The following is a 115343-nucleotide window of genomic DNA, read 5'->3' on the forward strand; positions in this document are numbered from 1 at the left end:
TGTATTTGTTTCCAAAAGGAGGTCAGTTTAAATATGATTTTAGTAACGGGCAATTATGGAGGTATGATAATTTGTATGCTCCTTTTGATTTTGCAATTCAGAAGTCTGAAGAGGAAATTAAAATAGAAAAAAGCAAATAGACGCAAATGCTAAATTGTATTTTATTGTTGATAAAACAATAGAGAATCAAGTAAAATCTTCCTTTAAAAATAAAGTAAATAGTTTAAGTACTATTGATACTTTATCAGCAGAAAAAACAAAATTTTTAAAGAATTTAGGGTTAAAGGTTATAGATGAAATCTATAAAACAGGCTTTTTAGAAGTAGTTAGCCAAGATAGAGTTTCTAATAAAGATGAATTAGTTGCTCTTAGAAATAAGAATGAAGTAAAAGATGTTCCTTTTAAAAATTTGTACAATTCAAATAAAGTCTTAAAATCGATAACAAATGGTTTAGATACTGATTTAAATGAATCTGTAAGAAGTCAATTTTTTACAATTTTATCAGAAATTATAAAACCAAATGTAACTTATGACGCCATTTATACAGATAAAGTTATTGATAACGAAACTAAAAATATTTCTTACACAAAAGGAAAAGTTTCTGCAGGTGAGTTAATTATTTTAAAAGGTGATTTGGTAGAAGGGAAGAAATTAGCAATTTTAAATTCTCTTAAAAGTGAATCTGAATCTAATGTTTGGACAGAGTCTAATTATAATTGGATTATTTTTGGATACACCATCTTAGTTGCTTTAGCGTTGTTAATGCTATTGCTTTTTTTACAAAGAAATAGAATTGAAATATTTAACAACAACAATAAAGTAACATTTATTTTCTTCAATGTTTTTTCAATGATATTTATACAAACATTGGTAATAAATTATAATTCAGATTATTTATATGTTGTTCCTTTAAGTGTTTTACCTATTATTTTAAAAGCTTTTTTTGATGCAAGATTGGGTTTATTTACACATGTACTAACCGTACTTTTATTGGGGTATGTTGTACCCAATAGTTTCGAATTTATTTATTTACATATAATTGCTGGTATTGTTACTATTTTAAGTGTATCAGAACTTTATAAAAGGGCAAATTTATTTATTTCGGTTGCACAAATAACAGGAATTTATATGATTACTTACTTTGCTTTTTCAATTATAAAAGAAGGAAATGCATCGCAGATTAATCTAGATTATTTCATGCTTTTTGCCGTAAACGGATTGTTATCTTTTTTAGCAATTATTTTAATTTATATTTATGAAAAAGTTTTTGGTTTGGTTTCTGATGTAACTCTTTTAGAGCTTTCTAATACAAACTCTAAATTATTAAGAGAGTTAAATGAAAAAGCTCCAGGAACTTTTCAGCACTCAATGCAAGTTGCTAATTTAGCAGAAGCTGCAGCAAATGAAATTGGTGCAAACTCGATGTTGGTTAGAACCGGTGCGTTGTATCATGATGTAGGTAAAATGGCAAACCCAATGTATTTCATAGAAAATCAAACTACAGGTGTAAATCCTCATCATGAATTATCACCAAGAGATAGTGCAAAAATAATAACAGATCATGTTATTAAAGGAGTTGAAATAGCAAAGAAATACAATTTACCAGATCGAATTATCGATTTTATAAGAACACACCATGGTACAAGCACTACTTATTATTTCTTAATGAAAGAAAGAGAATTGAATCCGGATAGTGAAGTTGATGTTAAAAAATTTCAATATCAGGGGCCAAATCCGTTCTCAAAAGAAACAGCAATATTAATGATGTGTGATGCGGCAGAAGCAGCTTCTAAAAGCTTAAAAACGCCTACAGCGCAATCTATCAGTGATTTAATTGACAAAATCATCGAAAAGCAAATGTCAGACAATCAATTTTTAAATTCAGACATTACTTTTAAAGAAATTGAAATTATAAAAAAAGTGATAAAGAAAAAATTGCTAAACATCTATCACTTAAGGGTTGAGTATCCTGATTAAAAAAAAGACAAAAAAAAGTAGCAAACAACTTGTAAAATTGTAAATCTAGTATTACATTTGCACTCGCAATTTTAAACAACTGCGGATAAGTTCTAAAACAGGAGAGGTGCCGGAGTGGTAATGGAGCAGATTGCTAATCTGTCGACGGGTAACTGTCGCCAGGGTTCGAGTCCCTGTCTCTCCGCAATTTTTTGCTTAATTCTCGGGGTGTAGCGTAGCCCGGTCATCGCGCCTCGTTTGGGACGAGGAGGTCGCAGGTTCGAATCCTGCCACCCCGACACTGTTTTCGTAGAAACATAAAAACTACGGGCTCTTAGCTCAGCTGGATAGAGCACCTCCCTTCTAAGGAGGCGGTCGAAGGTTCGAATCCTTCAGGGCTCACTTAAACCATCACAGAAATGTGATGGTTTTTTGTTTATATAAAGTTTTTATAATCTCAGTTTTTCTAATTATTTAGAAATCAATAAATAATATTTTAAGGTAATTTTATTTATTAACAATCTACTTTTATAATTGATAATTGCTTCTTAAAAAGTATATATTCGCCCTCTAATTTCTTCAAAGAGCTAATCTGTATTAAGTAAATGAATAACGTTAAAAACTGGTTGCATTATTATAAAAATAGTTTAATAGATAGCGAGAATTTAGCCGTTGATATTTCTAGAATAAAAAATATTTTTCATCAAAATTATTGTGACTTAGGCGCAGGAACAATCAACCCTAATAACGCAGCTGATATGTTAGATTTTGAAGAAAAAAGAATCAATCGGTTAAAAGGAATTACCAATAAAGAGCATGTAAATTGGTACACAATTTTCGATACAGAAATAATTATAGCACCTTTTCAGTTAGATGTAATTTCAGCAGACCAAAATTTTAAGCAAAAATCTATTTATCCTTTTTGGATAACTGCAAGAGTAAATAGAGCAGGTCAATTATCATCACCAAAAGAAATTTTTCCGCTATTTGTTCGTGATTATTTAGATCCTAAAGCAGATATTGGAAACGATTTTATTTTTTCATCCACAGAAACAATTGCAGAAGCTAGAGAAATAGAAAAGCCGAAGTTGAAGATGAGGTTTTGCCTTGGGATGTTTATTGGGAATATGTAAATATGATTTTTTCTGAAGTGACTTACAATGCAATTACGAGTTATCATGCAGAAGGATTTACAACAAACCATAAAGCGACTTATTTTGCAAGAAGTTCTAAGATTTCTGCTGCAAAAAGTATCTTATTTTTATATGAAAACTTATTAAGTGAAACAGAAGAACTGCCCTTAATTTCTAAATTAATAGATCCTAATTTAAAGCAGAAAAGAGAACCGATAACAGATGCTGGTTTTTTAAATTATAATCATTTACATTTAGGTCAAATGTCTAATGAGTTTCCGCTTTCTATAAGTCAGAGAAAAACTTTATTATCATATTTTACAGCAGAAGAAAATGCAATTACTGCTGTAAATGGTCCGCCTGGTACCGGAAAAACAACACTTTTACAAAGTTTGGTTGCTACAGAAGTTGTTAGAGCAGCTATTGAAGGAGATGATGCACCAGTTATTTTGGCATGTTCAACAAATAACCAAGCGGTTACAAATATTATAGATAGTTTTATTAATTCTAAGAGTACTTTAGGTGATTTGGCAGAAAGATGGATTCCTGGTTTTAACGGGTATGCCACATATTTACCTTCGAATTCTAAAAGTGAAAAAAAACTTAAAGATATAAATTATCTTAAAGGTAATATGTTTGGCAATGAGGGTACTCTATGTGATCTAGAAAATGAAAAGTATATAGAAGATGCTAAACATTTTTATTTTAGTAAATATATCGAGTACTTTAATGTAGAATTAGATTCGTTAGAAGATGCTTGCCTTCATCTTCAAGAAGAAATAACTATTTTACAAGATAATTTAATTGACGGAGTTCGTATTTCTCAAGATTATTTAAAATCCATAAAAAGTGTAAATAATCTTTTACTTAATAAGAAAGATCATATTCAGAAAAATGCCATTCAAATTTCTAATTTACAGAAATGGAGAACGATTCTAAATACACTTAAATCTTCTTCGGATGAGCGTAATTTTTTAGAGGAAGTGCAGCAATACTTTGAAGAAGATTCTAAAAATGAAAACTCAGATAAAATTTTTAAAATTGATAAAGAAGTTTTAAATAATTCTGATGCTACATTGATATTTATCAAAAAATGTATTGCAGATATAAATCTAGCTTTATCATCCAACTTAAAATTAAAAAACTGGAAATTTAAAAATAGTATTACCGGTTACCCATTTGTCTCTGAAGAACAAATGTGGGAGTTTGAATATGAAAAAATGGAATCTGAGGATAAAAGTCATCGTTTTTTTTATGATGAAATTGATTTAAATATTCGTCATAAAGCTTTTTTATTAGCAACACATTATTGGGAAGCAAGATGGATTTTAGAAACCGAAGATGTTCTACTTAACGAAACAGAAAAAGGAACAGGAGAAAGAGTAGTAGCTGCAAAATGGAAAAGAAGAGCAATGTTAACTCCTTGTTTTGTTGCAACTTTATATATGGCGCCTTCACACTTTTTATTTAGTCAGTTTCAAGGTGAAAACGAAAACGGAAAAGCTGTTTTTGAATATTTACCATTGTTTAATTTTCTAGATTTATTAATTATTGATGAAGCCGGACAAGTAACTCCGAGAGGTAAGTATTCCTATTTTTTCGTTGGCAAAAAAAGCAATTGTTGTAGGAGATTTAAAACAAATAGAACCGATTTGGTCTATACCTCCAAAAATTGATTCCGGTAATTTGTTAAATCAGCATATTGTCTCTAGTCAAGATGATTATAATTATTTAAAAGAAATTGGTTTTCCGGCATCTAATGGTAGTATCATGAAAATGGCTCAAAATGCATGTGAATATGAAACACCGCTAATTACAAAGAAAGAAAACGGATTGTTATTATTAGAACATAGAAGATGTAATGATGAAATTATTGGTTTTTGTAATGAATTAGCTTATGATGGTATCCTTAAACCAATGAAGGGAAAAGCAAGTAAAGATCAAATTTTTCCTTCTATGATGGCATATCATATAGAAGGTTTAAGTGAAAGAAAATTTAGTAGTCGTCATAATAAAAATGAAGTAAAATCTATTATTATGTGGCTAAACAGACATAAAGCTGATATTCAAAAAGCATATAATGTAGAATCCATAGAAAAAGTATTAGGAATTATTACACCTTTTGCTAGTCAAAAAACCGAATTATCTAAAGCTTTGATAGATTCTGGTTTTAAAGTAAACGATATAAAATTAGGTACAGTGCATGCATTGCAAGGTGCAGAGCGAAGTATCGTTTTATTTAGTTCTGTTTACAGTATAGAAGATGAAGGTGTGTTATTTTTTGATAGAGACAATAAACCCAACATGCTTAATGTTGCAGTTTCTCGAGCTAAAGATAGCTTTATATTATTTGGTGATACAAGAATATTTGATGAATCAAAAGATGTGCCTTCCGAGTCTTAAAAAAACACCTAAATATAGAGGTGTTGCCAAGTTAAAAATTATGCATAAAAATGAGTAACCATTTTTTTATGGTTACTCAAATTACGTTAACAAACGTACTTAAACTTAATTTTGGGGGAGTAATTATCTTCTTGTTACTGTAGCAAATACTTTTAAAGTATCTTTCTTTACAATAACAGCATTATCTAAAGTTAACTTAATTACATGTTCTGGGTTAGATACCTGAAAAATGTAACTATACTGTCTAAATGATGTTATGTGGTAATTTGGAAATTCTTTGGCAACTACAGCTTTATTAGACTCATAATGTTCTATTTCTGTCTTTGCTGGTTGACAACTGGCAAGCATTAAACTTGCAAATAATGTTGTTAAAAAAACTTTTTTCATCTTAAAATAATTTTTATAAAATTGAATAAAAACTATTATTTACAATCAGAAACTAATTTTTAGAGGTTGATACTTTAGTTATTCGGAACTATAAAATAATAGAACAAAAATACTTGTAAAGTTAGGGTGCTTTATTTTGTATTATAATTTTGATTGATGTAAATAAATACATAAATCTATAAAATAATTATAAGCTTAATTCAGGGAGTTCAATTGCTTAGAATTGATATTGCAAATGTACAAAAAATTATTTCATATTTAGAAAAGAAAAATCAAAATTTAATCCAAAATTTAAAAACGGATTGCTCAATTCGCCTCCTTTAGCTTTTACATAACCAAAAGCACTTCTTAAGCTTACTTTATTAGTTAGTTGATAATTAAATCCTAAACTTGGTTTTATAATCAATCCTTCGCCTGTGCTAATGTTTCCGCCACCAGCTGCACCTGCTAAAATTTGTGTGAAAATCGTAGTACTTTTATTAAAAAATTTACCGGATTTAAGACCTAATCCAACAATTCCTTCTGCATAAGCACCTGCATTACCAAAGTTAGCAAATGAAGTTTGACCTGCTACATATAAATTTTTAGAAAGATCAAAGTTAACTTGTAAAGATATTTGGTGCATATCTTCTGTATCTAATTCCATACGTTCTGCATCTAAATACCAATCTTGCTTTACAATAAGTTGTATTCCTTTAAATTTACCTTCTTTAAAGTTTTTATAACTTGATTGTATCCCATTTCTATCTACATAATATTTTAGACCAAATCCGTAAGTAGAAGTTGTAAAAAATTCTGTGTTTGGTGTAAATAAATATCCTTTATTTAATGCTAAGTAAGTATTACCAAATAATTTCTGTTCGATAGAAATATCTGGTGAAATCATAAATCCACCATCAGAATTAACTCCACCGCCACCACCGGCGCCAATTGCAAGTTTGGTTAATATGTTTGTTCTATTTTTATTAAAAGAGAAATTGTAACCAGCTCCTAATAAAACATCCATATAGCCGGCTCTAATTCCGCTGTAAGCACCATCTAGCTTTAAAAAAGCAAACCAATTTTCTGTAATGTAATTTGCAAATTCAAAACCTGCTAATCTAATTGTTTTGCCTTCAATAACTCCTCCTGCATAATTTTTGGCTTTAAAAGCTTTTAAATTATTAAAATGTATTGTTAGAGATGATTTTTTAGTAGGATTATTCCAAGATGAATTTTCTAAATCTTGAATTGAAAATTTTTCATCAATAACATTATAATCAGAATAATTAAAGTTTACCGGGATTTCTACTGCAAAATTTAATTGACTTCCGTTAATTTTTCCATCATCAAAAAAGTTCACATAACTGTAACCAGCATTTAAGTTGAAATGATCAAATTTATAGCCTAGATTAAAGTGGGGTAAAATAAAGGCACCACCACCATCTGCCGCAGCTGCTCCACCGCCGCCACCAAAATGAAAACCGGTATCTATAAATAATTTTTCGGTTAAAAATTTCTTGTATCCAGCATTAACGCCAAGTGTAAAAAAACCACCTCTTCTACCAGTTACAGCACCATAAATACCTAAACCTGCATACAAATCATCATTTAAAAATAAGTTATAATGTATTCCTGAAAATCCCATGTTTGGTTCATTAGGAATTTCTAGTTGTGGCATTTCAATAGATAAAAAATCTACTTTTAAAAATCCGTTTTGCACTTTTTTTCGGAACTAAATTCGTTTGAGAAGTAAGAATTTGAGTGCAAAAAATGGTAGTTAAAATTAATAAATAGTTTTTCACAAGTGTAATTTTAAAATTTTTATCTTTTTTCAACTGTAATAATAACTGTTTTTGATGTTGGTGTGTTACTTTTTCTAGCCACACTTTTTATTGGTACTAGCACATTTGCTTCGGAAAGTAAGTTGCTGTACATTGCTTGGGTATATCGTATTTTACAACTAAGAACCCTTTTGCAATTCTTTTTTGATTGTTAAAATGACTCACCAAATCTACTAAATCTAATTGATTTAAATTGTTTTCTTTCATGTCTTCTTCATTCATAAAAACAATTCTTCTTTCGTTTAAAACTCCTCTATATCGATCATTTAAGCCATAGATAGTTGTGTTATATTGATCGTGAGTTCTAATTGTCATCATTATAAATTCATTTTTATTTAAATTTAAATCAGATGGTTGGTTTAGTGTAAAATTTGCTTTTCCTGTGGCAGTAGGAGAGAAGTTGTTATCTCTAGCGTTGTTGGGTAAATAAAAGCCGCCTTTAATTCTTGCTTTTTCATTATAGTTATCAAAACCAGGAATTGTTGCTTCAATTTTATTTCTGATTAAATCATAATCAGAAGCAAGTTTGGTCCAATTCACATTCGAATTAACTAAAGTAGCAGTTGCCATACCTGCAACAATTGCAGTTTCACTTAATAAAAAAGGAGAGTGAGGTTTTAAATGACCTTTAGATTGATGCACAACTCCCATAGAATTTTCTACGGTTATAAATTGTTCTCCATTGGCAGTAATATCTTTTTCTGAGCGTCCTAAACACGGCAAAATTAATGCTTGTTTACCGTGAATTAAATGACTTCTATTTAGTTTTGTAGAAATATGAACTGTAAGATTACAGTTTCTTAATGCATCTGCTGTGTATTCTGTATCCGGAGTTGCAGAAACAAAATTACCACCCATTCCAATAAAAACCTTAGCTTTACTGTTATGCATAGCTTCTATAGAGTTTACAACATCATAACCATGTTTTTCAGGTGCTTTAAATGAAAACTCTTTTTCTAAATTATCGATAAACGAATCCGGCATTTTTTCCCAAATACCCATAGTTCTATCTCCTTGAACATTAGAATGACCACGAACGGGGCAAGTTCCGGCACCTTTTTTACCAATACTTCCTTTTAACAGAAGAATATTAACTAATTCTCTAATATTATCAACCGCGTTTTTATGCTGAGTTAAACCCATTGCCCAACAAATAATGATGTTTTCATTATTAATTATTAGTTCGGTAGCTTTTTTAATTTCTTCTAGATTTAAACCTGTTTGAGGTAATAATTCTTCAATAGAAAAAGTATCAAGATCATTTAAAAGAGCATCTAAACCTTCGGTTTTGCTATTTATAAATTCATGATTAAAAACAGAATTAGGCGATGCTACTTCTTTTTCTTTCATTAATTTTAAAATAATTTTAAGTAAGGCAACGTCACCGTTTATTTTTACTTGTAAAAATAAATCGGTTAAATCTTGACCGAGAACCAACCCATTTTAATGGATTCTGTGGATCTTTATAATTTAGTAAGCCTACTTCGGTAACGGATTTACAGTAATTATTTTTCCGCCATTATTTTTAGTTTCTCCTAATGCGGTTAACATTCTTGGGTGATTAGTTCCTGGGTTTTGCCCCATAACTATAACTAAATCAGCATGATTAAAATCGTCTAAAGTAACAGATCCTTTACCAATTCCTAACGTTTCTGAAAGTGCGCTACCACTAGATTCATGACACATATTAGAACAATCTGGTAAATTATTAGTACCGTAATGTCTAACAAACAATTGATATAAATATGCTGCCTCGTTACTTGTTCTTCCGGAGGTGTAAAAAATTGCCTCGTCTCGGAGATTGTAAAGCATTTAATTCTTGTCCAATTATAGAAAAAGCGTTTTCCCAAGAAATTTCTTCGTAGTTATCTTTTCCTTCGGCAAATACATGGGTTGTGTAATTCGTCCGCTTTTTCCAATTTCATAATCAGATAATTTAGAAAGTTCATTAACAGAATGTGTTGCAAAAAATAGCGGCGAAACTTTATCTTTGGTAGCTTCTTCGGCAACAGCCTTTGCACCGTTTTCACAATATTCTGCTAAAAAAGCTCTTTTAGCATCCGGATCTCGCCATGCGCAACCAGGGCAATCAAAACCATCTTTTTGATTTAAATTTTTTAATAAACTAATACCTTTTACAAAACCAGCTTCTTCTGTAACATGTTTTAATGCAGAGGTAATTGCTTTAAAACCAACCGCAGAATCTGGAATGTCTTTTAACTTAATTCCGGTAAGTTTTTCTGGTGGTTGTGCGTTTGTATTTTTAGACATAAGTTTCGTTATTTTGAATGTATGATGGATTTGCGTAAACTGTCATTTTGTTGTCTCTCGTAAAACCTATTAAGCAGATACCGAATTCTTTAGCAAAATCTACGGCCAAAGAAGAACAAGCAGAAACGGCAATAATTACAGGTATTTTAGCGATAAATGCTTTCGAAACGATTTCATAAGAAACTCTACCACTTACCAATAAATAATTTGCAGCTTTTAAATTATTATTGATTAATAAATCGCCAACAATTTTATCTACTGCATTGTGCCTACCAATATCTTCTTTAATAGACAATAAATTATTTTTTTTATCAAAAATTGCAGCTGCATGACTACCTCCAGAATCTTTGAAAGTGTTTTGTAAAGCACTCATTTTAACAAACATTTTATGAATTTTGTTTGCTGAAAGAAGATTTTTATTTGATAATTTTTTTCCAGAAATTTCTAAGTCTTTTAATTCTTGTTTTCCGCAAATTCCGCAAGAAGAAACAGACAATAAAGTGCGTTTGTTTAAATAGCCTTTTCCTAAGTTTTCTTTGCTGATGTTTACATTTATAATTGCAGGAATATTCTGTGTAGTTTTTATGATTTCGAACTCAAGAGCACTACTTTTTTTATAAATATCTTCGGCGTAAAGTAAACCTCTAATAAGTTCAAAATCGTTATCAGGAGTTCGCATTACAACAGTATACGCATCATTATTAATATTTATCTGTAAAGGTGCTTCTACAACTAAATTATCTTCAATAGAAGATTGATTTGAGTCTGTAATTTTTAATCCTTGGTAAATAAATGTTTGCATAAGCCGTAAAGTTAACCTTTAAACGTAAAAAAATAAAGAAAATAGTGTAGTTAATTTAAGAGGTAACTAGGTGATTATGCTTTGGAGCAAACAATACAAATTAAGTTATTTTTAAAATCTGTTGTTAAAAAAAGATATGTATTTCCACCATCTTTAATTTTAGTTTCTTTTCTTATTTGAGCTACTGTTTTAGGGAAGTTTCGAGTCGTAATATTCGCTTTATTATCTAACACGGTTTTTTTAATCTTCTTCTTATCGTAATTTAAAATATGTTCAATTTTAAAGGTTCTACCCGGAAAATCTATTTTATTTTCTGATGTATATAAATGCGAGTGTTGCTGAAGTTTAAAAACGTTTAACTGATTTGTAATTTGATGGAATCCGCCGGATTTTAGAATCGCAGCATTTGGCTCGTACAAATAGGTAAGTGGTTCAGAATAATTAGAAACAGACTCTTGTTTATAAATAAAACTAAAATTTTCTGTTTTTTGTTTACCAATATTTACGGTAATGATTTTGATAGAATTATTATACTCTTTTTCTAAAATGAATAGTAACTCTTTAACTTCGTTATGAACCGCTATTACATGAATTTCTTTGACAAATTTAAGCTCGTTAATAGCACTAGTAATGTCTAAAATTGGTGAATTTTTAATTAAGATTATACTCGATTTAGAAAACAAAAAATCTATGTTTTCCGGCACATTTGGTAAACAATCTTTTAATAAAAAAACTTTTCCTTTTGCATCGTTTCTTCTAGAAGGATCTATATAAATACAATCGAAATTGAGATCAGTATTTTTTAAGAAATCCAATCCGTTTCAGAAAAAGTTACAATATTGTTTTTTTCTAATTGCTGATAATTATGATTTACAATTGCAGATAAATCAGTATTAATTTCACAATGTGTAACTGCTTTAAAGTTTTCAGAAAAATAGTAACAATCTACACCAAAACCACCGGTAATATCGATAATAGTATTTCCTTTTACAAGATTTGCCTTGTATTTTGCTGTAATTTCAGAAGAAGTTTGTTCGATACTTAATTTTGCAGGATAGTAAATCTTATCCGCAGTAAACCAAGTAGGTAGTTTTTGTTCAGATTTTTGTTTTGCTACAATTTGATTTGCCAGTTCTTGTACAGTAATATCTTTAAAAGGGCTTCCTTTTAAAATCAATTTGGTAATATCAGCTTTTAAATGATCTAAAATAAATTGCTGAACTTCTGTACGTAAAATGGCTAAATTCAAAAGAAATTACAAGTCTTTGGTTAATGATTTTACAATTTTATTATCAGATAAAAACTCTTTTAAAATAACCTTTAAAGCAGTATAGCAAGGTACCGCAGTTATCATACCTGAACTCCAAAAAGTAAGCCTCCAATAATAATTACTAAAAATATTTCTAAAGGATGAGATTTAGTTGTTTTCGAAAAAATTAATGGTTGACTTGCAAAATTGTCTATTAATTGTGCAATTAAATACCCAATCATTACATAAATTGTAGTTGGTAAAATTTCTTCTTGAAAGTTTAAACCAATATTACTTGTCATCGATAAAATAAACATTAAAACAGCACCAATCATTGGGCCAACATAAGGTATTAAGTTTAACAATGCACATAGAAAGGCAATAACAACAGCATTGGTAATACCAAAAATTAATAAAATTAAAGTGTATAAAATAAATAGAATTGTAATTTGAAGTAGCAAACCAATAAAATATCTAGAAAGTAAATTATTAATGGTTTCTAAAGATTTAGAAAATCTTGTTTCTGTACCGTTTGGTATAATTGCAAGCACTCCTTTTTTTAATATTTGACTGTCTTTCATAAAAAAGAAAGAAATAAATAATACAGAAAATAAGCCAACACTTAAAGAACCAACAGCACCTAAAACAGAGTTTAAAAGGTTTGGTATTTCTTTAAATTGAGATAAAAAATCTACATTTTTTAATTCGCTTAAAACATCAATACCTTTAGATGAAAAGTACGATGTTATTTGATTAAAAATCTCTTGAATATTGTTCTGCAATTCATCTACTTCTAATAACGATAGGCTTTTACCTTGTTCTGCAACTAAAGGTATAAACATAACTATTAAGCCTGTTAAGAAACCAAGCATTAATATCATTGTAAAAACAACGGCAAGCGTATTGGGAATTTTAATTTTCTTCGTAATGTAATTATAAGTGGTCTCGCAATTAAAGAAAGTACACTTGCAATAATAATATATACAATTACAGACTGAATAGCATACAAGAAATAACCAAGTAAAACTATACCAATTATTATAGCTAAAGCTCTTAAAATACCGTTTGCAATTGTTTTAGAAGTCATTAATTATAAGCTTTTACAGTTCCCATACTTAAATTATTACCATTTGCAAAAGTATGATTAGTTGGCAGCATTGTACCACTTTCTGTTGTAATCCAATCTTGCCAAGTTGCTGGTACTTCTACCATTTTCATGCTAGCAACATTCATTTTGTAGCTAATTGGTACATAGTTCTCATCCAATATCCAAAGATAAGAATCTCCGGGTGTTGTTCCGCCGTAGTATATTTTACTAAAAGTGCATCTTTATCATTTACTTTTTTAATCGTTCTAATTGTACCATCATCAAAAAGTTTGTGAGGTGCAACCAACCAAAAAGAATCGTTGTTAAAAATATCCCATGCACGTTTTACAATTTTCTCATCAGCAATATCTTGCTTAACATCATTATAAAAAACTGTACTTTTTTCTTTTGCTTGCGGATGTAGGTTTACACGGATTGTATCCCAAGAAACATCTGCAATATGATTTTCTTTGTCCCATTTAAAATGCCTTCTTCTGCCAAAACTCCATTCTATAAAACGTGTGTTTTTATAGTTTTCATGCTTAATAGCTTTTAATATTTTGTGAGCCAAGTCATCTGCTTTTTTATTGTAAGCTTTTACGTTGTTCATTGATATTTCTAGGCCAAAAAGCGAAAGTTTATGTTTAGTAGGTAACTTTATGCCGATTTGGTATTTTTCCAATCGGACCAAGTAGCCGATACTCCGCCAAGAGGAATAATAGATGTCCACATTTTATAAGAAATAGGCATATTATTCTCATCTAAAATCCATAAATAAGAATCTCCTGGGGTAGAACCGCCGGTTTTGTATGTAATTAAAAGCGCATCTTTATCGTTATAATTTACAAGGCGTCTTTCTGTACCGCTGTCAAAAACTTTGTAAGGTGCAATTAACCAAAAAGAATCGTTGTTAAAGTAGCTTTCTGCCTTCTTAATTAAGTCGTCATTTTTAGTAAGTTTATCATTTATATAAACTTCAGAATCTGATGGTTTTTTAGTTTTTAAAAGAACTTTATTTTCATCCCAAGAAACTTCAACTAAATTTTCTTGTTTGTGCCAAACATAAAAATGTTCGTTTATAAAATTCCATTCTATAATTTCTGTAGTGTCAAAAGCATCTTTATTTAAGGCTGTTAACATTTTAGTTGCCAAAGCATCTGCTTTTTCACCCTTTTCTCCGGTTGGTAATTTTTCGTTATTAGCAAAGTAATAAATACCTAAAAATAGGATTAAAATTAAAAATAGAAAACCTAGGATTTTGAAAAATTTCTTCATGAATATTAGATAAATTAGACTGTAAATTTATCAATTTTAAATAAGTTATGATTTGTTTTCTTTAGAATAATCTAAAATAGATTTTTAATGACAGAAAATTTTTCTAAACTTTTTGGGTAATTCTTTCGAAATAGTAATTTTTTCTTTCGTAAACGGATGTGTAAAATCTAAAGTTGCTGCGTGTAGAAACAAACCTTTTCCATTTAGTATTTTATCTTGTAGAAAATACTCTTTATCTCCTAAAATAGGATTTTTTAAAGAAAATAAATGCTTACGTAATTGGTGTTTTCTACCTGTTTCTGGTTGAAGTTTTACTAAATTTAAAAAATTGAAACGTTTAGAAATTACGGATTCTAAAACTTCGTAATTTGTAAAAGCTTCTTTGTTGTCTATTGGTTTGTCTATATAACCTTTAGCGTTCATTTTACCAATTGTTACTGCAAAATATGTTTTTCTGATGTTCTTTTCTTTAAACAATTTACTTAGTTCAATAATAGATAAACTGGTTTTACCAACCAAAAGTAAACCACTAGTTGGGTAATCTAATCTATGAACTGGTTGCGGTTTAACTGCATCTGCAAGCGTACTCTTAATAAGGTTTTGCGATAAAGCATTTGCAATAGTTACAAATTTGTTACCGCTAACTAAAATACCTGCAGGTTTGTAAATAATAGCTAAATAGTCATCTTCAAACAAAACTTCTAAATCTAATTTTAATCTTTCAAAAGTTGAAGTGTTTTCAGATTCATAAAGATCTATTTTTTCTCCTCCCGAAATATATATTGCAGTTGTAGCTATTTTATCATCAATAAAAATATGTCCTTTTTTAATAGCTTTTTTAATTCCTGATTTTGTTGGTATAGCATTAAATATTCCGACGCTGTATTCTTGAAAACGAATCGGTTTCTCTAATTTTTTTACAAAATGGGTTTCTAGTAAATTCAATACATAAAAGTTTTTATAAAATAATAATTCCCACAAAAGTGGGAATTATTTTAATCATTTTAATTGTCTTTTTGATATCCTTTTGGTCTTTTAGAGCGAATAGGTGCTTTTGGCTCTGGTTTTAAAATAAACTCATTGTCTTTTAATAAACGTAAAGCTTCTGTTACTGCTCTTTCTAATTGAGGATCTTTACCGAGATAAAACTTCTTTGGGAGTTTGATGAACTTCGATATCTGGGGCTACACCTTCTGCTTCTACAGCCCAATTACCATCAACATCGTAAAATCCACCTCTTGGTGCAACCATTCTTCCGCCGTCAATAAATTGCGGAGTATCCCAAGTACCAACCAAACCACCCCAAGTTCTTGTACCAACTAATGGTCCTAGGTTTTTCTCTTTAAACATATATGGTAATAGATCTCCACCAGAACCCGCTCTTTCATTAATAATCATCACTTTTGGTCCCCAAATTCCTGCCATCGGAGTTGTCCATGGTTTTCTACTTTCTGTTTTACTATTAAAATAACCTACAACTTCTCTAGACATAATATCTATCATGTAATCTGCAGCGGAACCACCACCATTATTTCTTTCGTCAATTACAACTCCTTTTTTCTTGCTGAGAAAAATAATATCTATTAAAAGATGTAAAACCAGGATTACTTGTGTTTGGTACATAAACGTAAGCTAATTTGCCGTTAGATAATTCATCAACTTTTCTACGATTACTTTCTACCCAATCTATATTTCTTAAACCTCTTTCGCTTGCTGTTGGTGTAATTAAAATTGATTTAGCATCTTTTAGAGAAGGTTTGTTATTTACTTTGATATAAATTTCTCTGCCCGCAGTTTGTTCTAATAATTTATAAGGATTCATATCCGACGTTAATTCTACACCATTTATAGCAACTAAATAATCACCTTTATTTACATTGATACCAGGTAAACCTAAAGGAGCATAAATATTCGGGTTCCAACGTTCGCCTTTATAAATTTTCTTAAATTGATAAAAACCTCGATTCTTTTCTAAATCTGCACCCAATAAACCAACGCCAACTCTGTTAATATTCGGGAAATCTCCGCCAGAAACATAAGAATGTCCAATAGCAACTTCACCGCTCATAATATCTACAACATAATTTAAATCAGATCTATGTTTTACATCATTTATCCACGGAGAATACCATTTGTATATATCATCCCAAGGAGCTCCATGAACATTATCTACGTAAAGAAAATCTCTCATGTAACGCCATCCTTCTTTAAAAATTTGATGTGCTTCTGCTTTTGGATCTACCTTTATTTTTAAATTGGTATTTAAGTTTTCTTTACCAGCTTTTGCTGCACTAGCTTTGTTGATGCTCCAGTTACTTCCTTTGGATAATAAAATAGAATTTGCGTTACTTGATGCTTTCATAGAAGAAACACCAGTAGCAAAAGTTGTTGCTTTTTCTTTGGTAACATCATAACTATGTAATGTTAAACCTCTAGAATTAGGGATAGATTCAGCAACAAAAACTTTATTTTTTGGACCTTTTAATAAACCAACATAATTTCTAGCGGGTAAATTTAAAGCGACAGCTCGATCGAAAATTCCATTTTCATCAATTATAGTTTTCTGAACATTATCTTTTTTGTTTTCTTTCTTAGAATCATCAGGCTTTGATTTTGGCGCTTCTTCTTCATCTGTTTTTGGAAGATTAGGAGCTTTATCCGAAGAATTTAAAACAATTGTGTATAACGTTCTTGTAACGCTAGGGTCGAAAGAAGACATGTCTAACCAACCCGTTTGTAAACCGTAATTTGTGCTTGCTAAAGTGTAAATATATTTACCGAAGCATCCCAAACAGGTGTAATTGCGTCTGCAATTTTATCTGTAATTTGAATCGTTTTTTTTGTACTTAATTGATAAGCATAGATCGATTTAAAGCTGTTGTCATTTTGTTTTGCATACACAATCCAATCGCTATCAGGAGAAAACTTAGGATTCATGGTTCTATTAGGATGCGCAAAACCATCTGCATCTGCTTTTACAATTTTCTTAGTGTCTAAATTGATAATCCAAATTACAAAATTGGTATCTGTATACGCTATAAATTTTCCATTTGGAGACCAATCTAGTTGAAAGTAAAAAGTAGGATTTGGTAATTTTATAAACTCTTGATTGTTTCCGTTTTGATCTGCTAATACCAATTCATATTCACCATTTTTATCAGAAAACCAAGCAACTTTATCTCCTTTTGGCGACCAAATAGGAGAACGGTCTGCAACACCGTAAGAGTTGGTTAAATTTCTCCAAGTACCATTTTCTTTTGGCACTGTAAAAATTTCTCCTCGATATTCAAAAATGGCTCTTTTACCTTTTGGCGAAACATTAGGATTGGTTAAGTTTCTACCGAAACATTCATCCACCTTGTTCTAGAATAGTTTAAATCTCCTTTAACATTTATTACAATTTGATTGGTTTCTTTAGTTTTTGGATTTAACAAATGTAAAAAACCAGCCTGCTCATAAACAATACCATTTTGGTTGGCATCAATGTTTTTAACGTCAAATTTTTTATGAAATGTAACTTGTGTTTCTTGTTTAGTTTTAATATTGTAAGACCAAATGTTTGCTGTATAATCTCGTTCTGAAATGTAATAAACATCACCATTATACCAAACAGGGTTTACGTGCCTTTCGCTATCTAATTGTGGTGTTTTTATTAATTCTTTAGTTTTTAAATTTACAATCCAAATTGGCATTGCTTGTCCACCTCTATAATTTCTCCATTCTGCATCCCAACTTGTAATTGGTGTGTAGGCAATGTATTTGTTGTCTTCTGATATTTCACCATAAGCAGCTCTCGGAATATCGAAGGCTTCTGGCAAACCACCATCTATAGAAATTGTATAAAACTTACTAGTTTGCGTTGGCCTACTTTCTCTGTTAGATCTAAATAAGATTTTTCCATCAGGCGTCCATCCTTGCACATTATCTGATGCAGAATGATATGTTAATCTTTTGGGTTCGCCACCGTTAATAGAAACAACATAAACATCAGTATTACCATCATATTGTGCAGTAAAAGCAACCCATTGTCCGTCTTTAGAAAATTTCGGACTAGATTCATAACCATCATCACTGGTAAGACGAATAGCATTGCCGCCATTTATAGAAACTTTCCATAAATCTGCAGCATGTACAAAAACAACTTGATTGTTACTTAAAGTAGGTTGCCTTAATAATCGTGTGCCTTGTGAAAAACTTGTGTAACTGAGAATTACAAAAAAAGAAGTGTAATTTTTTTCATGAGAATAAAGTTTGATTGAATCATTAAAGATACAGAAAATCAAACTTAAATAAATCATAAAAAAACGGACTTACTTCGCAAATAACTGGCTCATGTCTTTAAAAGCTTTAAATTCTAAAGCATTTTTTCTGGATCTTGAAAAAACATTGTTGCTTGTTCACCTACTTCGCCTTTAAAACGGATACAAGGCTCAATAATAAATTTAGTGTTGTGTTTTTTTAATCTTTCTGATAAATTTTGCCAATCTTCCCAAGATAATACGACTCCGAAATGCGGAACAGGAACATCGTGACCATCTACAGGATTAGAAATTCTTTCCGGGTTAAAGCCATCTTTTTGATGAATGACTAACTGGTGTCCGAAGAAATTAAAATCTACCCAATTTTCTGTACTTCGACCTTCTTCACAATTTAAAATTTCTCTATAAAAAGTTCTGCATTTTTCTAAGTTTTGAACAGGAATTGCTAAATGGAATGGTTGAATCATTTTTTTAATTTTGATTAGTTAATGTGTTAAGACCGTATTCGTTTAAATATGTTTCTATGTCTGATATATGGAGTGCATACGAATAATTACCTAAGTCATCTAACGCTCTCATTGCATGATTAGAGCATCTGCCGGATTCTAAAATTATCGAATCTTTTTTAATTTTAAAGTCGATATAATCTAGGGTTTTATAAGGTAGTCGGGTTAAACAATCTTTATAAAGCCTTATTGATTCATTAATTATTTTTTTGTCTTCGATGGTTGCTTCTTCATTTTCTAAATGAAAAATATAATCTTCTATTTTCTTTCTTTTTTAACGGATAAAATTTTAATTAAATCGTCTTTTCCTTTTGATGTTAAAATTGTATCCAAAGTTAATTCGTTACCGTTTTGTAGGTTGTAGTTATAAGAGATATTAAACTCTTCGCAATAGGCACCACAACCTTCGGAATAAAAAGTTACAGAATAGAGGTTTTGGTTTAAAGTGTTTATTTTATAGTTTAAGAAAGAAAGTCTAGACATTGGTTTATTTTCCGTAGCCCAAATATTTTCAAAAATACTTTTATACTTATCGTTTAAATTAATATCTAAAAGTTCGTTTGCAATTTCTCTATTAATTTTGTTTGCAATTTCTTCTGATCCGTTTAGAAGTGGAAATTCATAAATAAGAGTTGGATATTTAGGGCTAGACTCTTTAATATTTGTTATGGAAAATTCATTTTTTTTACAATTTGTAAAAAAAAGAGCAATTATAAAAAGTAATAAAAATTTCTGCATACTTAATTATTTAAAATCCTGCTGCGGCATCATCACCTCGTTTATCTGCACCTGCCTCTAGTTTTCCGTTTGGTAAAACTAAAATAGCGTCAACTCTACCAATTATTAACGAATTTCTTTCTAGAATTTTATAGCCTAAAGTTTCTAATTTAGCCTTTGTTTCTTCATTAAATCCGTTTGGTTCCATTCGAACTACATCCGGCAGCCATTGATGATGAAATCTTGGTTGATCTACAGATTCTTGCATACCCATTTTATACTCTGTTACATTTAAAATATTTTGCAAAACAGAAGTAATTATTGTTGAACCACCAGGAGTACCAACAACCATTTTTAATTTACCATTTTTTTCTACAATAGTTGGTGTCATAGAACTTAGCATTCTTTTTCTCGGTGCAATAGAGTTGGCTTCAGAACCTAATAAACCATATACATTTGGTACACCAGGTTTGCTACTAAAATCATCCATTTCATTATTTAAAATAAAACCTGCACCCTTTACCACAACTTTAGAACCGTAACCAGTATTTAGCGTTGTAGTTACAGAAACAGCATTTCCGAATTGATCTACAATAGAATAATGAGTGGTTTCATCACTTTCATAACCTATAATTTTACCATGAGAAACTTCTGAAGAAGGTGTTGCCTTATCCCAAGAAAAACTTTTCATTCTATTATTGATATATTTTACATTTGTTAAACTATCTACAGGTACATTTACAAAATCGATATCACCTAAAAAATTAGCTCTGTCTGCATAAGAACGTCTTTCTGCTTCGGTTAAAAGCTGAATGTATTTTGTAGAATTGTGTTCTATTTTTGATAAGTCATAAGGCTCTACAGCTTTTAAAATTTGCGCTAAACAAATACCGCCACTTGCAGGCAAAGTCATAGAAGTAATTTTGAAATCTTTGTAATTAAAAGTTATTGGTTTACGCCAAATTGCTTTGTACTTTTCTAAATCTTCAAGAGATATAATTCCGCCTAATTCTTTCACATAATTCACAAATAAAGATGCAGTTTTACCTTTGTAAAAACCATCTTTACCTAAATCTCGAATACGTTCTAAAGTTTGTGCTAATTCTTCCTGTTTTAAAATGTCGCCTTTTTTCCATTCCTTTTCAAAAACGGTAATATAATTATTAACCTTTTTAAACCTTTCTGTTGCGCTATTTAAGGATTTTGCTTGCTTTTCTGTTACCGTTATTCCGTTTTTTGCTAAATCGATTGCTGGTTGAATCAAGTCTTTAAAAGGAAGGTTTCCGAATTTATTATAAACCTCAAAAACTCCGGCAATCGATCCCGGAACTCCAACAGCAAATGCGCCCAAAGTACTTTTGTTTTTAATAACATTGCCAACAGAATCTAAATACATATCTCGATGCGCTGTAATTGGTGCTTTTTCTCTAAAATCTAACGCACCAGTTGTGCCATCATTATTTCTATAAACCATAAAGCCGCCACCGCCTATATTACCTGCAACAGGATAAACAACTGCTAATGCCAAATGTGTAGCAATCATAGCGTCGTATGCGTTACCACCTTTCTGTAAAATTGCAGCACCAATTTTAGAAGCTTCTTCTCTTGCAGAAACAACCATTGCTTTTTCTGCAATAAAACCTACAGTTTTATCTTTTTTACAAGCATAAAAAAGTAAGATAAAAACAGCTATAATTAATAAGGATTTTTTTCATTAGATTGCTTTAATTTCTTTTAATTTGATATTTGTAAATGCTATTAAATCTTTAAAAAATGCAGTAAAGTCTTCTTGTAATTCAATTTCTAGTACTTCTAAATCTTCAATGGCCAAATTCATTTGAGATATTCCTTTGGTTCTAGTATTCATTCCGTTTAAAACCTTTGCAATACCTGCTTTATTGTTGTAATTGAATAAAATGTCATATTCAATCATATATTTTATGAAGTTTTGAGATTTTACAGGAAGTTCTTCTTTAATTTCATTAAATAATTGATAAATAGACTTTGTGTAGATTTCTAACGGAATTTCGGAATAATCATTCCAGTTTTTTGCTAAGAAATAATCATAAAAAATATCGATTATTACACCGCTATAATGTCTGTATCTTGGGTGTAATCTTCGCTTACTTTTTCTAACAACTTCATGCGCATCTGTAAAAGTGTCTATTTCGCGATGTAAAAATATACCTTGTTGAATTTCTTTAGAAAACTCTTTGTAATTATTACCACGAATATGATCTGCAATAAAATTACCGATCATAATATTTTTATTGTTTTGAGATAAGTAGAGGTGTGCTAGAAAATTCATTTTTTAAAAGTAAACAAAAAACCACAACTATTTAGTTGTGGTTTTAATATATTATAAAGTAATTTTTACTAACTATTTAGCATTACTGGCATTACCAACATTGTAACTTGTTCACCTTCATCTGTACCATCAATAGGTGTTAAAATACCAGCTCTGTTAGGTAAAGACATTTCAATTAAAACTTCGTTAGAGCTTAAGTTGTTTAACATTTCACTTAAAAAACGAGAGTTAAAACCAATTTGCATATCATCACCTTGATAATCACAACTTAAACGTTCATCGGCTTTGTTTGCAAAGTCTAAATCTTCTGCAGAAATATTTAATTCTGTTCCTGCCATTTTTAAACGAATTTGGTGTGTAGTTTTACTAGAGAAAATAGAAACACGTCTTACAGAGTTTAAAAAAGAAGCTCTGTCTACAGTTAATTTATTCGGATTTTCTTTAGGAATTACCGCTTCGTAATTAGGATATTTACCATCAATTAATCTACAAACTAAAACCACGTTATCGAACGTAAATTTAGCGTTTGCATCATTATATTCAATAGTTACATCACTTTCCGATCCTCCTAAAATTCCTTTTAATAAATTTAAAGGTTTTTTTGGCATGATAAACTCTGCTGTTTGATCTGCAGTAACATCTGTTCTAGAATATTTTACCAATTTATGAGCATCTGTAGCAACAAAAGTTAAACTCTGAGAGCTAAACTGAAAGAAAACTCCGCTCATTACAGGTCTTAAATCGTCGTTACCTGCCGCAAAAATTGTTTTAGAAATAGCCGTTCCTAGAATACTTGCAGGAACAACCGTTTTACTTGGCGACGGTAAAGAAACCGCTTTCGGAAACTCATCTCCACCAAAATAAGCCATATCATATTTACCTTGATCAGAACTTATTTCAATTGTATTATCGCCTTCTGTTTTAAACGTTAACGGTTGGTTAGGAAAAGTTTTTAAAGTATCTAATAACAAACGAGCAGATACAGCAATAGAACCAGAGCTTTCACTTTCTACTTCTACCACAGAACTCATTGTTGTTTCTAAATCTGATGCAGAAACTTTTAGTTCATTTTCAGATAATTCAAATAAAAAGTTATCTAAAATTGGTAAAGTATTGTTACTATTTATAACGCCTCCTAAAACTTGCAATTGTTTTAATAATTGCGAACTAGATACAATAAATTTCATGTAATATGTTTTCTTAATTTGATTTACAAATATATTCTAAATATGTGACTTTAAAAATTATTTTATTAACAGGTTATTAGCATTTTTATTGATGATTTTTGAAACGTTATAATTATGTTAACAAGATTTAATTTGATTTTTAAAAAACTACTTTTGTTATACTGACTAATTTATAAATATGAATAAATTTTTACTTACAACCGTTGCTTTTTTACTGATTTCAATTTCTGTATTTTCTCAAAAACCACAAAAATTAACATCAAATCAAATTTTTGAAAAGATTGAAAAACTAAATTTCTTAGGAACTGCTTTATATATTGCTGCGCATCCGGATGATGAAAACACACGCTTAATTGCCTATTTAGCTAACAATGTAAAAGCAAGAACAGGTTATTTATCGTTAACTAGAGGAGATGGCGGACAAAATTTAATTGGCCCGGAAATAAGAGAATTGTTAGGTGTAATTAGAACACAAGAATTATTAGCAGCAAGAAATGTAGATGGTGGCGAGCAAATGTTTTCTAGAGCAAACGATTTTGGTTACTCCAAACATCCAGATGAAACATTAGAAATCTGGAATAAAGAATTGGTTTTAAGTGATGTTGTTTGGGCAATTAGAAATTTTAAACCGAGATGTAATAATCAATAGATTTAATCACAGAACGCCAGGTACAACACACGGGCATCACACAACTTCTGCAATGTTAAGTGTAGAGGCTTTTGATTTGGCAGGAGATAATTCTGTTTATAAAAATCAACTAAAATATACAGAAACTTGGCAACCAAAGCGTTTGTTTTTTAATACATCTTCTTGGTTTTATAAAAATGAAGCAGATTTTAAAAATGCAACAGAAGGAAAGTTAACATCTTTTGATGTGGGTACTTATTATCCTTTAAAAGGAATGTCTAACAACGAATTAGCATCTTTGGCAAGTAGTCAACATTTGTGTCAGGGTTTTGGTAGATTAACTACTAGAGGTTCTCAAAAAGAATATGTAGAATTTTTAAAAGGTGATAAATTAAAGGATGAGAATGATATTTTTCCGGAATTAACACAACATGGAACCGTTTAAATAAAGGAGGTGAAATTGGTGAAATTTTATATGAAATTGAAGAGAATTTTGATTTCGTGTATCCAGAAAAACATTTGCCAAAATTAATGAAAGCTTATGGTTTAATAGATAAACTAACAGATAATCATTGGAGAGAAATTAAGAAAAAACAGATAAAAGAAATTATAGAGGCTTGTGCAGGTTTGTATCTAGAAGCTTCTGCAGAAAGTTCTTCTGCAACACCAAATAGTATTATCAATTTAAATTTCGAAGTATTAAATAGAAGTAATTTTTCAATAGAATTAGTATCAATTGTTTCTAGTATTGATAATAAAAAAGTTAAAAAAGAGATAGATTTAGTAACTAATAAAAAACTTAATTTTAAAGAGACAATTACTTTAAAAACAAATACATATTCAGATCCTTATTGGTTAAGAAAAGACGCAACTTTAGGTATGTATTATGTAGAGAATCAAAATTTAATTGGTAAGCCGAAACACCAAGAGAAACAAAAGTATTGTTTAATTTAATGATTGACGGTAATCCAATAACATTTACTAAAAATGTTGTGAGAAGATATGCAGAAAGAGATAAAGGAGAAATTTACGAGCCTTTTGAGATTCTACCTAAAATTACAACAAAACTAAAAGATAAGGTGCTTATTTTTTCTGATGATATTGCTAAAGATGTTGTTGTAGAGGTTAGAGCTGGCGCTAATAATGTTAAAGGAAAACTTAGTTTAGAAGTGCCTTTAAATTGGGCAGTTTCACCAAAATATATTGATTTTGCAATCAAACAAAAAAATGATAAGAATGCATTTACTTTTAAGGTAACACCACCAAAAAACCAAGCAGAAGGTAAATTAAAAGTGATGGCAACTTCTAACGGAAAAGTTTTTGACAAAGAATTGGTAGAAATTAATTACAATCATATACCAAAACAAAGTGTTTTATTAAATTCTGAAGCAAAAATTGTAAGATTAAATATTAAAAAAGTTGGTAATTATATAGGATATATTAAAGGTGCTGGTGATGTTGTGCCAGAAAGTTTAAACCAAATTGGTTACAATGTTGTAATGATAAATCCTTTAGAAATTAATGATAAAAACTTACATAAATATGATGCAATTGTTCTAGGGATTAGAGCTTACAACGTTGTAAAAGAATTAAAATTTAAGCAAAAATTTTTATTAGATTATGTAAAAAAAGGTGGTAACATGATTGTACAGTATAACACGAATAGAAATGTTGATGTTGCTGCACCTTTTAAGTTAAATTTATCTAGAGATAGAGTTACAGATGAATTTGCTAAAGTTACTGTTTTAGAAAAAGAGCATCCGGTTTTAAATTTTCCAAATAAAATTACTCAAAACGATTTTAAGGGTTGGGTACAAGAAAGAGGTTTGTATTTTCCGAACTCTTGGAGCAAAGAATTTACACCAATATTATCTATGCAAGACAAGGGTGAAACAGCAAAAAAAGGAAGTTTGTTAATAGCAAAGTATGGTAAAGGAAATTACATTTACACAGGTTTAAGTTTCTTTAGAGAATTGCCTGCAGGTGTTTCGGCGCTTATAAATTATTTGCAAATTTATTGTCTGTTGGTAAAAGTAATATAGAAGTAAAAAATAAAATTAAGCAATAAATAAGTTAGCAAAGAAATCTAGCCCTGATTGAGCGGTTTGTTTGAGCTCGTTGAGGTACGAAACAGCGAGTAGCGAAAGCAGGAAATTGCTTCAAAAAAATAAGAATGAAACAACAAAAACATACCTGGAAAAAAGAATATTCGTTGGTGTTAATTGCCAATGTTATTTACATAATTGCATTTTATTTTATCACTAATTATTTTACAGTTTAGTCTATGGATATTGATAGCAAATTACACGCCATAGATTGGATTGTTTTATCTGTAACTTTAATTTCTATTGTTGCTTACGGTACATATGTTACAAGAAAAAATGCAAATGTAACCGACTATATTAAAGGCGGAAATGACACTAAATGGTGGACAATAGGTTTGTCTGTAATGGCAACGCAAGCAAGCGCAATAACTTTTTTATCTACACCCGGGCAAGCTTTTAATAGCGGAATGGGTTTTGTGCAATTTTATTTTGGATTGCCAATTGCCATGATAATTATTTGTTTGGTTTTTATACCAATTTATCATAAACTAAAAGTTTATACAGCATACGAGTTTTTAGAAGGTAGATTCGATTTAAAAACAAGAAGTTTGGCTTCTGTTCTATTTTTAATTCAGCGTGGTTTGGTTGCAGGAATTACCATTTTTGCACCGGCAATTATTTTAAGTGCGGTTTTAGGTTGGAATTTACTAACCTTAAACATTATTATAGGATTTTTAGTGATAGTTTATACCGTTTCGGTGGTACAAAAGCTGTAAATGTTACGCAAAAGCAACAAATGATAATTATTTTTATAGGAATGCTAATTGCATTTTTTATGATAATGAGTCAGTTGCCGGCTAATATTACGTTTACAAATGCCTTAGAAATTGCGGGTGCAAGTAATAAAATGCAAGTGCTAGATTTTTCTTCGGATTTAAGCAATCGTTATACAATTTGGACAGGAATTTTAGGTGGAACATTTTTAATGCTTTCTTATTTTGGTACAGATCAAAGTCAGGTACAACGTTATTTGTCGGGTAAATCGGTTAGAGAAAGTCAGTTAGGTTTAATTTTTAACGGATTATTAAAAGTGCCAATGCAGTTTTTTATCTTATTAATTGGTGTAATGGTTTTTGTTTTTTACCAATTTAATCCATCGCCATTAAATTTTAATCCCAATGTTAATGACGCTGTAACAAATTCTAAGTATCAACAAGAATACAAAGCTTTAGAAAACGAACATATAGCAATAGAAAATACAAAAAAAATAATTTTTGCTGATGGTTTTCAGACAGATGAAAAAGAGGAAATTCAATCTTTAAATGCAAAAGATTTGGCATTAAAAGCAGCATCAAAAGATGTTATTAAAAAGATTAATGATCAAATTGAAACCAACGATAAAGATTATGTATTTATCCATTTTATATTAAATAATTTACCAAGAGGCTTAATTGGGCTTTTATTGGCTGTAATTTTATCTGCTGCAATGTCTTCTACAGCATCAGAATTAAATGCACTTGCAAGTACAACTACCATAGATTTATACAAAAGAAATGTAAGTAAAAATAAGAGCGAAGAACATTATGTAAAAGCATCGAAATGGTTTACACTAGCTTGGGGTTTAATTGCAATATCCGTTGCATGTGTTGCTAATTTATTCGATAATTTAATACAGTTAGTAAATATTATTGGTTCTATTTTTTACGGAAATGTTTTGGGTATTTTCTTATTAGCTTTTTTCTTTAAAAAAGTAAACGGAAATGCAGTTTTTAAGGCCGCTGTAATTACTCAGATTTTAATTTGTTCTATTTATTATTTCGGAATTTACAAATTAGAAGCTGCAGGTTTAGAACCTATTATTAGCTATTTATGGTTAAATTTTATAGGTTGTATTTTGGTGTTGTTCTTTTCTTTATTTTTTGTTTTTAATGCAATAAACAAAGAAAGTAAAGTAATTTTATTGATTACTTCTTTAGCAATTTTTAAAATTTCTTATGATATTTTAAACGATGTGTCGTTAAGTATTACGCATGTAGTTACGCTAATTGTACTCTTCTTTTTCTTAGGATTTTTTAATATTGATAAAGCTGCATTAGATGAAAAATAAAATTATTAAATGGGGAATTATTGGCCCTGGAAAAATAGCAAACAAATTTGCAACAGATTTAGCAAAAGTTGAAGACGCAGCATTAGTAGCCGTGGCATCTAGAAGTCAAGAAAAAGCGAATGAGTTTTCTAAGAAGTTTAATGCTAAAAAAGCATACAATTCTTATTTAGAATTAGCCCAAGACGATGCCATAGATGCTGTTTATATTGCAACGCCGCATAGTTTTCATAAAGAACATGCAATACTTTGTTTACAAAATAAAAAGGCGGTTTTGTGTGAAAAACCTTTTGCAATGAACTTGCAAGAGGTAGAAACTATGATTTCTGTGGCTAAAGAGCATAATGTTTTGCTAATGGAAGGCTTATGGACTAGCTTTTTACCGCACTATAAATATGTTTTAGATATTGTTAAAACTGAAAAATTCGGAAAATTGGATCACTTAGAAGCAGATTTTGGTTTTCATCCGAAGTACAACTTAGAAAGTAGGGTTTTTAAAAAAGAAGTTGGCGGAGGAAGTTTGTTGGATATAGGAATTTATCCTGTTTTTGCTGCATTATCTAGTTTGGGTACGCCGGATAATTTTATTGCGGATGCTACTTTTTTTGAGAATGGAGCAGATGCGGAATGCCATATGACTTTTAATTATAAAAATGCAAAGGCATCTTTAAAAAGTACTTTCTTAGAAGAAACACCAACAGAAGCAATTTTTACATTCGAGAAAGCTATTGTTAAAATAAACACGCGTTTTCACGAGCCTACAACTGTAAGTGTTTTTGTAGATGATAAAGAAGAAGTTATCGATTTTAATTACAATACCATTGGTTTTAGTTTCGAAATAGAACACTTTAATCAACTTTTAAGAGAAGGGAAAAAGCAAAGTAATATTATGACTTTTGATTTTTCTAAAACTTTAATTAAAACCTTAGATGATGTTCGAAATACAATTGGTTTAACTTATAAATCGTAGTAGTTTTTAAAGTGCAAATATCCTTTGGCACAACAATTGACTTTTATAAGTTGAAAAAGCAATGTTTTTATTTTTAAAATATTGATTTTCAGTGAATTATTAACAAGAAATTTGATATTTATTTTTAGTGAAATAAAAATAAATGTCAGTATGACAGATATATAGAAGATGAGCAAACCAAAAGTAGTTAGAATAGACAATTTGTCGCTTAATAGCATGTTAAATGAAGACTCAGAATTGATTCCTTTAATGACGCCGGAAGATGAAGAAATTATAAATAATGAGAGTGTTCCGGAAATTTTACCAATATTACCTTTAAGAAACACTGTTTTATTTCCAGGAGTTGTAATTCCTATTACAGCAGGTAGAGATAAATCGATTCAGTTAATTAAAGATGCAAATAAAGGTGATAAAGTTATTGGTGTTGTTGCACAACGTAATGAAGATGTAGAAGAACCAGGTTTAAAAGATATTCATACAACAGGTGTTGTTGCACAAATTTTACGCGTTTTAAAAATGCCAGATGGTAATACAACCGTTATTATTCAAGGTAAAAAACGTTTTGAAATTGACACAATAATAGAAGAAAAACCATATTTAAAAGCAACTGTAAAAGAAGCGATTGAAGATAAGGAAGTAGATGATGTAAAGGAATTTAACGCAATAATAGACGGTATTAAAGAGCAAGCATTAGAGGTTATTAAAGAAAACCCAATGTTGCCATCAGAAGCATCTTTTGCAATAAAAAATATCAAATCTAATTCGTTTTTGGTAAACTTTATTTCCTCTAACATGGATTTAACGGTTGCACAAAAACAAGTTATTTTAGAAAAGGATAATCTTAAAGAACGTGCTTTATTAGCGTTAAAAAACCTTAATAAAGAACTTCAGAAATTAAAATTACGTAATGATATTCAATCTAAAACAAGAGAAGATTTAGATCAACAACAAAGAGAATATTATTTACATCAGCAATTAAAAACTATTCAAGAAGAATTAGGCGGCGCTTCTAATGATCAAGAATTAGAAGAAATGCGTAAGCAAGCTAAAACTAAAAAATGGTCTAAAGAAGTTGCAGATACGTTTGAGAAAGAAATCAATCGTTTAAAACGAATGAATCCGCAGGCGGCAGAATATGGCGTTCAGAGAAGTTATTTAGAATTGTTGTTAGAATTGCCTTGGGGAATTTATTCTGAAGATAAATTCGATTTAAAACATGCAACTAAAGTTTTAGATAGAGATCATTTTGGTTTAGAAAAAGTTAAAGAAAGAATTATAGAGCATTTGGCTGTTTTAAAGTTAAGAGGAGATATGAAGTCTCCAATTATCTGTCTATACGGACCTCCGGGAGTTGGTAAAACTTCTTTAGGAAAATCTATTGCAGAAGCTTTAGGTAGAAAGTATGTTAGAATGTCTTTAGGTGGTTTAAGAGATGAAGCCGAAATTAGAGGTCATAGAAAAACATATATCGGTGCAATGCCAGGTCGTTTGATTCAGAATTTAAAGAAATCAGGAACTTCGAATCCGGTATTTGTTTTAGATGAAATTGATAAGCTAGGGCAAAGTCATCAAGGAGACCCTTCTTCTGCAATGTTAGAAGTATTAGATCCAGAGCAAAATGAATCTTTTTATGATAATTACTTAGAAGTAGGTTATGATTTGTCTAAAATTCTATTTATTGCTACAGCAAATAATATTGGTCAAATTCCGTGGGCTCTAAGAGATAGAATGGAATTGATTAATGTTACTGGTTATACAATAGAAGAAAAAGTAGAAATTGCAAAAAGACATTTACTACCAAAGCAATTAAAAGAGCACGGTTTAACTACTAAAGATTTAAAACTTGGTAAAAAGCAATTAGAACAAATTGTAGAAGGTTATACAAGAGAATCGGGGTAAGAGGACTAGAGAAAAAAGTTGCTAAAGTGGTGCGTTTTGCTGCAAAATCAATTGCTCTAGAAGAAACATATGATATTGCTTTATCATCAGAAAAAATTGAAGAAATTTTAGGGACACCAAGAAATCGCGATAAATTTGAAAACAATGATGTTGCTGGTGTTGTTACAGGTTTGGCTTGGACACAAGTTGGTGGAGATATCTTATTTATAGAATCTATTTTATCTAAAGGAAAAGGAAACCTTTCTATTACCGGTAATTTAGGAAATGTAATGAAAGAGTCTGCTACAATTGCTTTGCAGTATATAAAGTCTAATGCAGAAGAATTTGGAATTAAACCAGAAATTTTAGAAAAATACAATGTACATGTGCACGTACCGAAGGAGCAACGCCAAAAGACGGGCCAAGTGCAGGTATTACAATGTTAACATCGTTAATTTCTTCTTATACACAACGCAAAGTAAAAAACAAGTTAGCCATGACTGGTGAAATTACTTTAAGAGGAAAAGTGTTGCCTGTTGGCGGAATTAAAGAAAAAATATTAGCAGCAAAAAGAGCAAATATTAAAGAGATAATTTTATGTGAAGACAACAGAAAAGATATCTTAGAAATAAAAGAAAGCTATCTAAAAGGCTTAACATTTCATTATGTTTCTGATATGAAACAAGTAATAGAAATAGCGCTTACAAAACAGAAAGTAAGTAATGCTAAAAAGTTAGTTTAGTAAAAAAAGCCTTTCTATTTTAGAGAGGCTTTTTTTATAATTATCTTCTTGTTATCTATTTGTTTAGGGTTAATAACATGTTAAAAATCTATGATATTTTAGGGTGTTTTTTTATATTTGAGTAATCAGTTTATAAAAAATACAAGCTATGGCATTCTATAATAAAGTAAAATGGGTTTTGGGTATTCTAATGGTTTTTGTGCTAATTGTTGCAACTAATCTAATAGATAGAAATAATTTTTTACGTGTTAAAGATTCTGTCGTTACGATTTATGAAGACAGACTTGTTGTAAATGATTTGATTTTTGAAATGTCTATAGCTACGCAAGAAAAAGAATTGGCAGCAATAAAAGCAGACACTGTTTTTTTCTTATCAGAAAACAATAAGATAAACGAAGATTTACAGAATTTTATTTTAAAGTACGAACAAACAAAACTAACTGCCAAAGAGGTAAAAGTATTTAATGAATTTAAGCAAAATTTTGAAAAAGTTAAAGTAGCTGAAAGAGATTTTATCGCCTCTAAATTTGATAATGTTAAAGGTCTTGAAAACGAACTTTTAAAAGTTAAAAAGAATTTATACCAATTATCTAAAATTCAATTAAACGAAGGAGGCAGGCAAATGTCTATAAGTAAAAAGGCAATTGATACTGTAGAGTTGTTTACTCAATTAGAAATCTATATTCTTATTTTTTTAGCAATTGTTATTCAAATAATTGTTATTTACCAACCTAAAAAAGAGTGATTTTATTTTTTAGAAAATGTTGATTAAAAAACAAGTTTTAAATACCTAATCTTTCAATTCTATTTTAGAGTTACTTTGTGCTAATAATTCTAAATAATCTTCCGTTTTAAAAGAATTAGTACTAAATCTAGAAGTTCTATTTCTACCTTCTTTCTGACGAATTATAGATCTTGCATACCGTCTAATTTCGTCTTTACAAGTTAAAATAATACCAGGAACTGGTGTGCTTTTGCCGTTTTCGTCTTTTGCTACCATTGTAAAATAAGAAGAATTACAATGTTTTTTTCTCCGGTTCTAATGTTTTCAGATTCTACACGTAAACCAACAACCATAGAAGTTCTACCAGTATAATTTACAGATGCTTTAAGTGTAAGTAGCTCACCAACCTCTATAGGATTTAAAAAATCTACTTTATTTACAGATGCAGTTACACAATAATTACTAGAATGTTTAGAAGCACAAGCAAATGCAATTTGATCCATAAGGTTTAGAATATGACCACCATGAATTTTTCCACTAAAATTAGAGTGCGAAGGCAACATTAACTCGGTTATTGTTAATTGCGATTCTTCTATACTTTTAAATTTTTTCATCTTATTATTAATTTTTTCCTCTAAAATGTGGTGAATCTTCTCTTGTGACTTCGGTAATAAAATATTTGGTATCGCCCAACCAAAAGAAAGATGTATAACGTTCTTTGTAAGATAGTTTTACATATTTTCCTTGATGTTTTTGTAAATCTTCAATAACTTTTTTGTTTTTATCTTCAACAGAAAAAGCAAAAATTTGCGCACCAGAAATTCCTTGACTAATTTCTCCTTCCCAAGTTTTTACAAGAACACCTTTTCTACTAATTTTTATCAGCTCGCCAGATCTTACACCTGTACTATAAGTTACAAAGTAGATAAAAACATAATATAATACAGTAAGTATTATTGCACTAGTTATTAAAACGCCTAAAATTTTTTTCATAAATCAAAAATACAAATCTAAATTTTAGTAATTATTAATTTTTAAAGGATTTTATGATAAACAAGCTTTATATAGTCGTGATTTATAAGAATCAGTTTTTTTGTAATCTATTTACAGTAAATTTGTGTACTTCAAAAAAAGCAAAATGAACTATATTTTATTTGATAGTGATGCAAGACAATCATTATTGCCATTTACATATACAAGACCTGTTGCAGACATAAGAATAGGAATTTTAACCATTAGAGAAAAATGGGAAAAACACTTAGGTTTAACTACAACAACAATTACAGAAGAATATTTAGAAGAAAAATTTCCGATGGTAGAAATGGAAAAAAACATTTTAATTAATGCTTCTTTTTGTCCTACGGATTCGTTAGTAGAAAAAATTAAAAATCTTTCTGAAAACGAAGCAATTTTTAAGGATGATAATGTAATTGCATTTTACACTACAGATTCGCAAGAAGAGGTAGATTTTGAACAATACACTCAAATAGATTTTGATGAAGATGTAATTCAGGTTAAAAACACTTGGGATATTTTTACCTTTAATGGTGAAGCTATTAAGCAAGATTTTAAATTGATTACTGAAGGGAAAACTTCTGCGCCAATACCAGAAGGCGTGCAAGTTTTAAATAAAGAAAATGTTTTTATTGAAGAAGGAGCTAAAGTTGTTTTCGCTACTTTAAATGCGTCTGAAGGGCCAATTTATATTGGTAAAGATGCTTTGGTTATGGAAACTTCTAATATTAGAGGTCCTTTTGCAATGTGTAATAATGCGGTTGTAAAAATGGGCGCAAAAATTTATAAAGACACTACAATTGGTCCTTTTTCTAAAATAGGAGGTGAGGTTAGTAACTCTGTTATATTTGGGTATTCTAGTAAAGGGCATGATGGATATTTAGGAAATTCTGTTTTAGGTGAATGGTGTAATTTAGGTGCAGATACCAACAACTCTAACCTTAAAAATAATTATGCAGAAGTTAAACTTTGGAGCTATGAAACAAATCGTTTTGCGAAAACAGGTTTACAATTCTGCGGATTAATGATGGGAGATCATTCTAAATGCGGAATTAACACAATGTTTAATACAGGTACTGTTATTGGTGTAAGCGCAAATATATTTGGTAGTGGTTTCCCTAGAAATTTTGTACCTTCTTTTAGTTGGGGTGGTGCTGCTGGTTTTACAACATTTCAAATGAAAAAAGTGTATGAAGTAGTAACTGCAGTTATGAAAAGAAGAAGCTTAGTTTTTGATGAAAAAGATCAGAAAATATTAGATCATATTTTTGAAGAAACAAAACAATACAGAAATTATTAAGTATAAAAATAGATTGATAAAAACGCCAAAATGAATTTTCATTTTGGCGTTTTTTATATGTAAAAATAGTGATTAATTTCTGTCGACAATGCTACCAGAACCAACAGATTTACTATCAATATGTTTTGGGTTTCCTCGATAGTAAATACTACCAGAACCAACTAATTTTGCTTTAATTTTGCTTTTAACAGTAATTTTTATGCTACCAGAACCTGCAATTGTTGCAGAAACTTCATCTGTGCTTAAATCATAAGCTCTAATACTACCAGTAACCTGCAATTGCACACTTTAATTCTTCAGTATTTCCTTTTAAATCAATATTACCAGAACCACCAATATTTGTGTTTACATCATCAGAATTTATTTTTAAATTGATGTTACCGGAACCACCTAAACTAACATTTAAATTATTAGACTTTATAACGTCGTTACTTGTTACATTACCAGAACCACCTAAGGCAACACTTTCGATATCTGTAAAAGGTATAGTAACAGTTAATCTTTTTGTGGTCCTTATATTGGTGTTTTTTTTGTATTTAATTTTTAAAATTCCGTTGTTAATTTCTGTTTCTATATATGGTATTATATTTTCCTCACCTTCTATGGTGATGTTACCTTCTGTGCCTTTTACTAAAATTACATCAAAAGAGCCACCGGCAGCAATACCTCTATAATTATCAGTACTTCTTTTAACAGTTACAATATTTCCGTTTCCTTTAATTTTTTTATTTGTTCCCCACCAGTTTTGTGCTTTTGCAGAAAATGTTAGTGATAAGAATAAAAGAGCAAAAGCTATTTTTTTAGTCATGATTTTTGGTTTTATAGGTTGATTTGTTTTTTATCTTTCTTCAATTCTAACACTTCCGTATTGAGAATTGATATGTATGCTTGCGTTGGTGTTTGCTTTTCCGTATTTACCCTCGTAATATTTACTTGTAGTTTTAGAGATGCTTTTGTAAAACTCTATTTTATCATCATCTCTTTTAAAACCGCTATATTGTAAGTCTATATTAAATAAAAAAGAAATATTTGGTTCTACAGCAATTTTTATCCCGGTATATTGTCCTGTAATATCAATCTTTTCAAAACCTTTTTTAAGGTTCTTAATTGTTAAAGACCCATAATCTGTATTTACAGAAAGTTGTTTTCTTACGGTTCCGAAACGCAAAGCAACATAATCAGAATTACCATCAATATTTTCTACATCATTAACAGTAATCGAACCATAATCTAAATTGAAATCTACATTTTTAGATTTATCTAATTTAATTGTAGAATAATCTGCATTTATTTTTAAGTTTTCTGATTTATCTATAGATAATTTAGAATAATCTGCATTTACTTTACCATTTTGCATGTAAGCAATTGTAGATGATGAACAATAATCTAAATTGATGTCGTTATTTTTTGCTGATAATTCTCCGACAGAAATTTTTCCGTAATCACAATTAATAACTGCGTTACCGAGATAAGTTTCCTAAATAAATACTACCATAATCGTTATCTAAATCTACAGCATTTGTTTTTGGCATTTTTACAATATAATTTATTTTGTAATTGGTGTTTTTACTTTTACCCCACCAAGACCAGTTGCTTTTCTTTTCTCCGAATACAGTTTCTGCTTCTACCATAGATTTTGAAGCGTTAAAATCTATTTTTATTGAATTTAATTTAGATTCTACTTCATCTAAATCATCGCCTTTTACAGTAATTTTAACTTCAATTTCAACTGAATTTTTATCCCAAGTTGATATGTTTAAATCGCCATATTTATTGTTTATAAGAACTTTGGCGTTTTTGTTTACGGTGTAACTTTTAGATATTTTTTTGTTCTTTCGTGTTTTTTATCATCAGTATTAGCGAAGGCAACTAATGGTATAAACATTAAAAAAAGTGCTATTTTATATATAAATTTCATTCTGAATATTATTTAAGTTTTTTAATTTATCTATTTGATCTAAAGTTCTTTCTAAAATATCTAGACGTCTTTGGTAGTTTTTAATCATTGCACTTATAACACGCCTTTGTTTACCATTTTTATTAAGATCTTTTATAAAAACCTTGTAATTGTCTTCTAGTTCTTCTAATTCTTCTAACGCATTTTCTATAATAGTTTCTGTGTCTAAATTTCTATTACTTTCTAAAGTTTTAATTTCTTGATTAATAGTAGAGACAAAATAATTTTGAACTTCTTCCATTTTAGGAGAAACATCTGCTAAATCCAATTGTCTTTTTTGATGATTGCTACCCAACCAAAAACCTAATACTAAAACAACAGAAGCAGCAACACTTAACCATTTCCAAGAGTTTTTCTTTTGTTTTGGATAGTTTAATTTTCTTTCAAATCGTTCTAAATGACCAGCGTTTGGTTCATTTGAATCAAAATTATTTTCAGAAAAAAATTGATGTAATTTATCTTCCATATACTTGTGTTTGTAAATTTTCTGCAAGTAAAACCTGCTTTAATTTTTTCTTGGCTCTAGAAACAGTTGTTCTTACATTTTCATTCGTGTATTCTAATATTTGCGAAATTTCTTCATAATCGTAACCTTCTATTAAATGTAAATTTAAAACTACTCTGTAATTCTCTTTTAAATTTTGAAGACAATTAAGCACAGTGCTAGCTTTAAATCCTCTGTAATCTATTGTTTCTTCTTCGACTTCATCATCAGTAACAACTTCCATTTTTACTTCTTGATATCTGTTGTTTTTCTTTAATTGTGTTAAACTTTTATTGATTACTATTCGTTTTAACCAAGCGCCAAAAGTAACTTCACCTTTATACATTTTCATTTTTGTAAAAGCAGTTAAAAATGCCTCTTGCATTAGATCTTCTGCTTCGAATTCATTTTTTAAAATACGATACGCTACATTATACATTGCTTTATAATAGCATTTGTACAATTCTAGCTGCGCATTTTTATCTTGCTTTTGGCAGCGCTCTAATAATTTGGTTATATGTGGTTGATTAGTTTCCAATAAAATGGTTCTATTCTATAGACAAAAAGCTTTTTAAAATGTGACACTTTCTAAGAAATAAAAGTAAACTTTTTTAAAAGAATACAATATTTAATGTTTTAGTTGTTGATTTTTAGATGTTTATAATTTGAAAATTAACCAAAAAAATCTCGAAACAAACGTTCGAGATTTTTTTATAAAGTATGTAAAGTAGTATTACATAGCTCCCCATTCTTTTAAAGAAGCCTTATTCATTTTTATGTAACCTGCATTTTTTGCTATTTCTGCATATTTTAAAGATTGTTTAGCAGCAGCAATTGCACTTTTCTTGTTTCCTGCTTTTGCATGAATTAAAGATTGTTTGCGTAAATACCGGAATTTAGGAGCATTTGCAGACATTGAAACTGCTTTGTCAATCCAAGTTTTTGCTTTATTAATATCTTTACCTGCTTCTAAGTAATAAGATGCGGCTGCATACATATCGTTTGCAGATGGCCCGCTCATCAATTTTTTTATATTTTTAGAAACCATTGCATCAGTTGGAGTTTCAAACTTTAAACCAACATAGGTGTTTTCCCACATAATACCGATTACTGCAGAATCATTTGTCAAATCATCAAAGCTAATTGTAAATGTTTCAATTACCATTGGTATATTTTGTGCGGCAACTGTTACTTTAGCAGCTACTTTAGTTTCATCCCATTTTGCAGGATTTCCCCAATTTGTTGCATCAGAATATAAAATGATATCCCAATTTTTTTGACCAGGAATTGTGTACAAAGCGTAGGTACCTTTATTTAATTTTTTTCCATCAATCATAAAATCAGTAGAAAACGTAACTTTCGTGTTTTCATTAGCTCCGGTTCTCCATACTTTTCCGTAGTCTTCTAAACCACCAAAAATCTTTCTACCTTTCATACTTGGTCTAGAATACTCAACAGTAACATCTGTTAAGCCAACAGCTTGCTCAATTTTTTGAAAAGGACTTGGTGCTGGAGTTTTTATTTGTGCATTTGAAGAAAAAGCCAAAGCAGCTACAAATAATGATAATATAATTTTTTTCATTTTATAAGTATTATTTAGTTTTTATAGTTTCAAAATTACAATTTCAAAAAAAGCGAAATGTTAATAAAAACTTAAAATAAGATGCTATTAAAAAGTACATTTCAATCGCTTTTTAGCATTTTTTTATGCTTTGCTTTTAGTAAAATATTTTTTTCTTAACCAAAAAGAAACACGCACTAATAGAATTAGAGCAGGAACTTCAACTAAAGGACCAATAACGCCTGTAAAAGCTTGACCAGAATTTAAGCCAAAAACTGCGATAGCAACCGCTATTGCTAATTCGAAATTATTACCTGCAGCGGTAAAAGCAACAGCTGTAGTTTTGTCATAATCTGCACCTGTAGCTTTTGTAAAAAAGAAGCCAATAATAAACATTAAACTAAAATAAATAAGTAACGGAATAGCAATTATTAAAACATCCATTGGTATTTGAACGATTAATTCTCCTTTTAAAGAAAACATAACAATAATTGTAAATAATAGCGCAATTAAGGTGATTGGAGAAATTGTTGGAATAAATTTATTGGTATACCATTCTTCTCCTTTTAACTTTACTAAAATTAATCTACTTAAAATTCCTAATAAAAAAGGAACTCCCAAATAAATGGCAACACTTTCTGCAATTGTTCCAATAGAAATGTCAACGATTGCACCTTCAAAACCAAAATAAGGAGGCAATACTGTTATAAATAACCAAGCATAAAAACTATAAGCAAAAACTTGAAAAATACTATTTAAGGCAACCAATCCTGCTCCATATTCGCTACTCCCTTCGGCAAGATCATTCCAAACTAACACCATTGCAATACATCTTGCCAATCCTATTAGAATTATACCGACCATATATTCGGATAATCGCTTAAGAATACAATAGCCAAAATAAACATTAACACCGGACCAATTATCCAATTTAAAATTAAAGAAATAGATAGTATTTTAATGTTTCTAAATACTTTAGGTAAAAGTGCATAATTTACCTTTGCTAATGGTGGATACATCATTAAAATTAAACCAATAGCAATTGGAATATTAGTAGTGCCACTACTAAAAGAGTCTATAAAATCTGGAAAGGTAGGTATAAAGTATCCTAAACCAACACCTATAGCCATTGCTATAAAAATCCATAAGGTTAAGTTTCTATCTAAAAAACTAAGCTTTTTTTAGTCATTTTTTAATCGAATTTAAAGTTTGTTATCGTGTAAAAAGTTACTGATATTATATTGTTTTGTTATATTGCAATATTACGATTAATATTGTAGATTTTAAACTTATTTTATTTATTTACTAATTAAATAACATTAAGTAAACATTAAAAAGGATTTGTATTTTTGCTGAATAATAAATCTAGAGATAATGAAAAATGTTAGCATTCTTGGTTGTGGTTGGTTAGGGAAACCTTTAGCGGTTTCTTTTTTAGAGGAAGGATATTTTGTAAAAGGATCTACAACATCCGAAGAAAAATTAACAGATTTAGAGGCTTTAGATATAGAGTCTTATATTGTAAATATTTCTGAATTTGAAGAGTTTGATACTTTTTTAAATACAGATATTTTAATTATTGCAATTACCTCAAAAGATATTGATGGTTTCGAAAATTTGATATCTCAAATTCAAAACTCTAGTGTTCAAAAAGTGATTTTTATAAGTTCTACTTCTGTTTATGATAGCTTAAATAAAGTGGTTACAGAAGAAGATGCAGTGTTAAATACACCGCTAACAGCTATCGAAAATTTATTTAGAGAAAATACTTTTTTCGAAACAACTATAATTCGTTTTGCTGGTTTATTTGGTGGCGAAAGACATCCTGCTAATTGGTTTAAAAATGGTAAAAAAATTCCGCAGCCAAAAGGTTTTGTAAATATGATTCATAGAGAAGATTGTATAGAAATTATACATGAAATTGTAGCTCAAAATTGTTGGAATACTACTTTTAATGCGTGCTCTAATCATCATCCTACAAGAAGAGAATTTTATACAATTACTAAATTAAGCAGAGATTTTGAAACGCCAGAATTTGAAAATAATGATGTTTATAAATGGAAAATTATTTCGTCAGAAAAACTACAAAAAACTTTAGATTATACTTTTATTCACGACGATTTATTATCCATATAAATCTACTAACTGTATTTTCTTTTTCTTAGAAAATTAAAGGTAAGGCCAAAGGCAAACAATAAAATTAAAGGTAATATTAGGTTTAAAAATTGCCAAAAAGTTCTTTCTTTATAAGCTTTTTGTTTGTCTAACATTTTAATTTTTAAGCTTTTGTTTCTTAATTTTAACAAACCTGCGTCATCTAATAAGTAATCTACAGCATTTAGTAAGAAATCTTTGTTGCCAAATTGCTGATTCGTCCATTTATCTCTAGCCAAGTCGTAAGGTTGTCCTTTCAAAATTTGATTTTTACCAATATCTCCATCAGAAATTACAATCATTTTATTTGGTTTAGATTGCTCTTTTAAGAGTGATGTTTTAAAAGGTTTTACTCTGTTTTTGTATGCCGAATTAAAAGAACCTTCTAGTAAAACAGCAAATAACTGATGACCGCCTTTATAATCTGTTTCTATAACTTCATCAGCAATAGATTGCAATTCTATAATTTTAGGAGTTCCTACTTTTTGTGTTAATAAAGAACTAACCAATAAAGGTGTTTTTTTTATGTTGTTTTTAAGAGTGTCTATTTGGTTAGCAAATTGTAATCTAACCGGAGAAACGTTTTTGGTAATTGTGTGATTCGGATTTCCGTTAACTAATGGATGGTAAAACCAATCTAAATTTTTAAACTGTGGTTGATTTGCAATTTGCCCTGTAGCAACCGGTATTTTTGCCGAGTATAAATCTTTTATCAAACTTGTGTTTATTCGAATTCCGTAAGAAAACAATAAGTTTGTAAGACCTAAATCTCTTGGATACGCTAGCATTTTACCCGAATTAACCAAACTATCTTGATCTGCTTGCACATTATCAATCATCCATAAAGTTTTACCTCCGTTGGTAATAAACTGATCTAAAACAAACTTTTCTTTATCTGTAAATTTTACTGTAGGTTTTGCAATAATTGCCAAATCTAAATTAGTTAAATCTTCTAAAGTTTTGTTAGCATTACTTTCTACAGAATCTAAAGTGAATTTTGCTAATCGGTATTTTTTTGCAACCTCACTTAAAAAACTATACTGATAAATATCTTTTAATTCTCCGTTACCAGTAATTATACCTACTTTTTTCTGCGTTTTTAATTGAATAGTATGTATGGCATTTGTAAAACTATATTCTAAATTTTCAATAGCTTTTTGCAATTGTTCTTCTTGTGATGCTACAATGGCATTTGGTAATAATGATACAATGGTAGACTTAGAACCCAAACTAACTTCTGCCCACGGAAAAATAATAGCTTCCGACATTTTACCATCTTCTTCTACCGTTAGTTGACTAGGCATCATGCCTTTCTTTATTAAGGCTTCTCTTTGATTGTCCGGATTTTCGAAATTGATTTTTATTCTCGAATTTTCCGAAGACAATTCTTCTAAATATTGTTGAGTTTCTACTTGTAATCGTTTAAATTCTGATGGAAAATCTCCTTCTAAATAAACCGTTATAAATAAGTTTTTATCAACCTTAGCAATACTGCTTTTAGTGGTTTCAGATAAAGTGTATCTTTTGTCTTTTGTAATATCAAATCTTTTATAAAAAGACTGATTTAGTAGGTTGATGCTTATCAATAAAACAATTACAATCGATATGTTTTTTATAGATTTATTCATTTTCTAAACGGATTTTTGTAATGAATAAAAAGAAAAATGTAATGCTTAAAAAGTAAATAATATCTCTAGTATCTATAACGCCTCTAGATATACTTTTATAGTGTTCGTTAATACCTAATTTCTTAATAACATAATTGTTGTCTAAAGAAACTGAAATGGCATCAAAACCATAAAAAAGTAAAAAAGTGATTAAAACACCTAATATAAATGCAACTATTTGGTTTTTTGATATGGTAGATGTAAACAGGCCAATTGCAGTATAGGTTGCTGCTAAAAACAACAAGCCGATGTAAGAACCAATGGTTGCACCAACATCTAAATTGCCAACAGAACTGCCTAATTGGTACACTGTGTATACATAAGTTAATGTTGGTAAAATAGCTATAATTACTAAAATTAAAGAAGCAGAAAATTTACCTAATACTATTTGCCAATTAGAAATTGGTTTCGTTTTTAGTAGTTCTATGGTACCATTGCTAAATTCATCAGCAAAACTTTTCATGGTAATTGCAGGAATTAGAAATAAAAATACCCAAGGAGCTAAATAAAAAAACGGATTTAAATCTGCAAAACCAGCATTTAAAATATTAAAATCGTCTTTAAAAACCCATAAAAATAAGCCGTTAATTAATAAAAAGACGCCGATAACCAAATATGCTATCGGACTCGAAAAAAACGAATTGAATTCTTTTTTTAGTATTGCAATCATTCTATAATTTACTTTCTAATTTAAAGATTCTATTGTAATTAAATGTGCTACATTTTCTTTTTGGTAAAAAAACAAAACCATTTTTTTCTAATAACGCTATCGAAGCAATATTATTTTTATGCGTAAAAGCTTCTATGGTTGTTAATGCTAATTTATCAAATCCAAAGGTAATTACTTTTTGCAAAGCTTCAGTCATAATTCCTTTTTGCTGAAAGTTTGGCTTTAGTTTATAGCCGATTTCGGCGTATGCACCAACTTTAGAAATATTATGTAACACAATACTGCCTATTACTTGATTTTGAAACTCAATTAACCAAAAGATTCTTTTATGCTGATCATATAAAGAATTACAAGATTTTATAAATGCAGATGCTTCTTCTAAATTCTGAATTCTTTTTGTACCTACAAACTTATTAATTTCTTCACTAGACCTTAATTCTAAAATAACGGCAATATCTAAATCGGTAGCTTTTCTTAAAATTAATCTTTCGGTTTTTAAAACCGGATATTCTGTGAAGTTAAAACTCATTTATTGTAAGCTAACTTTTTTGTCGACACTCCAAGCTGCAGGTTTATCGTTAAAAAAACTTTTGTTTTTGCCCAAACATTCTTAAAAAGTGCCGAGTTTCTGTAGTTTTCTAAATCTTGTTCTTCGTTCCAATAAGAATATGTAAAAAAGATATCTGGGTTGTTTTTATCTTGATATAATTCTAATAATTGGCAACCTTTAGAACCTCTTATAAATTCTTTTTTCTTCAAAAATTGATAAAAAAGTAGGTATGTGTTTCTGATGAAAACTCATCTTTACAATTCTTACAAACATAGTTTAGTTTAAAGTGGTAAATTCTTGTTTTGGCTCGTTAATAAAATTTATAGTAACAGTATCTCGATATGCCAAACCTAATAAAGAGCAAGCGCCACCAACAGTATCCAAATTGCTTCTGTAAATTGCAATTTCTATATAATTTGCAGAGTTAAAAATGGCTAATTTATGACCTTCGTATTGTTGATTACTGTAGGCGCTGTTAGACGCAACTTCGTTATATTTAGAAAACACTTTTGTAAATTTATGTTTTTTAGCATTGATTTCGAAATTTCTTCCTTTACCAATTTCTTGAAACATTTTTTTACTGATGTTTGTAATTACATTTCCGTAGTTATCTATATAAACAATGCCACCAATAATTTGATCTTGTAATTGATTTACTTTTGGCTGTATTTCTATAATTGTTTTGTATTCTGATATTTCTCTTCCTATTACTGTTAAATTTCCGCCACGAGCAATAAAGCAAGCAACTTGTACAAAAACTTCTAAAACTGGAAAACTACTTTCTATTCTATCATGAATAGTGATTTCTACAATTTTTGTTGGCTTAAATTCTGCAACAATCATAGAAATAATTCCGTTGTCCGGGCACACAAAATAATGACCATCCAATTCTAACGCAATGTGCTTGTTTTCTTCACTCAATTCAGAATCTACACCAATTACATGCACAGTTCCTTTAGGAAAACTTTTGTAAGAATTCTTTAGAATATACGCAGTTTCTGTAATGTTAAATGGCGAAATTTCATGTGTGATATCAACAATTTTTGCGTCTGGAAGTTCAGAGTAAATAGCCCCTTTTACAGCACCTACAAAGTGATCTTTCGTTCCGAAATCTGTGGTTAAAGTAATTAGAGACATTAATTTTTTAGCTGTTAATTAATTGTGTAAAAGTTGTTAACTATTTAACGCAAATCTAATCATTTTAGGAATTTTATTCGCTATTTTTAGTTGAAATAAAATTGATATCAATCTATAAAAAATAAACATTTGAACGAACGCATTATAGAGCTAGAAGAAATAAACCCAAAAGACTTTTTTGGGGCACATAATAGTACCATAGAACAATTAAAAAGGTATTTTCCGAAGATAAAAATCGTCGCAAGAGGATCTAAAATGAAAATTTACGGCGAGTCTGAACTTTTAGACGAGTTTGAAATTCGATTAGACCGATTGATAAAATACTATAACCGCTATAATAAATTAGATGAAAATAGTATCGAGCGTATTTTAACATCAAACGGAAACGAAGAAAAAACAAGTGCTTCTAAAAAAGCAAAAGATGTTTTGGTGCATGGTGTTAGCGGTAGATTAATTAAAGCACAAACAGAAAACCAGCGTAAAATGGTTTCTTTAATGGCTAAAAATGATATGTTATTTGCTGTTGGTCCTGCAGGAACAGGTAAAACATATACCGCAGTTGCTTTGGCTGTAAAAGCTTTAAAAGAAAAAGAAGTACGTAGAATTATTTTAACAAGACCTGCTGTAGAATCTGGTGAGAATTTAGGTTTTTTACCAGGAGATTTAAAAGAAAAATTAGATCCTTATATGCAACCCTTGTATGATGCATTAAGAGATATGATTCCGCATGAAAGGTTAGAATCTCATTTAGAAAAAGGAGTTATTCAAATTGCGCCTTTAGCATTTATGAGAGGTAGAACCTTAGACAATGCTTTTGTAATTTTAGATGAGGCACAAAATACTACTCACAATCAAATGAAAATGTTTTTAACCGTAATGGGTAAAAACGCAAAGTTTATAATTACCGGCGATCCTGGGCAAATAGATTTGCCAAGAAAACAAGTTTCCGGTTTAAAAGAATCTTTATTAGCTTTAAAAGATATTGAAGGTATTGCACAAGTTTATTTAGACGATAAAGATGTTGTAAGACACAGATTGGTTAAGAGAATTATTTCTGCTTATAAAAGCATAGAAACAGAATAGATAATGATAAAAATAGAAAAAGATAAACTAGGTTTACAAGACTATTTTTACATTGGATATTTATATTTAATAATCTTAGGAATTGTTAGTGATGCTATTTTTTACGGAATTTTTAGTGTTACTTATCTTAATTATACAACCATTTTAGATGCTTTAATATCTCCTATAAGTTTGCTTGCAAATAATTGGGTTTTATCTCTTGTACTAATATTTATGTTTGGTTTGTTGTATTTATATTTAACTAGATGGATGCCCAAATTGTATAAATACTTTAGAGTAAAAAAATGGTATCAAAAGATATATAATATAGAAAAATGGGATAAGAGATATGCTAAAATGGGAGACAAAAATAACCTGTTGCCAGCGTTAATGTTTTTGTTTTTTTTACTTTTTGTTTCTATGAGAACCGGTATGGGCATCGGTATGAAACATAAATATCAATCTAAAGAAATTATTCCAAATTATACGCTTGTTTTTAAAGACAACCAACAATTAGATGTTAGAAAAATAGGGCAGAATTCGGCCTATTTTTTCTATTTTATTCCAGGTGAGACAGAAATTACAGCAACACCAATTAGTGATAATTTAAAGCAAATAAAACGTTTAAAAAAGAAGAAAAAATAACTTTTTAAATTACTATTTTTGCACACTTAACAACACAACAACTAAAATGAATACAATTAACGAAACTAATTTTCAGTTTCCGAATCAGAAATCTGTTTACAAAGGAAAAGTAAGAGAAGTTTATAATATAGATAATGAACTTTTGGTAATGATAGCCACAGATAGATTATCTGCATTTGATGTTATTTTACCAAGACAAATTCCGTTTAAAGGTCAGATTTTAAATCAAATTGCAACCAAAATGATGAATGATACCGCAGATATTGTTCCGAATTGGTTACTTGCAAATCCAGATGAAAATGTAGCCGTTGGTCATTTATGTGATCCTTTTAAAGTAGAAATGGTTATAAGAGGTTATGTTTCGGGCACGCAGCAAGAGAATATAAATTAGGTAAAAGAATGCTTTGTGGTGTAAAAATGCCGGAAGGTTTAAAAGAAAACGATAAATTTCGAGAACCTTTAATTACACCTTCTACAAAGGCAGATAACGGCGAGCATGACGAAGATATTTCTAGAGAAGACATTTTAGCGAAAGGAATTGTTTCTGAAGAAGATTACATCGTCTTAGAAAATTACACAAGAGCTTTATTTAAAAGAGGAACTGAAATTGCAGCAAAAAGAGGCTTAATTTTAGTAGATACTAAATATGAATTTGGTAAAACGAAAGATGGTAAAATTGTTTTAATTGATGAAATTCATACACGAGACTCTTCTCGTTATTTTTATGCTGAAGGATACCAAGAAAGACAAGATAATAACGAACCACAAAAACAATTGTCTAAAGAATTTGTAAGACAATGGTTAATAGAAAACGGTTTTCAAGGTAAAGAAGGACAAGCAATACCAGAAATGAATGATGAAAAAATCATCGAAATTTCTAATAGATATATAGAATTATATGAACAAATTACCGGAGAAGCTTTTACAAAAGCTACTACAGATAATGTTCTAAATAGAATAGAAAATAATGTGTTGAAGTTTTTAGCTTCAAAATAAATCATCTCAAATTAAGTTAGATGTAAAAGCAAACAAAATCACTTGTTTAGGCAGTAATTATGTCAATTCGAGTGATTTCTTTTAGTTAACTTTACATAGAGAACAAACAAACAACAAATGATTATAGAACCAAGAACAAGAGGATTTATATGTTTAACATCTCACCCAACAGGTTGTGAGCAAAACGTAATCAATCAAATAGAATATATAAAGTTGAAAGGAAAAATAGACGGAGCAAAAAAAGTATTGGTAATTGGTGCCTCTACAGGTTTTGGTTTGGCATCTAGAATAACCAGTGCATTTGGTTCTGATGCAGCAACAATTGGCGTTTTCTTTGATAAACCAGCTACAGAAGGTAGACCAGGTTCACCAGGATATTACAACACAGCAGCATTTGAAAAACATGCACACCAAGCAGGTTTGTATGCAAAAAGTATTAATGGCGATGCATTTTCTAACGAAATAAAAGAAGAAGTTGTAAATCTAATTAAAGAAGATTTAGGGCAAGTAGATTTAGTAATTTACAGTTTAGCATCACCAGTTAGAAAACACCCAAATACTGGTAAAAGATTTAAATCAGTATTAAAACCAATCGGAGAAGTTTTTACAAACAAAACTGTAGATTTTCATACAGGTAAAGTATCAGAAATTTCTATAAATCCGGCAGAAGGTGAAGACGTAGAAAATACCGTAACCGTAATGGGAGGTGAAGATTGGAAAATGTGGATGGATGCTTTAAGTAAAGAAAATTTATTGGCAGAAGGTGCTACAACAGTAGCATATTCTTACATTGGCCCGAAGTAACAAAACCAGTATATAGAAACGGAACAATTGGTGCTGCTAAAGATCATTTAGAAGCAACAGCTTTTACAATTGCAGAAGATTTAAAAGCAATTAACGGTAATGCTTATGTTTCTGTAAACAAAGCATTGGTTACACAAGCAAGTTCTGCAATACCTGTAATACCTTTATATATTTCTTTGTTATTTAAAATAATGAAAGAAAACGGAACTCATGAAGGCTGTATCGAACAAATTCAGCGTTTGTATAGCGAACGTTTATTTGGTGGTGATTTAGCTTTGGATGAAAAAGGCAGAATTAGAATTGATGATTTAGAAATGAAAGAAGAAGTACAAGCTGCAATTGCAGAACTTTGGAAAGATGCTACATCAGAAAATTTAGCTGAAATTGGAGATTTAAAAGGTTACAGCGATGAGTTTTTTAATTTATTCGGATTTAAAGTAGACGGAGTAGATTACGACGTAGATGTAAATGAAATGGTACAAATACCAAGTATTCAATAAATAATAGTTACCAATTTTATTGGTTAAATTTTACAAATAATACCTTGCAATTTAATTTTGTGAGGTATTATTTTTTTATCTTGTAGTTAAATTTTTAAAACTTATGAAAGCAGTTACTATTAAGCAACTTAAAGATGAATTGTCGCATAAATCTGCCTCAGATTTAAAAGATTTATGCCTGCATTTGGCTCGATTTAAAAAAGAAAATAAAGAATTACTTACCTATTTATTATTCGAATCTCATGATGAAGAATCTTTTATAGCAACGATAAAAGAAGAAGTAGATTTACAGTTTAGCGAAATCAATACGAAGAGTTTTTTTACATTAGAAAAAGTGTTCGAAAAATATTAACGTCAATCAAAAAGCACATTCGTTATTCAAAGAAAAAGAAACAGAAGTAGAGTTGTTACTGTATTTTTGTGAAAAATTAAAAGCTTTTACACCTTCTATAAAAAGAAGTACGCGTTTACAAAGTGTTTTTGATACACAGGTAAGAATGATAAAAAAAGCTTTAGAAAAACTACACGAAGATTTACAATACGATTTTCAATTAGAATTAAACGAATTATTAGAAAATGAGTAGAACAAGACCTGTATTAGAAAACTTAATAACAGATAATATGTCTGAAGCAGAAGTTTTTCAAAATAAAACTTTACGACCTATTATAAAAATGCAACACAATTTGTTAATTGTGTTTTTTAAGAGTTATTTAAAGAAAAGAAAAATTGATTTTTCTGTTTTAACAGCCCAAAAGAAAAGAAGTAGAGTAAAAGCTATTTTTACAAAAGATATCAATTTTAAAAACCTAAATCTAGGTTTAATTATTGGAGATTTTTCGATGGAAGAGTATGCGTTTTACGATGAAAATTCATCAGAATTAAATAGAAGGATTTTACAGATAATTGCGCAAAGAATTCAAGATAGCTTAGATGAAATCTAAAAAAAAAAGGTGTTTGTAATTTTACAAACACCTTTTTTAAAATATAAATTTAAAATTATTGCTTCTTTTGAGCTGCTAATAATTTTTTCTGATATTTTCCTTGCACTACATCAACAATAACCAATACCGCTAATACAAAGTAAAAAGTAGTTTTACTCATTGGTACAATTTCGTTACCAAAAAGTTTAATATGTGCTAAATGTCCGCCTTCTGTAACTAACATTATTCCTACAATAAAAAGAATAAATAAACCCAATACTTCGTACATTCTGTTTTTTGCTAAAAAGCTAGAAATTCTATCAGCTAAAAATAACATTAGCAAACCACTAATTATAATAGCAATGGCCATTACAATAAAAGCGGTTGTAGAGTTTTCGATTTCACTAGTTAAACCAATTGCAGCTAAAATAGAATCGAAAGAAAAAACAAGATTCATAATTACAATACTTGTTATAACTGCATTAGCAGATTTAGCTCTTTTAGAATCACCTTCAATATCGTCATCTAAATTGTTAGTACCAATCATGTGCCAAATTTCTTTAATAGCTGTATAGATAATAAAACCACCACCTAATAAAACAATGATGCTGTGACCATTAAATTCAAAATGAACAATATCTTTTATTTCACCAGTTAAAAAAGAAAAAGGTTCTTGAAAAAAATCAATAATAGACACTAAAACAAAAAGCAATACAATTCTTAAAACAATTGCTATTAAGATTCCTGTTTTTCTAACTTTTTTTGATCTGCTACCGGCGCTTTTTTAGACTCTAAAGAAATATAAAGTAGGTTATCGAAACCAAGAACTGCTTGTAAAAGTACAAGCATAATTAATGTGAAAATTACTTCTAACATAGTTTTTTATTGTTTAATAAGTATGAAGTTCAAATATATTTGGATTGTAGAAAATACACAATTAATATTCGATTTACTTTTAACATTATAGTTTTAGGTAAATAAATGTTTAACTAGAATTCTAATACTTACAAAAGCTATTAAAATAGCAGTTGCCTTTTTAAGTTGCATAGGTTTAAGAATTGTTGCGCTTAATCTGCTTCCTATTTGTCCGCCAATAAAAACCGTAATTAATAAAATAGAAGTTAATTGCCAATCGATATTAAAATCTGGATTAGAATATTGCCCAATTAAACCAGCAATAGAGTTTACTAAAATAAATACACTAGCTGTGGCAGCAATTTTTTTAGGCGTATTCCAATTTGTAAGATGTAAAAGTGGTGCTAAGAAAATGCCTCCGCCAATACCAACCATTCCGAGAAATAAAACCGATAAAACCACCAAAGCCTGCATTTTTTAGAAAATTAGACTCTTTAAATTTAGCATCAGAAGAAATTATTTTTTTTGAAATCCACATAGTTATTGCTGCAAAAAGAAGTGTAAAACCCAAAAGAATAAAAAAGAAATTCTGACTTATTTTTAGTTTTCCGCCGAGAAATGCAAACGGAATACTTAAGAGAATTAAAGGCACTATTTTTTTCCATTCTATTTGTTTCTGCTGTTGAAATAATAAAACATTACTGGTAACAACAACAATGTTGCAAAGTAAAGCAGTTGCTCTAATTTGTGTAAATGCAATGCTTGTTAATGCTAAAATTGCTAAATAACTAGAACCTCCACCAAAACCAACAGCTGCATATAATATTGCCACTGAAAAAAAAGAATTATTACAGGTAAGTTTGTTAAAATTAAATCAAATTCCATAAAGCAAATATAATTTTCTATTTTTAGAAAGAATTATACTTAGCAAAACTTATTATGAGTAATTACCACATAAAACATTTAGAAGAATACTATCAAGTATACAGAAAGTCTATTAGAGAACCGAGAAAATTTTTGGGAAGAAATAGCCGAAGAGCATTTTATTTGGCGAAAAAAATGGGATAAAGTTCTAGAGTGGGATTTCTCGAAACCAGAAATAAAATGGTTTCAAGGTGCTAAATTAAATATTACAGAAAATTGTATTGATAGACATTTGGCAACTCGAGGAGATAAAACTGCTATTTTATTTGAGCCAAATAATCCGGATGAAGCTGCAGGACATATTACTTATAACCAATTGTACAAAAGAGTAAATCAGTTTGCAAATGTGTTAAAAGAGCAAGGTGTACAAAAAGGAGATCGAGTTTGTATTTATGTGCCGATGATACCGAGTTGGCAATTGCAACTTTAGCATGTGCGGAATTGGCGCAATACATTCTGTAGTTTTTGCAGGCTTTTCTGCAACAGCATTGGCAACAAGAATAAATGATTCTGATTGTAAAATGGTAATTACTGCTGATGGATCTTATAGAGGCTCAAAAACCATAGACTTAAAAGGAATTGTTGATGAAGCTTTAGAAAATTGTGGTTGTGTAGAAACTGTTTTAGTTGCAAAAAGAATTCAATCTAATATATCGATGAAATCTGATAGAGATAAATGGTTACAACCTTTGTTAGATAATGCTTCTGATGTTTGTGAGGCAGAGGTAATGAATGCCGAAGACCCGTTATTTATTTTATACACTTCGGTTCTACAGGAACGCCAAAAGGAATGGTGCATACTACTGCAGGATATATGGTTTATGCTGCTTATACTTTTAAAAATGCATTTCAATATAGAGAAAATGATGTGTATTGGTGTACCGCAGATATTGGTTGGATTACCGGACATTCTTATATTGTTTATGGTCCGTTAGCAAACGGTGCAACAACTGTTATGTTTGAAGGTGTACCAAGTTATCCAGATTTTGGTCGTTTTTGGCAAATTGTAGAAAAGCATAAAGTAAATCAGTTTTATACAGCACCAACGGCAATTAGAGCATTGGCAAAACAAGGTACAGAATTGGTAGATAAATATGATTTGTCTTCGTTAAAAGTTTTGGGTTCTGTTGGTGAGCCCATAAATGAAGAAGCATGGCATTGGTATAATGATAATGTTGGTAAAAAGAAAAGTCCGATTATTGATTCTTGGTGGCAAACAGAAACTGGCGGAATTATGATTACACCAATTCCGTATGTTACACCTACAAAACCAACCTATGCAACATTACCCTTTATAGGTATTCAACCAGCTTTGATGGATGAAAACGGACAAGAATTAAAAGGAAATCAAGTAGAAGGAAGGTTGTGTATAAAATTTCCTTGGCCAAGTATTGCGAGAACTATTTGGGGTAATCATCAACGATATAAAGAAACCTATTTTTCTGCTTTCGAAAATAACTATTTTACGGGCGATGGCGCCTTAAGAGACGAAGTTGGTTATTATCGAATAACTGGTAGAGTAGATGATGTTATTATTGTTTCGGACATAATTTAGGAACTGCACCAATAGAAGATGCTATAAACGAGCATCCGGCAATTGCCGAATCTGCTATTGTTGGTTTTCCGCACGATATTAAAGGAAGTGCTTTATACGGTTATATTACTTTAAAGGATGCCGGAGAATATAGAAATCATGATAATCTTAAAAAAGAAATCAATCAATTAATTGCAGACAGAATTGGACCAATTGCAAAATTAGATAAAATTCAATTTTCAGAAGGATTGCCAAAAACACGTTCAGGAAAAATTATGCGTCGTATTTTACGTAAAATTGCAGCTAATGAAATGGATAACTTAGGCGATACAAGTACATTGTTAAATCCGGAAGTTGTGCAAAGTATTATTGATAATAGATTGTAAACTAATTTGTAGTAAGTTTTATTTATTATATAGGTGATTTCTGAATTAAAGATTTACAAAATTATAATTTATAAATCGCCTTTATAACAAATGTTCTAGGAAAAACAAAAGTTCTTCTTTCAGAAAATAAATTTGAAGACAAAGTAGAGTTTAATTTAGAAATATTGTTACCAATATTTGTGCCTAATAGTTCAAAGCCCCAAGGACTATTTTCTTTTTGATAAAAAATGGAAGCATTTAATTCGTTAAACGAATTGGTGTTTTTAGTAGCGTTATTTTTATAAAAATTATACAAATATTCAGTTTTAAATTTCCAATTTTCGTACTCATAATCTACAGCAACATCTAAATTAGATAAATTAGAAATTGCACTAAATAAAGAGTTTGTGTTGTCTTTATGTGTTTGAGAATATGAAAAATCTATATTTGGTTTATTATCATATACAGTTCTAAAACTGGCTCGGGTTAAAAATGAATTATTATTAGACTTAATTTTATTATTGTTTATAAATGTTGCGTAATTGGAATTTGTATATTCTGTTAATACAGTAGCTTTCCAGTATTTATAATTGTAAACAACTCTAAAATTTGTAGTTAAAGATTTGTTGGGAGTATCAATGTTAATAGGATTAATAATATTAAAAATAGTTGAAGTGTTAAAAATATTCTGGACTTGATTATTTCTTATCTTATAATAAATACTTGGGTAAAAACTCCAACCATAGGTTTTGTAATTTCTATAACTTAAACTAACAAAGTGATAAAAAGTTTCTTTTAAATCCGTGTTACCAGTATAGATATTATTGTAATTATTTAAAATATTATTAGAAATTAATTGTCTTGTGCTTGGAAATGTATTTGTAAGGTTGTATTTAAAGATAAGCTTCTTTCTATTAGTAATATCCCAATCCATTTCAATTTTAGGTAGTAGTAAATTAGATTGATAAGAGCTGTTGTTATTAAGGTCTAAACTTGTTCTGTAGTAATTTTGATATTTTAATTCTGCCGTAAAAATAGCATCACCAATTAATTTTTTATATAAAATACTTGTAAAAATTGTAAATTGGTTGTGATATAGATTATTAGAAAAATTACTAATAGTTGTATTATCTTGTTGTAAATTACTCTTAAATTTATTTTGTTCGAAATTATTACCAACATTAAAATAAAGATGATTCACATTATCTAATATCCAAAAGTGCTTTAAAGCCACATTATATTCAAACTTTTCAGTTGAAGATTTTTTTAGAACATTTATACTTTCTTTCTCATTGATGGGAATATTATTTGGGAAAATATTAGTGTTTGTTAACCAATTTGTGGAATCATCAATTTTATTAAAATTAAAATTTACAATTGCTTGTGATGTATGGTAAGTAGAAAACTTTTTTCTGCTTTTAAATAAGAATTTATTTTATCAGAATTAATTAAATTATTTTCATTAAAGTTTATTATAGAATTAGCTAAATCTCTATTGTTTTCGATGGTTTGGTTTATCGAAGTCTTTTCAAATTTAGTATAATATTTAATTCTTGTATTTTCTTCTGGTTTATATAAGAATTGTATTTTTCCTAAGAATAAATTCTGATTATTACTTTCATCTTCGCGCAATCTTTCAGTAATATTATCTATTAAATAATTTCTAAAGTTTTCTACACGACCATTTGTTTTATCTGATAGTGCAATTAAAAAAGAACTAATACTCAGTTTTTCATTTTTAGCATGTTGCATATTAAAACCACCAAATTTGTGTTTACTAGCTGTAAAATTTTGATTTCTTAATAATTTTACAACCGGAGATTGAATAACTTCTTTTAAGTTATTCATGTCTAAACCACCATCAAAATTTATATAATCTCTTAAAGTAAAAGATTTTCTGTTTGTATTGTTAAAATCTCCAATAAAACTATAATTAGTTTTTGGGCTGTATTTAAAAATTGCAGGATGTAAAACATATCTGTTTTTAATACCTAAACCTGCCTCTATATCTCCAAACACAAACTTTTTTTTGTCTTCTTTTAAGCTAATGTTCATCGCAATTTCATCAGATTTTTCTAAACCTTTCATAAAAGCATTTTCATGATAATCTTCTATAACATCTATTTTGTCAATTACATCTGCAGGTATGTTGTTTACTGCCAATTTTGTGTCTCCCGTAAAAAACTTTTTATTATCTACTAAAAGTGTCGTTACTTTTTTACCTTTTACAGTAACATTGCCTTTTCTATCCACTTCTACGCCAGGTAATTTTTTTAAAACTTGTTTTAGTTTACGTTCTTTACCATTTGTAAAAGCATCTGTATTATATGTGGTAGTGTCTTTTCTAATTCTTACCGGAATTTTATATTTAATTACAATTTCTTCTAATTTATTGGGGTCTTCCTTTAAAATAAAATTAATAATACTATCTTTTCTAGTATTGTTTAAAGTTTCTTTTCTAGTTATAAAGCCCATAAAACTTATAGAGGTATTATAAGTTGTGTTCTTTGTAAGCGATAAAGTATAATTGCCTAAATTATCACTAACACTATGGGCTAATTTACCTTTATTGGTGGGGAAAGCTAAAATATTTGCGCCAGTTAATGGTTTGTTATTTTCATCTAAAATTTTACCTTTTATTACTATTTGTGAGGATATAGCAAGAGAAAAGTTTAATATAAAAAATAAAATTAGATGTGGTTTTTTCATAATTTTTAGTCTATAGTAACTTTTCTAGCATCTCTCATTAATCTTATTTTCTCATTTACATCTATATTTTTTCCTTTCTTTAAACTAGGATTTTTTTATTTTTTTGGATTTAAAATGATTTTATCAACTAAATAATGAAAGTTATCTATTTCTAATTTCAAAATTAATCCGGGTAAACCACCATTACCTATAGGGCCATAAGGCAAGGGTATATCTGTAGTGTACCATGCAATATTAGTAATGTAATTACCAGATCTTGTATTTAATTTTTTATTAACTGCTTTATAGCAAGTGTAACCATCAATAATTTTAATTTCATTAAAGAATTCCCATTCTTTCATTCTAGAGCTATCATTAACAATATATTGTTTACTTAAAATTTCTGTATTATACATAGCATCTTTATTAATACCATTAAATTGATACCAATTTTTGTTGGCACCTGTAGAAATATCAGCAAATTTTGATTCAAATGGGTAAAGAGGTATATTTTTTCTTTTTTAAAAAAAGATTTTTCTTTATTAAAGTACAAAACATATGAACTTCTATTTACTTCCTCCGTAATTTTTCTAGTCATTTCAGGGTTAGAAGTTTTACGAATTTTTGTTCTTTTTGTTTTGTATGTAATAATTCCGTTTTGACTATGTAGTGCTGTTAAATTTGTTAAAAAAAATAATGTAAAAAAGATGTTTTTTAATTTCATAACGTTAGTCTTTTGTAACTTTTCTTGCTTCTTGCATTAAAAAAACCATTTCTTCTAAGTTTATTTTTTCACCTTCTTTTAAAGTTGGTATTTCAACTTTTTTTGTAGGGTTTAATATAACCTTACTTACCAAATAAGTAACTTTAGTTCCAATTTCTAATTGTAATATTAAACCTGGTAAACCACCATAACCTGCGGGTCCATAAGGTACAGGTATATCAGGTGTATACCAAGCTATATTATTTGACTTAACATTAGTTCTTTTATAAAATATTTCTTTTGTTGCTTTAAAACATATATATCCATCTATAATTTTAGTTTCATTAACAAAAACCCAATTACTCATTTTATCACTATCATCTACGATATAATTAGTGTTTTTAATAAAAGTGTTAAAAAAGTTTTCTTTTTTTAAGTTGTTTAATTGATGTGAATTTTTGTTTGACCTTACTAATACAGAAGCCAATTTAGCTTCTAGTGGATAAATTGGTATATTCTTATCTTTTTGAAAGTAAGATTTTTCTAAATTATAAATTAGTGTGTATTTTGTTCTATTTGCCTCAATAATCATTCTCTTTATCCGTTCACTAACATTAGATTTATTATCAACTACTTTAGTTGTATATTTAATAATTCCTGTTTGAGAAAATATATTTGATACATATAAAACAAATAGCAAAACTGTTATTTTTTTCATCATATTCATTTTTTTAAAAAGGGAAATTGTTTAATTTCCCCATAAATTAATTATAATCCCATGCAATCATTGTATAATGTATCAACGATGAAATCATTAAGAGCTTCATTTGATTCACCATCAACAAAATCTAGAAATTCATCAAGTCCTTCACATGCATATGCAATACAATCATCCTCTGGATCATTATTTTGAATATTTGTATTCGCGTTCATTGTTGTAATACCCGCTATAAATGCAAGTGTTAAAATTACTTTTAAATAATTTGTACTAGATTACAAGCCAATGTTTGGCGTAAAGTTTAATTTTAAATTGTAATTAAAGAAAGCAATTTTTTCTTCTCTTCCACAAAATAATTTTGATGGAAGATATCCAAATGTAAAAAAAATGAAACTCACGTTTTTATTTAAGTTAAAGTTTTAATTTATATGTATTTACGTTTAGAATAAGTTCTTTCGGTATTAAAACCTTTAAGTTTTTTTGTTTATTGTAACTTTGTAAATCTGTCATGCTTTTTCCCTGTGGCATATAAATTGACAACTATTTTTTATGCAACATTTCAAAGAATCAAAAAAGTAAAACCAAACCAAAAGTAACCTTAAAACAAGCTTTTAAAACCATTATTTGGCCAAGAAGAAACTTGGTTTTATTGGGTTTGGTATTAATAATTATAAGAAGTCTTTCTGGTTTTGTTTTGCCATTGCAAAGTAAAGTTTTAATGGACGAAGTTGTCCCAAATAAAGACTTTAATCAACTTTATAATTTGGTTTTAATGGTAATTGGCGCAATTTTAGTGCAAGCAATTACTTCATTTTTATTGACAAAAGTATTAAGTATTCAGGCACAATATTTAATATCAGAACTTAGAGCCCAAGTGCAGAAGAAAGTATTGTCTTTACCAATTAGTTTTTTCGATAACACAAAATCGGCGCTTTAGTATCTAGAATTATGAGTGATGTAGAAGGAGTAAGAAACCTTATTGGTACAGGTTTGGTGCAGTTAATTGGTGGTTCATTTACAGCAATTGTAACACTTGTAATTTTATTAAGAATGAATGTTTGGATGACACTTTTTACGTTTATTCCGTTATCTATTTTTGGTTTAATTGCTTTAAAATCTTTCAAATACATTCGACCAATATTTAGAGCAAGAGGTAAAATAAATGCAGAAGTAAAAGGTCGATTAACAGAGACTTTAGGAGGTATAAGAGTTATAAAAGCCTTTAATGCAGAACAACAAGAAAGTGAAATTTTTGAAAAAGGAGTAGCAAATATCTACGAAAACGTAAAGAAAAGCATGACGGTTACTGCTTTAATGACAAGTTCTTCAACTTTTTTAATAGGTTTAGCAACCACAGGTGTTATGGGAATTGGTGGATATTATATGATGGAAGGAAGTTTAACTTTTGGAGACTTTATTCAGTTTACATTTCTGTTAGCGTTTATGGTTGCACCAATTGTTCAAATGAGCAATATTGGTAGTCAATTAACCGAAGCATTGGCTGGTTTAGACAGAACAGAAGAGCTAATGAATATGGCTGCGGAAGAAGATAACGAGCATAGAACTATTGTTTTAGATGATGTAAAAGGTGATGTTGTTTTTGAAGATGTTTCGTTTTCTTATGAAGAAGGCAAACAAGTAATAAATAACATTAATTTTAAAGTTCCTGCAGGTTCTGTTACTGCTTTGGTGGGTAGTTCGGTTCGGTAAATCTACAATTGCAGGTTTATCGGCAACATTTTTAAATCCAGCAGAGGGTAAAATCACTATAGATAATAAAGACATGTCTAAGGTTAAATTATCTAGTTTTAGAAAATATTTAGGTGTTGTTTTACAAGATGAATTTTTATTTGAAGGAACCATAAGAGATAATATTTTGTTTCCTAGACCAAACGCTACTAAAGAAGAGTTGCAAAATGCTGTAAAAGCAGCTTATGTAAACGAATTTACAGATCGTTTTGATGATGGTTTAGATACCTTAATTGGTGAAAGAGGTGTAAAATTATCTGGCGGACAAAGACAACGATTGGCAATTGCAAGGGCTATTTTGGCAAATCCTAAAATGATTATTTTAGATGAAGCTACTTCTAGTTTAGATACAGAAAGTGAGGCTTTAATTCAGAAAAGTTTATCAGAATTAGTAAAAGACAGAACCACAATTGTTATTGCGCACAGGTTGAGTACTATTAAAAAAGCAGATCAAATTTTGGTAATAGAGGCTGGTGAAATTGCAGAAAGAGGAACGCATGATGAGTTGATTGCTAAAGAAGGTAGATATTTTGATTTGTACACATATCAATCTAAAATTTAGAAAGTATTAAAAATATATTATGAAAAAATTAGCAGTTGTATTCGTACTTGTATTCACAATTGTTTCTTGTAAAAAAGAAGCCAAAAAAGATGTTAAGCAAAAAGAAGTTGTAGAGGTAAAAGAGTCTAAATTTCCTTCGGAATTGCATAAAGTTTTTCAATTTCATGGCGGAATTTCAAATTGGAAATCAAACCATTTATTGTCTTTTAATATAAATGATGAAACGCATACGGTAGCGCTTCAATCTAGAAAAACCGTAATTAATGCACCAAAATATTCTTTGGGTTTTGATGGCAATCAGGTTTGGTTAGATGAAGAAAATGATGGTGATTACAAAGGAAATCCGAAGTTTTATTACAATTTATATTTCTATTTTTATGCAATGCCTTTTGTTTTAGGTGATAACGGAATTGTATATGAAAAAGCAGAAGATTTAGTTTTTGAGAATGTAAAATATCCTGGATTTAAAATTTCTTACAAAGCAAATATCGGGAATTCTGCTAATGATAATTATATTGTATACTACAATCCTGAAACTTATAAAATGGAATGGTTAGCCTACACGGTTACATTTAATTCTGAGACATCAAGCCATCGTTATAATTTGATAAAATATAAAAAATGGGAAAAAGTAAATGGGTTTCTTTTACCAAATGAAATTATTTGGTATGCACAAGACAAAAACGGATTGCCAACAAAACCTGTTGGAAATAGTGTGAAATTTACATTACCATTAATTAGTAAAACAAAAATGGCAAATTCATTTTTTGAAAAACCAAAAGGTTAATTATTTTTTGTTTTTAAATTCAATTATTTTATCATAAACCATACAGTAATACGCATGAAACCTTGGTAACAATACGTTTTCAAGGTTTTTTGTGTCTTTTAAAACTTTTAAATTGAATAATTTGATGTCATCAACTTCTTCTTCTTGAATTTTTAAAGTTGATAAAGGAGCTTTTAATTCGGCTATAAAAACATGATGATGCTCGTTATCTATAATTCCGTTTAGATGCTTTACTTGATGAATTCTTGTGCCAATTTTAATAAAGTCTTTTTCTTGTAATTTAAGACCAATTTCTTCAAAAACTTCTCTTTGTGCAGCTACTAAAATAGTTTCTCCTGCGCCTATATGTCCGGCAACAGAAATATCCCATAAACCCGGAAATACTTTTTTTGTCATTGCTCTTTTTTGAAGCAATATTTTGTCATCCGAAGTAAATAACCAGATATGTACAGTGGCATGAAACCAACCGTTTTTATGTGCTTCAGATTTTAAAGCAGTTTTGCCTATTGGTTTTCCTTCTGGTGTTAATATGTCTATGAGTTCGTCCATTTTTAAAAATTATGAATTACGAATTTGTAATTAAAAATTCGTAATTCATAATTAAAGTATTTTTATTCGAAGTAAGAAAAAGTTTCTCCGTCTTTAATATTTAAAAGCGTTTCGTAAATCATTTTAATTACATTTTCAACATCTTCTCTATGCACCATTTCTACAGTTGTGTGCATATATCTTAGTGGTAAAGAAATTAAAGCTGATGCTACACCACCGTTGCTATAAGCAAAAGCATCTGTATCTGTACCTGTTGCTCTAGAAAGTGCAGAACGCTGAAAAGGGATTTTTTAGCTTCGGCAGTTTCTGTAATTAAATCACGTAATTTTTGTTGAACCGCTGGCGCGTAAGCAACAACTGGCCCTTTACCAATTTCTAGTAAACCTGCTTTTTTAGGTTCTATCATTGGTGTAGTTGTATCATGTGTTACATCGGTAACAATGGCAACATTTGGTTTAATGGTTTGTGTAATCATTTCTGCACCACGCAAGCCAATTTCTTCTTGTACAGAGTTTGTAATGTACAATCCAAACGGTAAATCTTTTTTGTTTTCTTTTAATAAACGCGCAACTTCAGCAATCATAAAACCACCCATTCTGTTGTCTAAAGCTCTACAAACAAATTTGTCTCCGTTTAAAATATGAAACTCATCTCGGATAAGTAATTACACAACCAACATGCACACCCAAAGCTTCTACTTCTTCTTTTGTAGCGCAACCTGTATCAATAAAAATATTGTCTGGTTTTGGTGCTTCTTCATTCGATTTGTTTCTTGTATGAATTGCAGGCCATCCAAAAACACCTTTTACAATTCCTTTTTTAGTATGAATATTTACAATTTTACTTGGTGCAATTTGATGGTCTGATCCACCGTTTCTAATTACATAAATTAATCCGTTATCAGAAATATAATTAACATACCACGATATTTCATCTGCGTGTCCTTCGATTACAACTTTGTATTTTGCATCCGGATTTATAACACCAACAGCAGAACCATAAGTGTCTGTAATAAATTCATCTACATAAGGTTTTAGATAGTCCATCCAAATTTTTTGACCTTCCCATTCGTAACCAGTAGGAGCCGCATTATTTAAATATTTTTCTAAAAATGTAAGTGAATCTTTATTTAAAATTGATTTTTTAGCCATTATTTATAAATTTATAAAAATTGATTTTTTCTTGATAGATGTAAAAATAATACCATTTTTTAGGATTTCCATTAAAAAAATCACAAAATAGTGTAACAAAAGTGCTTACTTTTACACTAATCACACAACATTAACCAACAAAAAAGTAATATGAAATTAGCTATTAAAAATTTAACCAAAACATATAAAAATGGTGTAAAAGCCATTGATAATTTAAATTTAGAAATTGGCACAGGTATGTTTGGGTTGTTAGGACCAAATGGGGCAGGTAAATCTTCTTTAATGAGAACTATTGCAACATTACAAAGTCCGGATGCTGGTTCGATTACTTTTGGTGATATTAATGTTTTAGAAGACAACATGTCTTTGCGTAAAGTTTTGGGTTATTTACCGCAATCTTTTGGTGTGTACCCTAAAATGTCTGCAGACGAATTGTTAGATTATTTTGCAACTTTAAAAGGAATTGCTAATAAAACAGAAAGAAAAGCAATTGTAAAAGAAGTGTTAGAAATTACCAACTTATACGAAGTAAGGCACAAAAATGTTGCAGGTTATTCTGGCGGAATGAAACAGCGCTTTGGTATTGCACAACTGCTTTTAAATAATCCTAAATTAATTATTGTTGATGAGCCAACTGCAGGTTTAGATCCGGCAGAAAGACATCGTTTTTTAAATGTTTTACGTGAAGTTGGTAGCAATTGTACCGTTATTTTTTCTACACATATTGTAGAAGACGTAAAAGAATTGTGTAATGAGATGGCCATTTTAAAAGGTGGTAAAATCTTAAAACATAGTACACCTAAAAAAGCAACAGAAGAATTAGAGAATACTATTTGGACCAAAGTAATCCAAAAAATGATTTAGAAGAAAACATGAAGTTATACAACGTTTTGTCTAGAAATTTTAATGCTGATGATACGTTAAATATTAGAGTACACGCTTTAGAGAAACCGTCGGAAGACTTTGTTAAGGCAACACCACAGCTAGATGATGTGTATTTTATAGCTTTAAAACAAGATGAACCAGTTTTAACCAATTAATAGTTTTTGATGAAGAGTTTTAGTTACAAAACTCAAAAAACAGAATATTTAAAACGAATCGCTTAAAACTATTTTATTATGTTTTCTACAATTTTTAAACAAGAATTAAAATATTGGTTTAACAAGCCAGTTTTTTACATTTATATTTCAATATTTTTAATAATTTCTTTCTTCTTATCAGCAACATCTGCAGGTATTTGGGATGGAATTACAGGAACCATGGGTTCTTCTCGAATTGTAAACTCGCCAATAGGCATTACAGGTTTATTTAATGGGTTTACAACTTTAATTTTCTTTTTATTTCCGTCTATTATTGGTGTTTCAATTTATAGAGATTTTAAAAGTGAAATGCATACCATTTTATATTCGTACCCTTTTACGAAGGCTAATTATTTATTTGCTAAATTTTTTAGCGGAATCGTGGTGGTTTCTGCGATAGTTTTAGTGATAGCTTTAGGTATGATTATTGGTTTTCGATTTCCAGGAACCAATCAAGACATTGTAGCAAATTTTAATATTGTTACCTATTTAAAAACCTATTTGGTTTATATTTTACCAAATGTTTTATTTTTTGGTGCCGTAGTTTTTGCTGTGGTTACTTTTTCTAGAAATGTAACCGCTGGATTTATTACAGTAATTATTTTAATGTTTGTAGAAGGTGCGCTTTCTAGCATTTTATCAGATCCAGAGCAAGCAAGTTTATTAGCGTTGTTAGATCCTTTTGGTTCTTCTGCGTCTTCTTATTATACAAAATATTGGACGGTTTCAGAACAGAACGAATTACAAATTCCAATAGGAAAACTAGTGATTTATAATCGTTTGATATGGTTATTAGTATCTAGTTTAATTTTTGGATTGGTTTATAAGTATTTTAAGTTTACCCAAAATGCGGTAACATTTTCGTTAAAAAAATCGAAATCAGAAAGAGTAACAAAATCTAACTTTAGCGGAGTTACAAAAATTACTTTGCCTAAAGTAACTTATGATTATTCGTTTTTACAAAACCTAAAAGTGATGTGGAAATTGTCTAACATCGATTTTAAATACATTTTTAAAAGTTTACCATTTATATCAATATTAATTGTAGGGCTTTTAATGCTGTTTGGTACTTTGTTTATTTCAAGTGAAATTTTTGGAACAGATACATTGCCTGTAACTTGGCAAATGTTAGGTGGCGGAAATATTTTTAGTCTGTTTGTAATTAATATTTGTACTTTTTTATATGCAGGTATGTTGGTGCAAAGAGCAAGAATTGCAAAAATTAATCATCCGGTAGATAGCACACCTGTACCAAACTGGACGCTTTTATTCTCTAAGTTTATCGCTATTTTAAAAATGCAATTGGTTTTATTGGCTGTAATTATGGTTTCCGGTATGTTATTTCAAGCATATCAAGGCTATTATAACTTTGAGATTGGTTTGTATATTCAAGAATTATTTGGTTTAAAATTTTTAAACTATGTAGTTTGGGCATTTTTAGCAATATTTATTCAAACATTATTTAAAAATCAGTATTTAGGTTTGTTGGTATTGCTGATATTAGCAATCGGAATTCCGTTTTTAGATTTAATAGGAATTGAATTGGCAATTTTTAAATATAACGAAGGACCAGGTTTTAGTTATTCTGATATGAATGGTTATGGATCTGCATTATCTAGATATTTATGGTACAAATTGTATTGGATTTTAGGCGGAACAATTTTATTGATTTTAAGTATTTTATTTTGGGTTAGAGGCATACCAAATTCTTTTTCAGAAAGATTAAACATAGCTGTATCTAGATTTAAGATGCCACAAATAATTAGTTTGGTGGTTGTTGCAGTTGCTTTTATAAGTTTGGGTGCAACTATTTATACAGCAACAAGATCTAAAGAGAAAAATTCTGCATCTAAACAAGCAGAATTAAATGCTGTAAAATGGGAAAAATCATATAAAAAATACGAGAATTATAAGCAACCAAGAATTGTTGCTGTAAAAGCAGATGTTGCTATTTTTCCGAAGAAAAGAACCTATAAAGCAAACGCTGTTTTTACAATGGTTAATAAAACAGATACAGCAATTGATAGTATTTTCTTAAATCATAATTCGTTAGAAAGTACGTTCGAATTTAATAAACCAAACAATTTAGTTTTAGAAGACACGGTTTTTAATTTTGATATTTACAAGTTTGAAAATAAAATTTTACCGGGTGATTCATTACAACTTACTGTACATGTAAAAAGTAAAGAAAACACTGTTTTTCAAAGAAAATCGCCAGTTTTAGCAAACGGAACATTTATCAATAATTTTTCGATGTTTCCTTCTTTAGGATACTCTTCAGGAGGAGAATTGATTGATGATAAAACTAGAAAAAAATACGATTTACCACCAAATAACTTGCGTCCGCTACCAACAGACTCTACAGCATTGGGTAATACCTATATTTCTAAAGATTCTGATTGGATAGATTTTGAAGCTACTGTATCTACATCCGAAGATCAAATAGCGATTGCGCCTGGTTATTTGCAAAAAGAATGGACAGAAGGAAATCGAAAGTATTTTCATTATAAAATGGACAGTAAAATGTTGAATTTTTACGCATTTAATTCAGCAAAATATGAAGTTAAAAAAGAAATTTGGAAAGGAGTAAGTTTAGAAATTTATTATCATAAACAACACGATTATAATTTAGACAGAATGCTAAAAGGTATGAAAGCGTCTATTAATTATAACGAGAAAAACTTTAGTCCGTATCAACACAAACAATTAAGAATTATAGAGTTTCCGAGAACACAAGGTACATTTGCACAATCATTTGCAAACACAATTCCGTTTTCAGAAGGATTTGGTTTTATTGCGGCTGTAGATGATACAAATGATGACGGAGTAGATTATCCTTTTGCAGTAACGGCTCATGAAGTAGCGCATCAATGGTGGGCACATCAAGTAATTGGCGCAGATGTTTTAGGCGCAACAATGTTGTCAGAAAGTTTATCGGAATATGTAGCATTAAAAGTGTTAGAACATCAAAACGGTAAGCCAAAAATGCGAACGTTTTTAAAAGAAGCACTAGACGGTTATTTGATTCAAAGAACTTTAGAAACTAAAAGAGAAAAACCATTAATGTACAATGATGGGCAAGGTTATATTCGTTACCAAAAAGGATCTTTAGTATTTTATGCATTAAGCGATTATTTGGGTGAAGAAAAATTAAATAATGCTTTAAAAAAATATGTAGAAAAAGTAAAGTTTCAAGAAGCACCTTATACAACTTCTTTAGAAATGGTAAATTATATTAAAGAGGTAACACCAGATTCTTTAAAATATGTTATTAAAGATATGTTTGAAACAGTTACGTTGTACAAAAATAGAATTGTTGATGCAAAATCTACAGCTTTAGAAAACGGAAAATATAAAGTTGATATTGAATTTGAGGTTTCAAAATACAGAAATGATGAAAAAGGGAAAAAATATTATGGCCAAAAAGTAGGTGATACATTAAGTTATACAAACGAGAAGTTAAGCAAACCTTTGTTGTCTGTTAAATTAGAAGATTATATAGATATCGGTATTTTTACTGAAGAAGAAAAAGACGGCGTAAAAAAAGAAAAGCAATTGTATTTAGAAAAGCATAAGATTACACAAATTCGTAACACAATTTCTATTATTGTAGATAAAAAGCCTATAGAGGTAGGTGTAGATCCGTACAATAAATTAATTGATACAAAATCTGATGATAATAGGATGAAATTATAACTTCTTCTGGTTAATTTAGAGCACAAAAAAAGCAACTACTTTTGGGTAGTTGCTTTTTTAGATAGGGGTAAATGCTTTTATAATAATTACGTAGATTTTGTTAGGGCAAAAAGAACGTATAAAAATTATTTACCAGTTAGGGGTTAAATATTATTTGATAATGAATTATCAAACAACATTACAATAATAGTAAAAAATATGTTAAAAAAACAAATTAAAAATAAAAAAATCATTAATTCTTAATTTATTTAAAGGTTTTATAAGTTTTTGATTGTGTATTTTATTGTTTAATAGTGTTTTAGGTGTTCTTTTTTTGCAATCGATGTAATTACTGTTTTTTCAGTATTTATAATTTTACAACATCAAAAACAAAATTGATTCTATGTTATTGCAAATAATTAGGTAAATGTTACACTAAAATGATGCATAATTAATCAAGAAACTTAAGATAATAATTACTATTTTTATTTTTTTCAAATAGATACTAAATGATTTTTAAAGGATTAAAAGAGCGCGTTTTAAAAAAGAAACTAGATAAATTAGTTTCGTTAAAAGAAGAAACGAGTGCGTCAACTTTAAAAAAAATACAATCTGTTGGTATCATTACTTCAGAAGAAATATCAGCAGAGACAGACTTACAAAAAGTTTTTGAAAATACTTTGGGAGTCAAAAATGTGAAAATTTACAGCAAAAGAGATTTTAATAAAAACGATGAAATTTCTTACAAACATTTTACAGAGAAAGACATAAACTGGAGCGGAAATTATTTTCAAACGAACTTTAAAAGCTTTTTAGACGAACCTTTAGACTTGTTAGTTGGTTATTTTAATGAAAATAATATGTATTTAGAAACAGCCGTTTTACAAAGTAAAGCAGATTTTAAAGTAGGATTTTCTAATGTGAATTCTAAGCTTTATCATTTAGAAATTACATCAGAAATAATAAATTACAAAACTTTTACAGAAGAGGTTAAAAAATACTTACAGATTTTAAAAAAGCTATAAAATTAAACTTTCTTTTTAAAGTTGTTTATTCTTTCTAATAGAGATTAAAATCGGTAAAATATTAATCTTAAAATTGTAATTTTGTCTATCAAAATATTTATAGAATGCAAAAGTTTATAGGAACAGGAGTAGCTTTGGTTACACCTTTTAATGAAGATTTAAGTGTAGATTTCGATGCACTAATTAAATTAGTTAATTTTAATATAGAAAATGGTACCAATTATTTAGTAATAAACGGTACAACTGCAGAAAGTGCAACTATAAGTAAAGAAGAAAAACTAAAAATTATAGATGTTATTGTAACTACAAATGCGGGTAGAGTTCCTTTAGTTTTAGGAATTGGTGGTAATAATACTTTAGAGGTTGTTAAAGATATAAAAACAACCAATTTAGAGAATATAGATGGTATTTTATCTGTAGCGCCATATTACAGCAAGCCAACGCAAGAAGGTTTTTATCAGCATTTTAAAGCAATTTCAGAAGCAACAGAAAAGCCAATTATTTTATATAATGTACCTGGTAGAACAGCAAAAAACATGGATGCTGAAACGACGATTAGACTTGCAAACGATTTTGAAAACATTGTAGGTATAAAAGAAGCAGGTAATAATATGCAACAATATTTAGAGTTGATAAAGAACAAGCCAAAAGACTTTTTAGTTATTTCTGGTGATGATGATTTGGCATTAAGTATTGCGCTTGCAGGCGGTTCGGTGTAATTTCTGTTATTGGGCAAGCATATCCTAAAGAATTTTCTACATTAATAAAAGATGGTTTAGAAGGCAATAACAAAGAAGGTTTTGCAATGCATTTTAGATTAATGTCTATTATTGATTTGATTTTTGAAGAAAATAATCCGGCCGGAATAAAAACAGTTTTACAAGAATTAGGTATTTGTAAAAATGAAGTACGATTGCCTTTGGTAAAAGCAAGTGCAACACTTCAAGCAAAAATTGCTAATTTTGTAAAAAACTTTTAACTTTACTAAAAAAGATAAAACATGTTAAAACCAAAAATTCAAGACGCATTAAACAAACAGGTAACGGTAGAGGCACAATCTTCTCAAGTATATTTAGCAATGGCGTCATGGGCAGAAACACAAGGTTTTGAAGGTGTTTCTCAATTTATGTACGCACATTCTGACGAAGAGAGAATGCACATGCTAAAATTGGTAAAGTTTATTAATGAAAGAGGTGGGCATGCAATTATTTCTCCTTTAGCAGCGCCACCAGTTTCTTTTGGTTCATTTAAAGAAATGTTTCAAGAATTATTTAATCACGAAGTAGCAGTATCAGAATCTATAAACGATTTGGTAGATATCTGTTTAAAAGAAAAAGATTATGCAACACATAACTTTTTACAGTGGTACGTTTCAGAGCAAATAGAAGAAGAAGCTTTGGCTAGAAATATTTTAGATAAGATTAGTTTAATAGGAGACGATAAAAGTGGTTTTTATTTATTTGATAATGACATCAAGCAATTAATCACAGCACCGTAAGAAGAAGTTTAATATTAACAAACTTTTAGTAGCGGTTTAGGGCTATTTTTTGTTGTTTTGTAATGAAAATTACATAGCATAAACAACTGTGTAAAAAATCGTTTTATTTATCCATAATTAATCACTAATTTTGCCCGATGCAAAAAAATAAAAATTTAGCGTATTTATTTGTTCTTAGTTTACTACTGTTTTCTTGTGGTGAATATCAAAAAGTATTAAATAAAGGTACATCAGAAGAGCAGTATAAGATGGCTGTAAAGATGTACGAAAGTCAGAAATACAGTAAGGCTTTACGTTTATTCGAAAAAGTAACACCAACCTACAGAGGTAAACCTCAAATGGAGCGTATACAATTTATGGTTGCGCAATCTAATTTTAATGTAAAAAATTACGCGCAAGCAGCATATTATTACGACCGTTTTACAAAAAGTTATCCAAAGAGTTCTAAAAAAGAAGAAGCTGCATTTTTATCTGCATACAGTTATAAATTGGCATCACCAAGATTTAGTATCGATCCTACAGATACAAACAAAGCATTAGAATCTTTTCAAAGTTTTATAAACACGTATCCAGATTCTGATAAAATTGCAGAAGCAAACAAATATTATTCTGAACTTAGAACTAAGTTAGAAAGAAAATATTTCGAAATTGCGAAAACTTATTACAGAACGGCAGATTACGATTTAAGAAATTACAAAGCATCTATACAAGCTTTTGATAATTTACTAGAAGACTTTTTAGGAACAAAATTTAAAGAAGAAGCTTTATATTATAGATTAAAAGCGGCGCATGATTTTGTGTTAAAAAGCACAGATAGAAGAAAGCCTGAAAGAATTGAAGCTGCAATGAAAGCATATCAGAGATTAAAAAAGAGTTTTCCTGAATCTCAATTTATGGAAGATTCTGATAAAATGGTAGCTACATTAGAAGCAGAAAAAATTAGAGTAGAAGCTTTAATTGCAAAGCAGAAAGAATTACAGAATATACAAAAGAAATAATTATTTAAGATGGATTATAAAGATACAAAAGCACCGTTAAGTACTATTACTTACGATAAAAATGAAATTGAAGCGCCTACAGAAAATATTTATGAGGCAATATCTATCATAGCAAAAAGAGCAAATCAAATTAATTCTGATTTAAAAAGAGAATTAGTAGATAAGTTAGATGAATTTGCTACATATAACGATTCTTTAGAAGAAGTTTTCGAAAATAAAGAACAAATAGAAGTTTCTAAGTTTTACGAAAGATTACCAAAACCAACAGCAATGGCAGTTGAAGAATGGTTAAACGAAAAAGTATACCATAGAAACCCGAAGCAGAGTAATGTCTGTTTTAAAAGATAAGAAAGTTCTTTTAGGGATTACTGCAGGTATTGCAGCATATAAAACGGCTAGTTTAGTTCGTTTATTTATAAAATTAGGCGCAGAAGTTAAAGTTATTATGACTCCTGCGTCTAAAGATTTTATAACACCTTTAACACTTTCTACACTTTCTAAAAATCCTGTTCATTCAACTTTTTATTCTAAAGAAGACGAAAATGAATTATGGAATAATCACGTAGATCTAGGTTTGTGGGCAGATTATATGTTAATTGCGCCTGCAACAGCAAATACATTGTCTAAAATGACCAATGGTACTTGCGATAACCTTTTACTAGCTACTTATTTATCTGCTAAATGTCCTGTGTATTTTGCGCCTGCAATGGATTTGGATATGTACATACATCCGTCTACGAAACAAAGTTTAGATAAATTACAAAGTTTTGGCAATATTTTAATTCCTGCAACTTCGGCGAATTGGCTAGTGGTTTGGTAGGAGAAGGAAGAATGGCAGAACCAGAAGATATTGTTTCATTTATAGAAAATGATATTTTATCGAATTTACCTTTAAAAGGTAAAAAAGTATTACTAACAGCAGGTCCAACTTATGAAGCAATAGATCCTGTGCGTTTTATTGGAAATCATTCTTCCGGTAAAATGGGATTTGCAATAGCAAAAGCTGCGGCAAATTTAGGTGCCGAAGTTTTTTTAATTTCAGGCCCAAGTCATCAAAAAATTTCACACTCTCTAGTAAAACGAATAGACGTTGTTTCTGCAGAAGACATGTACAACGCTGCACATTCTTATTTTGCTGATGTAGATATTGCTATTTTATCTGCAGCAGTTGCAGATTATAAACCAAAAAACATTGCTACTCAGAAAATAAAAAAGAAAGATGCTACGTTAGACATAGAGTTAACACCAACAAAAGACATTTTAGCTTCTTTGGGTGCAATTAAAAAACAGCAATTTTTAGTTGGTTTTGCTTTAGAAACTAATAACGAACTAGAAAATGCAAAAGGCAAATTAAAAAGAAAGAATTTAGATGCAATTGTATTAAATTCTTTACAAGACAAAGGAGCAGGTTTTGCAACAGACACCAATAAGGTTACGGTAATTGATAAAGATTTAAACGAAAAATCATTTAAATTAAAGTCTAAAGTAGAAGTAGCAAAAGATATTATGAATGAAATTGTAGTAAGAATTCTTAAATAAGATTCTAATAGTATTACAAACTGTTGCTTTCTTTTAATAAAAAATCTAAATTTGAGTATGCGCAAAATAACATCACTACTTTTTATATTTTTTACTGTAATTACTTTTACTGCACAAGAATTAAATTGTTTGGTAACCGTTAATTCAGATCAAATTGCGGGTTCTAACAAACAAGTATTTTCTACTTTACAAAGAGCTTTAAGCGAGTACATTAATCAAACAAAATGGACAGATAGAACTGTAAAGCCAGAAGAACGTATCGATTGTGCTATGACAATTATTATTACTTCTAGAGATAACAATAATTTTACTGCCACATTGCAAGTACAATCATCTAGACCCGTTTTTAACTCTAGCTATCCATCGCCCGTTTTAAATATTAAAGACAACGAATTCAATTTTAAATACAACGAGTTTGATCCTTTAATTTATAATAAAAATGCTTTTGACAGTAATTTAATTTCTACCATTGTATTTTATGCAAATATAATTATTGGTGTAGATGCAGATACATTTGGCAAGTTTGCTGGTGATAAGGAATTAAAAGAAGCGCTAAATGTAATGCTACAAGCGCAACAAAGCGGTTTATCGCCATGGCAAAATGTTGTTGGTAAACAAAATAGATATTTATTAATAGATAATTTAATATCGCCTAAACTAAAAGCTTACAGAAATATACTTTACAATTATCATAGAAACGGACTTGATAATCTTGTAGGCGCAAAAGCTTCTGCACAACAAAGTATAGAAGATAGTGTAATTGCGTTAGAAAGTATTTACAACAAAACAGTTGGTAATTATTTAATTAGATTGTTTTTTGATGCGAAAGCAGATGAAATTGTAAATCTATATTCAGAAGATACCAAAACAAGAAATAAACAACGTCTTATACAAACTGTTCGAAAAATTTCTACCAATAATAATTCTAAGTGGAGAAAGTTAGATTAGGCTTTTTGATAGCTAAAAATTACTTAATTTTTAGCTACTAAAATCTACTGATTTTAATTTTATCCTTTGTGTTATAATTAAATTTTCGATGTTTAGTATTCAACAAATTTTCACTAATTTTATCTTTTAAAATCTAGAGAATTTGCTATCACAATTATCCATAAATAACTACGCGTTAATCAATCAATTAAGTATCGATTTTTCTTCGGGTTTGTCTATAATTACAGGAGAAACTGGTGCAGGTAAATCTATTTTATTAGGTGCCTTGGGCTTGGTTTTAGGTAATAGGGCAGATTTGTCATCATTAAAAGACACTACAAAAAAGTGTATTGTCGAAGCCAAAGTTGCCATTTCTAACTACAATTTACAAGATTTTTTCGAAGAAGTAGACTTAGATTACGAAGCAGAAACCATTATTAGAAGAGAAATTTTACCATCTGGTAAATCTAGAGCTTTTATAAACGATACACCTGTAACCTTAACGGTTTTAAACCAATTAAGAGTAAAATTAATCGATGTACACTCGCAACATCAAACAATGCAATTGTCTGATACTAATTTTCAGTTTTCGATATTAGATGCTTTAGCCAAAAATGCACCAAGAATAGCGTCATATAAAAGAGGTTTTTCGCAGTTAAATAAATTAAAAAGAGAACTTTTAAAATTAGAAGAAAAACAGCAAGAAGCAAATAAGCAGTACGATTACAATTTGCATTTGTTTAAAGAGTTAGAAGACGCTAAAATTAAAGTTGATGAGCAAGAAGTTTTAGAAGAAAAACTAGAAAAGCTAAACAACATAGAAGAAATTAAAGACAATTTAGCAGAAGCTTTAGAACTAACAATAAACGAAGAAATAGGCATTCAAAACTTGCTAAATACTTTAGACAATCGTTTGACTAAAATTGCATCTTTTTCTAAAGAATATCAAGAATTATCAGCAAGAATAACATCCGTAAAAATAGAAATTGATGATGTTGTTTCAGAATTAGAAGACGCAAACGAAAATGTAGATTTTAATCCTAATGAAGCAGAAGAAATCAACGATAGATTGCAACTGCTATACAATTTACAGAAAAAACATTTGGTTAATTCTAACAAAGAATTACTAGCAGTTTTCGAAGAAATATCAGAAAAAGTTGTTGCCGTAGAATCTGCAGACGAGTTTATACAAAAAAAGCAACAAGAAATAGCTTCTGTATCAGAAAAATTAGACAAAGTAGCCGGTTTAATCACAAAGGCAAGAACTACATCAATACCAAAATTAAACAAACAATTAGAAGTTTTATTGGCAGATTTAGGTATGGAAAACGCGCGTTTTTCAATAAAAATAAAGCCAACCAAAAACTATTTTGCAAACGGAAAAGATGAGTTAGAATTCTTATTCTCTGCAAATAAAGGCGGTAACTTTGGCGAGCTTAAAAAAGTTGCATCCGGTGGTGAATTGTCTAGAATTATGCTATCTGTTAAAACCATTTTATCAGAAAACACACAATTGCCAACCATTATTTTCGATGAAATAGATACCGGTGTTTCTGGTGAAGTTTCTAATAAAATAGCGGCAATAATGCAACAAATGAGTAAGAATATGCAAGTTATTGCAATTACACATTTACCGCAAATTGCTGCAAAAGGTAACAGCCATTATAAAGTGTATAAAGCAGAAGTTAATGGTGTAACCACCACAAATTTAAAACAATTAACAGCCGAAGAGCGTGTTAAAGAAATTGCAGAAATGTTAAGTGGTAAAGACATCTCAGAGTCTGCATTAACACACGCAAAAGAACTACTAAATTAAAAAAAGCATTAAATTGTTATACATATGTACAATTTACTTAAAGGGAAAAAAGGTATTATTTTCGGAGCTTTAAATGAACACTCAATTGCCTGGAAAGTTGCAGAAAGAGCACATGAAGAAGGTGCAGAGTTTGTTTTAACAAACGCGCCAATTGCAATGCGAATGGGTCAGTTAGATGCTTTAGCAGAAAAAACGGGCTCGCAAATTATACCTGCAGATGCTACTTCTATGGACGATCTAGAAAACCTTGTAGAAAAATCTATGGAAATTTTAGGCGGAAAAATAGATTTCGTTTTACACTCAATTGGTATGTCTGTAAACGTAAGAAAAGGTAAACATTACACAGATCCTAAGTACGATTTTACAACAAAAGGATGGGATGTTTCTGCAGTTTCTTTTCATAAAACTATGAATGTTTTGTACAACAAAAACGCCATGAATCAATGGGGTAGTATAGTTGCCTTAACCTACATGGCTGCACAAAGAGTTTTTCCAGATTACAACGATATGGCAGACAATAAAGCCTATTTAGAGTCTATAGCACGTAGTTTTGGATATTTCTTTGGTAGAGATCATAAAGTTAGAGTAAACACCATTTCTCAATCGCCAACGCCAACAACCGCAGGTAGCGGTGTTAAAGGTTTCGATGGTTTTATAAAATACGCAGACCAAATGTCGCCGTTAGGTAACGCAACCGCATTAGAATGTGCAGATTATACAATTTCTCTGTTTTCAGACTTAACAAAAAAAGTAACTTTACAAAACTTGTTTCACGATGGCGGATTCTCTAATATGGGCGTAAGCGATGCTGTGATAGAAAAATTCGAGTAATTTTTTTAGAAGCTATTTCCTGCTTTCGCTACTCGCTTTTTTCGTGCCTCAAAAGAGCTCAAACATGCCGCTCAATCAGGGCTAAACTTGTTTGCTAGCAATTAGAAACAGAAAAAACAAAAAGCATATTTAAAAGCTGAAATTTTTAGAAATAAAAACTTTCAGCTTTTTTAATTTTTCTACATTTACAAAACACATATTTCAAACACATTTTGAACCTTAATTTTTCTATCATAGTTCCCGTTTACAATCGTCCAAAAGAAATAGACGAATTGCTAGAAAGTCTTACACAACAAGATTTTTCGAACGATTTTGAAGTTCTAATAATAGAAGATGGTTCTACAGAAAAAAGCGAACAAATTGTAGCAAAATATAACAACAAACTAAATTTAAAATACTTTTTTAAAGAGAATAGTGGTGCAGGAGCAAGTAGAAATTTCGGAATGCAAAAAGCAACCGGAAACTATTTTATTATTTTAGATTCTGATGTATTGGTGCCTAAAAGCTATCTAACTGCAGTAAACAAAGCTTTAGAAAGTAAATTTACAGATGCTTTTGGCGGACCGGATGCAGCGCATGAAAGTTTTACAGATTTACAAAAAGCCATTAATTACTCGATGACGTCTGTGGTAACAACTGGCGGAATTAGAGGAAAGAAAAAAGTGTTGGTAAATTTCAGCCCGAAGTTTTAATCTTGGGCTTTCTAAAAAAGCCTTTCAAAACACACAGGGTTTTTCTAAAATGAAAAACGGCGAAGACATCGATTTAACTTTTAGACTTTGGGAAAATGGTTTTGAAACCCAATTAATAGAAAAAGCCTTTGTATATCATAAACGTAGAAGCACAATTAACCAGTTTTTTAACCAAACCTTTGGTTTTGGTACCGCAAGACCTATTTTAAATAAAAAGTATCCGGAAACTGCTAAAATTACCTATTGGTTTCCTAGTGTTTTTATAATAGGTTTAGATCTAAGTATTATTGCGGCATTTTTTGGTTACCCACAACTATTTTACTTATACTGCTTTTATTTGTGCATACTATTTCTAGACTCTTTGTTTCAAAACAAAAGTGTAAAAGTTGCATTTTTAAGTATTGTAACTTCTTTAACCCAATTTTATGGTTACGGCTCCGGGTTTTTAAAATCTAAATTTTTTAAGAGGTTTCGCTAACGTGTTTTGGTATGTTTTGTTGCGTGTTTTAATCACTAAAGTTAGCAAATAAAACACAGATAGAAAGTCCGCGAGGACTTTCGTAAGTAGGCAAGAAGCCAGCAATAAATTATATACGGTTTTATGCACTAATTTTATCTCTAATTTTCTGTATTAACTCAATAAATTTCTCACTTCTATGAGTTTTATAACAATGTTCTAATAAACTCATTTTTGAATGTTTTATATCACGATTTTGATGACTCAAAATTCTTGTTAAAAGAGCAAATAAAGATTTGCCTCTTATTAGAACGTCATAATTTTCAATAATCTTGTTTTCTAATTCCTTAGGTGCTTTTATGAAATTTCTGTCAGTTAAAAATTCCGCTTTTACTTTATTTTGAATCTTACATACAATATTTTGAGGGTGATTCCTTAATTGGTAGTCATTTCCCTCAATTAAATTTTGAACCTCAAAAGAATAATATTCGATAAAACTATTTAAAGAAGTTGAAAAAATTTCTTGTTCATCTCTATTTAATAAATTTTCAATTTGTCTTCCAAAATATAAATCGTTTTCAATGGAATATCCATTTGTCCAAATTATTTCTTCTAAATTTGAAGGTGGATTTATATAGACATACGTGTCTTTATCTGCTACAAAAATTGTTTTTAAGCTTGAAAACTCATTACGTCTTTCAAATACTTCTAATAGTTTACCGCGACCACCACAAGGTAAAAAATTTACATTTAAAATTCCTATTTCCTCTTCAATCCATCTATAAACAATAATATCATCTTTTCCTTCTACAAGAATTGTTGTTAAGTCAGAACGTTTTAATGTTTCAACAATTTCATCTACACTTAGTACTAATTCCATTCTTAAATTCCTTTGTCGTTAGATAGTATTATTTCTTTATCTGAATATTTAGAAAATATAAAAGGACTATGAGTTGCCATAAAGAATTGATTATTATTACCTTGATTTAATAATGTAGGAACAAGAGTTCTTTGCCAATCTGGATGTAAACTTAGTTCAGGTTCATCAATGAAAATTGTATTGTTTTTTGTAAAAGCATTATAACATATGAAACTTAACATTTGTTTCTCTCCTGCAGAAAGTTTATCTGATGATATTGCATTATTTACCTCTCCAAGAGTTAAGTTTTTTAGGTTAATTCCTTTGTGTTGAAAAATAGTTGTAATTAATTCGGAAAGAGTAGTGTAAGGCTTTAATAATTCTATCCTTTCATCTTCCATTTTTTCAATATCTACTTGTATTTCTTTTAGTATTAGTTTCTCATCTTTATTTTGACCTTTAATTTTTTTAATTATTGTATTTGATTTTTCTTGTTGTTTTGCGTTAATTTTTGAATTTATACTTGAATATTCTTCATTTAAAAGAGAAACAATATCATCTGTAGAAATTGAAGTTATAAAACGTTGGTTTCTTGATGACATTCTTCTTGAAAAATCATTTAATGCTTCCTTAATATCATCTTGAGGTCCATATCTTGGATCAAATCCATTTTCCATTGAAAAACCACCTTCAATACGTCTAAAAGTTGGAAAAAATATAGTAGGAATAGAGTTCTTATGTATTTCAATAATTCTATCATTTACCCTATTTGCTCTTCTCATTCCGTATTCCAATTCACGTACATTAGATTCACTTAAAACAAGAGGTTTTTCTTTATTAACACTAATTGAAATAGTACTGTTTTTTGAATCTCTTCTTACCGATAATATTTGATTACTTGTTGTTATCTCTGCAAAAGTGAAATTAATTTCCCTTATTAAACTCAGCATACGTCCTGAATTTAAAAACCAAATCAATTTTAATATTGTTGTTTTACCTGAACCATTTTTCCCAGTCAGTAAATTTAAATCTGTATTAAAGGTTAAATCTAATGGGGTTTTCCTTCCATTTAATCCTTCAACAAATAGTTTTTTTATCATCTAGTACAGTTTTTTAATTTGTGCATAATTTAATACGATTATCTTGTCGTTTTAATGACTTATAATCGAAGTTAGCGAAGTTATCTTTTTTAGTTTACATAATCAATAGGTAAAAACACTTGTTTTTAAGAGTTATTATCAAAATAAGAAACAGCAAACAACACTAAATTTTAATTTCTGTTATATTTGGTAGAAATTTTAGAATCTATTTTAATGAAACGTAGAAATTTTATAAAAAAAGCATCTGTAACGGGTTTGGGTATTGCAACGGTTTCTTCATCTTTAATGGCATGTAAAGAAACTATACAAGAAGATGCGACTACAAAAAAAGATGAAAAAGCGGTTTTACCTGTTGTTGTAGCAACTTGGCGTTTTCATAATGCCACAAAAGCTGCTTGGGAAGTTTTAAAAAATGGAGGTACTGCAATTGATGCAATAGAACAAGGTTGTAGAGTAGAAGAGGCAGATGTAAACAACACAACGGTAGGAAACGGTGGCACGCCAGATAGAGACGGACATGTAACTTTAGATGCGTGTATTATGAATAAAGATGGAAATTACGGCGCCGTGGTTTTCATGGAAAATATTGCACATCCAATTTCTGTGGCGCGTAAAGTAATGGAAGATACGCCGCATGTTTTATTAGCGGGTAAAGGAGCAGAAGAGTTTGCGGTTTCTAAAGGTTTTGTTAGAGAAAATTTACTTACGGCTTCAAGAAAAAAAGCATGGGAGAAATGGAAAGAAAAATCGGAATACAAACCAATTATCAATATCGAAAATCATGATACGATTGGTATGTTGGCCATTGATAAAAATGGTGATATTTCGGCGGATGCACAACAAGTGGTTTGGCTTATAAAATGGCGGGTAGAGTAGGTGATTCTGCTGTAATTGGTTCTGGTTTGTTTATAGACAATGACATTGGTGGCGCAACTGCAACGGGTATGGGAGAAGAAGTTTTAAAAACGGTTGGTAGTTTTTTAATTGTAGAGTTAATGCGACAAGGTAGAACGCCACAAGAGGCTTGCGAAGAAGGTGTAAAAAGAATTGTTTCTTCTAATCCTAATTATAAAAACTTTCAGGTTGGTTATGTGGCTTTAAATAAAAAAGGAGAATTTGGTAGTTATTGCATTCATCCTGGTTTTGGAGTAAGCAAATATCAAGAAGACAAACAAACCTATATAGCGTCTGGTTCTTATATTCAAAAAAAATAATTGCTGTTCATGTCTATATGAAGATAAAAAAAACCGAAACTTTTAAGTTTCGGTTTTTTATTTTAGAATTATTCTATGAGTAATTTTTTAGAAATTTTTCCTTTTTCTGTAACCAAGTTTACTGTATAAATGGCGGTTGGTAGTTTGTTAATTTTAAGTCTGTTTTCTATACCGTTTTCTAAATTTGAATAGGTATTTACTTTCTGACCTAGTAAATTATATAACTCTACTTTTTTAATGTTTAATAAATCGCTATTTCTAATTACAATTTCACGATTATCATTATCCATAAATACTTCTAAATTCTCGCTTAAAATAGTGTCATTTTCTACAGATAAAGCATTTTTACTAGCAAATGTAATAAAGAATCTATCGGTATATGTACCAACAGGTACGTTTAATTCAGTTGCTGTATCACTTAATAAGTAAGACGTGTTTGTTAACTTATCTAATAAATAGATATTGTCTTCAATATTTTCAACTTCATCAATTTGTACAGTAAAACTGTTGTTAGATCCTATGATTACGCTTAATGGTATTTCCATATCTTTTTCAAGAGAAGGTACCCCCGCTATAATTAACTTTCTGTTAGAATATTCTTGAAAATGCCAGTAAAAATCTGTACTGTTTAAATCGTAAATATCACTATCATAACCATTATCATAACCAAAAGTATTGTTTCTTCTAAAAGAGATACCAATTTGTCTATGCGATTTAATTTCGTCTGTAACATTATAATTAAACCCTAATTTTAATTTAGGTAATAAACTAGTTTCTTGATCTTGTGCAGATTTTTTCTGATTTGATTTAAAGAAGAAAGTTCCGCCAGCAGCATAATTATTATCTCTATAATTTCTTTGTGAATTTTCGAATCTAATTCTACCACCAATAGATGAAGATGAAACGAAGAACCCTTGACCAACACCAATATATCTGTTAGGCGCATGATAAACACCGTCACCTAAACTTGGTAAATTTCCTTTCGTAAATTTTAAATCGTCTATTATTAAATTATAAGGACTGTCTGTTGTAATCGTAAAAGATGTAACATCTTCCCAATCTAAAGTAATTTCTTGTCCTGTAATTCCGGACAGTTCTTGTGTAACCGGTGATGCTCCTCCGTTTGGAGTTAAGGTTACTGTTGGATTTGTTAATGGTAGAATTACATTATTAAATAAATAAATAGATTTTAAATCTACTTTCGCGTTAAAATCAAAAGTAACATCATAAGTACTAGTTGTTAAACCAATATCACCAATAATGTTTCCTAAAGTACCACCAACACCTAAGATGTTAGGTAATAAACCAATGTTTCCTGCAGATTTTGTAACTGTAGTTGTAATTCCGGATACAGTTTGAGTTACAGTGTTACCACTTAAAATTGCATCTGTCCAATCAAAAACTAATGCAGGTAAGCTACCCACACCGTTGGCTGCAATTCCCATAGAAATATTTCTTTGAGAGTATCCACCTTGATATCCTGTTAAATTATGACCTTCAGAACTTGCAGGATTTGCTTTGTCTTCTCCTGTATGTTCCCGGAAATAAATTGTACCGTCGATTTCGTTGATATTTGTATTGATAAAATCTGTTGCATCTAAAGCACTTGGATACGGATTACCTAATAAACTTGTTGTGGCAGGATCTACATCAAAAGTTATAGAACCATCATTAGGTGTACCAACAAATGTAAAGTTTTGTGGGTTTTGACCTGTACTTTTCATCGTGTAACCTTGTCCTCTTTTTATCGGGCTAGATTCTCTTCTTTGAACATACTCTGCTTGTGTAGTACCATTAAAATAAGAATAGATCCAATAAGGTGCAATTTTAATTGGCGTAACGCCTGCAACACCAGGTGCACCATCATAAATGTTACCGTTTCCGGACCAATCTATTTCTGTAATTGTAGATGCCGCAGAAGTAGGTTCGTTACCATCTTTCATTACTTCTTTAACTCTAAAAGAATCTTGGTTTAATTCTCTTACTGGAGAAGACCAATAATGATATCTGTAAATACTTGGCACAACAGCTTGTTGATCTCTGTATAATTTACCGTTACCTTCTACGTTAGAAAAACCAGCATGTGTTTGTATCAATTGACCGTCGCCAATTAATTTCATTTCTCCGTCTAAGATAAAATCTTCATCAAACTCTAAATATCTATTGTCTGATACCATTAGTTTAGAATCATCTTTTATCCAAACACATTCTACTACAACATTTTCTGTTAAAACTGCATGTGTAAGAGATGTTTGAGAGTCGATAACCATAACTTTGTCACGATCTGCAGCATTTGTACTTGGTCCGCCAGCAATTAGGCTACTATTTCCACCTGTCCAAGCATTTGCGTCTCCATTCCGAGAAAATACCGTTAATCTCTGAATATGTAAAATATTTTACACCATTAAAGTCGTACTGTGCAGCATATACATTTTCTGAATTTATAACAGTATCAGTTAACAACACGTAGTTTACATTAGAAGTAAAGTTTGCATCATCTGCTACTTTTAATACTTTAATTGTATTAGGTGTTGTTAATGCAGCGTCTAAAATTGCTTTATTTGCTGTAATTTGAGTGGAACCAACACTTCCTGTTTCAACGATTTTCCAGGTTCTACCAATTGTTTTTTCCGGCGCACAAACTAATTCTGTTTCTGTAATTGAGTTTATGTTACCATTGTTATTACCCCAAACTAAGAAATCTTTGTTTTTAGAAAAACTACCTGAATTTGCTATGTTGGTTGCTGCAATTGTATTTAAACCAATGGTAATTAATGCATCAGAATTTACAGATTTAGATTGTCTTTGCTCTAAAGCCATTGCATCGTCTTTACCAATACCTGCAATATCGTTATGAAAATTACTGTTTGCAGTGTAATCCCAAACTTTAGTATTACCATCTGTTAAAACATAATCTCCGTCGGTAACAGAAGTATTATTGGTATTACTTAAAGTAAAACCATATTTAATTGCTAAATAAGTTTCTACACTTTGTTTTTTTGCATCTGAATGAGCGTCACTGTATAAAATAACTTCTGCAACGCTACCATCTATAACTCTTGTTGTAAAGTTTCTGTCTCTACCAACTGTGTAAGTATATGATCCTTCTGAATCTGGTGAAATGTTTGCAGTGAATATTCTAGAATGCATTTCAAAAGTATCAGGTCTTGGATGCGCTGTTAATTGTGTTTCTAAACCGTTAACATACTGAACACCGTCTCTTACTTCTATTGGATTAAAAGTGGTATCAAAAACAAAATCTGTACCATTAGTTGTGTTTCCATTTCCGTGTCCTAAACCAGCACCGTCATTGTGTGTAAATGGAGTAGCCCAATCTGTATTAGATTGATCGTTGTATACAATATACATTGTTCTAGGGTTTAAAAGGCCAGTGTATGATAAACCATCTCCGTTTGCTTGATTAAAAGTTACTGTTGGATTAAAGTTTAAATTATTAGCAACAATACTTGCGTCTGGTTCTTGACCGGCAGTAGCATCAAAATCTAAACTAGCTGTTTGATCTTCCCAACGCGTAACTGTATTACCTCCGGTTACATCTTTATCAGCTCTTAACCATAAAGTATTTCCTGTAAAGTCTGGTGTTACAGGATCAGAATCTTCATCACGATAATCTACATTATCTGTACTAACATCTGAATCTTCATCAGGTAAATCTTGCGATGGTGTGTTAATTTCATCATTAACATCATATCTGTCATTTGTATTCGATCCTTCAAAATTATCATCTAGTCCATCGTTATCAGAATCTGTTCCGCTTACAGTATTGTCTGTAAAACCATTTTCTTCAATATCTAATAATCCGTCACCATCAGAATCGCTATCTAAATAATCAGGAATTGTATCTGGATTTGTAAGTGATGCATCTGTATTTTCTTGAGTAGTTAAATCTACACCAATAATACCTGCACAATCTGCCGCTAACGCACAATCAGGGTCATAAGCATCATCTAAACCATCGTTATCAGTATCTGATCCACTCGGAGAAATGTAACCAATTGTTGGTTGTGCTTCTATGTTGTCTCGGAATACCGTCGTTATCGGCGTCAATGTCTAAGCTGTTTATTATTCCGTCGTTATCTGAATCGCTACCTAAAGCTACTTCAGTTGAAATGTCTTCAGCAGAAAACACTCCTGCAGGTGTATTACTATATCCGGCAGCATCAATTAAACCGAATAATAACCACTAACACCTGCGCTTGTTCCTCCTCCAATTGGACCACCAAGACCACCATCACTTCCGTGACCAGGAATTATTGTGTAGTCTGCAGAAATATCTAAGCTTACAGGGTTACCATCTACATATAAAGTTAAAATACCGTTTACAAAAGTTGCGGCTACGTGATGCCATGCGTTATCAACTGCTATAGAAACAGGATGTGCTAAATCTCTTTGGTTAGTTGCGCCGCCGTTTCGAGTTGATAATGTGATTACACCATTGTTAATCCATAATGTTACACCATTTGTTCCTCCTCCTTCTTCATAAATAACTCTTTGCCCTGAAACGTCATCTGGTTTTATCCATGCAGAAAAACTTATATGTGTATAAGTGTCTTCCATAAAACCGCCATCTTGACTATATCTTAAAACGTCATTAGTACCATTAAATTCAGCTGAATGTGTTCCCTGAATTGCATCTGTAGAATAATCGGGTTGATTTGTTTCTGGTCTTTCGTTATTGCCGTTACCGTAAACGTCGTTAGAATTATTGTCTAATGGCCAATACGCATCTGGATTTGTTGCGAAAGTTGGTGAAATTGAAGTATCTGCTTGATCCTCTATAATGTCTGGTATACCATCATTATCATCATCAATATCAATATCATTTGTAATTCCATCTCCGTCTGTATCTACACCAATAATGTCATCTCTATAATCTAAATCTCCTCCAATATTAACATCAGCATCACCGTCTGTAAAATTATCTGCAGGTGTATTATCAAAAGAACCGTTTACATCAACATAATCATCACCATTATCTAATGTGTTATCTAAACCGTTTTTACCAACTGGGTTGGTAGTTGTACTACCATTGTTAGGTAAAGTAGTTAAACCAGATTCTAAAATATCGTTGATACCATCATCATCTGAGTCTAAATCTAAATAATCTGGCTCACCTGTTTCGTCTGTATTTACAGGCGTTATACCTGTGTCATATGCTAAATCTATACCAAAAAGACTGTAACTACCTGTTGGAGCTATGTATCCTGAAGTAGTTTGTGCTTCGATGTTATCTGGAATACCGTCGTTATCTGCATCTAAATCTCTAAAATCAAATACAGTATCTCCGTCGCTATCTATTGGAGTACAAAAACCGATATCGCCAATTGCAATATTTTGAGTGGCAGTAATACTACCGAACCTGCGTTTTCATAAACAATTTGAACTTGTGTTATCCATTCTGATATTGAGTTGATTGTTATATTTGATGAAGCTGTGCTTGTACCTAAGAAAGTATTATTACCTGTAAAAGAGTTAGAAGCACCAGTTGTATAATCTGCAGCCGTAAGATTGTAGGTTGTACCATCTTGCTTAGTAATGATTATTTTAACTCTATCAATTGCAATTGTATTCACATCTACATTTACATCGTAAATTGTAAAATTGATTCCAAAAACAGGAGCATCAAAATTGATAATATGTCTAGAAAAAGCAGAAAAAGAGGCACCTTGATTTAAATTATAAGAACTATTAGTTGTTGTTGCATTGTTTACTCTAAATTCACTTTCACTAAGTACGTTTGAGGTTCTAGATAATAATATGTTTACGTTGTTATTAGATAAATTTGCAGATGTTCCTAAAGGATCATCACCAGAAATAAAAGTAGTATCTCCGTTTGTGAATTCATTATTCCAGTTTAATATGCCTCCTGTAGGATCTGAAATTAAACAACTTCCAGGTCCCAGTTCTATTGCGTCTACAATACCATCGTTATCATCATCTAAATCTAATTCATCACTAATTCCGTCTCCATCGTAATCATTTGTAAAAGTATCATCTCTATAATCTACATCTCCAGAATTAAATACATCACCATCTTCATCAGGAAAATTATTACTTTGCGAATTGTCAAAAGAACCGTTTACATCGTTATAATTATCTCCGTTATCATAAGCATTGTCTAAGCCATTTACGCCGTATACACCTGTTAAAGTTAAACCTGCTTCAAAATTATCTAATTTACCATCGTTATCTGAATCTGTATCTAAATAATCAAAATCGCCATCTGTATCTGTATCTTCTCGAGTTAAACCACCGGAATAAGCAGTATCTACACCATTAGTATCATAAATACCATCTGGAGCGGTATAGCCTAAAGTACTTTGAGCTTCAATATTATCAGGTATTCCATCATTGTCAGAATCTAAATCTAAGCAGTTTAGAATTCCATCGCCATCAAAATCATCTGCAGGATTGATATATTCTACTTGGAAATTATTTAAATCGAAGTTAGAAGTTTGTCCGAAAAAAGAACTGTCAATGTAATAATCATTTCCATTTGCGGTTTGTGCACTTGTATAAACAACATTACCATTCACTAAATAACTTACATTTGTACCTGTTTTTCTGATACTTAGTATATTTCCACTTGCTCCGCTTCCGAAATTTCCTATATAATTACCGTTTTCATAGATTTGTAGTGTTTCATTGGTACCTCTTACATAAAAAGAAAAATCTACATCCGGCCAACTATTAGATGAATCTGTACCAGATTCATTAATACCAATAACAACTCTTCTATCCGTAAAGTCTGTATAGTTACCACTAATGGTAAATTTCATTTCGAAGTCACCATTTACACCATAAGTAGAAAAATCAGGTGAATGCGTACTGTTTACATAATTGGCGGTTCCGTTTGTGAAGTTTAAATTGTTACCATTATAGCTAAATCCAGAACCGAAACGGTTGTAAAAGATAGGTTTTCTGATATGATAGAGGCAGCATCACAACCTTCTACAGTATCTAAAATTCCGTCATTATCATCATCTAAATCTACACTGTTAGGAATTCCATCTCCATCAGTATCAATAAAAGTACTTGTATTATCTCTCCAATCTATTTCGCCACCTGTAGGATTGTCTCGGAAAGTCGTTAAAAGGAGTTTCATCGAAATTACCGTTAACGTCTGTATAATTGTCAGAATTCTCATAACTAGAATCTAAACCATTTAAACCGAAATTACCATGTAAAGACAAATTAGCTTCTGCGCTATCAGATGTTCCGTCATTATCAGAATCTAAATCTAAATAATCTGGAATGGTGTCATTAGAATTATCCGTATTTACAGGAGTTATATCTGTACCACCTTGTGCAGTTTCATAATTATCATCTAAACCATTATTATTTGCATCTGTAAAACCAGCGTTTGGTGCACCACTAGGAGCTATGTATGCGTTTGTAGCTTGCGCTTCAATGCTATCTGGAATACCATCGTTGTCACTATCTAAATCTAAATAGTTTGGTACACCATCGTTGTCACTATCTAAAGAACAATTTGTATTTTGTATAATTCCGATGGCATCGACTTCATAATCTACTGTGTTTATAGTACCTTTTGCAAATCTAAGATATCTAAAACTTACGTTTGAAGTTACAATTGTATTTTGAAAAGTAACATTATTAGTACTTTGCGGACGTATGGGGTGTAATAAATAAGTGCTGTTATCAGAAGATTCGCTTAAATCTATATATGCTGTGCCCGTAGTTACATTATTTCTTCTTCTCCAGGTAATTTGATATTGAGTTCCTGCAGGATAGGTTTGTCCGAAATCAAAATCAAAGGTACTAGTGCCGTTATAAACTTGCCCGAAATTACCGTCTGGTTCTCCAATAATATTATTAGAGTTTACAATACTAACTTCAGATTCTATAAATCCATTATCATATTTAGCACATTCGGTAGCATAACCTTCTAATGTATCAATAATTCCATCATTATCATTGTCGATATCTATAGAATTAGCGATACCGTCACCGTCTGTATCAATGAAACCAGCAACAGATACATCTCTCCAATTTACGTCATTTGGCAATCCTAAACTAGCATTATTGTCTTGATCTGGAAAGTTGTCTACTTGAGTATTATCGAAAGATCCGTTTACGTCTGTATAATTATCTTCATTATCATAAATATTATCTAAACCATTCTCGCCAACGTTGCCGCTTAAAATTAAATTAGCTTCTACAGTATCAGGTACAGTGTCATTATCAGAATCTAAGTCTTTATAATCTGGCTCTCCGTCATTTTCAGAATTTACTGGAATAATTGCAACACCTGCTGTTCCACCAGCAACTACTGGATCATAATTGTCGTCTAACCCATCATTGTCAATGTCGGTAAATCCGTTTCCTACAGATCCACTTGGGGCAATATATCCATTTGTGGTTTGAGCTTCGATGTTATCCGGAATTCCGTCATTATCGGTATCTAAATCTAAGTGATTAGGAATTCCGTCATTATCAAAATCAAAAATATCAGGAACACCATCTGAGTTTGAATCTATATAACTTGTGTTAGAGCCATCACCAGTACCATCATCTCTAGTATCTAGATAATTTGGCAGTTTATCACCATCTTCATCACCTAAAGGATCATAAGTGGTTGCACCTACTGTTAACTCTTCTGTATCTAGAACCCCGTCATTATCATCATCAACATCTACAATATCTGGTACGCCATCATTATCAGTATCTAATTCTTCGATCGCATTTAATTCTATTGCTATTTGTAAACTTTCTAAACCTTGATATGGAAACGGACCTTCGTCTGCATCTGTTCTTGGGTAAAATGAGATATTCATGTTACGGAATTAGGTTGTGCAATAAAAACAATATTGTTAGTTCCCCATTTATCTCTAGTTATAGATGAAATAGTTTGTCTTCCATTATTATCGATTTCAAAATCAAATTGATCCATATAAGTTCCGAATAATAAGAATTGGCTGGATCAGTACCGTCTGCATTTGATAAAGCTGTAAGTGTGTAAATTTTTAAAATATAAATTTTGTTTGCTACTAACTCTCCCATAATAGCAGTTACAGATTCTTCTGAACCAGCTAAACCTATACCATCACCAATATCTCTAATAGATACCCATGTTAAGTCTCCTGTTGGAGGCAGAGGTAGAGGGTTTACCCAAGTAGCATTACCACCAGCACTTCCTTGTCCACCGGTATTAAATCTATTAGAAATATCTGGTGTACCACCAGTATCTAACCAATTTGTAGGTGTACAGTTACCGCAATTTGAGGTTACTGTACCTGTACCAGGAATTGTTTGTGAGTAAGAATTATTAGTAATTGTTAAAAATGCAATTAACAAAAAAGATAATGTAAAGTTATTTCTTTTGTTTTTTAGATTCTGAACTTCCCCAAATTCAAGAATCCTAAGAAAAACATTTGTCATTTAATAAGATTTATTGTTTAAAAACACTAGTGTCAAATGCAAATATAATGTTAAAATTTTAACAATACAACAATCAATTAAATACTAGGTTTTTAAGTCATAAATACTTGATTTGTTAACTAGGTGTTTACACGTGTTTTCTTTTTTGGATTAAATTTAATTAATTAAAGATATTTTTAATTAAGGTGAAATAAATTTTTGATAAAATATATATTAAAAATAACTATACTAATATTTATAAAATGTTTAATTTTAAGCAATTGTTATTTAATAAAACCATACATATTTAAAATATGAAAAATTATATATCTACAAGTATTGTTGTTGTTTTTTTGTTGTTTGTTGTGGGAGATTTATGTTCTCAAGAAGTGCCGCCAATCGATGTTTTTACAACAGAAGAATATGGTGGTGAAAATCAAAATTGGTCTATTTCACAATCTGATAATAAATATATATATGTAGCAAATAACAAGGGTTTGTTAGAGTATAACGGGGAAGATTGGGAGTTGTACATTACACCAAACGAAACTATAATGCGTTCTGTAAAATGCATTTCTAACAGAATCTATACAGGATTTTTTATGGATTTTGGTTTTTGGGAAAAGGATGAGTTTGGTTTACTTAAATTTTCTTCTTTGGTTGAAACTGAAAAGGTAAAAATGCTAGAAGATGAGCAAATTTGGGAGATAATAGAGTTGGATGGATGGGTGTTGTTTAAGTCTTTGCAGAGAATATATTTATACAGCTTAGAAACTCAGAAAATAAAAATTATAGAAAGTTTTAATGAAATTACAAAGATTGCTAAAGTAAAAGATGTAGTCTATTTTCAAGATTTCGAAAAGGGATTGTTTAGAATTGAAAATGGCGCGTCTCTTTTGGTTTCTGAAAATGAAATATTTAAAAATAACAAATTAACAAACATTTTTCACTTTAATGGAAAACCTCTTTTTTTGACACAAAATAAAGGGTTTTATTACTTCGAGAATAACAAAGTGCAAAAATGGAAAATTGAAGCAGCTACTAAATTAGAAGATAATACTATTTATAGTGCGCAATTATTGGCAAACGAATCTTTTGTTTTAGGTACAATTTCTAATGGATTACTATACTTAAATAAATTTGGTGAAATTGAATATGAACTCAATCAGAATTTAGGCTTAAGCAATAACACAGTATTATCTATTTTTGAAGATTTTGAAAAAAATTTATGGTTAGGCTTAGATAACGGAATTAATCTTGTGAATTTTAATTCTCCTTTTAAAACGTTTTCAAATCAAAAAGAGTTTTTGGGTACGATTTATACATCTTTATTACATAAAGGAAATATGTATTTAGGAACAAACCAAGGGTTATTTGTTAAAAAATACAATACAAAGGAACCTTTTACTTTTGTTAAAGGTACGCAAGGTCAAGTTTGGAATTTAAAATCAATTAAGGGAACTTTATTTTGTGGTCATGATTCAGGAACTTTTATAATTGATGATAAAAAAGCAAAATTAATCTTTGATTCCCAAGGAAGTTGGGATTTTAAATCTTTTGATAAAGACTTTGTTTTACAAGGAAGTTACGACGGTTTATATGTTTTACAGAAAAAAATGACAATTGGGTTGTAAGAAATAAGATTAGTGGTTTTAAAAACTCTAGTAGATATTTTTTGATATTTGACAACTTTGAAATTTTTGTAAATCATGAATATAAAGGAGTTTTTAAACTAAAGGTTGATGCAGATTTAAGAAGTGTTATAAGTTTAGAAAAAGAAGAGTCTGTTCGCAAAGGCTTACATTCTAGTCTACTTAAATATAAAGATGAAGCTTTATACGCATCTAAAGAAGGTGTTTTTAAATATGATTTTACTAATAATGTTTTTAAAATTGATTCTACTTACAGTGAGTTATTGCCAAAAAGAAATTTTATATCTGCAAAATTAATTGCAGATAATACAACGAATAAATTGTGGTCTTTTACAAGTGATGGACTTCGATATTTAAGTCCTGGAGCTTTAAGTGATAAACCAAATTTAAATATTATTCCAGTTAAAAATACTTTATATAAAGGTGCTTCGGTTTCGAAAATATAATTCATTTAGATAATGAAAAATATTTAATAGGTACAATAAACGGATACTTAATAGTAGACTTAAACAAGATAAAGCTTCCTAAGAGTTTTACTATTAATATAACCAATATTATTAATTATGAAATAGATCAGCCATTTAAAAATGTAAACTTAACCAAAGAAGCTAATTTTAAAACTAAGGAAAATAGCGTAGAGTTTTCTTACAGTGTTCCTAGTTTTAAAAGTGGAGCGAACTTAATATATCAGCATAAATTAGAAGGTTACAATAGTAAGTGGAGTACTTTTTCTGAATCAAATAAAACACTCTTTGAGAACTTACCACATGGTAATTATACTTTTAAGGTAAGAGCTTTAGCATCTGGTAAAGTTAGTAGTAATGTAGCTAGTTTTAACTTTAATATTGCGAAGCCATGGTTTTTATCTGAATTTGCAATTGTAGTATATATTTTGATTTTTATTTTGATGGTGTTTATTTGGTATGTTTTATCTAAAAAATATTACAACGATAAACAGCAAAAGCTTTTGTTAAAAGCCCAAAAAGAGTTAGAGCTAAAAGAATTAGAAAGTTCTCAAAAAATTATCAAGCTTAATAATGAAAAATTAAGAAATGATATTGCTAGTAAAAATAGAGAATTGGCAACATCTACAATGAGTATTATTAAGAAAAATGAGTTTTTAAGTAATTTAAAAACCGAACTTCTTAAAGGTAAGGAACAAAACATTTCGAAGGTTGTTAAAATTATAGATAAGAATTTAAACAATACAGACGATTGGAAAATGTTTCAAGAAGCATTTAATAATGCAGATCAAAAATTCTTAGATAAGATGAAAGAGAGGCATCAAAATTTAACCCCTAATGATTTGAGGTTGTGCGCTTACCTTAGATTGAATTTGTCTTCTAAAGAGATTGCTCCTTTGTTAAATATATCACCAAGAAGTGTTGAAGTAAAGAGGTATCGATTGCGTAAAAAGATGGATTTGGATCACGATATCAACTTAACAAATTATATTTTGGATATCTAATACCACATCAATAGGTGTTAAGACCTATACATAACCACAACATTTGTATTTAACTTAAGTTTTTGAGGCTTTATCTTTCCATGTAAAATAAGGGATTATAAAGTGTTTTTAGATAAAAATTGCTATGTATGTTTTTTGTTCAGGTGTTTTTTATTAATTTAATAATTTATTGATGTTAAATTTATCAAAAAAATAAAACTCTTTATTTATGAGAAAACAAATCACATTTTTACTTCTATTATTTATAGGTTTTTGTGCAACTGCACAAACTGTAAATATAAAAGGTGTTGTTAAAGATGCCGCTACTGGCGATCCGCTACCAGGAGTTAGTGTAATATTAAAAGGTACATCTAAAGGAACAAATACAGATTTCGATGGAAATTACTCTTTAACTAATATAGATAAAGGAGTAATTTTAGTTTTTAGATATTTAGGTTATGCAGAAAAAGAAGTTACTGTTACTTCTAGTAATTTAAATGTATCCTTAACAGTAGAATCTGAATCTTTAGATGAAATAGTTGTAGTTGGTTACGGCGCACAAAGAAAAAAGGAAATTACAGGTGCAGTTGCTGTAGTTTCTAGTGAAGAAATTCAGAATTTAAAGCCAACAAGAATAGAGCAGGCTTTACAAGGGCAAGTTGCTGGTGTTAACATAACATCTTCTTCTGGTGCACCAGGTGCTGCTTTAAATATTCGAATTAGAGGTATTTCTACAAACGGAAATAACAATCCTTTAATCTTAGTAGATGGTAATGTAATAGAAGATTTAAGTGTCATCAATCCTTCTGATATCGAATCTATGAATGTTTTAAAAGATGCTTCTGCTGGTATTTACGGTGTTCGTGGTGCAAATGGAGTTATCATTATTACAACAAAATCTGGTAGAAAAAATACTGAGTTTAAATATAACTTAAACGCATATGCAGGTTTTCAAAGAACTACAAGAAGCATCAGTTTACTTAACGCTACAGAGTATGCTCTTTTAGCGAATGAAGCTTTTGCCGCTAACGCAGAGTCTTTACCTTTTAGTAATATATCTGGTTTGGGTGTTGGTACAGATTGGCAAGACGAAGTTTTTAAAGATGCAGCAATTTCTAGTATAGATTTTAATGCTACTAAAGGTACCGAAAAATCTACCTATTCATTTGGGGCTTCTCATTTAGATCAAGATGGTATTGTAGGTGGTTCTAAAGCGAATTTTAATAGAACTACAGCTAAATTTAATTTTAGTACAGATATTTTAAAGAATTTAAAGTTTACTTCTTCTTCAATTTATACAAATACAAATAGAAGAGGTTTGCGAGAAAATGCTTTGGGTTCTGTGTTATTTAATGCCTTAAATATGCCTTCTAATATTTCTGTTAGAGATGCTAATGGCGATTATTCTTTTGCACCAAATACAGGTGTTGGTATAGAAGTTGTAAATCCTTTAGCACAAACAGAGAATGCTTACAATAGAACTTGGGTAAATAAATTTGCGGGTAGTTATGGTTTAAATTATTCTTTTTTAGACGGATTTTCTGCTGAATCTAGAATTCAGTTTAACCATGCATCAGTAAAAACTAAAAGTTATAGTCCAGAGGTTTATTATGGTTCGGTAAGGTTTTTAATACGGTAAGTGCTCTTGCAGATTTAACAGATGCAAATAATACTTCATCTGTTTTTGAAAGTGAACAAACTTATAAAGATTATACTTTTGATGCTTTGTTAAAATATGAAAAGACATTTAATGATGTTCATGATGTAAAAGTGTTATTAGGTACATCGGTTTTTAGATCTCAAGGAATTAACGAATCTAATTTATTAGGTTTTGGAGCCAATGGTAATACATTAGAAAGTGTTAGTGTTGCAGGTTCAGATACATCGCAAGATAATTTAGCATTAAGTAATCAACCAAGACGTTTTTTTGATAGTAGGTTATTATCTTATTTTGCAAGATTACAGTATAATTATGACGGAAAATATTTAATGTCGGCAGTAATTAGAAGAGATGGATCTTCTAATTTCGGACCTAAAAATAAATTTGGTTATTTCCCCACTGCATCTGTAGGTTGGGTAGCTTCTAAAGAAAAGTTTTTAGAAGATAGTTCTGTATTAAGTTTCTTAAAATTGAGAGCTAGTTATGGTGTAATTGGTAACGATAGAATTTCGAGCTTCGGTTTTGTTTCTACATTATCAGGAGAAGGAGAATATGTTTTTAACAATCAATTACAATTTGGTACTGCACTTGGGGCAATTTCGAATCCAGAAATTAAATGGGAAAAACAAATTCCTTTAGATATTGGTGTAGATTTAGAGCTTTTTAATAAGATAAATATTACTGCAGATTATTTTAACAAAAGAACAGAAGATTTATTACTAAATCCGGAAGTTTCAGGAATCTTAGGAGCTTCTGCACCAGGTTCGGAAGTCCTATTGTAAATGCAGGGACTGTAGAAAATAAAGGTTTCGAATTCTCAATTGGTTATAAAGAAACTATCTCAGATGATTTTAACTTCGGAATTAAGTACAATTTCACAACTTTAGAAAATGAAGTTTTATTTGTAGGTAATGAAAGCGGCGTTTTATTTGGCGGTTCTTTTGGCGTAGGTCAAGATCCTCCTTCTAGGATGGAAGCAGGCATGCCAATTGGTTATTTCTACGGATATCAAACTGACGGAATTTTTCAGACACAAGCAGAAGTAGATGCACACGCAACACAAACAAATGCAAATCCTGGAGATTTAAGGTTTAGAGACATCAATAACGATGGTGAGATTACAAATGAAGATAAAACCTATATCGGAGATCCTATTGCTGATGTAACTATGGGTTTAAATTTCTCTTTTGATTATAAAAATTTCGATTTTAACATGTATGCTTTTGCATCTCTAGGAAATGAAATTATAAGAAACTTCGAAAGAAATTTACCATTAACAAACAGACCAAGATATTATTTAGATAGATGGACAGGTGCTGGAACATCAAATACTTTTCCGAGAGTTACAACAGGAGCAAACAGTAACTCACTTTTTTCTGACTTTTTTGTAGAAGATGGTTCTTTTGTAAGGTTGCAAAATATACAATTAGGATATTCTTTAGATCAAAAAATATTAGAACAAGTAGGTTTAAGCAAATTCCGTTTTTATGTATCAGCTAATAATTTAGTTACGTTAACAAAATATAGAGGTTACGACCCAACAACTTCTAACGGAGCGCCGATTGGTGGCGGAATTGATCAAGGATTTTATCCAACGCCAAAGACTTTTTTAGTAGGATTAAATGTTAATTTTTAAAAAATAGACCATGAAAAAATTACATATAAAATATTTAGCTTTCTTCTTATTCTCTTCAATTTTAATTACGAGTTGTAGTGATGATTTTGTTGATGTAGAATCGACAGCAGAAAACTCAGAAGATTATTTTAATACAGAAGAAGATTATCAAAATGCTCTAATAGGAGCTTATGATATGTTACAATCTTCATATTTAAACGTTTTGTTAGGTGAAATAGCATCAGATAATACATTAGCTGGCGGAGAAAGTGCAACAGATGTAGTCGCTATTCAAGAAATTGATGACATGATTCATACATCCGAAAATCAGCAATTAAGAGATATTTGGGGTTGGATGTTTGCAGGAGTAAACAGAGCGAATTATATACTAGAATTTAAAGACAAAATAGATTTTTCTGGTAAAGAAGAAGTTGTAGCACAAGCAAGATTTTTAAGAGCTTATTATTATTTCGAGTTGGTAAAATGGTTTGGTGATGTGCCTTTGGTTGTCGATCAAAGAATTCTTTTTGGAGATCAGTTTAATGTAGATAGAACTCCAAAATCAGAGGTTTATGCACAAATAGAACAAGATTTAATTTTTGCTGCAAACAATTTACCATACGTTCAGTCAGAAACTGGTAGAGTAACAAAAGGAGCTGCAGAAGCTTTATTAGGTAAAGCATATTTATATCAGAATAAATTTACAGAAGCTGCCGATGTTTTAGATAATTTAATTTTAAACGGACCGCATAGTTTAGTTACAGATGCAGCAACTTTTATGGATTTGTTTGAAAATGATAATGAAAATAGTGTAGAATCTGTGTTTGAGGTTCAATATACAGAAACGCAAGGTGCAGGTTTTGGTTGTTTACAGTGTAGTGAAGGTAATGTTGCTGTTGGTTTTAACGGTGTAAGAGGTTATGAAGGACCGGAGTTTACTCGGCTTTAGTTTTAACGTGCCGGTGCAAGATTTAGTAGATGCTTTTGAAGACGGTGACATGCGAAAAGATATTACAATTTTAGATATCAATGCTTGGGCAACTCAAACAGGAGCAGAATTTAATACTGGTTTCGAACATACTGGTTATTTTAATAAAAAATATCTACCAAGAAAAAGAGGTACAGATGCACAAGCCGATAGAAATTTAACAAATCCAAATAATTACAGAGCAATTCGTTTTGCAGATGTTTTGTTAATGGCTGCAGAAGCTCATAATAGAAAACCATCGGCAAATGATGCTAAGGCTTTAGAGTATTTAAATTTAGTAAGGCAACGTGCTTTTGGAGATATGTTACACAATATCTCAGAAACAGGAGCAAATTTAACAGCTATTATCTTTAATGAAAGAAGATTAGAATTAGCTGGTGAAGGGCATCGATTTTTCGATTTAGTAAGAACGGGAGAAGCAGCAGCGAATATTTCCGGTTTTCAAACGGGTAAAAATGAGCTGTTTCCAATTCCGGCAATAGAAATTCAATTAACAGGTAATCGTTGGTCTCAAAATCAAGGATACAATTAATAGTTAAAAGATGAAAAAAATAAATAATATATATAGATTCTTTATCGTGTTGATCTTGTTTACAGCGTGTAAAGATAATTTAAACGACCTTTCTTTTGCAGATAATATATCAGCACCAACAAATGTTACAGCTAATTATAATATCAAGCAAGATAATACTGGCGAAGTTACAATTACGCCAAATGCAGAAGGAGCAACTAATTACGATGTTTATTTTGATGCAGATACTACTACGCCTGTTAATTTAGAACAAGGCGAAAGTGCATCTAATGTTTATACAGAAGGTACGCACGATGTAAAAATTGTTGCTTATAATTTAAACGGAGATAAAACTGAAGCCATACAACAATTGGTAGTTTCATTTAAAGCACCTCAGAATATAGTTGTAGTTTTAGAAAATGATGCAGCCATATCTAAACAGGTAAATATTACGGTAAATGCAGATTTTGCATCAATGTTCGATTTTTATTCAGGTGAAGTAAATGCAACAGAACCAGTTTCCGGTAATATAGGTGAAACTATTTCTTACCTTTATAAAGAAGCAGGTGATTATTCAATTAAAATTGTAGCAAAAGGAGCGGCAATTGCAACTTTAGAATATACAGAAGAATTTACAGTAACAGAAATTTTAGCGCCATTAGAAGCGGCACCAAATCCGAAGAATAGAAAAGCAGAAGACGTTGTTTCTATTTTTAGTGATGCTTATACCGATGTAACATTAAACGAATTACCTACAACGTGGTCTTCTTCGGTTTCGAGGCAATTACAATAGATAATAACAATGTTTGGAAACTAACAAACTTAGATTTTGTGGGTATGGTTACCAATTACGATAGCGGTATTGATGTATCTTCTATGGAAAAATTACACATAGATTATTGGGTGCCAAATGACGCTATAAATGAGTTGTTGGTTAAAATAGTAAACACAGTAGACGGAGGTGAAGATGAAGAATCTTTAGGTACAACCGTTGGTGGTTCTTGGCAAAGTATAGATTTAGATATTACAGGTTTTGACGGCGGTGATCTGGCAAATAAAAATAAGATTACTCAAATTTTAATTGATTCTGATGGCATTTCGAATGTAGTTTATATAGATAATTTCTATTTCTATAAAGAACCAGATGCTTCAACTACTTTTAATGACGGTTTATTAACAAACGGAGATTTTGAAAACGGAAGTGAAGCTTGGTTAGTTGGTGTTGATGATAACTCTTCTGCACCGGTAGTAACAGATAATGGTAATACATATTATTCTGTAAATGTAACAGCTGCCGGAAATCCTTATGACGTAAACTTAAGTCAGAAAGTAGAAATTATTCAAGGTAATACTTACACATTAACTTTTGATGCTTGGTCAGACGTAAATAGACCAATTATTGCCGGTATTGGTTTAAGTGCTTCACCTTGGTCTAATACAACAGAAACGGTTAACATTACGACAACAAGATCAACATATTCAATAACACTTATGGCTACAGAGTTTGGAGCAATAGATGCGAGAGTAATTTTTGATATTGGTGCAGCAGTTGGCTTGGTAAATATTGATAACGTATCATTAATAGTGGGAAAAGGAAACGTTTTAAATAATTCAGATTTTGAAAACGGAAGCGAATCTTGGTTAATAGGAGTAGATGACAGCTCATCTGCACCAGTAGTTACAGATAATGGCAATACGTATTATTCTGTTAATGTAACAGCTGCTGGTAATCCTTATGATGTAAACTTAAGTCAGAAGGTAGAAATAGTTCAAGGGAACACATACACATTAACTTTTGATGCTTGGTCTGATGTAAATAGACCAATTATTGCCGGTATTGGTTTAAGTGCAGCACCTTGGTCTAACACATCAGAAACTGTAAACATTACAACAGAAGTAACAACTTATAGTGTAAGCTTAACAGCAACTGATTTTGGAGCAACAGATGCCGAAGTAATTTTTGATTTAGGTGCAGCTGTAGGGCAAGTAAATATTGATAATGTTTCATTATCTAGTAATTAAATCTAAAAGATAACTTTATAAAAATATAAAAATGAAAACATTAAAATATATACTATTATTTTCATTGACAATAACACTATTTAGTTGTCAAGAAGAAGATCAAGAATTTGGTCAAATAGCAGTTCCTAGTAATATTAATATTCAAAATGAAATTATAGGAAAAGATGACGTCAATGTTTATGGTGATGGATCTGGAATTGTAAAATTTAAAGCCACTGCGAACAATGCAGTAAGTTATATTTACAATTTTGGTGATGGATCTGATAAAGTGGCTTCTTCTAGCGGAGAAGTAGAGCACAGATTTACAAAAACAGGTGTAAATACATATAATGTAACAATTATTGCATCTGGTAAAGGTGGTGTTTCATCATCTTCTACAGTACTTTTAGAGGTTTTTAGTGCCTTTGATGATATTCAAGCAAGATCTTTTTTATCTGGTGCACCTTTATCTAAAGATGCTGCTGGTAACGATGTTTTAGAAGTTACAACGCCAGTTTCTAAAACTTGGTATATTGACAATACTGTTGATGGAGCTTTAGGTGTTGGCCCTTCTTTAGCGTTTGATATTCAAATTAATGGCGGACCAAGCCAATATTATTATCCAGCATTTTTTGCAGCAGCTGCAGGTACAACAAACGACTGTTATTCAGACGATGAGTTAACATTTACAATTAATGAAGATGGCTCAATGACGTATGCTTTAGATAATAAAGGAGAAACTTTTTTCAACGGAAATGCAGCTCACCAAACAGTTGTTGGTGGTTCTGGAGCAAACGGAGATGAATGTTTTACGTTTGATACTTCATTCGATAGTAATGTTTCATTAGCACCTTCATCAGAAGATTGGTCATTAGTAGCAGATCCTGCTTTTCAACCAAGGGGTACACAAATGAATTTTTCTAACGGCGGTTTTATGGCATATTATGTTAGTTCTACAAGTTTCGAAATTTTAGAAATTTCTGAAACAGAAATGTATGTTAGAACTTTAGATGGTGTAGATCCTAATTTAGCTTGGTATTTTAAATTTACAACAGTAAAACCAGGTTCTGCAACAACTTCTGCTTTTACAAATTTAGTTTGGGAAGATGATTTTAATACTGATGGAGCGCCAAATGCTGCAAACTGGACTTATGACTTAGGTGCAGGTGGCTGGGGAAATAACGAGCTTCAAACATATACAAACAATGCAGAAAATGTAATTGTAGAAAACGGAAGTTTAAAAATTAAAGCAAAGAAAAATGGTACGGGTTACACTTCTGCTAGATTAAAATCGGAAGGATTACAAGAGTTTACTTACGGAAGATTTGAAATTAGAGCCAAACTACCTGCATCGCAAGGTACATGGCCTGCAATTTGGATGTTAGGAGCTAACTTTAATTCTGTTGGTTGGCCAAATGCAGGAGAAATGGATATCATGGAACAAAAAGGAAACGACAAAAATACTGTTTTAAGTACTATACATTATCCAGGTAATTTTGCTGGTGGTGGCCCATCTATGTCTACGAGTTTACCAACATCTACAACAGAATTTCATGTATATACAATAGATTGGTCTGAAAATGAAATTAAATTCTCTATAGACAATGTAGCGTACCATACACTAGAGAATGATGCTTCTTTACCTTTTAATGCAGATTTCTTTTTTATAATGAATGTTGCCATGGGAGGTACACTTGGTGGTGATGTAGATCCTGCTTTTACAGAAGATGTAATGGAGGTAGATTACATCAAAGTATTTCAATAAATAAAAACTTTTATAAGTAGCTTTAAATAAGTTAACAATCGGTATTTAGATCTAAAATAATACATTCTTAAAATTTTGAATGCAAGATTTTTATATCAAAATTTAAAATTAATTAATCAAAAAAAGAAGTAAATGAGCACTGTTTTTAAAGATAAACCAACAGTAACTAATAACGGAAAATTAGTAACTATAGGAAAAGAGTCTTTTTATAAGATTGAAAACACACATACAATGCGTCCTTTTTTTATGACTATTGTGTCAGATTCAAATCATTGGATGTTTGTGTCGAGTAATGGTGGCTTAACTGCTGGTAGAAAAAATGCTCAATATGCTTTATTTCCTTATTATACAGACGATAAAATTACAGCGTTAGCAGAAACAACAGGTTGTAAAACTATTTTTAGAATTATAGCGCAAGAAAGCACAAAACTTTGGGAACCTTTTTCTGAGAGACAAGCTGGTTTGTATGATATAACAAGAAATATTTATAAAAATACTTTTGGTAATAAAATTGTTTTTGAAGAAATTAATAACGATTTAGAATTAACTTTTAAGTATGAATGGAATTCTAGTGATAAGTTTGGTTTTGTTAGAAAAGCAACCTTAGTAAACAATGCTAATGCCAATGTAAATGTTGAAACTTTAGATGGTTTTCAAGATATAATTCCGTTTGGTATTGGGTCAGATTTACAAGCAAATGTTAGTAATTTGGCAGATGCTTATAAAAAATGTGAATTAGAAGAAAATGTTGGCCTAGGTATTTATGCTTTAAGCGCAATTATTGTAGATAAAGCAGAACCTAGTGAAGCGTTAAAAGCAAATATTGTATGGTCTTTAGGTATCAATAATCCTACTTATTTATTATCATCATTGCAAATTAATAACTTTAGAAGAGGTTTTGCTTTAGAGCAAGAAACAGCTGTAAAAGCAGAAAAAGGTGCGTATTTAACTGCTTTTGAGTTCAATTTACCCTCAAATTCAGAAAAAAATGGTTACAAGTTGCTAATGTAAATCAATCGGTAAGTGATGTTGTAGAAATTTCTGAAATAATAAAATCTAAAACTGCAGTAGAAAATTTATTGCAAGATGATATTGATTTAGGGACAAAAAACTTAATAAAATTAACAGCCTCTGCAGATGGTTTACAGTTAACAGAAGACAATTTAGTAAATACAAGACACTTTTCTAATACGCTTTTTAATATAATGAGAGGTGGAATTTTTGATGATAATTATTCTATCGAAAAAGAAGATTTTATCAATTATTTGCAAAAAGCAAATAAAAATGTGTTTCAAGAGAATAAAAGCGACTTAAATGAATTAGCAGCTGTTTTTAACTTATCTGAAGTAAAAAATATTGCGAATTCGAGCTCAGATAAAGATTTTAAACGTTTATGTTTAGAGTATTTACCTTTAAAATTTAGTAGAAGACACGGAGACCCGAGTAGACCATGGAATAAGTTTTCTATCAATACGAAAAACGAGGTTGATGGTTCTAAGGTTTTAGATTACGAAGGAAACTGGCGTGATATTTTTCAGAATTGGGAGGCTTTAGCGCATGCTTATCCGGAGTTTATCGAGAGTATGATTCATAAGTTTTTAAATGCAACTACTTTTGATGGTTACAATCCTTATAGAGTAACGAAAGGTGGTTTCGATTGGGAAGTTATCGAAGAGCATGATCCGTGGTCTTATATTGGTTATTGGGGCGATCATCAAATTATTTATTTGCTTAAGTTTTTAGAGTTTATCGAAAAACATTATCCTAATGAATTGACAAAATTATTCACAGAAGATATTTTTGTATATGCCAATGTACCTTACAAAATTAAATCTTACGAAGAAATATTAGAAAACCCGAAAGATACAATTGATTTCGATTACCAATTAAATGCAGAAATCGACAAAAAAGAAGTGAAATTGGTGCTGATGGAGCACTTTTAGAAGCTAAAAACAGTCAGATTTATAAAGTTAATTTAATAGAAAAACTATTAGCAACTGTTTTGGCAAAGGTTTCTAATTTTATACCAGAAGCAGGTATTTGGTTGAACACCCAACGACCAGAATGGAATGATGCCAATAATGCTTTAGTTGGTAATGGTGTTTCTATGGTTACACTATATTATTTACGCAGATTTTTAAATTTTTACGAGAATATAGTAAATGACTCTTCAATTACAGAAGTAAGTATTTCTTCTGAATTACAAACTTTTTTCAATGAAGTGTTAGCTACTTTAAATAAGCATCAATCTATTTTATCTAGAGAATTTACAGATAAAGAAAGAAAAACAGTATTAGATAGTTTAGGGGAATCTGCAAGTAAATACAGGTTAAACATTTATAAAAACGGATTTTCTACAACTAAAAAAACTATTTCTAAGGAAGATTTATTAGCGTTTATAAACGTTACAAATACATATTTAGAGCATTCGATTAGAGCAAACAAGCGTAATGATAATATGTTTCATGCTTATAATTTAATGACAATAGAAAATAAAGAAGAGGTTTCTATTTCTTATCTATCAGAAATGTTAGAGGGGCAAGTTGCTGTTTTAAGTTACGGCTATTTATCACCAAAAGAAGCACTAGGCTTACTAGATGGTTTAAAAAATAGTGCACTTTTTAGAGAGGATCAGTACAGTTATATTTTATATCCTAATAAAGAATTACCAAGCTTTACAAAGAAGAATAATATCTCTAAAAATAGTGTAGAAAATTCAGAATTATTATCAGCTTTAGTAAAAGAAAACAACAAAGAAATTATAGAAAAAGATATTTTAGGAAATTATCATTTTAACGGTAATTTTAATAATGCAAATAGCTTAAAAGAAGCTTTAGATAATTTATCAAAAGAAAAATATCAAAAATTGATAGAGAAAGATTCAGCTAAAGTTTTTGCAATTTTTGAAGATATTTTTGATCATAAATCATTTACAGGTCGTTCAGGAACATTTTTTGGTTACGAAGGTTTAGGTTCAATTTATTGGCATATGGTTTCTAAGTTATTAGTTGCTGTGCAAGAAAACTGCTTATTAGCGGTAAGAAATAATGAAGATGAGGCTATTATTGGAAGACTTTTAGATCATTACTACGAAATACATGCAGGAATTGGTGTGCACAAATCACCAAAGCTTTATGGAGCCTTTCCTACGGATGCTTATTCTCATACTCCTGCAGGTAAAGGAGCGCAACAACCTGGTATGACTGGGCAAGTAAAGGAAGATATACTAAGTCGATTCGGTGAGTTAGGTGTTTTTGTGAAAGAAGGAAAAATTGTTTTTAATCCTCGTTTATTAAAAACATCAGAATTTTTATCAGCAGAAAAACTATTTAATTATGTAGCAGTTTCACGGTGATGAAAAAACAATTAAAGTTTTAGAAAATCAATTGAGTTTTACGTATTGCCAAGTGCCGATAGTTTATGAGAAATCAGACACTAAAAATGTAACTATTTTTTATGAAAATGGTGATAAAGATGTTTTTGAAAAATTAGAATTAACTCGGAAGTTAGTTCAAAATTATTCAAAAGAACCAATGAGGTGGCAAGTATTAAAGTTTCATTTTAATAAACTATAATAAAGATGAAAATGATAAAAAAGATGAATGGTTTCCTTTATGTTATATGGATAATTATGCTCTTTTTTATCGTTTCGTGCAAAGGTAATGCAACTAAAAACAAGGTTGATGTTAGAAATTTATCAGCATCAGAAATTCTAGGGAATAAAGAGTATTTGGCTATTTCGTATGGCGGATATCGACAAAATTCAAGAGATATTCAACCTACAATCAAAGAATTAAAAGATGATTTAAAAATTTTGTCTGCGATGAAAATTAAAGTTCTAAGAACTTACAATGTTCATTTAAAACAAGCAGCAAATTTATTAGAAGCTATTAATCAACTTAAGCAAGAAGAAAATGGTTTTGAAATGTACGTGATGTTAGGTGCATGGATCGATTGTAAAAATGCTTTTAATAATAATGGTAAAAAACCTAATCACCTTGAAGAAAGTAGAAGGAATGCTATTGAAATAGAAACAGCTGTTACATTGGCAAAAAAATACCCGAGAAATTGTAAAAATTATTTCTGTTGGTAATGAGGCAATGGTAAAATGGGCGACAAGTTATTATGTTCAGCCAAAAGTGATACTAAAATGGGTGAATTATCTTCAAAAATTAAAAAAAGAAGGCGAGTTGCCAAGTGACCTTTGGGTTACAAGTTCAGATAATTTTGCTTCTTGGGGTGGCGGAGATAAATCTTACCATACAGAAGATTTAACACGATTAATTAAGGCGGTAGATTTTATTTCTATGCACACATATCCAATGCATGATACACATTATAATCCGGTTTTTTGGAAAGTTAATAATGTTAAAGATGCTGATGTTTCTAAGGAAGTAAGAATAGATTCTTTGATGAAAAATGCTACAAAATATGCAGTAAATCAATATAAAAATGTAAAAAAATATGTTCAAAGTCTTGGTGTTCAAAAACCGATTCATATAGGAGAAACTGGTTGGGCAACAAAATCTAATGGCTTTTATGGTTCAAAAGGATCTAAAGCAACAGACGAATATAAGCAGGCATTTTATTACAAAGCAATGAGAGATTGGTCTAATAGCAACGGAATTACATGTTTTTATTTTGAAGCTTTTGATGAGCAATGGAAAGACGCTAAAAATCCTGAAGGATCAGAAAATCACTTCGGATTAATTAATAATAAAAGTGAGGCAAAATTTGCGCTTTGGCGTTTGGTAGATAAAAATGTCTTTAAATCATTAACACGAAATAATTTGCCAATTGTAAAGTCTTACAATGGTAATAAACAGAAATTAATGGAAGAGGTTTTACTTCTTGAATAATATTTAAAATGAAAAATTACATACAGTTATTTTTATTGACCTTTCTTTTTATCTCTTGTAATTCTGAGATAGAAATCGATGTTGTAAGTGTTTCGAAAAATAAAATCTTGGTAAATAATACACCTTATTTTATTAAAGGAATTTGTTACCATCCGGTTCCTAAAGGAAGTAATAAAAGAAGTTTTAAAAGTATAGATCAAGATTTAAAATTGATGCAAGAAGCAGGCATAAACACAATAAGGGTTTATGAACCAATTGCAGACGTTATTGTTTTAAATAAATTAGAAAAAGCAGAAATTAAAGTAATTATTGGGTTTGGGTATAAACAAGATGGTATAAACGATTTGTATTACGGCTCTTATTTAGACTACATAGAAAAGTTTAAAAATCACAAAGCAATTTTAATGTGGGAGTTGGGTAATGAATACAATTATCATCCTGAATGGTTTGATGGTGATATTTTAAACTGGTACAATGTTATGGATAAGGCTGCAGTAGCAATTCATAAAATAGATAGTAATCATCCGGTAGCAACAGCGCATGGTGAATTGCCGGATGCTATTGCATATGCCAAAGGAAAAAATATTGATGTTTGGGGAATGAATGTTTACAGATGGGATAATCCTGAAGAAATTTTTACGCAATGGCAACAAATCAGTTCTAAACCAATGTATTTATCAGAAGCAGGTAGTGATAGCTATATGACTATTGCTAAAGATGGCTTTGAAAAAGGAATTAATGAGAAGGCACAAGCAGCAGCTACTTCAAAAATTCTAAACAAGATTGTTGCGAATAAAGATAAGGGTAACGGTATAACATTGTTTTCTTTTACAGATGGTTTATGGAAAGCAGGTAATATCAATCAACAAGATATTGGTGGTTGGGCTCCTAATAGTTACGGGGTGCCATATGATGGCGCGCCCAACGAAGAATTTTGGGGAATAGTAGATATTAATAGAAAGAAAAAAGAGGTTTTTTCTATCGTGAAAAACGTGTATTTGTCTTTAGATAAAAAATAAAAATATTATGAAAATAGATCTAAAAAGCGTCTTATTATTTATGTCAATTTTGATGATACTAAGTTGTGAAAAAAAACAAGAAGTTTTAGATGTAGAAATTTATGAAACTTCTGCCAAAGGAAATAGGCTGTCTAAAATAAAGCCTTTTTTCGGTGATGAAAACTCATCAATAATAAAAATTAACGATCAAAAGAAGTTTCAAACCATAACAGGTTTTGGAGGTTCTTTTACAGAGTCTTCTGCGTATTTGTTAAACAAATTGAGTAAAGAAAAAAGAAATGAAATTTTAGAAGCATATTTTGGAGAGTCCGGCGCTAAATATTCTCTTACTAGAACGCATATGAATTCATGTGATTTTTCATTATCAAATTATTCTTATACACCAGTTGCAGACGATGTAGAATTAAAACATTTTTCTGTTGCCGAAGACAAAGATGATATTATACCGATGATAAAAGATGCAATGGCAATTTCTAAAGATGGTTTTAAAATAATTGCTTCTCCTTGGTCTGCTGCACCTTGGATGAAAGATAATAATAGTTGGGTTGGCGGTAAATTGTTGCCAAAATATTATGATACATGGGCCTTGTTTTTTCTAAGTATTTAGACGCTTACAAAAGTGAAGGAATAGATATTTGGGGATTTACAGTTGAAAATGAACCGCATGGAAATGGTAATAATTGGGAAAGCATGCATTATTCACCAAAAGAAATGACCGATTTTGTTCAGAATCATTTAGGACCAAAATTAGAAAAAGATGGTAAATCGGAAGTTAAAATTTTAGGATACGATCAAAATAGAGCTGGCTTAAAAGAATGGGTAGATGAAATGTATAAGACAGAAGAAAGTGCCAAGTATTTTGATGGTACAGCAATTCATTGGTATGAAAGTACGTATGAGGTTTTTCCGGAAGCTTTACAGTATGCACATCAAAAATCTCCAGATAAATATTTAATAGAAACAGAAGGTTGTGTAGATTCTGAAGTGCCAAAATGGAGAGATGATTTATGGTATTGGTCTAAAGAAGCAACAGATTGGGGTTGGGATTGGGCTTCTGAAAAGGATAGATATTTACACCCTAAATACGCGCCTGTAAATAGATATGCAAGAGATATTATTGGTTGCTTAAATAATTATGTTGATGGTTGGGTAGATTGGAATATGGTTTTAGATACACAAGGCGGACCAAATTGGTTTAAGAATTGGTGTGTTGCTCCTGTAATAGTAGATCCAGAGAAAGATGAAGTGTATTTTACACCAATATATTACACTTTAGCACATTTTAGCAAATTTATAAGACCAGAAGCTTCAATAATTGAAGTAACAAATTCTGATAAAGAATTACAAGTAACAGCGGCAAAAAATCCTGACGATTCTATTGCTGTAGTAGTTTTTAACGAAGGCTTAAATCAAAAAAGTTTCACTTTAAATTTTTTAGAGAAATCGGTGTCTGTAAAAATTGATGCACAAGCAATTCAAACAATAATTATTCCTGCAAACTAAAAGAAATATGGAAACAGCTAATTTATCAAAAAAGAAAAAGTTTTTTTCGGGCAAAAAGTAGCGTTCGGCTTAGGGATGTTGGCAAATCAAATGTTTCCGGCAGTTTTAGGTATTTTTACTGTGGTTTTAGTAGAAAATTTAGGTTTCCCTGGTTGGATGTTAGGTGTTTTATATTTTCTACCTAGAATTTTCGATGCAATTACAGATCCTATTATGGGTTTTATTTCAGATAATACGAAATCGAAATGGGGTAGAAGAAGGCAATATGTTTTAATAGGTGCAATTATAATGGGCGTTTCATTTGCTTTGATGTGGCAAATGTATACATCAAACTCTGTAAACTATAATTTTACGTATTTTTTACTTTGGTCTTTTGTCTTTTATTTAGGATTAACCATTTTTAGTGTTCCTTATGTGGCAATGGGTTATGAAATGAGTGACGATTTTCATGAACGAACAAATATAATGGCAACTGCACAATTAATTGGGCAATGGGCTTGGGTAATTGCACCTTGGTTTTGGGTTTTAATGGCAGACACAACATTGTTTGAATCTGGTGATGTTGCAACAAGATCTTTAGCAATATATGTAGCGATAGCTTGTGCTTTTTTGGCAGCGGTTCCTGCAATATTTATCAAAAGTAAATCAACCTTAAATGAAAACTACTCGTCTTTAACATTAGGTAACATAGGTGGTAGTTTTAATGAAATAATAGAAGGTTTTAAAGCTGCTTTAAAAATTGAACCTTTTAAAAAATTATGCATTGCTACTTTTTTAATATTTAACGCTTTTAATACGATTGCAGGTTTTTCTTACTACATTATTAAATATTACTTATTTGCCGGAAACGAATCTAATTTTGGTCTTTGGCCTACTTTATTTGGAAGTGTTGGTGCAATTGTAACTACTTTTTTAGTAATACCTATTGTTGCTAAAATGTCTAAAAAAATGGGAAAGAAAAAAGCTTTTTTAATTTCTCAAGGAATTTCTGTAGTTGGGTATATTTTACTATGGTTTTTATTTATTCCTGGAAAACCCTATATGTTTTTGTTTGCATTGCCATTCTTTTCTTTTGGCATTGGAAGTTTATTTACCCTGATGATGTCTATGACTTCTGATGTTATTGATATCGATGAGTTAAATACAAATAAAAGAAGAGAAGGTATTTTTGGAGCGATTTATTGGTGGATGGTTAAATTTGGATTAGCAATTGCAGGTTTGTTAAGTGGATTAATTTTAACTTTTGTAAACTTTGAATCTGGTGCAGCGATTCAAACTGAAGAATCAATGTTTGGTTTAAGAATTTTCTTCTCAGGATTACCAATCTTAGGAACTTTAGCTGCAATGTACGTAATGAGAAATTATGATGTTACTGAAGAAAAAACGCTTTTAATTAGAGCTGAGTTAGATAAGCGAAACAATAACAAATAGCTAAATAGTTTAGTTTTTAACTAAAACGAGAACACAACAAGTTTAATTTAAAACCTCTAAGTTATAATTAAGTTTTTTTCAATTATCTGAATTCTAGTATGTTGTTGATGTTTCTTTTCGGTTTTTATTTCTTTTTATCGAATCTTCTAACTATACATTACCCATACAAACTGCTTTTGTTTTAAAGTTTGTTTATTTTAAGTTTCTTTGTTTTTATACTTTTTCCTTGGCTATTGCTTGTTTAATCGTAATTTCATAATATATCAATCATTTTTTTATGATGTATGTTTTTTGTTGTGGTGTTTTTTAAGGATTGTTTAATTATATTGTTTAATATTGATTTATTAACTAAAAAACAATTAACACATGAAAAAAATTACTTTACTTTTACTTTTAATAACTGCTTTTGGGTTTGCTCAAAACTCTGTTACTGTAGACGGTTCTCAAACATGGAATGGTTATGTAAACGCATTTAATACTTCGGATGATAGTTATGCTTTCGGATTTAGTTATGATGTGGCAAATTTAAAAACTACACTTACTTCTACATCTGTTACATTACAACCTAACTTTGCAATTTGGTCAGCAGAAAATACAAATCCATCTTGGTTTGATAATACAACAACGCCAAATAAGTATATAGAGGCAAGTTCTTACGTAGAAAATAACGGATTAGCAGGTTCGGATTTAACTTTTTCTGCAAATTTAGATGCTCATACTATAAACTCAGCGTACAAAGTTGTTGCTTTTATAAAAGCCTTAGATCCCAATAATGGTTATGCAACTGTGGTTAATAAAAACATCGTGCTAACAAACGGAATGAGTTCTTTTTCTGTGTCTGCAACAGGTGCAGAATTGCAATCTGGTTTTATAATTCAGTATGGTTTTTCTGTTACAGGTGCTTTAGGAGACCCTGCAAATGAAACATCATTAGGAAGTGTTGTAGTTACTGAAAACGCAAGCAATGATTCGGAAATACTACCAATGATGGTGTTACTATTGATGGTTCTAAAACTTACAATGGTTATGTAAATGCATTTAATACTGCAGATGATAGTTACGCTTTTGGATTTTCTTATGATGTAGCAAATTTAAAAACAACGGTAAATGCATCAACAATTACATTACAACCTAATTTTGCTATTTGGACAGCCGAAAACACAAATGCTTCTTGGTTTGATAATCCTACAACACCAAACAAATATATAGAAGCAAGTTCTTATGTAGAAAATAACGGATTAGCAGATTCGGATTTAACTTTTTCTGCAAATATCGATAGTTATACAATCGATGCAGGTTACACTGTTGTTGCATTTATAAAAGCATTAGATCCTAATAATGGTTACGCAACAGTTGTAAATAAGAGTGTAACTTTAACAAGCAGCATGACTTCTTTTTCAGTTTCGGCATTAGCTGCAGAATTGCAAGCAGGTTTTATTATTCAATACGGTTTTTCTGTAAAAGGTGCATTAGGTAATCCGTCTAACGAAGCTAGTTTAGGTAGTGTTGTTTTAAGTTCTAATGCTGCAGTTGCAAGTGTAGAAAGAAATTCTTTATTAAACATTTCTATGTATCCTAATCCTACAAATAATTACTTAAATATTTCTTCGGATAATATAATTTCTAAAGTTAGTATTTATAATATTTTAGGAAAACAAGTAAAAAATATTCAAATAAATGAAAAATCAAAAAATATTGATGTTTCGAATTTGAGTAAAGGTGTTTACATGATTAAATATACAGTTGATAATACTGTAGGGAGTTCTAAGTTTATGAAAAATTAGAGTTTAGTTATTTATATTAAAACGTCTAGATACTTAATTGTTTCTAGACGTTTTTGTTTTTATAAATCTTTATTTTAAAAGAGCTTCTAATGTTAAAAGGTCTAAAACGCCGTCTGATAAAAGATTATTTTTAGTTTCAAAACTCTTAATTATATTAAAAGTTTCTTTTTTATAAACGCCATCTAATTCTAGTTTATATCCTTTTTTGATTAAAATCTTTTGAATTTCAAAAACAATAGGATGTTTGCTTCCAAATTTAATCTGAGGAGTATTCTTAAATAATGTAATTAACTTATTTGTGTAAAGATTTTTGTTGTAAGTTATTAAATCGACTCCATTTTTAACTAAAAATTCAATTTCTTTACTCGTTAATCCTTTCGATTTTAATTCAGAAGATTTAGATAATATATCTTCATAGTATTTTACTGTAGCTAATTTTTTAGCATAAGTATCAACCGCTATTTTTGTTTCGTTATCATCGTCTTCTGGTGTTCTAACATCTATATTGTTTGCAGACCATTGTAACATTATAAAACTATTAAGTTCTTCTACAGCCTCATAGTACTTTAAAACAATTTCTTGATTATAGTATTCTAAATCTAAGGTTTTAGTTGATGTATAACTAACCTCCGGTGAGTTGTATCTTTTGTACTGATTGTACTTTCCGTAGCCAATTAAAATAACAATAATTAACAACAAAAAAATTATAATTTGTTTCATTAAAATAAAAAGTTGTAGTTAGGTAATGCAAAAGTAATAAAATAGCTATTAAACTGCATTTAAATATACCCAATGATTATTTTCTTTACAAAATGTAGAATATTCTTTAATGGTTTCTAAATTTCCGTTTTCAATAAAAAAGGCAGTAAATTCTACACTATTATTCGTAGAATTATGAATTTGAAGTTTTACCCAATCAACAGATTTAGTCCACTTTTTTAATTCTTTGTATTCTCTATTAGACAATCTTGTTGAACTATGATGGCTTTTATGTAAATAATCTGTATTACCCAACACAAAAGCACTGTATCTAGAACGCATTAATTCTTCTGATGTTTTAACAGAGAATATGTCATCATGAGCTTTCTTACAGCAATTTTTATATAATTTATTTGGGTTACAAGGACATTTCATACTTAATTTAATTTTTCATTTTCTTTAATTCTAAAACATCTTTCTTCACCTAAATAATTTGGGTTACCAAATTCTTCAGACCAAAAACCATCTAAAATATCTTTTGATAAGCACCTATAAACAACTGTTCCTTTGTAAATATCGTTTTCATCACCTTTATATTCAAAATTAATAACTAAGATGTTGTCTTTAAAAAAACCTTCCCCAAATTGTTGCTGACTCTTATTAATTAGCCAAACAGCTTTAAGTTTGTTGTTATTTAGTAAGCTTAAATTTAAAATACCTTTATAAGTGTTTTCAGTATTATCTTGGTTTTTACCTATTATTTGATATTCACCAATTAAATCTTCTATTTGCATGATTATTATTAAGATTACAAAGGTAAATGTTTCATGATTATAAAAAAAACCACTCTGTTTGAGTGGTTTTTTAGATTTTATTTTAATTGATTAGAGTTTAACAGAAATACTGCATTGGCTACAAATAGTTTTCCGTTTTCCCAAAAAGATCTAAATAAAGGATTATCTACCATATAAACAATACTTCCTCTTCCCATCGTTTGTTCTCCGAACAGTAAAGATTCAGGTACATTTTTTACAGCTTTACTTCCTGCATAACCGGAAACATTATTAGAGTTTTTATCAAAATAACCAACATTATATCCTTTTTTTAAGTAACTGTAAGAGGTTCCGCTTAGTTTTAAAGAAAAATATTCTTTATCATATCCAAAAGCTAACGGATGCGAATTGTCTAACGTACTTTTAAAAATACTTCCAGTAATTAAATTAGCAACACTTTTACGTTCTCTATCTTGGTAAGGAACTAAATTATTGTCGGTTTCTATTTCTGCATTCTTTTTTGTTTTTAAAGAGAATCCTTCTTTATTGGCAAAACTATTTAATGCATTTCCTATTGCTACTAATGTTCCGCCAGATCTTACCCATTTTTTTATGTTAGATAAAGTAGAACCACTTAAAATACTATTGTAATAACCACTAGGTAAGATTATAACATCATATTTACTTAGATCTGTATAACCAAAATTACTAGAGTTTATGTTTGTAATTGGGTATTCTAATTGAGTTTCAAAAAAGTGCCAAACTTCACCAAAACTTAAAGAAGAAGTTGCTTTACCAGAAACAACTGCTATTTTTTGCTTGTTAATTGGTTTAATTGCTGATGAACCAAAATCTACACCGAGACTGAGAAAAACCAGTGGCAACAGATGTTAATTTACGTTGATGTTTGTCTGCTATTGCTACAACTTTTGAATCAAAATCTGTGTTTCTGTTATCATTTCTAAGTATTATTAAAGTTCCTTTATCGTAAGATGTATTGTTTGCTGAAAATGATTTTTCTGCAAACCTTGGTACAATATTATTCTTTAATAAATCTGCTAAGAAAGTTGCATCAGCAAGATTATTCCATTTAGAAACATATGCATAAGCACTTTTATCTTCAGAATTTACAACAGTGTTTTTAGAGTTGTTAGTTGTAGAGTTTACCTTACTTTTAGATGCAACAGCATTAAAACCATGAGCATATGGTAAAGACCATGCTGTAATATCATAAGTTAAAGAATCTACTAATTTAGCATTTGGTTCAAACAAAGCTTTTACCATTTTACCTTTTGGCTGATCTGTATGAATAACTAAATCTTTATTGCTTACGTCTAATTTGGCATCTTTTTGTGTTGTATAACTATATCCTTTTACAGAACCATTTTTAGCACTTTCATATTTTATTTCATGAGTGTCTAATAACTCTTTTAGACGATTCATTTTGTCTGCATTTTCGTTCTTTAAAACATAACTTTTAAAGTTCAAACCGTAATTATTAAAGAATTTTCTGAATTCTGAGTTTAGCTTTTTTGCATTTTTTGAAGAAATCTCTACAGTAGATAAACCTGTAGTTAAATGGTGTGCAGCTCTATCTTTTAAAGTTAAAACTTCACCTTCATCTGTATGAATACCTAAACCTGCACGACCATGACCAGCTTGTTCATAGGTCATACCAATTGCGCCCATATATGTTGGGTAAGTATCGCCATAACTTGGGTATAATAAATCGAAACTTTCTTTTGTAAAATATAACCAACCTTCTTTATCGAAATATTTTGCGTGATTTTTACCAATTTGTGTTTGAAAATCTCTTTGCCAATCAGTAATAATTTCATGAAAAGGTTCTGCAGCAGGAGCAAAGTAATACGGATTATTTATTCCTTGTTCATGAAAATCTACATGAATGTGAGGCATCCATTTATTGTAAACTTTAATTCTTTGTTTAGATTCTACTTGTGTTGCCCAAGCCCAATCTCTATTTAGGTCGAATAGATAGTGATTTGGTCTTCCACCTGGCCAAGGTTCTGCATGTTCTTTAGCATTTTGATCTGTATTATAA

General features: G+C 30.0%; 81 protein-coding genes, 3 tRNA genes and 28 pseudogenes (2 of these 112 only partly in view). 54 read left to right on the forward strand and 58 right to left on the reverse strand.

The window, feature by feature from the left end; all coding sequences use genetic code 11:
• From ACZ1HD_RS05480 to ACZ1HD_RS05510, 7 genes and pseudogenes are all read left to right on the forward strand, one after another.
• A pseudogene (locus tag ACZ1HD_RS05480) lies at window positions 1-1978 on the forward strand (HD family phosphohydrolase) (it extends 85 nt beyond the left edge of the window).
• Window positions 1979-2078: 100 nt separating this feature from the next.
• Window positions 2079-2162 (forward strand) — tRNA-Ser (locus ACZ1HD_RS05485).
• Window positions 2163-2181: 19 nt separating this feature from the next.
• A tRNA-Pro gene (locus ACZ1HD_RS05490) sits at window positions 2182-2256 on the forward strand.
• 29 nt (window positions 2257-2285) lie between these two features.
• Window positions 2286-2359 (forward strand) — tRNA-Arg (locus ACZ1HD_RS05495).
• Window positions 2360-2562: 203 nt separating this feature from the next.
• Entirely contained in the window at window positions 2563-3090 is a 528-nt protein-coding gene (locus tag ACZ1HD_RS05500; protein ID WP_472688844.1) for a hypothetical protein, read from the forward strand.
• Complete coding sequence (locus ACZ1HD_RS05505; protein ID WP_472688845.1) at window positions 3060-4766, forward strand: AAA domain-containing protein; 1707 nt, start codon at window positions 3060-3062, stop codon at window positions 4764-4766. The genes ACZ1HD_RS05500 and ACZ1HD_RS05505 overlap by 31 nt, the downstream gene beginning before the upstream one ends.
• Complete coding sequence (locus ACZ1HD_RS05510; protein WP_472688846.1) at window positions 4693-5493, forward strand: DEAD/DEAH box helicase; 801 nt, start codon at window positions 4693-4695, stop codon at window positions 5491-5493. The genes ACZ1HD_RS05505 and ACZ1HD_RS05510 overlap by 74 nt, the downstream gene beginning before the upstream one ends.
• 123 nt (window positions 5494-5616) lie before the next feature.
• On the opposite strand, the gene ACZ1HD_RS05515 is transcribed toward ACZ1HD_RS05510, so the two are convergent.
• The 19 genes and pseudogenes from ACZ1HD_RS05515 to dnaN form a co-directional block, all read right to left on the reverse strand.
• Window positions 5617-5880, reverse strand: coding sequence for a hypothetical protein (locus ACZ1HD_RS05515; protein WP_077808860.1), 264 nt, complete (start codon window positions 5878-5880; stop codon window positions 5617-5619).
• Between the two features lie 247 nt (window positions 5881-6127).
• A complete protein-coding gene (locus tag ACZ1HD_RS05520) occupies window positions 6128-7582 on the reverse strand; it encodes a hypothetical protein (protein ID WP_472688847.1) in 1455 nt (484 codons plus the stop codon).
• A 101-nt stretch (window positions 7583-7683) separates the two neighbouring features.
• Window positions 7684-9974, reverse strand: a pseudogene (locus ACZ1HD_RS05525) (FdhF/YdeP family oxidoreductase).
• The gene (fdhD, locus tag ACZ1HD_RS05530; protein ID WP_340934344.1) at window positions 9967-10776 is read right to left on the reverse strand and encodes a formate dehydrogenase accessory sulfurtransferase FdhD; all 810 of its coding nucleotides are present in this window, start codon (window positions 10774-10776) and stop codon (window positions 9967-9969) included. Before fdhD ends, ACZ1HD_RS05525 begins: the two are co-directional and overlap by 8 nt.
• 74 nt (window positions 10777-10850) lie before the next feature.
• Window positions 10851-12025, reverse strand: a pseudogene (locus ACZ1HD_RS05535) (THUMP-like domain-containing protein).
• A gap of 6 nt (window positions 12026-12031) precedes the next feature.
• Window positions 12032-13112 (reverse strand): annotated as a pseudogene (locus ACZ1HD_RS05540) (AI-2E family transporter).
• On the reverse strand, window positions 13112-13258 hold the full coding sequence (locus ACZ1HD_RS05545) for a hypothetical protein (protein WP_472688848.1): 147 nt from the start codon (window positions 13256-13258) through the stop codon (window positions 13112-13114). Before ACZ1HD_RS05545 ends, ACZ1HD_RS05540 begins: the two are co-directional and overlap by 1 nt.
• The gene (locus ACZ1HD_RS05550) at window positions 13255-13722 is read right to left on the reverse strand and encodes a hypothetical protein (protein WP_472688849.1); all 468 of its coding nucleotides are present in this window, start codon (window positions 13720-13722) and stop codon (window positions 13255-13257) included. The genes ACZ1HD_RS05545 and ACZ1HD_RS05550 overlap by 4 nt, the downstream gene beginning before the upstream one ends.
• Window positions 13723-13769: 47 nt before the next feature.
• Window positions 13770-14387: a hypothetical protein gene (locus tag ACZ1HD_RS05555; protein WP_472688850.1), complete on the reverse strand. Its 618-nt coding sequence runs from the start codon at window positions 14385-14387 to the stop codon at window positions 13770-13772.
• Between the two features lie 84 nt (window positions 14388-14471).
• Window positions 14472-15332 carry an RluA family pseudouridine synthase gene (locus ACZ1HD_RS05560; protein WP_472688851.1) on the reverse strand — a complete coding sequence of 287 codons (861 nt, stop codon included), beginning with the start codon at window positions 15330-15332 and terminating at the stop codon, window positions 14472-14474.
• A gap of 189 nt (window positions 15333-15521) precedes the next feature.
• Window positions 15522-16010 carry a S41 family peptidase gene (locus tag ACZ1HD_RS05565; RefSeq protein WP_472688852.1) on the reverse strand — a complete coding sequence of 163 codons (489 nt, stop codon included), beginning with the start codon at window positions 16008-16010 and terminating at the stop codon, window positions 15522-15524.
• Window positions 15928-17178, reverse strand: a complete 1251-nt coding sequence (locus ACZ1HD_RS05570) for a PDZ domain-containing protein (RefSeq protein ID WP_472688853.1) — start codon at window positions 17176-17178, stop codon at window positions 15928-15930. Before ACZ1HD_RS05570 ends, ACZ1HD_RS05565 begins: the two co-directional genes overlap by 83 nt.
• The gene (locus tag ACZ1HD_RS05575) at window positions 17145-17744 is read right to left on the reverse strand and encodes a hypothetical protein (RefSeq protein ID WP_472688854.1); all 600 of its coding nucleotides are present in this window, start codon (window positions 17742-17744) and stop codon (window positions 17145-17147) included. The genes ACZ1HD_RS05570 and ACZ1HD_RS05575 overlap by 34 nt, the downstream gene beginning before the upstream one ends.
• Entirely contained in the window at window positions 17717-18685 is a 969-nt protein-coding gene (locus ACZ1HD_RS05580) for a hypothetical protein (RefSeq protein WP_472688855.1), read from the reverse strand. Before ACZ1HD_RS05580 ends, ACZ1HD_RS05575 begins: the two co-directional genes overlap by 28 nt.
• 12 nt (window positions 18686-18697) lie before the next feature.
• Window positions 18698-19113, reverse strand: a pseudogene (locus ACZ1HD_RS05585) (VOC family protein).
• 297 nt (window positions 19114-19410) lie between these two features.
• Complete coding sequence (locus ACZ1HD_RS05590; protein WP_472688856.1) at window positions 19411-19890, reverse strand: hypothetical protein; 480 nt, start codon at window positions 19888-19890, stop codon at window positions 19411-19413.
• A 10-nt stretch (window positions 19891-19900) separates the two neighbouring features.
• Window positions 19901-21490 (reverse strand): gamma-glutamyltransferase, encoded by a 1590-nt coding sequence (gene ggt / locus ACZ1HD_RS05595; RefSeq protein ID WP_472688857.1) that lies wholly within the window; start codon window positions 21488-21490, stop codon window positions 19901-19903.
• 93 nt (window positions 21491-21583) lie between these two features.
• Window positions 21584-22129 (reverse strand): acyl carrier protein phosphodiesterase, encoded by a 546-nt coding sequence (locus tag ACZ1HD_RS05600; protein WP_472688858.1) that lies wholly within the window; start codon window positions 22127-22129, stop codon window positions 21584-21586.
• 116 nt (window positions 22130-22245) lie between these two features.
• Entirely contained in the window at window positions 22246-23364 is a 1119-nt protein-coding gene (gene dnaN, locus ACZ1HD_RS05605) for a DNA polymerase III subunit beta (protein ID WP_375241074.1), read from the reverse strand.
• 178 nt (window positions 23365-23542) lie between these two features.
• On the opposite strand from dnaN, the pseudogene ACZ1HD_RS05610 reads away from it, so the two are divergent.
• From ACZ1HD_RS05610 to ACZ1HD_RS05630, 5 genes and pseudogenes are all read left to right on the forward strand, one after another.
• A pseudogene (locus tag ACZ1HD_RS05610) lies at window positions 23543-26060 on the forward strand (PIG-L family deacetylase).
• Between the two features lie 216 nt (window positions 26061-26276).
• Window positions 26277-28144, forward strand: a pseudogene (locus ACZ1HD_RS05615) (sodium:solute symporter family protein).
• A complete protein-coding gene (locus ACZ1HD_RS05620) occupies window positions 28134-29111 on the forward strand; it encodes a Gfo/Idh/MocA family protein (protein WP_472688859.1) in 978 nt (325 codons plus the stop codon). Before ACZ1HD_RS05615 ends, ACZ1HD_RS05620 begins: the two are co-directional and overlap by 11 nt.
• A gap of 168 nt (window positions 29112-29279) precedes the next feature.
• Window positions 29280-31731, forward strand: a pseudogene (gene lon / locus ACZ1HD_RS05625) (endopeptidase La).
• 148 nt (window positions 31732-31879) lie between these two features.
• A complete protein-coding gene (locus ACZ1HD_RS05630) occupies window positions 31880-32476 on the forward strand; it encodes an MCP four helix bundle domain-containing protein (protein ID WP_375240987.1) in 597 nt (198 codons plus the stop codon).
• Between the two features lie 45 nt (window positions 32477-32521).
• On the opposite strand, the pseudogene ACZ1HD_RS05635 reads toward ACZ1HD_RS05630, so the two are convergent.
• A pseudogene (locus ACZ1HD_RS05635) lies at window positions 32522-33069 on the reverse strand (acyl-CoA thioesterase).
• Between the two features lie 7 nt (window positions 33070-33076).
• On the reverse strand, window positions 33077-33448 hold the full coding sequence (locus tag ACZ1HD_RS05640; RefSeq protein WP_077808877.1) for a 6-phosphogluconate dehydrogenase: 372 nt from the start codon (window positions 33446-33448) through the stop codon (window positions 33077-33079).
• A gap of 145 nt (window positions 33449-33593) precedes the next feature.
• On the opposite strand from ACZ1HD_RS05640, the gene ACZ1HD_RS05645 reads away from it, so the two are divergent.
• Window positions 33594-34769, forward strand: a complete 1176-nt coding sequence (locus ACZ1HD_RS05645) for a GlmU family protein (RefSeq protein WP_472688860.1) — start codon at window positions 33594-33596, stop codon at window positions 34767-34769.
• 72 nt (window positions 34770-34841) lie between these two features.
• On the opposite strand, the gene ACZ1HD_RS05650 is transcribed toward ACZ1HD_RS05645, so the two are convergent.
• The 8 genes and pseudogenes from ACZ1HD_RS05650 to arsB all read right to left on the reverse strand — a co-directional run bounded on the left by ACZ1HD_RS05650 (window position 34842) and on the right by arsB (window position 39901).
• Window positions 34842-35054: a GIN domain-containing protein gene (locus ACZ1HD_RS05650; RefSeq protein WP_472688861.1), complete on the reverse strand. Its 213-nt coding sequence runs from the start codon at window positions 35052-35054 to the stop codon at window positions 34842-34844.
• Window positions 35032-35577: a head GIN domain-containing protein gene (locus ACZ1HD_RS05655; RefSeq protein WP_472688862.1), complete on the reverse strand. Its 546-nt coding sequence runs from the start codon at window positions 35575-35577 to the stop codon at window positions 35032-35034. The genes ACZ1HD_RS05650 and ACZ1HD_RS05655 overlap by 23 nt, the downstream gene beginning before the upstream one ends.
• Window positions 35578-35607: 30 nt before the next feature.
• On the reverse strand, window positions 35608-36126 hold the full coding sequence (locus tag ACZ1HD_RS05660; RefSeq protein ID WP_472688863.1) for a hypothetical protein: 519 nt from the start codon (window positions 36124-36126) through the stop codon (window positions 35608-35610).
• Window positions 36127-36229: 103 nt separating this feature from the next.
• Window positions 36230-36400: a hypothetical protein gene (locus ACZ1HD_RS05665; protein ID WP_472688864.1), complete on the reverse strand. Its 171-nt coding sequence runs from the start codon at window positions 36398-36400 to the stop codon at window positions 36230-36232.
• 270 nt (window positions 36401-36670) lie between these two features.
• Complete coding sequence (locus ACZ1HD_RS05670; protein ID WP_472688865.1) at window positions 36671-37192, reverse strand: hypothetical protein; 522 nt, start codon at window positions 37190-37192, stop codon at window positions 36671-36673.
• The gene (locus ACZ1HD_RS05675) at window positions 37182-37748 is read right to left on the reverse strand and encodes an RNA polymerase sigma factor (protein ID WP_154066965.1); all 567 of its coding nucleotides are present in this window, start codon (window positions 37746-37748) and stop codon (window positions 37182-37184) included. The genes ACZ1HD_RS05670 and ACZ1HD_RS05675 overlap by 11 nt, the downstream gene beginning before the upstream one ends.
• Window positions 37749-37943: 195 nt before the next feature.
• The gene (locus ACZ1HD_RS05680; RefSeq protein ID WP_472688866.1) at window positions 37944-38792 is read right to left on the reverse strand and encodes a DUF2911 domain-containing protein; all 849 of its coding nucleotides are present in this window, start codon (window positions 38790-38792) and stop codon (window positions 37944-37946) included.
• A gap of 123 nt (window positions 38793-38915) precedes the next feature.
• Window positions 38916-39901: pseudogene (arsB, locus tag ACZ1HD_RS05685) on the reverse strand (ACR3 family arsenite efflux transporter).
• 244 nt (window positions 39902-40145) lie between these two features.
• On the opposite strand from arsB, the gene ACZ1HD_RS05690 reads away from it, so the two are divergent.
• Window positions 40146-40907, forward strand: a complete 762-nt coding sequence (locus ACZ1HD_RS05690; RefSeq protein WP_472688867.1) for an NAD(P)H-binding protein — start codon at window positions 40146-40148, stop codon at window positions 40905-40907.
• Window positions 40908-40912: 5 nt separating this feature from the next.
• On the opposite strand, the gene gldG is transcribed toward ACZ1HD_RS05690, so the two are convergent.
• The 5 genes and pseudogenes from gldG to ACZ1HD_RS05715 all read right to left on the reverse strand — a co-directional run bounded on the left by gldG (window position 40913) and on the right by ACZ1HD_RS05715 (window position 44949).
• Complete coding sequence (gene gldG / locus ACZ1HD_RS05695) at window positions 40913-42553, reverse strand: gliding motility-associated ABC transporter substrate-binding protein GldG (RefSeq protein WP_472688868.1); 1641 nt, start codon at window positions 42551-42553, stop codon at window positions 40913-40915.
• A complete protein-coding gene (gene gldF / locus ACZ1HD_RS05700; RefSeq protein ID WP_472688869.1) occupies window positions 42546-43262 on the reverse strand; it encodes a gliding motility-associated ABC transporter permease subunit GldF in 717 nt (238 codons plus the stop codon). Before gldF ends, gldG begins: the two co-directional genes overlap by 8 nt.
• A gap of 1 nt (window position 43263) precedes the next feature.
• Entirely contained in the window at window positions 43264-43791 is a 528-nt protein-coding gene (locus tag ACZ1HD_RS05705) for a GNAT family N-acetyltransferase (protein ID WP_472688870.1), read from the reverse strand.
• Window positions 43792-44085, reverse strand: a pseudogene (locus ACZ1HD_RS05710) (putative quinol monooxygenase).
• Window positions 44086-44088: 3 nt separating this feature from the next.
• Entirely contained in the window at window positions 44089-44949 is an 861-nt protein-coding gene (locus ACZ1HD_RS05715) for an SAM hydrolase/SAM-dependent halogenase family protein (RefSeq protein ID WP_077808890.1), read from the reverse strand.
• Window positions 44950-45078: 129 nt separating this feature from the next.
• Here ACZ1HD_RS05715 and ACZ1HD_RS05720 point away from each other — a divergent pair, with 129 nt between their 5' ends.
• From ACZ1HD_RS05720 to ACZ1HD_RS05745, 6 genes and pseudogenes are all read left to right on the forward strand, one after another.
• Window positions 45079-46032 (forward strand): PhoH family protein, encoded by a 954-nt coding sequence (locus ACZ1HD_RS05720; protein ID WP_472688871.1) that lies wholly within the window; start codon window positions 45079-45081, stop codon window positions 46030-46032.
• Between the two features lie 3 nt (window positions 46033-46035).
• Window positions 46036-46656 (forward strand): hypothetical protein, encoded by a 621-nt coding sequence (locus ACZ1HD_RS05725; protein WP_472688872.1) that lies wholly within the window; start codon window positions 46036-46038, stop codon window positions 46654-46656.
• A 46-nt stretch (window positions 46657-46702) separates the two neighbouring features.
• Window positions 46703-47652, forward strand: a pseudogene (locus ACZ1HD_RS05730) (phosphoribosylaminoimidazolesuccinocarboxamide synthase).
• A 117-nt stretch (window positions 47653-47769) separates the two neighbouring features.
• Window positions 47770-48956: pseudogene (gene fabV / locus ACZ1HD_RS05735) on the forward strand (enoyl-ACP reductase FabV).
• A gap of 103 nt (window positions 48957-49059) precedes the next feature.
• Window positions 49060-49540, forward strand: a pseudogene (locus ACZ1HD_RS05740) (hypothetical protein).
• On the forward strand, window positions 49533-49898 hold the full coding sequence (locus ACZ1HD_RS05745; protein WP_079738492.1) for a glyoxalase: 366 nt from the start codon (window positions 49533-49535) through the stop codon (window positions 49896-49898). Before ACZ1HD_RS05740 ends, ACZ1HD_RS05745 begins: the two are co-directional and overlap by 8 nt.
• Window positions 49899-49953: 55 nt before the next feature.
• Here the strand turns inward: ACZ1HD_RS05745 and ACZ1HD_RS05750 are convergent, their stop codons facing one another.
• From ACZ1HD_RS05750 to ACZ1HD_RS05765, 4 genes are all read right to left on the reverse strand, one after another.
• A complete protein-coding gene (locus ACZ1HD_RS05750; RefSeq protein WP_472688873.1) occupies window positions 49954-50589 on the reverse strand; it encodes a TerC family protein in 636 nt (211 codons plus the stop codon).
• 23 nt (window positions 50590-50612) lie between these two features.
• Window positions 50613-50753 (reverse strand): hypothetical protein, encoded by a 141-nt coding sequence (locus ACZ1HD_RS05755; RefSeq protein WP_472688874.1) that lies wholly within the window; start codon window positions 50751-50753, stop codon window positions 50613-50615.
• A gap of 93 nt (window positions 50754-50846) precedes the next feature.
• Entirely contained in the window at window positions 50847-51167 is a 321-nt protein-coding gene (locus ACZ1HD_RS05760) for a sulfite exporter TauE/SafE family protein (RefSeq protein ID WP_472688875.1), read from the reverse strand.
• On the reverse strand, window positions 51100-51564 hold the full coding sequence (locus ACZ1HD_RS05765; RefSeq protein WP_472688876.1) for a sulfite exporter TauE/SafE family protein: 465 nt from the start codon (window positions 51562-51564) through the stop codon (window positions 51100-51102). The genes ACZ1HD_RS05760 and ACZ1HD_RS05765 overlap by 68 nt, the downstream gene beginning before the upstream one ends.
• A 107-nt stretch (window positions 51565-51671) precedes the next feature.
• On the opposite strand from ACZ1HD_RS05765, the pseudogene acs reads away from it, so the two are divergent.
• A pseudogene (gene acs / locus ACZ1HD_RS05770) lies at window positions 51672-53576 on the forward strand (acetate--CoA ligase).
• 61 nt (window positions 53577-53637) lie between these two features.
• Here acs and ACZ1HD_RS05775 read toward each other — a convergent pair.
• The 5 genes from ACZ1HD_RS05775 to ACZ1HD_RS05795 form a co-directional block, all read right to left on the reverse strand.
• Window positions 53638-54789: a hypothetical protein gene (locus tag ACZ1HD_RS05775; protein WP_472688877.1), complete on the reverse strand. Its 1152-nt coding sequence runs from the start codon at window positions 54787-54789 to the stop codon at window positions 53638-53640.
• Between the two features lie 137 nt (window positions 54790-54926).
• The gene (locus ACZ1HD_RS05780) at window positions 54927-56264 is read right to left on the reverse strand and encodes a carboxypeptidase-like regulatory domain-containing protein (RefSeq protein WP_472688878.1); all 1338 of its coding nucleotides are present in this window, start codon (window positions 56262-56264) and stop codon (window positions 54927-54929) included.
• Between the two features lie 95 nt (window positions 56265-56359).
• Window positions 56360-56659: a GLPGLI family protein gene (locus tag ACZ1HD_RS05785; protein ID WP_472688879.1), complete on the reverse strand. Its 300-nt coding sequence runs from the start codon at window positions 56657-56659 to the stop codon at window positions 56360-56362.
• Window positions 56660-56971: 312 nt separating this feature from the next.
• Window positions 56972-57667, reverse strand: coding sequence for a GLPGLI family protein (locus ACZ1HD_RS05790; protein ID WP_172830881.1), 696 nt, complete (start codon window positions 57665-57667; stop codon window positions 56972-56974).
• Between the two features lie 47 nt (window positions 57668-57714).
• Window positions 57715-57879, reverse strand: coding sequence for a hypothetical protein (locus ACZ1HD_RS05795; RefSeq protein WP_154066966.1), 165 nt, complete (start codon window positions 57877-57879; stop codon window positions 57715-57717).
• 334 nt (window positions 57880-58213) lie between these two features.
• Here ACZ1HD_RS05795 and ACZ1HD_RS05800 point away from each other — a divergent pair.
• Both ACZ1HD_RS05800 and ACZ1HD_RS05805 read left to right on the forward strand, forming a co-directional pair.
• A pseudogene (locus tag ACZ1HD_RS05800) lies at window positions 58214-59975 on the forward strand (ABC transporter ATP-binding protein).
• A 19-nt stretch (window positions 59976-59994) separates the two neighbouring features.
• Entirely contained in the window at window positions 59995-60762 is a 768-nt protein-coding gene (locus tag ACZ1HD_RS05805; protein WP_472688880.1) for a DUF6503 family protein, read from the forward strand.
• On the opposite strand, the gene ACZ1HD_RS05810 is transcribed toward ACZ1HD_RS05805, so the two are convergent.
• Both ACZ1HD_RS05810 and ACZ1HD_RS05815 read right to left on the reverse strand, forming a co-directional pair.
• Window positions 60763-61311, reverse strand: a complete 549-nt coding sequence (locus ACZ1HD_RS05810) for an NUDIX hydrolase (RefSeq protein WP_472688881.1) — start codon at window positions 61309-61311, stop codon at window positions 60763-60765.
• Between the two features lie 62 nt (window positions 61312-61373).
• Window positions 61374-62462, reverse strand: a pseudogene (locus tag ACZ1HD_RS05815) (M42 family metallopeptidase).
• 150 nt (window positions 62463-62612) lie between these two features.
• Between ACZ1HD_RS05815 and ACZ1HD_RS05820 the strand changes: the two are divergent.
• From ACZ1HD_RS05820 to ACZ1HD_RS05875, 12 genes and pseudogenes are all read left to right on the forward strand, one after another.
• Window positions 62613-63502, forward strand: a pseudogene (locus ACZ1HD_RS05820) (ABC transporter ATP-binding protein).
• A gap of 78 nt (window positions 63503-63580) precedes the next feature.
• A complete protein-coding gene (locus ACZ1HD_RS05825; protein ID WP_472688882.1) occupies window positions 63581-67237 on the forward strand; it encodes an ABC transporter permease/M1 family aminopeptidase in 3657 nt (1218 codons plus the stop codon).
• A 488-nt stretch (window positions 67238-67725) separates the two neighbouring features.
• Window positions 67726-68241 carry a DUF6913 domain-containing protein gene (locus ACZ1HD_RS05830; protein ID WP_472688883.1) on the forward strand — a complete coding sequence of 172 codons (516 nt, stop codon included), beginning with the start codon at window positions 67726-67728 and terminating at the stop codon, window positions 68239-68241.
• Window positions 68242-68345: 104 nt separating this feature from the next.
• Window positions 68346-69220, forward strand: a pseudogene (gene dapA / locus ACZ1HD_RS05835) (4-hydroxy-tetrahydrodipicolinate synthase).
• 21 nt (window positions 69221-69241) lie between these two features.
• Window positions 69242-69739, forward strand: coding sequence for a ferritin (locus ACZ1HD_RS05840; protein WP_472688884.1), 498 nt, complete (start codon window positions 69242-69244; stop codon window positions 69737-69739).
• A 137-nt stretch (window positions 69740-69876) separates the two neighbouring features.
• Window positions 69877-70737 (forward strand): outer membrane protein assembly factor BamD, encoded by an 861-nt coding sequence (locus tag ACZ1HD_RS05845; RefSeq protein WP_472688885.1) that lies wholly within the window; start codon window positions 69877-69879, stop codon window positions 70735-70737.
• A 9-nt stretch (window positions 70738-70746) separates the two neighbouring features.
• The gene (locus ACZ1HD_RS05850) at window positions 70747-71085 is read left to right on the forward strand and encodes a DNA-directed RNA polymerase subunit omega (RefSeq protein WP_472688886.1); all 339 of its coding nucleotides are present in this window, start codon (window positions 70747-70749) and stop codon (window positions 71083-71085) included.
• Window positions 71066-72276: pseudogene (gene coaBC / locus ACZ1HD_RS05855) on the forward strand (bifunctional phosphopantothenoylcysteine decarboxylase/phosphopantothenate--cysteine ligase CoaBC). Before ACZ1HD_RS05850 ends, coaBC begins: the two are co-directional and overlap by 20 nt.
• A 57-nt stretch (window positions 72277-72333) precedes the next feature.
• Complete coding sequence (gene porD, locus ACZ1HD_RS05860) at window positions 72334-73224, forward strand: type IX secretion system protein PorD (protein WP_472688887.1); 891 nt, start codon at window positions 72334-72336, stop codon at window positions 73222-73224.
• A gap of 142 nt (window positions 73225-73366) precedes the next feature.
• Window positions 73367-75019 carry a DNA repair protein RecN gene (gene recN, locus ACZ1HD_RS05865; protein WP_472688888.1) on the forward strand — a complete coding sequence of 551 codons (1653 nt, stop codon included), beginning with the start codon at window positions 73367-73369 and terminating at the stop codon, window positions 75017-75019.
• A gap of 24 nt (window positions 75020-75043) precedes the next feature.
• Window positions 75044-75850, forward strand: coding sequence for an enoyl-ACP reductase FabI (locus ACZ1HD_RS05870; RefSeq protein ID WP_077808918.1), 807 nt, complete (start codon window positions 75044-75046; stop codon window positions 75848-75850).
• 212 nt (window positions 75851-76062) lie between these two features.
• Window positions 76063-77020, forward strand: a pseudogene (locus tag ACZ1HD_RS05875) (glycosyltransferase family 2 protein).
• A 121-nt stretch (window positions 77021-77141) separates the two neighbouring features.
• Here ACZ1HD_RS05875 and ACZ1HD_RS05880 read toward each other — a convergent pair.
• Together ACZ1HD_RS05880 and ACZ1HD_RS05885 are read right to left on the reverse strand one after the other, a co-directional pair.
• Window positions 77142-77879 (reverse strand): hypothetical protein, encoded by a 738-nt coding sequence (locus ACZ1HD_RS05880; protein ID WP_472688889.1) that lies wholly within the window; start codon window positions 77877-77879, stop codon window positions 77142-77144.
• A gap of 2 nt (window positions 77880-77881) precedes the next feature.
• Window positions 77882-78958 carry an AAA family ATPase gene (locus ACZ1HD_RS05885; RefSeq protein ID WP_375241199.1) on the reverse strand — a complete coding sequence of 359 codons (1077 nt, stop codon included), beginning with the start codon at window positions 78956-78958 and terminating at the stop codon, window positions 77882-77884.
• 213 nt (window positions 78959-79171) lie between these two features.
• Between ACZ1HD_RS05885 and ACZ1HD_RS05890 the strand changes: the two are divergent.
• Window positions 79172-80172: pseudogene (locus ACZ1HD_RS05890) on the forward strand (N(4)-(beta-N-acetylglucosaminyl)-L-asparaginase).
• Window positions 80173-80240: 68 nt separating this feature from the next.
• Here the strand turns inward: ACZ1HD_RS05890 and ACZ1HD_RS05895 are convergent.
• The 7 genes from ACZ1HD_RS05895 to ACZ1HD_RS05925 all read right to left on the reverse strand — a co-directional run bounded on the left by ACZ1HD_RS05895 (window position 80241) and on the right by ACZ1HD_RS05925 (window position 89595).
• Complete coding sequence (locus ACZ1HD_RS05895) at window positions 80241-82442, reverse strand: T9SS type A sorting domain-containing protein (protein ID WP_472688890.1); 2202 nt, start codon at window positions 82440-82442, stop codon at window positions 80241-80243.
• A gap of 52 nt (window positions 82443-82494) precedes the next feature.
• Window positions 82495-84240: a DUF8202 domain-containing protein gene (locus ACZ1HD_RS05900; RefSeq protein ID WP_472688891.1), complete on the reverse strand. Its 1746-nt coding sequence runs from the start codon at window positions 84238-84240 to the stop codon at window positions 82495-82497.
• Between the two features lie 117 nt (window positions 84241-84357).
• Window positions 84358-84750 (reverse strand): LamG-like jellyroll fold domain-containing protein, encoded by a 393-nt coding sequence (locus ACZ1HD_RS05905; RefSeq protein WP_472688892.1) that lies wholly within the window; start codon window positions 84748-84750, stop codon window positions 84358-84360.
• A 737-nt stretch (window positions 84751-85487) separates the two neighbouring features.
• Entirely contained in the window at window positions 85488-86972 is a 1485-nt protein-coding gene (locus tag ACZ1HD_RS05910; RefSeq protein ID WP_472688893.1) for a hypothetical protein, read from the reverse strand.
• Window positions 86973-87055: 83 nt separating this feature from the next.
• Window positions 87056-87298, reverse strand: coding sequence for a hypothetical protein (locus ACZ1HD_RS05915; protein ID WP_472688894.1), 243 nt, complete (start codon window positions 87296-87298; stop codon window positions 87056-87058).
• Window positions 87234-88991: an autotransporter outer membrane beta-barrel domain-containing protein gene (locus tag ACZ1HD_RS05920; RefSeq protein ID WP_472688895.1), complete on the reverse strand. Its 1758-nt coding sequence runs from the start codon at window positions 88989-88991 to the stop codon at window positions 87234-87236. The genes ACZ1HD_RS05915 and ACZ1HD_RS05920 overlap by 65 nt, the downstream gene beginning before the upstream one ends.
• A gap of 58 nt (window positions 88992-89049) precedes the next feature.
• Window positions 89050-89595, reverse strand: a complete 546-nt coding sequence (locus tag ACZ1HD_RS05925) for a hypothetical protein (RefSeq protein ID WP_472688896.1) — start codon at window positions 89593-89595, stop codon at window positions 89050-89052.
• Between the two features lie 293 nt (window positions 89596-89888).
• On the opposite strand from ACZ1HD_RS05925, the gene ACZ1HD_RS05930 reads away from it, so the two are divergent.
• From ACZ1HD_RS05930 to ACZ1HD_RS06015, 18 genes and pseudogenes are all read left to right on the forward strand, one after another.
• Complete coding sequence (locus tag ACZ1HD_RS05930; protein WP_472688897.1) at window positions 89889-91208, forward strand: two-component regulator propeller domain-containing protein; 1320 nt, start codon at window positions 89889-89891, stop codon at window positions 91206-91208.
• Window positions 91209-91249: 41 nt separating this feature from the next.
• On the forward strand, window positions 91250-91672 hold the full coding sequence (locus ACZ1HD_RS05935) for a hypothetical protein (protein WP_472688898.1): 423 nt from the start codon (window positions 91250-91252) through the stop codon (window positions 91670-91672).
• Between the two features lie 236 nt (window positions 91673-91908).
• Window positions 91909-92013: pseudogene (locus ACZ1HD_RS05940) on the forward strand (triple tyrosine motif-containing protein); the annotation flags it as partial.
• 180 nt (window positions 92014-92193) lie between these two features.
• The gene (locus ACZ1HD_RS05945) at window positions 92194-92694 is read left to right on the forward strand and encodes a helix-turn-helix transcriptional regulator (protein ID WP_472688899.1); all 501 of its coding nucleotides are present in this window, start codon (window positions 92194-92196) and stop codon (window positions 92692-92694) included.
• Between the two features lie 208 nt (window positions 92695-92902).
• Window positions 92903-94312: a SusC/RagA family TonB-linked outer membrane protein gene (locus ACZ1HD_RS05950; RefSeq protein WP_472688900.1), complete on the forward strand. Its 1410-nt coding sequence runs from the start codon at window positions 92903-92905 to the stop codon at window positions 94310-94312.
• Window positions 94313-94398: 86 nt separating this feature from the next.
• A complete protein-coding gene (locus tag ACZ1HD_RS05955) occupies window positions 94399-95115 on the forward strand; it encodes a hypothetical protein (protein WP_472688901.1) in 717 nt (238 codons plus the stop codon).
• Between the two features lie 188 nt (window positions 95116-95303).
• Window positions 95304-95969 carry a hypothetical protein gene (locus ACZ1HD_RS05960; protein ID WP_472688902.1) on the forward strand — a complete coding sequence of 222 codons (666 nt, stop codon included), beginning with the start codon at window positions 95304-95306 and terminating at the stop codon, window positions 95967-95969.
• A gap of 10 nt (window positions 95970-95979) precedes the next feature.
• Window positions 95980-97468, forward strand: a pseudogene (locus ACZ1HD_RS05965) (RagB/SusD family nutrient uptake outer membrane protein).
• Between the two features lie 10 nt (window positions 97469-97478).
• Entirely contained in the window at window positions 97479-98240 is a 762-nt protein-coding gene (locus ACZ1HD_RS05970; RefSeq protein ID WP_472688903.1) for a hypothetical protein, read from the forward strand.
• Window positions 98207-99469: a carbohydrate binding domain-containing protein gene (locus ACZ1HD_RS05975; RefSeq protein WP_472688904.1), complete on the forward strand. Its 1263-nt coding sequence runs from the start codon at window positions 98207-98209 to the stop codon at window positions 99467-99469. Before ACZ1HD_RS05970 ends, ACZ1HD_RS05975 begins: the two co-directional genes overlap by 34 nt.
• A 31-nt stretch (window positions 99470-99500) precedes the next feature.
• Entirely contained in the window at window positions 99501-101213 is a 1713-nt protein-coding gene (locus tag ACZ1HD_RS05980) for a glycoside hydrolase family 16 protein (protein WP_472688905.1), read from the forward strand.
• Window positions 101214-101345: 132 nt separating this feature from the next.
• A pseudogene (locus ACZ1HD_RS05985) lies at window positions 101346-104778 on the forward strand (hypothetical protein).
• A 15-nt stretch (window positions 104779-104793) separates the two neighbouring features.
• Window positions 104794-106072 (forward strand): annotated as a pseudogene (locus ACZ1HD_RS05990) (glycoside hydrolase family 17 protein).
• Window positions 106073-106080: 8 nt separating this feature from the next.
• Window positions 106081-107091 carry a glycoside hydrolase family 2 TIM barrel-domain containing protein gene (locus tag ACZ1HD_RS05995; RefSeq protein ID WP_472688906.1) on the forward strand — a complete coding sequence of 337 codons (1011 nt, stop codon included), beginning with the start codon at window positions 106081-106083 and terminating at the stop codon, window positions 107089-107091.
• A 7-nt stretch (window positions 107092-107098) separates the two neighbouring features.
• A pseudogene (locus tag ACZ1HD_RS06000) lies at window positions 107099-108594 on the forward strand (glycoside hydrolase family 30 protein).
• A 75-nt stretch (window positions 108595-108669) separates the two neighbouring features.
• Window positions 108670-110025 carry an MFS transporter gene (locus tag ACZ1HD_RS06005; RefSeq protein ID WP_472688907.1) on the forward strand — a complete coding sequence of 452 codons (1356 nt, stop codon included), beginning with the start codon at window positions 108670-108672 and terminating at the stop codon, window positions 110023-110025.
• A gap of 366 nt (window positions 110026-110391) precedes the next feature.
• Entirely contained in the window at window positions 110392-111057 is a 666-nt protein-coding gene (locus ACZ1HD_RS06010; RefSeq protein WP_472688908.1) for a hypothetical protein, read from the forward strand.
• Window positions 111058-111410: 353 nt separating this feature from the next.
• Window positions 111411-111809, forward strand: a complete 399-nt coding sequence (locus ACZ1HD_RS06015; RefSeq protein WP_472688909.1) for a T9SS type A sorting domain-containing protein — start codon at window positions 111411-111413, stop codon at window positions 111807-111809.
• Window positions 111810-111878: 69 nt separating this feature from the next.
• Here ACZ1HD_RS06015 and ACZ1HD_RS06020 read toward each other — a convergent pair whose 3' ends face one another.
• From ACZ1HD_RS06020 to ACZ1HD_RS06035, 4 genes and pseudogenes are all read right to left on the reverse strand, one after another.
• Window positions 111879-112529: a peptidoglycan-binding domain-containing protein gene (locus ACZ1HD_RS06020; RefSeq protein ID WP_472688910.1), complete on the reverse strand. Its 651-nt coding sequence runs from the start codon at window positions 112527-112529 to the stop codon at window positions 111879-111881.
• 48 nt (window positions 112530-112577) lie between these two features.
• On the reverse strand, window positions 112578-112943 hold the full coding sequence (locus tag ACZ1HD_RS06025) for a YchJ family protein (protein ID WP_375240351.1): 366 nt from the start codon (window positions 112941-112943) through the stop codon (window positions 112578-112580).
• 2 nt (window positions 112944-112945) lie between these two features.
• Window positions 112946-113302 (reverse strand): hypothetical protein, encoded by a 357-nt coding sequence (locus ACZ1HD_RS06030; RefSeq protein ID WP_472688911.1) that lies wholly within the window; start codon window positions 113300-113302, stop codon window positions 112946-112948.
• A gap of 77 nt (window positions 113303-113379) precedes the next feature.
• Window positions 113380-115343, reverse strand: a pseudogene (locus tag ACZ1HD_RS06035) (M14 family metallopeptidase) (it continues 514 nt past the right edge of the window).

The organism is Polaribacter sp. HA6-7 (genome assembly GCF_055693625.1).

What these genes read in the sequence shown, in the direction of transcription:
- ACZ1HD_RS05500 (WP_472688844.1), top strand. Translation starts at nt 2,563, where the DNA reads ATGAATAACGTTAAAAACTGGTTGCATTATTATAAAAATAGTTTAATA.
- ACZ1HD_RS05515 (WP_077808860.1), bottom strand. Translation starts at nt 5,880, where the DNA reads ATGAAAAAAGTTTTTTTAACAACATTATTTGCAAGTTTAATGCTTGCC.
- fdhD (WP_340934344.1), bottom strand. Translation starts at nt 10,776, where the DNA reads ATGCAAACATTTATTTACCAAGGATTAAAAATTACAGACTCAAATCAA.
- ACZ1HD_RS05545 (WP_472688848.1), bottom strand. Translation starts at nt 13,258, where the DNA reads ATGAATGTTGCTAGCATGAAAATGGTAGAAGTACCAGCAACTTGGCAA.
- ACZ1HD_RS05550 (WP_472688849.1), bottom strand. Translation starts at nt 13,722, where the DNA reads ATGAACAACGTAAAAGCTTACAATAAAAAAGCAGATGACTTGGCTCAC.
- ACZ1HD_RS05555 (WP_472688850.1), bottom strand. Translation starts at nt 14,387, where the DNA reads ATGAAGAAATTTTTCAAAATCCTAGGTTTTCTATTTTTAATTTTAATC.
- ACZ1HD_RS05565 (WP_472688852.1), bottom strand. Translation starts at nt 16,010, where the DNA reads ATGTACCAAACACAAGTAATCCTGGTTTTACATCTTTTAATAGATATT.
- ACZ1HD_RS05580 (WP_472688855.1), bottom strand. Translation starts at nt 18,685, where the DNA reads ATGATTTATTTAAGTTTGATTTTCTGTATCTTTAATGATTCAATCAAA.
- ACZ1HD_RS05590 (WP_472688856.1), bottom strand. Translation starts at nt 19,890, where the DNA reads ATGCAGAAATTTTTATTACTTTTTATAATTGCTCTTTTTTTTACAAAT.
- ggt (WP_472688857.1), bottom strand. Translation starts at nt 21,490, where the DNA reads ATGGTTGTTTCTGCAAGAGAAGAAGCTTCTAAAATTGGTGCTGCAATT.
- ACZ1HD_RS05600 (WP_472688858.1), bottom strand. Translation starts at nt 22,129, where the DNA reads ATGATCGGTAATTTTATTGCAGATCATATTCGTGGTAATAATTACAAA.
- dnaN (WP_375241074.1), bottom strand. Translation starts at nt 23,364, where the DNA reads ATGAAATTTATTGTATCTAGTTCGCAATTATTAAAACAATTGCAAGTT.
- ACZ1HD_RS05620 (WP_472688859.1), top strand. Translation starts at nt 28,134, where the DNA reads ATGAAAAATAAAATTATTAAATGGGGAATTATTGGCCCTGGAAAAATA.
- ACZ1HD_RS05630 (WP_375240987.1), top strand. Translation starts at nt 31,880, where the DNA reads ATGGCATTCTATAATAAAGTAAAATGGGTTTTGGGTATTCTAATGGTT.
- ACZ1HD_RS05640 (WP_077808877.1), bottom strand. Translation starts at nt 33,448, where the DNA reads ATGAAAAAAATTTTAGGCGTTTTAATAACTAGTGCAATAATACTTACT.
- ACZ1HD_RS05645 (WP_472688860.1), top strand. Translation starts at nt 33,594, where the DNA reads ATGAACTATATTTTATTTGATAGTGATGCAAGACAATCATTATTGCCA.
- ACZ1HD_RS05655 (WP_472688862.1), bottom strand. Translation starts at nt 35,577, where the DNA reads ATGACTAAAAAAATAGCTTTTGCTCTTTTATTCTTATCACTAACATTT.
- ACZ1HD_RS05660 (WP_472688863.1), bottom strand. Translation starts at nt 36,126, where the DNA reads ATGCAAAATGGTAAAGTAAATGCAGATTATTCTAAATTATCTATAGAT.
- ACZ1HD_RS05665 (WP_472688864.1), bottom strand. Translation starts at nt 36,400, where the DNA reads ATGGTAGAAGCAGAAACTGTATTCGGAGAAAAGAAAAGCAACTGGTCT.
- ACZ1HD_RS05670 (WP_472688865.1), bottom strand. Translation starts at nt 37,192, where the DNA reads ATGGAAGATAAATTACATCAATTTTTTTCTGAAAATAATTTTGATTCA.
- ACZ1HD_RS05680 (WP_472688866.1), bottom strand. Translation starts at nt 38,792, where the DNA reads ATGAAAAAAATTATATTATCATTATTTGTAGCTGCTTTGGCTTTTTCT.
- ACZ1HD_RS05690 (WP_472688867.1), top strand. Translation starts at nt 40,146, where the DNA reads ATGAAAAATGTTAGCATTCTTGGTTGTGGTTGGTTAGGGAAACCTTTA.
- gldG (WP_472688868.1), bottom strand. Translation starts at nt 42,553, where the DNA reads ATGAATAAATCTATAAAAAACATATCGATTGTAATTGTTTTATTGATA.
- gldF (WP_472688869.1), bottom strand. Translation starts at nt 43,262, where the DNA reads ATGATTGCAATACTAAAAAAAGAATTCAATTCGTTTTTTTCGAGTCCG.
- ACZ1HD_RS05705 (WP_472688870.1), bottom strand. Translation starts at nt 43,791, where the DNA reads ATGAGTTTTAACTTCACAGAATATCCGGTTTTAAAAACCGAAAGATTA.
- ACZ1HD_RS05715 (WP_077808890.1), bottom strand. Translation starts at nt 44,949, where the DNA reads ATGTCTCTAATTACTTTAACCACAGATTTCGGAACGAAAGATCACTTT.
- ACZ1HD_RS05725 (WP_472688872.1), top strand. Translation starts at nt 46,036, where the DNA reads ATGATAAAAATAGAAAAAGATAAACTAGGTTTACAAGACTATTTTTAC.
- ACZ1HD_RS05745 (WP_079738492.1), top strand. Translation starts at nt 49,533, where the DNA reads ATGAGTAGAACAAGACCTGTATTAGAAAACTTAATAACAGATAATATG.
- ACZ1HD_RS05755 (WP_472688874.1), bottom strand. Translation starts at nt 50,753, where the DNA reads ATGTTAGAAGTAATTTTCACATTAATTATGCTTGTACTTTTACAAGCA.
- ACZ1HD_RS05760 (WP_472688875.1), bottom strand. Translation starts at nt 51,167, where the DNA reads ATGGTTGGTATTGGCGGAGGCATTTTCTTAGCACCACTTTTACATCTT.
- ACZ1HD_RS05780 (WP_472688878.1), bottom strand. Translation starts at nt 56,264, where the DNA reads ATGAAAAAACCACATCTAATTTTATTTTTTATATTAAACTTTTCTCTT.
- ACZ1HD_RS05785 (WP_472688879.1), bottom strand. Translation starts at nt 56,659, where the DNA reads ATGTATAATACAGAAATTTTAAGTAAACAATATATTGTTAATGATAGC.
- ACZ1HD_RS05790 (WP_172830881.1), bottom strand. Translation starts at nt 57,667, where the DNA reads ATGATGAAAAAAATAACAGTTTTGCTATTTGTTTTATATGTATCAAAT.
- ACZ1HD_RS05795 (WP_154066966.1), bottom strand. Translation starts at nt 57,879, where the DNA reads ATGAACGCGAATACAAATATTCAAAATAATGATCCAGAGGATGATTGT.
- ACZ1HD_RS05805 (WP_472688880.1), top strand. Translation starts at nt 59,995, where the DNA reads ATGAAAAAATTAGCAGTTGTATTCGTACTTGTATTCACAATTGTTTCT.
- ACZ1HD_RS05810 (WP_472688881.1), bottom strand. Translation starts at nt 61,311, where the DNA reads ATGGACGAACTCATAGACATATTAACACCAGAAGGAAAACCAATAGGC.
- ACZ1HD_RS05825 (WP_472688882.1), top strand. Translation starts at nt 63,581, where the DNA reads ATGTTTTCTACAATTTTTAAACAAGAATTAAAATATTGGTTTAACAAG.
- ACZ1HD_RS05830 (WP_472688883.1), top strand. Translation starts at nt 67,726, where the DNA reads ATGATTTTTAAAGGATTAAAAGAGCGCGTTTTAAAAAAGAAACTAGAT.
- ACZ1HD_RS05840 (WP_472688884.1), top strand. Translation starts at nt 69,242, where the DNA reads ATGTTAAAACCAAAAATTCAAGACGCATTAAACAAACAGGTAACGGTA.
- ACZ1HD_RS05845 (WP_472688885.1), top strand. Translation starts at nt 69,877, where the DNA reads ATGCAAAAAAATAAAAATTTAGCGTATTTATTTGTTCTTAGTTTACTA.
- ACZ1HD_RS05850 (WP_472688886.1), top strand. Translation starts at nt 70,747, where the DNA reads ATGGATTATAAAGATACAAAAGCACCGTTAAGTACTATTACTTACGAT.
- porD (WP_472688887.1), top strand. Translation starts at nt 72,334, where the DNA reads ATGCGCAAAATAACATCACTACTTTTTATATTTTTTACTGTAATTACT.
- ACZ1HD_RS05870 (WP_077808918.1), top strand. Translation starts at nt 75,044, where the DNA reads ATGTACAATTTACTTAAAGGGAAAAAAGGTATTATTTTCGGAGCTTTA.
- ACZ1HD_RS05880 (WP_472688889.1), bottom strand. Translation starts at nt 77,879, where the DNA reads ATGGAATTAGTACTAAGTGTAGATGAAATTGTTGAAACATTAAAACGT.
- ACZ1HD_RS05885 (WP_375241199.1), bottom strand. Translation starts at nt 78,958, where the DNA reads ATGATAAAAAAACTATTTGTTGAAGGATTAAATGGAAGGAAAACCCCA.
- ACZ1HD_RS05895 (WP_472688890.1), bottom strand. Translation starts at nt 82,442, where the DNA reads ATGGTTATCGACTCTCAAACATCTCTTACACATGCAGTTTTAACAGAA.
- ACZ1HD_RS05905 (WP_472688892.1), bottom strand. Translation starts at nt 84,750, where the DNA reads ATGGAAGACACTTATACACATATAAGTTTTTCTGCATGGATAAAACCA.
- ACZ1HD_RS05910 (WP_472688893.1), bottom strand. Translation starts at nt 86,972, where the DNA reads ATGAAATTTACCATTAGTGGTAACTATACAGACTTTACGGATAGAAGA.
- ACZ1HD_RS05915 (WP_472688894.1), bottom strand. Translation starts at nt 87,298, where the DNA reads ATGAAACTCCTTTTAACGACTTTCCGAGACAATCCTACAGGTGGCGAA.
- ACZ1HD_RS05920 (WP_472688895.1), bottom strand. Translation starts at nt 88,991, where the DNA reads ATGAATATCTCATTTTACCCAAGAACAGATGCAGACGAAGGTCCGTTT.
- ACZ1HD_RS05925 (WP_472688896.1), bottom strand. Translation starts at nt 89,595, where the DNA reads ATGACAAATGTTTTTCTTAGGATTCTTGAATTTGGGGAAGTTCAGAAT.
- ACZ1HD_RS05930 (WP_472688897.1), top strand. Translation starts at nt 89,889, where the DNA reads ATGAAAAATTATATATCTACAAGTATTGTTGTTGTTTTTTTGTTGTTT.
- ACZ1HD_RS05950 (WP_472688900.1), top strand. Translation starts at nt 92,903, where the DNA reads ATGAGAAAACAAATCACATTTTTACTTCTATTATTTATAGGTTTTTGT.
- ACZ1HD_RS05960 (WP_472688902.1), top strand. Translation starts at nt 95,304, where the DNA reads ATGGAAGCAGGCATGCCAATTGGTTATTTCTACGGATATCAAACTGAC.
- ACZ1HD_RS05970 (WP_472688903.1), top strand. Translation starts at nt 97,479, where the DNA reads ATGAAAAAAATAAATAATATATATAGATTCTTTATCGTGTTGATCTTG.
- ACZ1HD_RS05980 (WP_472688905.1), top strand. Translation starts at nt 99,501, where the DNA reads ATGAAAACATTAAAATATATACTATTATTTTCATTGACAATAACACTA.
- ACZ1HD_RS05995 (WP_472688906.1), top strand. Translation starts at nt 106,081, where the DNA reads ATGAAAAATTACATACAGTTATTTTTATTGACCTTTCTTTTTATCTCT.
- ACZ1HD_RS06005 (WP_472688907.1), top strand. Translation starts at nt 108,670, where the DNA reads ATGTTGGCAAATCAAATGTTTCCGGCAGTTTTAGGTATTTTTACTGTG.
- ACZ1HD_RS06010 (WP_472688908.1), top strand. Translation starts at nt 110,392, where the DNA reads ATGAAAAAAATTACTTTACTTTTACTTTTAATAACTGCTTTTGGGTTT.
- ACZ1HD_RS06015 (WP_472688909.1), top strand. Translation starts at nt 111,411, where the DNA reads ATGACTTCTTTTTCAGTTTCGGCATTAGCTGCAGAATTGCAAGCAGGT.
- ACZ1HD_RS06020 (WP_472688910.1), bottom strand. Translation starts at nt 112,529, where the DNA reads ATGAAACAAATTATAATTTTTTTGTTGTTAATTATTGTTATTTTAATT.
- ACZ1HD_RS06025 (WP_375240351.1), bottom strand. Translation starts at nt 112,943, where the DNA reads ATGAAATGTCCTTGTAACCCAAATAAATTATATAAAAATTGCTGTAAG.
- ACZ1HD_RS06030 (WP_472688911.1), bottom strand. Translation starts at nt 113,302, where the DNA reads ATGCAAATAGAAGATTTAATTGGTGAATATCAAATAATAGGTAAAAAC.